Consider the following 111824-nt stretch of genomic DNA (forward strand, 5'->3'; position numbering starts at 1 on the left):
CTGGCGGGCCTGCCGCTCTGGGAAGCCCTGCCCGAACTGGCCGAAACCCTGACGCAGGCGCATATCCGGCACAGCATGGAATCGGGAGAAGGCAGCGCCGCCGACATTCCCTCCCCCTTCCGCGAAAATTGCTGGATACGGTTCGAAACCCATCCCTTCCCGGAAGGCGTCGCCCTGTTGCTGAGCGACATTACGGAGGATGTCCGGCGCAACCGCCTCGCCGATGTGAAGGCCAGCCTGAAGCAGGCCATGCAGGCCCATGGCGGCGTCGGCCATGTGCAGGTGTCCAGCCGGGGATTCATCGAGTTCGCCGACGACGTCTTCTGCACCTTGGTCGGATTGCCGCTGGACCGCTTGATCCACATCAGCCTCACCGACCTGGCCGACCTGCCGGCCCGGCCCCGCCTGCGCGAGGAACTGGAACATGTCCTGCGGGGCGAAGGCGACCGCAAGACCGACACCAGCCTGCTCGCCAATAGCGGCGCGGTGATCCCGGCGGACATCGGCATCGCCCGATTGCAGGGTCTTTACGGGTCCGAAGGCGCGGTGGTGGTCGTCACCCGCCGGAACGAACCCGCAAATTCCGCAAATTGAATCCGTTCCGGACGAAAATCGCAGGTCCGCGTTAAGGAAACCGCCTTTTTCGCCGCCCGCCGCGCTTCCCGGCCAAAGCCACTTACACAAATAGCGCACATCCACTCCATTTATCCAAAAACCGGGCATTGAACGGCGCGGGCTAGGCTGGGGGCATGGAAAAGCGCCTTCACCCAGCCCCGCCGCATCCGCTCCGCCGCGACATGCGCGGCAGTGTCCTCGTGGAAGCCGCCGTCGCGCTCCCGCTGCTCATCGCCCTGCTGATGGGCATATGGGTCTATGGGTCATGGTTCATGACGGCGCACAGCCTGCAACAGGCCGCCAATGACGCCGCGCGCGCCGCCGTCGCCGGGCTGAACGCGACCGAAAGGCAAGCCCTGTCGCGCCAAAGCGTCACCGCCAGCACCGCCGCCCTTCCCCTGCGCGGCAACCGGCCCGTTGGCGTCAACAGCAGGGAGAATGGCGGCTATTTCACCGTCACGCTCGATTACGACCTGTCCGGCGACCCGCTCTTCGCCACCACCTTCATTCCCGTCCCTTCGCGCACCCTGGAACGCAGCGCCGTCATAAGGATCGACGAACGATGAAGCCTCTGGCCCGCAGATTGGCGCCCCTTCGCCGCGACCGGAAAGGCGGGGTCACCATCCTGCTCGCGGGGTCTCTGCTGATGCTGGCCGGGTCGGCGACGATGGCGGTGGACCTGGGCTCCCTCTATCTCGCCAAGCGCCAGTTGCAGGGCATCGCCGACGCCGCCGCGCTGGCCGCCGTCAGCGGAGGCCGCCCTGCCGCCGAACAGCTCATCGCCCATAGCGGCGTCGGCGGCGTCGTCATCACCTCGGTCGAAAGCGGCCAGTATCGCGCCGATCCCGCCGTGCCCGTTCCCCAGCGCTTCGTGCCCAACGATCCGGCGGGCGGCGCGCTGCGCCTGGAGGTGCGGCGGCGCGCGCCCCTGTTCTTCGGCCGGATGCTGATCGGGTCGGACGGCGTGAACCTCAGCGCCCGCGCCACCGCCGCGCGCAAGGACGCCGCCGCCTTTTCCATCGGCACGGGGCTGGCTTCGGTCAGCGGCGGCCTGCCCAACATGCTGCTGTCCAACCTTGCCGGGACCAACCTCAACCTGTCGGTGATGGACACGCAGGGGCTGCTCCATGCGAATGTCGACCTGCTGGGCATGGCGGATGCCTTGCAGGCGCGCCTGGGCCGTCAGGACGAAGCCTTCGCCCAATTGTTCGACCGGCATATTCCGATCGCCGACATCGTGAACGCCATCGGCGACGGCGTGACCGACAGCCAGGTGGTCGGCACGCTCCGCCGCATCGGCAACTCCGTTCCGGGCCGCACCGTCCGTCTGAAGGACATCATCGACCTTGGTCCCTCCGGCGGGGCCACCGATGCCACCGGGCAGCCGACGATCCTGATGGACGCCTTTTCGATGCTGCGGATGGTGCTGAACCCGGGTCCCGGCGTCTCGGTGCCCATCGACCTGCAACTGGGCGTGCCGGGGCTCAGCAGCACGCGGCTCAAGCTGATCGTAGGAGGCGGCAGCGCCATGTCCCCGCTGCTCACCATCACGTCGAGCCGCGATGTCGTCCTGCGCACGGCCCAGACGCGCATCTATCTGGAAAGCGCGGTGGCCGCCGCCCTCGCACCGATCGCATCGATCCGCGTCCCCCTCTATGTCGAACTGGCCGAGGCGGAAGCGCGCCTGTCGGACATCAACTGCACGCGCGGTACGCCCGGCCATGGCGTCACGCTGGCGGTCAAGCCGTCCATCGGATCGGTGGCACTGGCCGACGTGGACCAGAGCGCGCTCACCGATTTCGCCCGCCCCGCCAATCCCCGTCCCGCCGTGCTGGCCGATGTCCTGACCACCAGGATCACCGCCCATGCCAATATCGCATTGGGCGGGGTGGAGCCGCAAAGCGTTCATTTTTCCCCCGCCGAAATCAGCGCGCAGCAGACCAAGACCGTCAGCACGCAGGACCTGACGCAGGGCCTGGCCGCCAGCCTCGTCCGGCAAGTGAAGATCGACGTCTATCTCCTCGGCCTCAAAATCCCCCTCAGTCCGCTCACCGCGCCCATCGGCGCGCTGCTGGGCACCACCGCGCCCCTGCTCGACGGCGTTCTGAACAGCGTCACCGCGCTGCTCGGCGTCCGGCTGGGCACGGCGGACGTGCGGGTGCATGAAATGCGCTGCGGCCTCGCCACCATCGTCGCCTGATCTCTCCCCTTGCCTTGGGCGGCCCGAACCTTCAGGGAACGGGATCATGGGCGCGATCATGCTACAGGGAACCGGATCGGACGTGGGCAAGTCCGTCCTTGTCGCCGGCCTCTGCCGGGCGCTGGTGCGGCGCGGCTATCGCGTGCGCCCCTTCAAGCCGCAGAACATGTCCAACAACGCCGCCGTGACCGTCGACGGCGGAGAGATCGGCCGCGCCCAGGCCTTGCAGGCGATGGCGGCGGGGGTCGAACCGCATAGCGACATGAACCCGGTCCTCCTGAAACCGCAGGCCGATCACACGTCGCAGCTCATCGTCCACGGGCGCGTGCGCGGCACGCTGGGCGGCGGCAATTTCCGGCAGGCGCGCGGGCAGCTTCTCTCCGATGTCATGACCAGCTTCCACCGGCTTCGGGCGCAATGCGACATCGTCGTCGTGGAAGGCGCGGGATCGCCCGCCGAAATCAACCTGCGCGCGGGCGACATCGCGAATATGGGCTTCGCCCGCGCCGCCGACGTGCCCGTGATCCTGGTCGGCGACATCAACCGGGGCGGCGTCATCGCCTCCATCGTCGGCACGCGGACAGTGATCGATCCGGGGGACGCCGCCATGATCCGCGGCTTCCTCATCAACAAGTTCCGTGGCGATCCCGCCCTTTTCGAGGACGGCTATCGCCAGATCGAATCCCTGTCCGGCTGGCGCGGCTTCGGCGTCATCCCCTGGCTCCCCGCCGCCGCCCGCCTCCCCAGCGAGGATGCGGTCGTCCTCGAAAAAAGGGAGCGGCCGGACGGCGCGCGCTTCGTCATCGCCTGCCCGATACTACCCCGCATCTCCAATTTCGACGATCTCGACCCCTTCAGGACCGAGCCGGAGGTGGAGTTGGTCATGGTCCCGCCCGGCAGCCCCATCCCGGCGGAAGCCTCGCTCATCGTGCTGCCCGGATCGAAGACGACCATCGCCGACATGCAGGCCCTGCGCGCGCAGGGGTGGGACATCGACATCCTCGCCCACCACCGGCATGGCGGCGCGGTTCTGGGGATATGCGGCGGCTATCAGATGCTGGGCCGCCGCATCGCCGATCCCCACGGCATCGAAGGCCCGCCCGCCGCCATCGACGGGCTCGGCCTGCTCGACATCGAAACCGCGCTGTCGGGCGGCAAGACGCTGCAACAGGTGTCGGGCCGCGCGCTGGACGCGGCCTTCACCGGCTATGAAATGCATATGGGCCGGACTTCCGGCCCCGATGGCGCCCGCCCCTTCGCCCATCTGGACCGCGGCCGCCCCGACGGAGCGACCAGCCCGGACGGCCGGGTCATGGGCACCTATGTCCACGGCCTCTTCGCCAGCACGCCGCTGCGCAAGGCGTTCCTGGCGCGCTGGAACCTCTCTTCCTCCGAACAGGACCATAACGCCGCCGTCCACGCGGCCCTCGACGACATCGCCGCGCAGATGGAGGCGCATGTCGACATGCCGGCCCTCATCGCGCTGGCGCAAAAGGGCGCATAGAGTCCCGGCCGTCCCACGACCCTATGATGACAATATAGCGCAGGAACAGCGCGATTCATCGCCTCCGTCGAACGACCGGGCGACAAATCGTTTCGATACCGAACCGTCGATCATACCATTTCCGTTCTAAAAGACTCCAGTCACGACCGATCTCATCATGATGAACGCGGTCTATACTATAGTATATTTGCGACGGACCGTGTCCATCGCAAGGATTTTCTCAACCATTCGACCATAGAAAAGGAGACAAGTCCGGGGCTTTTCCAACCAATAATGCACCATCCATAAAAAGAACGGGGGTCGTTCATGATGAAGAAACTAAAAGGCGTCGGTCCGATAGGGGCCGGCGCGATGATCCTGCTTGCCCTCAGCGCGGCGGCGGCCGTTACCCGGATGGGGACATCCCTCCCCACCACCAGGAACAGTATCACCATCGCCAGCGGCAGTAACAGGGCCGCGTCACAAGCCACCTATACTGCAAAGGCATCCATCAATAGCAGCGGCATCGGCGATGACAGCCGAACCGAAGGCAGCTTCGCCGCCTTCGATTTCGCCAGCGGAACGCGATTGCCGGAAAAGGCGACCGTCTCGCTCGGCAACGCCACCTTCAAACCCGGCGTGAATGTCGCCTATGTCCCGCTCACGCTGGATCGGCCGACGCCCAACACCATCATCATCCGTCTCGTCACGGTGAACGGCTCGGGCGCCGGCGCGGCGAAATCCGGCACCCATTACCGCACGGTCGACACGGTGGCCATCTTCCGCCCCGGCGATCCACTGCGCCAGACCATCGCCGTCCCCATCGTCGCCGCGCAGGAAGGGCAACAATTCCTGCTCAAGATGCGCGAAACGCCCTGGGGCGGCCTGCAAGGCCAGTCGGCCGCCATCATCACCGCCGACGGCAACGCGGCGGCCACGGCGATGGCCACCGGCATCTTCCGCGCCCCGCGCACCTTCGCCGCGACCGGCACGCTCCAGTTCACGCTGGAGAAGGAAACGCACAAACGGTCGGCCGAAGGCGGCTGGAACCGCTGGGCCACGTCGCTTTCCCATGGGCGCACCCAGATCGCGAACGAGGAAACCGGCCTCTATCTCGACTCGTCGGTGTTCCCCGGCGTGGAAGGCCCGGTCTACTGGAGCAACAAGGGCCTTGTCCTGCACAGCCAGAAACTGAAAACACCCATCTATCACGAAGGGCGCAGCTGGCATTATGGCGCGTCGGTCCTGGACGGCCGCCACTATCTGGCGACCCAGATCGGCTATGGCCAATATGAATGGGAAGCGAAGATGCCCGACCGGCGCGGCGCATGGCCCGCTTTCTGGCTGATCTCTACCAGCGGCTGGCCGCCGGAAATCGATGTCTACGAAGGCTTCGGCCAGCAAAGCTACTGGGATTTCGACCGCCATGTCGCCCACACCATCCACGGCGGGGCGAACGTCGCCCGCACATTCCAGCGCGGCATGGTCATCCAGACCGACCAGGCCTATGGCTGGAGCGGATACAGCCAGGACTTCCACCGCTTCGCCATCGACATCCAGCGCGACTATATCACCTGGTTCATCGACGGGAAGGAAAGCTATCAGTCGGTCAATCCCTTCCGGGGTTTCCGCTGGTATCCGATCATGGACGTGGCCGTGAAAACCGGCGGAGCCTATGACGACGGCAGCGGCGACATGATCATCCGCAGCCTGAATATCCACTCGGCCCCTTAATGGGGAAGGCCTGCTCCTTCCCCGCATGACGTGGGGGAGGAGCGCCCCTTGCATCCTCGCCGTTCAGCAGCACAACCTACCCCGACAACAAAGCCGACAACCACCATCCCGGCACCGCCGCAACGGCCAGGGCCGTCCCCAACGGCACCCGCGTCGCGCGCTCCACCCGCTTCCCAAGCGCCGCCGCCACGCCCACCGCGAGCAACCCGGTCCCGGCCGCCAGCAACAGCACAAAGGGCAAGGCCTGCCACCCGAACCACGCGCCCAGCGCGCCCAGCAGCTTGGCGTCGCCCAGCCCCAGCCCCTCGCGTCCCCGCGCCCACCGATAGGTCCACGCCACCGCCAGCAGCCCCGCATAGCCCGCCGCCGCGCCGATCGCCCGATCCGCCAGAACGGCGTCCGTCACCCACGAGCCGACGGTGAGCCCCAAAAAGGTCAGCGGCAAGGTCAGCGCATCGGGCAACCAGAAATGCCGCCAGTCCAGCACCGCCAGCGTCAACAGCCACCACCCCAGCAGCGCCCAGCCCAGCCCGGCGACATCCGGCGCGAGCCCGACCGCCAATGCCCCGATGACGGCGCAGGCGGCCTCCACCCGGCCATGCAGCGGATCGATCCGCGCGCCGCACGTCCGGCACCGTCCCCGCTGCGCCATGGCGCTCAGCAACGGCACCAGATCGCCCGCGCCCAGCGTCCGCCCGCATCCGTCGCAGGCCGACCGCCCCCGCATGACGCCCCGTCCCTGCGGCCATCGCAGGATCAGCGTCGCAAGGAAACTCCCCGCAATCGCCCCGGCCACGCCGCCGAGCATCGCGCCAAGCGGTTCGATCACAACGTTCCTTCAACCTTCAGCACCCGGGCGCCGCCCGCCTCGGCAAAACCGGCCCCGGCCAGGGTCGCCGCCAGCGTGGGATCGGCCGTCTCCACCCGCATCTCCGCGACATAGCGGCCCGACCGCCATATCCTGAGGTCGATCTTCTCCATGCCCGACTGGCTCACCAGCGGCAGCAGCAGCGCCTCGCCGTCGCAGCGCGCTTCGCCCGACAGGCCCTGCGCCAGATTGAGTCCCGGCATCTGCGCCGCCATATGCGCGCGCACCCGTCCCTCGGCATGGCCGCAAAGCGTGCCGGCAAAGGTGGCGCTCACATCCTCCAGCACGAAATTGCCCACCGGCAGCGGGGCAAAGGCGCGGCCCAGCGGAACCGAACCGCTCAGGTCGTCCACGCCGATCCTCCCGAACCCCGCCGTCACCGCGCCCTCGATGTCGTCGGGCCCGCCGGCTTTCCGCCACAGGTCGAAACGCGCCCGCCCCACCAGCAGCGGCACCGGCGAAAGCGCCGCATGAACCGATCCCAGCGACACGTCGCCCAGCATCAATCTGTCGATCCGACCGCTCCACACCGTGCCGCGCACGTCGCGCGCGGCCATTCCGAACCGCTCCAGCCCCGCCATGCCCAGCGCCATGCGCAACGGCAGGAACAGCAGCAGGCCCACCGCGAAGGTCAGGATCAGCGCGATGCGCGTTCGGCGTGACAGGGACAGCCCCTTCATTGCGCCGCTCCCCGCACCAGCACAGCCTGCACCGACACGCTGCCCGCCGTCGGCGAAGGCCGCGCGCTCATCGTCTCCACCCGGACGCCCTGCGCCTCCAGCCCCGCAAGCCATGTCATCAGCGCGATGGGCCGAACGGCGGCGATGGCGATGTCCATCCGGTCCGCGCCCTGCCCCTGCGCCCTTTCCAGCGTCAGCCCCGCCTCGCCCGCGCTCTGCCCGACGAACTGGTCCAGCGGCGCGCCCCGCGAAGTCGCGGCAGGCCCGCGCGGCAGGGATTTCATCAGCTTCACCTTGGCGCGGATCGCCGCGTTGCGGTCCGTCGCCGCGCCCAGCGCCTCATGCGCCGACCGCTGCGCCGCGCCCAGCGGCCGCACGATCCCCAGCCACAGCACGACCACTGCCAGCAGCGCGAACATGACGCCCAGCATCCATTGCTCGCGCGGCGACCGTTCGCCCCACATCGTCTTCCACCGTTCCATCATGACCGCACCGTGATGTCCGCCAGCGTCCGTCCGCCCGGATCCTGCGAAGGCGTCGCCGTGATCGTGAAGCCCGCCGCCTGCAATGCCAGCAACACGCTGTTGATGTCGTCCGCCTTCGCCGCCGCCAGCGTGGCGCGGATCATCCCGTCCGCATCGCGCGACAAGGCGGTGATCGACACGCCCGGCGCGTCCTGCATGGCGCTCATCAAGGCGCTGACCGGCGCGGTGAAGGCATAGCCCCCCGCCCCCCGCGCCGCCAGTTGCCGGTCCATCTCGCTCTCCGCCGCCGCCGCATCGGCCGCGCCCGGCACGACTTCCCGCGCCAGCGCCAGGCTCTCCGCATCCAACCGGCTGGCGGCACCATATTCCTTCACTACCCCGATCACCGCGATCAACAGGCTCGCCAGCAGCACCAGCCCGCTCCACAAGGCGATCCGTCCCAGCGCCTGCCTGTCCCACTCCCGCCGCGCCCGCTTCGCGAAATCGCCCTGCCGCAGGTTGAGCGGCGGGCGTTCCAGCGCCGCGATGGCCAGCGTCTCCACCTGCGCCGGGCCGACATCGCGCACCCGCGCCTCGCCGACGATTTCCGGCAGCGCCATATCCTCGCCGAACGCCACGTCCCGCCCGCGCCACACCGCCGCGCCGCCGACGATGCCCCGCGCGAAACCCTCCTCCGGCTCCGGCAACAGCAAGGGCGCAGGCACGATCAAATCCGGGTCCAGCCCATGATGCTGCGCCCATAGCAGCCAATGCTGCACATCGCTCCGCGCTGCCAGCGCGACCAGATGGGGCCGCGCCGGATCGTTATTCCCGTCCGCCACCGCGAACAACTGATCCGCCGGCGCGATCCCGCCCGCCAGCGCTTCCAGCCGCGCCGCCGCCTGCCCCTGGCGCGGAGCCAGATCGGGATGCGACGCCCAATGCAGCGTCACCAGCGGCGCGGGCGGCACCAGCATCACCGCCATGCCGGACGGCAGCTCCGCCAGCCCGCAAGCCGCCAGCCAGTTCGCCCCCGCGCCCCGCTGTGCGACCGCGCCGTCCGCCACGTGCATCCACAGCGGCTCCGCGCCCGCGCCATCGGGCAGCGCGACGATCAGCGCGTCCTTCCCGCTCATGCGCCGCTGCCCCAGCTGCGCCGCACCAGCGTGGCCGGGCTTTGCCGGGCATCGATCAGCCCCCGTTCCACCACCTGCGTTCCCCCGACATTCACCGCCACTTCCACCCCGAAAAATCCCGTCGTCACCTTGACCTGCCGGGCCGCCTCCTCCAGCGGATTGATGCCCAGATTCGATGGCCCCGCCCAGAACTGCACCACGCTGCCGTAGCCTTGCTCGGGCCGCTGCGCCAGCATTTGCCGCGCCTGCGCCACGCTCATCTGCCCCTGGAGCAGCATGACCAGCAGCGGCGCCTGATCGGGCAGCAGCGTGTTCACGTTGATCGGCGACAGGTCCGCCGTCGGCAGCGCGCACACCCATGGCCGCGCCAGATCGTAGATGGCGGGCGTCACCCCGTTCACCGCCCGCAATTCGCTGGCGTCCACCATGAAGCGGTTGGCGGTGCGATAGGGCCGCTCCGCCCGCGCATAGACCTCGTCCTCCGCCCCGCCCGGCTGCGGCGCGCTGTCGCTGTCGACCCAGTCCGCCAGCGAAGCCGCCGCCACCTGCGCCTGCCGCGCATCCACGCCCAGCGCCTGCAACAGCGCCTGAAACTGCGTCACGCCGATGGGCCGCACCTTGAGGTTCGCCTCATTCTCCCCTTCGACCACGCTGTTGAGGTTGAAGCAATTCCCCCCATCGCTCACCCGCGCCGTAGCAATGCCGCCCGGCACCGGAATGTCGCGCGGCGCGCCCATCCAGCCGCCCGCCAGCGTCGTCCTGCCCGGATTGGCCGCGACCAGATCGCCAATCTTGAGCCGCGCGATCTCCATGCCCGCATCGGCAAAGGCCCGCGCCTGATCGACCGCGCCGCCATTGCCCGTCATCCGCGTCGCCAGCGCCAGCCGCTCCAGCGCCGTGGAGGCCACCACCGCCATCACCGCCACCAGCAGCAGCACCGTCAGCAACGCCGCGCCGCGCTCGCCCTCTTTGCGGGGATCAGCCAAAGTCGCCCTCCCCCTGCACCGCCTGCTTCTCCGCCGGGCCCGGCCCGACCAGGAAACGCAGCGTCACCCCCGGCTCGCCCGCGCGAGTCACCGTCATCTCCACGGCGCGCGGCATCAGGTCCGGCTGCGTCGGCGTCCATTCGTCGCGCCACTCGCCCTGCGCATCCCGGAACCGCAAGGCCACATCCTCGACCTGATCGAGCAGCGCCGCCGGTTCATCCCCCGCCGCGCCATCGACCTGCGCGTAGGTCCGCCGCTCCAGCCGCCCCTGCCGCACCCAATATTCGACCTTCTGCAAGGAAGGCCGCGGCAGATTGCCCAGATTGTCCCAGCCGCCGCGCACGAATTGCAGGACCGGCACCCCCTCGCCTTCCCGATGCGACCAGAAGGCGGGCGCGAGCGTCCCCGTCTCCGTGCGGCTGATGCGCGGCACCGCCTGCCCCAGATCGGCCGCCAGAGCGCCGCCCGCCCGCTGCACCGCCGCCAGATCGTCGAGCCGCGCCTTGACCTGCGCCTGCGCCGACACGCTATTGCCCAGCAACAACACGCCCGCGCTCGCCAGCATCGCGAAGATCATCAGCGCGACCAGCAATTCGATCAGCGTGAAGCCCCGCTCCCCGCCTCCATCAGGGTGAAGGGACTTCATCACCCCACCACCCGCACGAAACTCAGCGCCGCCGGGGAAGCGCCCGCCTGCCCCTCCACGGTCACATCCACCTGCAACAACCGCTTGTCGTCCGTCGCCTTCACCACCCGCTTCCAGCGCCAGCGCCGCCCGCCATTCTCGACCTCGCCCTCCTCCTCGCCGACCGAAGGGGGCGCGGGATCGGTCTGCGCCTCGACCATCAGGTTGCGCGCCACGATCTGCCCCAGCGCCTTGCTGTCGAGGTCCGCCGCCGTCCGCAGCGTCACTCCCTGCAAGCGCACCAGCGCCAGCGCCGCCAGGCTGAACACCGCCAGCGCCACCAGCATCTCCAGCAGCGTGAAGCCCTGTTCTCCATTTCGAACGGACGGCCGTCTACTCACCGACCATGACCTTCCCGGCCATATCGACCGTCACCGAAACCCGTTCGCCCTCCCGCGCCAGGGTCACCTTCAGCGGATCGGTGGGCAGGCCCGTCCCGTCAAAGCCGATCTGCTTCACGCCGTCCTTGCCGACCAGCGCCCGCGTGCCCGCCTTCCAGTTGGCGGTGACGAAGGGCCTGTCCTCCATCGCCACCCATTGCGCCCCCTCCCGGCGCTGGAAGCCATAGCCCGAAGCCGACACCCACACGCCCATCGGGTGCGATGTCACGACCGCTTCGTCGCGCGCGGCGGCCACGCGCGCGGCAAAGCGGTCGGCATCCTCGATCACCCGCCCACGCGGGTCCGGCATCGCCAGCACGACCGCCGCCGAAACGAAACCGATGATCGTCAGCACCACCATCAACTCAACAAGGGTAAAGCCATCCTGCCGCACAGGACGGACCAGCGCACCTTCAAAGCGCGCTGGAATAAATATCGGCATTCTCATGATCTCCGCCCGGCTGCCCGTCCGCGCCCAGCGACACGATGTCGAACGCGCCCTTCCGGCCCGGCACGGTATAGCTATAGGGCCGCCCCCAGGGATCGTTGGGCAGCTTCTTGATATAGCCCCCGCGCCGGTAACGCTGCGGCTGAGCCAGCGAAGCGGGCGGCGCCAGCAGCGCCTGCAACCCGTCCGTCGCTGAGGGATAGGTGAGGTTGTCGAGCCGATACTGCTCCAGCGCCTGCTCGATAGTGGCGACATCCGCCTTCGCCTTCTCGACCCGCGCCGTGTCGGTCGCCGGGATGACGTTGATCGCCACGATCGTCGCCAGCAGGCCGATGATGACGATCACGACCATCAGTTCGACCAACGTGAAGCCGTGTTCGGCGGAACGTCGCAAAGAAGTGAAGCCGTGTTCGGCGGAACGTCGCAAAGAAGTGGAGCCGTGTTCGGCGGAACGCCCCGAAGAAACGAAGCCGTGTTCGGCGGAGTGCCTCAAGGAGGTGAAGCCGCGTGCGTTGGCACTCGAACACGGCTGGTTGTCAGGATGGCGGAACAGTTTGAACATATGCACTCCTCAAGCCCCCGTCAGGCTCTGCAATTGCAGGATCGGCAGCAGGATGGACAGGATGATGACGGCGACGATGCCGCCCATGGCGATGATGATGATCGGCTCCAGCATCGCCAGCGCCGCGGAGGTGAAGCTGTCGAACTCCCGTTCCAGATAGTCCGCCGCCCGTTCCAGCATGGTATCCAGCCGCCCCGCGCTCTCCCCGCTGGCGGCCAGATAAACCAGCAGCGGCGGAAACACGCCCGCCCGCCGCAGCGCCGCCGACAGGCTGCCGCCGCCGCGAATGGCCTCGACGATCTGCTCGGAAGCCTGCCGCAGCACGCGATTATGGACCGTCTGCGTCGTCAGCGACAGCCCCTCCATCAACGGCAAGCGGCTCGCGACCATGGTGGAAAGCGTCCGCGCCATCCGCGCCGCATGCAGGTCGCGGATCAGGCGGCCCAATAAAGGCAATCGCAACAGCGTGGCATCGACGCGATAATGGAAACTCTCGATTTTCAGCGCCCGCCAGAAACCGAACGCCCCCAACCCCATCAGGATCAGCAGCAGCCACCAATAGCCCGCCAGAAAGGCCGAAACCCCCATCACCATCCGCGTCAGCAGCGGCAATTGCTGTCCGACCGTATCGAACTGCTCCACCACCTTGGGCACGACGAAGATCATCAGCGCCGCCACCACGCACACGGCAAAGACCGCCAGCACGCTGGGATAGGCGATGGCGGTCAGCACCTTGGCCCGGATCACCGCCTGCCGCTCCATCAGTTCGGAAAGCCGCTCCATGATCGTGGGCAGGCTGCCCGAGCTCTCGCCGGCGGAGATCATCGCGCGATAGAGCGCCGGAAAGCTCTTCGGCTCCGCGCCCAGCGCATCGGCCAGCCGCCGTCCTTCCAGCACGCCCGCATGGACCTTGCCCACGATGGCGCGGACGTGCGCCTGCTCGCTCTGCCGCCCGATGGTGCGGAGCGCCTCCTCCAGCGGGCTGACCTGCACCAGCGTCGATAATTGCCGCGTGAACAGCGTCAGTTCCTTGGCCGAAAGGCGCGGGCTGCGCAGCGACAGCCCCGCCCGCTTGCGCGCCGTCTCCACCGCGCCCGGCTCGATCCGCACGATAAACAGCTTGCGCGCGTCCAGCCGCGCCCGCGCATCGTCCACCGTGTCGGCCTTGACCGATCCCTTCCGCTCGCGCCCCGCCGGGTCGATGGCGATATAGTCGAACTCAGTCATCGGCGATGGTTTCCGCCTCGATCGCGTCGCGGCGCGACACGCGGATGGCTTCCTCCGCCGTGGTCTGTCCATCGCGCACCAGCGCCCGCGCCGCCGATCCCAGATTGGGCGCGTTCAGGAACGCATGGCGCGCGATCAGCGATTCATCGCCCCCGTCATTGATGAGGCGGCGGATCGTGTCGTCGATGCGGATCGCCTCGAACACGCCGATCCGGCCCTTATATCCGGTCCCGTTGCACGCCTCGCACCCCCTGGCGCGATAGATGATCGTTCCGGGGTCGAAACCAAGCAGCGCGCTCGCGGACTTGTCCGCCTGCATCGGCTCCCGGCAATGCTGGCACAACCGCCGCACCAGCCGCTGCGCGATGACCGCGCGCAAGGTGGAGGCGAGCAGGAACGGCTCCACCCGCATGTCCCGCATCCGCGTGATCGCGCCCACCGCATCGTTGGTATGCACCGTCGACAGCACCAGATGGCCCGTCAGCGAAGCCTGCACCGCGATCTCCGCCGTCTCCCGGTCGCGGATTTCGCCCACCATCACGACATCCGGGTCCTGCCGCAGGATCGCGCGCAATCCCGCGGCGAAAGTCAGGCCGACTTTCGCGTTGACCTGCGTCTGACCCACGCCTTCGATGGCATATTCGACCGGATCTTCCACCGTCAGGATGTTGCGCGTTCCGTCATTCAGGTGCCGCAAACCCGCGTAAAGCGTGGTCGTCTTGCCCGACCCTGTAGGACCCGTGACCAAAATAATCCCGTTCGGTTCTTTAAGTCCTTCATGAAAAATCCGGTCCGCCGCCCCCGTCATCCCCAGCAAATCCAGCGAAATCCCGGCATTCTCCTTGTCCAGGATACGCAGCACCACCCGCTCGCCCGCCCGGCTCGGCAGGGTGGACACGCGCACGTCCAGCAGCTTGCCGCCCAGCGTCAGCCCGATCCGCCCATCCTGCGGCACCCGCCGCTCCGCGATGTCCAGCCGCGCCATCACCTTGATCCGGCTCACCACCACGGGCGCGACATGGGGCGGCATCCGCAACGTCTCGCGCAATACGCCATCCACGCGCATCCGCACGACGAGGCCCGTCTCATAAGGCTCGATATGGATGTCGGACACGCCCTGCCGCGCCGCTTCGGCGATGATGCCGTTGATCAGGCGTATCGCGGGCGCATCGTCCGCGCTATCGAGCAGATCGTCGGCGGTCGGAATATCCGCCGCCAATATATCGAGTTCGTCCTCACCCATCTCAATGGAGCCGGCCATCGCCGCCGCGCTGCCTTCCATCGCATAGTGATCGGAAAGATTCCGGTCGAACTGCGCCGCATCGACGAAGCGCACGTCGAAGCTGCGCGCCAGATGCCGCCTGACTTCCAGCAATATCCGGGGATCGCTCCCCTCCCGCACCGCGACCGCCAGCCGCCCGTCCTCTTCCGGCAGGAGCACGACGCCGTGCCGCCGCGCGAACAGATAAGGGATGTCCAGCGCGCGCGGCCCGACATGCGGCGGGATCGGACCGGTATCGGGTCCTTGGGGATCGCTCATGGCCGGGCGTCGCTGGCTGGAACTTCGACGGGGCGCACCACGCCGCTCGACCGGCGGGCGGTGGGTTCGATCACCTGGGGCGGGGGCGGCACGACCGCATCGCCCGGCCCCGCCGCCGCGCCCGGAGGCACCGCGCCCATATAATCGCGCACCAGTTCGTCTATGCCCGGCTCCACGTCCGGATTGCGCCGCATCTGCATGTCCCGCACATAGCCGTAACGTTGCTGCGTCAGGCGCTGGGCGTCCTCCTTGCTGCGCAATATGGTCGGCCGGATGAAGACCATGAGGTTGGTCTTGGTCCGGCTGCGGCTGCGCGACTTGAACAGTTCGCCCAGCCCCGGAATGTCGGACAGCAAGGGAATGCGCTCGATCGTCTTGCGCTCATTGTCGTCCAGCAGGCCGCCCAGCGCCAATATCTCGCCATCGTCCACGGTGACCGTGGTCTCGATCTCGCGCTTGTTGATGATGAGGTCGCTATTGTTGTTGCTGACCGGCCCGGCGACGCTCGACACCTCCTGCTTCAGGAACAGCTTGATCGCGCCGCCCGCGTTGATCTGCGGCTTCACCTCCAGCTTGATGCCGACATCCTGCCGCTGGACGGTGCGGAACTGGTTGTCGAAATTCTGGCTGAGCGCCTCGCCGGTCGTCACCGGCACCTGCTGGCCGACCAGGATCGACGCCTTCTGATTGTCCATCGTCATGACCGAAGGCGTGGACAGGATATTGCTGTCCGTGTCCGACTTCACCGCATTGATGATCGCGCCGAAGATGCCGTGGCTGCCCAGTTGCGTCGCGATCCCGCCAAAGCCGCCGGTCGCGTTCATCAGGCTGTCCACCGCCGCCTTCTGGAGCGTGTTGGCCAGGTCGCCGTTCTGCCTGGTGGTCGTGGTGGTGCGGGTTCCGTCCGGCGCGACCACCGTCGTCGTCGTCTCCCCCAGCTTGTCGGCTCCGACCGCGCCCGCCAATGTCAGGATATTGGGCGCGGCATTGGAATAGTTGGTCGCGGCAAAGCCCGTCTTGGTGCTGCCGATCAGGAATTGCACGCCCAGCTTCTTCGCCGCCGCGTCGCTGATCTCGACGATGATGGCTTCCACCAGCACCTGCTCGCGCCGGGTGTCGATCTGGCGGATGGTTTCGCCGAGCATCCGCTGCACATCGCTGTTCGCCGCCACGATGATCGCATTGGCGCCTTCATAGCGGGTGACGATGGACGGCCCGCGGGTTGAAATGCCCGTGCCGCTGGGGGCAGGCGCGACAGCGGGCGGCGGCGCTGCCGCCGCTGGCGCAGAGCCCTGTGCCGCGGGCACGGATGCGCCGACCGGCTCGCTGGTCGATTGGCCGACCAGTTGCTGCAACACCGGCAGCAGCTTTTCGGCATCGGCATGTTCCAGCCAATAGACCCGGATTTCCGTGCCGCTGGCGGCCTGCCGATCCAGATCGCGCGCCATCTGCACAAGCCGGGCGACGGTGCCCGCATCGCCGCGTATGGCGACCGAATTGCTGCTGTCGATCGGCACGATGGTCGCGGCTGCGGGCGCTCCGCCCTCCCCGCCGCCGCCCGCCACCAATGCCTGAAGCGATGTCGCGATTTCGCGCGCTCCGGCATTTTTCAACAGCACCGTCTGGGTTGCCGCCGTGTCGCGATCGATCCGCGCGATGATCTGGCGGATACGCGCGATATTATCGGCATAGTCCGCCACCACCACGCTGTTCCCCGCGCGATTGGCGGTGACCGAGCCATCCCTGCTGACCAGCGGCCTCAGCGTTTCAAGAGCGCTGGTGGCGTCGATGGAACGGAGGCGGAACACTTCCGTCACGAACTGGTTACGATTGGCCGCCCGGCCCACGGCGCTCGGCTGCCCCGCCGCGCCGTCGGCGGGCTGGATGCGATAGGCTCCGTCCGGCGCCGGCACCGCGACCAGCCCGTTCGCGCGCAGGGTGGACAGGAATATCTCGAAATATTCCGACCGCGACAGGGGCCGGTCGGTGACGACAGACACCTTCCCCTGCACGCGGTTGTCGATGATGAAGGTGCGCCCCGTCACGCGGGCCGCATCCTGGATGAAAGCCCTGATGTCGGCATCCCGCACGTTCAGCGTCTGTTGCGCTTGGGCAGGCGCGGCGAGGGGAGCGGCCAGGGCAAGCGCGACGGCGGCGGCGGATAAAAGGAAATGTCTTGTCATTGGCCTTGCAGCATAAGGTTGATGGTCGCGGTGGAGGCGCCCCGTTCAACGGTCAGGGAAACGCGTGCGCCGGGCGCGATCTTCGTCCGCAACGCTTGCAGATCGCTCGCCGAACCGATGCTCTGCCCGTCGACCTGCGTGATGATATCGCCTGGCTGAAAGCCCGCATTTTCGAAGCCCGGACCCTTGGCGGTCAGGATCAGGCCGGTAATGCGGCCATTCTCGGTTCTGGGGGTGAAGCCCACATCCTGCCTGATGCTGTCCGCCGTCGGATTGTCGCGGCCCGCTGGCGGAGCCGCATCGGCATGCGCCGCCGTGGACCGTTCCTCCTGCTCAGCGTCGGGAGCGGATTGGGACTGGTCGAGGAAGAGCTGTTCTTCCGATCCGCCCCGGTCGATGGTCACATGATCGAAGGAAACCGCTTTCAGGACGACGCCGGAGGTGATTTCGTCGCCGACCGCGAAACTGTTCTGCACCCCGTCCGATCCGGCAATGATCGCCGATCCCAATCCCGTTCCCTCATTCAGCCGCACGCCATAGAGAGTAAGCGCCAGGGAAGTGACGACATTCGCGCTTTCCTGCTGCGGCGCAGCACGGAAGAATGGATCGAAATTCGCGAAAAGAGCCTGACGGGCGGCAGGGGAAGGAAACCGGGCCTGCGAACCGGACCAGATGCCGAAGCTCCCCACGGGCGTGAGGAGCACCCAGATCAAACGCGCCGCCTGAATGGCCAGCAAGGCCAGCACCAGTTTTTCGATGATCGACACGCCGTCCATGCGGCGCAAGCGCTCTGCCCACTTCCGTGCAGCCTCGCCAACCGGCCCCTGCATGAATATGCCCCTCTTTGCCACCGGCGCCTGCTAGGCAACGGCGATTACGCAATGATGACAAGTAGATGTCGGTTTTATGACAATCGCAACGGCTAAGCTGTCAGCCTTGCATTTACAGCGCCGAACGATAGTCAGGGCCGGTCAGGAACATCCTCCCCACAAGTTCGGATTCGTCATGTCGGACCGTCAAATCCCTTTTGCTGTCGATGCGGACCCTGCCTGGATCGCGCGCCATCCCGGCATCCAGCGCGTGCCCAGCCGCGAGTTGACGCTCTTCATCGCCAGGGATTTCCTGACGCCCGAAGAATGCGAGGGACTCGTGGAATTGATCGATTCCAGCCGCCGTCCCTCGACCATCGCCGACGCCAATGGCGACCGATATTTCCGCACCAGCGAAACTTGCGAACTGGACGGCGCCGATCCGCTGGTCGCCACCGTGGAGGCCCGCCTCGCGGCCTTTGCCGGGATCGATCCCGCCCATGGCGAACCCATTCAGGGCCAGCGCTATGCCGTGGGGCAGGAGTTCAAGGCGCACACCGATTACTTCGATCCCAAGGGGACGGATTTCCAGGAATATTGCGCCATGACGGGCAATCGCACCTGGACCCTGATGATCTATCTGAACAAGCCGCAGGCGGGCGGGGCGACCCGCTTCATCAAGATCGGCAAGACGGTCCAGCCCGAAACCGGCAAGCTGCTCGCGTGGAACAACCGGACCGGCCCGGGCGCCTACAACCCCGCCAGCCTCCATCACGGCATGAAGGTGCGCGCAGGCGTGAAGCATGTCATCACCAAATGGTATCGCGAGCGGCCATGGATGGCGGCATGAACGATGGGTCCCGTTTCGCCGAAGAATCGCGTGATGCCTGGAACGCCGATGATCGGGAACGGCTGCCCGCCTATCCTTGTGTCGATGTTCCGGTCACTGGATTTCCCGACGCATGAAGACGGCGTCGGAGCCGTAAGAGGCGCGTTTGGCCGGATCGAGGCGGCCGGAAATGTCGGTGAAACCCTGCCTCCTCCAAAAGGTGTCCGCGCCGCCGACGGCCATGAGGATGATCGCGCCCTGTCCCGCCCCACGAGCGGCATCGATGGCATATTGCGTCGCGGCTGATCCGGCTCGACCGCCCCGCGCTTCGGGCAGGAGGGCAAGATCGTGCAGATAATAGCAATCGGCATCGGCCGGAATGGCGCCGATCGGCTCGTTCAGCGGCGGCGGGTTGGCCGTCGTCCAGGGATGGGTGACGAGATAGCCCATCGGCGATCCATCCCGGTCCAGCATGAAACATCCCGCCGGATAGAGCGCCAGCCGCTCCGCATAGATGGCCGCGTCTTCCGTGAAGACCCCATGGACCGCATCGGAAATCCCGGAGACGGCAGGAATGTCGGATGGCTGCATCGGCCTCCAACCGCTGGGCGGCGTCATTTCCACTCCTCCCTGTCGAGGCGGGCGCTCTGTTTGCGGTCGGTTCATGGCCGATGTCCCCAATGATGGATGTCTTTTAACCGCAATGGCGCACTTCCCGAAGGAATTTCAACCGGATCGAAGGGATTTCTTCGCCGCTTGAATGAAACGGGGCTGCCGCGTTACGAGGGCGTCATGACGCCCAGGCCTTCCGCATCGCGCCGCCGTTCCCGCTGGATCATGATTCCGTTCAGGATCGTGGCGGGATTCGTGATCGTTTCACTCCTGGTGGTGGGGTTGTACCGCTTCGTTCCGCCGCCCGTCACATGGACCATGCTGTTCGATTCCCACGGCTTCACCAAGGACTGGATGAGCCTGGAAGATATGGACCAGAATATGCCCCGCGCCGCCATCGCTGCGGAGGACAGCCGTTTCTGTTCGCACCATGGTTTCGACGTCGACGCCATCGCGCAGGCCATGCGCCACAATGCCAGCGGCGGGCGGATCAGGGGCGGATCGACGATCAGCCAGCAGACCGCGAAGAATGTCTTCCTGATCCAGGGCGGCGGCTTCGTCCGCAAGGGGTTCGAGGCCTGGTTCACGCTGCTGATCGAAGGCATATGGGGCAAAAAGCGGATCATGGAAGTCTATCTGAACGTCGCGGAGACAGGGATCGGGACTTATGGCGCCAATGCGGGCGCCATGCGCTATTTCCATCATGACGCCAGCCGCCTGACGCGGGCGGAGGCCGCGCGGATCGCCGCCGTGCTCCCCCTTCCCAAGAAGCGGGCGGCGGTCGCGCCCAGCGGCTTCACCCGGCGCTATGGCAACAGCATCGCGGCGCGGATCGGCGTGGTGCAGCGCGATGGGCTGGACGCCTGCCTGCGATGAGGGCATAACCGCCTTCCCTCTCCCGCTTTTTTCCGCCATATCCTCATCGCATGTCTTCGGCACTGACCTCGTTCGAACCGGCCACCGGCGCGCTTTTGTGGCAGGGGGCGGCGGGCGATGTGGAGGCAGAGGTCGCGCGGGCGCGCTCAGCCTGGCCGCTCTGGGCCGCGCAGCCCATCGCCTATCGCATCGAAACGCTGCGCCGCTTCGTCAATGTGGTGCGCGCGCATGAGGACAGGCTGGCCGACCTGATCGCACGGGAAACCGGCAAGCCGCTGTGGGACGCGCGGACCGAAGTCGCCGCGGTGATGGGCAAGGTCGATATTTCCATATCCGCCTATGCCGAGCGCACCGGGCAGAAAAGGCTGGACGCCGCCATGGGCGCGCGCCAGTCCGTCCGGCACAAGCCCCATGGCGTGATGGCGGTGCTGGGGCCGTATAATTTTCCGGCGCATCTGCCCAACGGGCATATCGTCCCAGCCCTGCTGGCGGGCAACAGCGTCGTGTTCAAGCCTTCGGAAAAGACCCCCGCCGTGGGCGAGATGCTGGTGAAGCTCTATCATGAGGCGGGGATTCCACAGGATGCGGTCCGCCTGCTGCTGGGCGCGGCGGAAGAGGGCAAGGCGCTGGCGGCGCATCCCGACGTGGGCGGCGTGCTGTTCACCGGATCGGCGCAGACGGGCATCGCGATCAACCGCCAGTTCGCGGGCGAGCCAGGCAAGATATTGGCGCTGGAAATGGGTGGCAACAATCCGGCGATCGCCTGGGACACGCCCGACATCGCCGCCGCCGCGACGCTGGTGGTGCAATCGGCTTTCCTGTCGAGCGGCCAGCGCTGCACCGCAGCCAGCCGCCTGATCGTCAAGGACAGCATCGCCGACGCCGTGATCGGGGAGGTCAAGAAGATCGCCGACCGGCTGATCGTCGACCATCCCCATGCCGACCCCGCGCCCTTCATGGGGCCGGTGATCGACGAGGCGGCGGCGGACGGGCTGACGGAAAGCTTCCTCTACCTGATGAGCAATGGCGGCAAGCCGATCAAGCATATGGTCCGCCCGATGAAGAACCTGCCCTTCCTGACGCCGGCTATCATCGACGTGACGGCAATGGCGGAACGGCCCGATGTGGAGTTGTTCGGGCCGCTGCTTCAGGTCGTCCGCGTTCCCGACTTCGACGCCGCCATCGCGGAGGCGAACAATACGCGCTTTGGCCTGTCCGCCGCGCTGATCGGCGGGACGCCGGAGCAATATAACCAGTTCTGGACGCAGATCCGCGCCGGGATCGTCAACTGGAACCGGCCGACCAACGGCGCCTCGTCCGCCGCGCCCTTTGGCGGCGTCGGGATTTCCGGCAATCACCGGCCCAGCGCCTATTATGCGGCGGACTATTGCGCCTATCCGGTGGTGTCGGCGGAAATCGAGCAGCCGCGCGCTTCCATCGGAGTCGGATTGAAGCCTGTCGACACCAGCGCGATGGGGGATTGAAAAGGCGGGGCTTCTCGGGTCGCAACTTTTCCTACGCCCCGGTAAAAGCATTCTGGATTGCAGTTCGCCTGCGCGTTCGCCATGTGGGCCAGCATGGCCGAAAATGTCCCTGCCACCGTTTATCTCGTCGGCGCGGGTCCGGGCGATCCGGAACTGCTGACGCTGCGCGCCGCCCGCCTGATCGGCGCGGCGCGGGTGATCGTGCATGACGGCCTCGTTTCCCGCGAGATATTGGCGATGGCCGCGCCGGAGGCGGAATTGATCTCCGTCGCCAAGCAGCGCAGCCGCCATTCCATGCCGCAGCAGGACATCAACGCCCTGCTGGTGCGGCTGGCGAAAGCCGGGCAGTCGGTGGTGCGGCTGAAGGGCGGCGACCCCTTCATCTTCGGACGCGGGGGCGAGGAAGTGGACGCCTGCCGCGAGGCTGGAGTGCCAGTAGAAGTCGTGCCGGGCATCAGCGCGGCGATCGGCAGCGCAGCGCAGGCGCAACTCCCCCTCACCCACCGCGCTGCGTCGAGCGCGGTCAGCTTCGTCGCCGGCCAGTGCAAAGGACTGACGGATCAGGACTGGTCGGGACTTGCGGGCAAGGGGCGAACCCTCGTCATCTATATGGGCGTCGCGACGGCGGCGGACATCGCCGACAAGCTGATGGCCGATGGCGTCGCGCCAGGCATTCCCGTCGCGGTGCTGGAAAACGGCACGCGCCCTGATATGCGGACGCTTCGCACGCTGCTCGCCGATCTGGGCGACATGGTGAAGCGGGAACAGGTGAAGAGCCCGGCGCTGATCGTCGTCGGGGAAGTGGCGGCTCATGCCTTGGCGCGCGACGTGCTGGCGGGATGGAGCGCGCAGGCGGAGATGGTTTCGGAGATGCACAAGTGAAGATTCTGACCGGCAACGACCTTGGCACCGGCGACGTGATCTGGTGGGCGGGCGACGGCTGGTCGCGGCAGGTCGGCGATTCGGCCGATGTCGGCGAGAAGGGCGAAGACCTCGTCCGCTCCGAGGAAGCCGCGCAGCGCGTGGTGGGCGCCTATGTGATCGACGCGACCGTGACCGATGAAGGCATCCGCCCCGCGCATATCAAGGACCGCATCCGTGCCTTGGGACCAACGGTGCGCCCCGACCTCTCGCTCAAACCGAATGACGCCGACGCCGGCAACTGGGTGATCTGAACCATGTATCGTTACGACAGCTACGACCAGTCCATCGTCGACGCCCGCGTCGAGGAGTTCCGCGATCAGGTGCAGCGCCGCCTTGCCGGACATCTGACCGAGGACCAGTTCAAGCCGCTGCGGCTGATGAACGGCCTCTACCTCCAGCTTCACGCCTATATGCTGCGCGTCGCCATCCCCTATGGCACATTGTCGGCGAAGCAGATGCGCAAGCTGGGCGAGATCGCGCGCAAATATGACCGGGGCTACGGCCATTTCACAACGCGGACCAACATCCAGTATAACTGGATCAAGCTGGCCGACGCGCCCGACATCCTCGCCGAACTGGCGACGGTGGAGATGCACGCCATCCAGACCAGCGGCAACTGCATCCGCAACATCTCGTCCGACCAATATGCGGGCGTCGCCGCCGACGAGGTGACGGACCCCCGCCCCTGGGCGGAACTGCTGCGGCAATGGTCGACCTTCCATCCGGAATTCACCTATCTGCCGCGCAAGTTCAAGATTTGCGTGATCGCGTCGGAAGAGGACCGCGCGGCGATGCGGTTGCACGACATCGGCCTCAAGCTCGTGAAGCGCGGGGATGAGATCGGCGCGGAAGTCTATGCCGGTGGCGGCATGGGACGGACGCCGATGGTCGGGCCGCAAATCAGGGACTTCGTGACCGAAGATGAGATCGTGTCTTATCTGGAAGCGTGCCTGCGCGTCTACAACCGCTATGGCCGCCGCGACAACAAGTTCAAGGCGCGGATCAAGATCCTGGTCCACGAACTGGGCGTCGAGGAATATAAGCGGCAGGTCGAGGAAGAATTCGCCCATATGAAGACGCTGGGGCTGAACCCGCCCCGCGAGGAACTGGACCGCATCCGCCCCTTCTTCGCCAATCCCGCCTATGAGCAGGGATTGAGCGACGAAATCGACCGCAGCGATCCGGCCTTCGCGCTATGGGTCGAACGGCAGGTCGTCGATCATAAGCAATCCGGCTATGCCATCGTCAACATCAGCCTGAAGCCGGTGGGCGGCATTCCCGGCGACGCTTCGGCCGACCAGATCGATCTGGTGGCGGATTTGGCGGAACGCTATTCGCTCGACGAACTGCGCGTCACCCATGCCCAGAACCTCGTCCTGCCGCATGTGCGGAAAGCGGACCTCTACGCCATCTGGCAGAAGCTGGACGAAGCGGGGCTGGCCGAGGCCAATCTGGACCTGATCGGCGACATCATCGCCTGCCCCGGCCTCGATTATTGCAGCCTTGCCAATGCACGGTCGATCCCGCTGGCGCAGAAGCTGTCCCAACGCTTCGCGTCGCCGGAGCGGCAGAAGGACCTTGGCGAACTGAAGCTCAAGATTTCCGGCTGCATCAACGCCTGCGGCCACCATCATGCGGGCCATATCGGCATCCTTGGCGTGGACCGGAAGGGCGTGGAGAATTTCCAGCTTCTGCTCGGCGGATCGGGCGCGGAGGATGCTTCGTTGGGCCAGATCACCGGCCCCGGCTTTTCCGAGGACGGCGTGGTCGACGCGATCGAGAAGGTCACGGACATCTATCTGGCGGAGCGCGAGCAGGGCGAACGCTTCCTCGACACCTATCGCCGCATCGGCATGAAGCCCTTCAAGGAGGCGATCTATGGTTGAGTTCCTGACTTTCCGCGACGGCGACGCCGCGCAGGAACCCGCCGTGACGGTCGAATCCTTCACCGGCCAGTCCAACTCCACCGCCGTCCGCATCGAAGCGGGCGAGGATGCGCGGGAATTGCTGCCCTATCTCGACCGGCTTTCCTTGGTGGAGGTGAATTTCCCCGCCTATACCGACGGGCGCGGCTATTCGGCGGCGCGCATCCTGCGGGAGGCGGGCTACCAGGGCGAACTGCGCGCCGTGGGCGATGTGCTGGTGGACCAGATCGTCCCCATGCGCCGATGCGGCTTCGACAGCTTCCGGCCCGACAAGGCGCTGGACGACGATGCCGTACAGCGCGCCCTTAATCGCTATGCCGACGTGTATCAAAAAACCGTCGATGGCCGCCGCCCGGTATGGGCGAAACGGCACCCGGAGAGTGTGAATGGCTAAAGCCGCCCGTGAAATCGACCTGATCGACGCCCGCTCCGCCTTTACCCAGGCCGACGCCGATGCCCTGAACCAACGGTTCGAAGGCGTGGACACGCTGCCCATGCTGAAGACGGTCTTTGCCGAGGGACTGGCGGGCAATGTCGCCGTCGTCTCCTCCTTCGGCACGGAAAGCGCCGTGCTGCTGCATCTGGTGGCGCAGGCGGACCGCACTGTGCCGGTGATCTTCGTCGATACCCTCAAGATGTTCGGCGAGACGCTGGACTATCGCGACACGCTGATCGAACGCTTCGGGTTCACCGACAGCCGGGTGGTCGCGCCCAAGCCGGATGTGATCGCGGCGAAGGACGAAACGGGCCTGCGCTGGTCCTACGACCCGGACGGCTGCTGCGAGATCCGCAAGGTCGAGCCGATGGCCCGCGCCAAGGACGGCCTCGATGCCTGGATTTCCGGCCGCAAGGCGTTCCAGTCGGTGACGCGCCAGAACCTGCCCCGCTTCGAGGTGGAGGATGGGCGGCTGAAGCTCAATCCGCTGGGCGATTGGACCAAAGCCGATCTGGAAGCCTATTTCGCCGAACATGACCTGCCCCGGCATCCGCTGGAGGCGCAGGGCTATCTGTCCATCGGCTGCGAGCCGTGCACGTCCAAGGTCCTGCCGGGCGAAGACCCGCGCGCGGGCCGGTGGCGCGGATGGGACAAGGTGGAATGCGGCATCCACTCGCCGGTTTCGACTGTGACGCCGGTCGGCGATCCCGACGATCCCGCCAACCAGCCCGTATTCTGATCGCCTAGCGCGCAAAGGGAGGGTTTCCCTTTGCGCGCAAAAGGTTAGAATGACCCTTTCGCACGAAGGAGAGGATCATGCCCGTCGAACTCAAGATCCTGGCCTGGGGCACGGTCTTGCTGCTGGTGCATATCTTCGCGGCCGCGCATCTCAAGACTAGGCAATATGGCGCTGGGTGGAACATGGGAGCGCGGGATGAAACGCTGCCGCCGCTGCGTCCCATGGCCGGACGGCTCGTGCGGGCGCAGGCCAATTTTCAGGAGACCTTCCCCATCGCCATCGTGGCGCTGATCGGCGTCGTGCTGGCAGGGCGGACGAGCGAATGGACCGCGTTGGGCGGGTGGATCTGGCTGGGGGCTCGGCTGATATATCTGCCGCTTTACGGGCTGGGTGTGCCGGTCGTGCGGACGCTGGCCTTTGCGGTCAGCCTTGCCGGGCTGGTCATGGTGCTGATGCCGTTGATCCGGGGATAGCGGGTTCGGACGGATCGCTGGCGATCTCACCTGACCGAAATCCCGCATCCGCTTCCGTTATTCGTAATCTTCCATATAGCTGCCCTCCGCCAGGTCGGAGAAGCGCGTGATCTTCGCATCGAACTTCATGCGGATGCGGCCGGTGGAGCCGTGGCGCTGCTTCGCGACGATCAACTCCGCAAGGCCGTAGATACGCTCCATTTCCTGTGCCCATTCAAGATGCTCGGGGCTTTCCTTGTTTCCCGGTTCCTTGGCGGCGACATAATAATCCTCGCGAAAGACGAACCATACCATGTCCGCATCCTGTTCGATCGAGCCGGATTCGCGCAAGTCCGATAGCTGGGGACGCTTGTCCTCGCGCTGCTCGACGGCACGGCTGAGCTGGGACAGCGCCAGCACCGGGACGTTCAATTCCTTCGCCAGGGTCTTCAAGCCACGGGAGATTTCCGAAATCTCCTGCACGCGATTGTCGCTACCCTTCCCCGTGCCCTGCAACAACTGAAGATAGTCGACGATGACGAAGCCAATGTCATGGCGACGCTTCAGACGACGCGCGCGGGTGCGAAGCGCCGCGATGGTGAGGCCGGGGGTGTCGTCGATGAACAGCGGCAGTTCCTGCAACTCGCGGGCGGCGCGGGAAAGGTTCTGGAAATCGGCGCGGCTGATCTTGCCCATGCGAAGCGCTTCGCCGCTGATCCCGGATTGTTCCGCCAGAACGCGCGTGGCAAGCTGGTCCGCCGACATTTCCAGACTGAAGAAGGCCGTCTTGGCGCCCATATTCTTTTCCGGCGGGATGCCGTCGGCATGGTCGCGCAGCCAGCGGGAGGCGGCATTATAGGCGATGTTGGTGGCGAGCGAGGTCTTGCCCATGCCCGGACGGCCCGCCAGGATCATGAGGTCCGAATTGTGAAGGCCGCCGATCTTCTCGTTGAGGCTGTTGATGCCGGTCGTGATGCCCGACACATGGCCGCCGCTGTTCAACGCACGTTCTGCCACCTGCACGGCCATGGTGGTGGCGGCGGCGAAGCTCTTGACCGAACCGACTTCGCCCTCCCCTTCCGACACTTTATAGAGCGAGACTTCGGCCTGCTCTATCTGTTCGCGGGGATTGACGTCCTCGCTGGTATCCAGCGCATTTTCAACCAGTTCCCGTCCGACATTCACAAGCTGCCGGAGCAAGGCCAGGTCGTAGATCTGCTGCGCGAAATCGCGCGCGCCCAGCAGCGCCGCGCCATTGCCGGTCAGTTGCGCCAGATAGCCTGCGCCGCCCAGTTCCTTGAGCGCCGGGTCCTGATCGAGCAGGGGTTTCAGCGTCACCGGATTGGCGATCATGTCGCGCTCGACCAGCTTCATCACCGCTTCATAGATGCGGCCATGCAGCGGCTCGAAGAAATGTTCGGGCTTCAGCTTGAGCTGGATGTCCTCGGCGATCCGGTTGTCGATCATCAGCGCGCCCAGCAGCGCGGCCTCCGCCTCCACATTGCGCGGCAGTTCGGGGCCACCCGCATCGGGAGCGGCATTGATCTTCACCAGTTCAACCATTCGTCCCTCATCGCGCCGCCGGAGCCCCCGCGCAAGATGCCAGTTCGAAACGATCTGTGGATAAGTCGCGCTTGCATTTCGTCATTCCCCGCCGCAGTGACGGAAGCCTGCACCATGGCCGATCCTCGCATCATAGACATAAAACTCGACGAACGCACGATCCTGTGGCGCAACGCCGATGTCGAACAGGAACGGCGCATCGCGATCTTCGACCTGTTGGAAGACAATCATTTCGCGCCGCAGCGAGTGCATGAGGACGGCTATGCCGGTCCCTACAAGGTGCTGCTGCGGGTCGAGGACGGGCGGCTGGTGATCGAAATGCAGCGCGAAGACGACAGCCCGCTGGAAGCCGTGATCTTGGGGCTGGGCCGGTTCCGTCGGCCTATCCGGGAATATTTCGCGATCTGCGACAGCTATTATCAGGCGATCAACAACGCCTCGCCCCAGCAGATCGAGACGGTGGACATGGCGCGACGCGGCATCCACAATCAGGCGGCGGAAATGCTGATGGAACGGCTGGAAGGCAAGATCGAGGTGGATTTCGACACCGCACGGCGGCTCTTCACGCTGATCTGCGTGTTGCATATCAAGGGGTGAGGACAATCGGGGGGCTGACTTCGCGGCAATGGCTGGCGCGCATGGGCTTTGCGCTGGCGGTGAGCGCGGCGCTCATGACGGCGCTGTGGCTCTACGCGCGCGGCTGGGCGCCGGACCGCGACCATTATCCGATGCAGGGCGTGTCGGTGGATGCGGGCAACGGCGTCATCGATTGGGGCACGCTGGCGGCGCAGGGGACGGATTTCGCCTATATCCGCGCCGCCAATGGCTGGGGCCAACGCGATCCGGCCTTCGGCGCGAACTGGGCCGAAACGCGCAAGGCCGGGATCCGCTATGGCGCGATGCTGGAGTTCGGCCTGTGCCGCCGAGCCTATGAACAGGCGACGCCCTTCATCACCACGGTGCCGCGCGACAATGCGGCCCTGCCCCCGGTCGTCAGGCTGGCGTTCAACCCCGCCTGCAAGGCACGGCCGGGACGGGACAAGGTGCTTTCGGAACTCAACACGCTCATCAACCTGATCGAAAGCCATTCGGGCAAGCCGGTCCTGCTCAACGTGACGAAGGATTTCGACGCCGATTACGACATCGGCTCGGGCATCAACCGCACGCTGTGGCTGGACGGCAATTTCTTCCCGCCCGATTATGCGACGCGGCCGTGGGTGGTGTGGACCGCCAGCGACATGCGGCACATCGACGGGGTGGACGGTCCTGTGCGCTGGAATGTGGTCGCGCCATGAGGAAAGAGGCATCCGCGAAAGCTCTGGTGGAAGCGGCGCGAACGGCAATGGCGCATGCCCATGCGCCCTATAGCGGCTTTGCGGTGGGAGCGGCGGTGCGGTTGACGGATGGGCAGATCGTCACCGGCGCGAATTTCGAGAATGCGAGCCATGGCCTGTCGCTTTGCGCCGAAACAGTGGTGCTGGCGACCGTCAACTCGCTGGGGCGGCTGGCCGATGTGGAGGCGATCGCCGTGGCGGGCGGCAAGGATTGCATCTCGCCCTGTGGCCGGTGCCGTCAGGTCATGCATGAAGCGGAGCAGATTGCGGGCCGCCCCATCGCCGTCTATTGCGCTGCTGCAAGCGGCGACGCCATGATGGAACATGGCGTCGCCACGCTGCTGCCCCATGCCTTCGGTCCGGCGGACCTGGGCGTCACGAAGAAGAAAAGCTGAGGACCAATGGCTATCCTGTCGGACAAATGGATTCGCGAGCAGGCCCTGAACAGCGGCATGATCGAGCCTTTCGTGGAAAATCAGCGGCGGGACGGCTGCATCAGCTACGGCCTCTCCTCCTATGGTTATGACGCGCGGGTGGCGGACGAGTTCAAGATTTTCACCAATGTCGACAGCGCCGTGGTGGACCCCAAGGATTTCGCGTCGAACAGCTTCGTCGACCGCAAGACCGACTGCTGCATCATCCCGCCCAACAGCTTCGCGCTCGCCCGCACGGTCGAATATTTCCGGGTGCCGCGTGACGTGCTGGTCATCTGCCTCGGCAAGTCCACCTATGCGCGGTGCGGGATCATCGTGAACGTCACCCCGCTCGAGCCGGGCTGGGAGGGGCATGTGACGCTGGAATTTTCCAACACCACGCCCCTGCCCGCCAAGATCTACGCCAATGAGGGCGCGTGCCAGTTCCTGTTCCTGCAAGGCAATGAGCCGTGCGAGGTGAGCTATGCCGACCGGGCGGGGAAATATATGGGCCAGCAAGGGGTGACATTGCCGCGCCTCTGAAGCCGTGCAACAATCGGCGGCATGATCGCCCTTCCCGCATGGCTGCGCCGCAAAGCGCCGATGACAGCGCCCCTGTCGCCCAGCGTCGGCGACGACCGGCGGGTCTACGCCATCGGGGACATCCATGGCCGGAACGACCTTCTGGGCGATCTTCTGGAGTTGATCGCGCGCGACCATGAGGCGCGCGGGGCGATGCCGGCGCATCTGATCCTGCTGGGCGACCTGGTCGACCGGGGCCCCTGCTCCGCGCAGGTGATCGAACGCGCCATGGAACTGGCGCGGACCGATCCTCTCGTCCGCTTCGTCAAGGGCAATCATGAGGAAGCATTCTTGCTGGCGGCGCGGGGCCATGTCCGCGCGACCCACTTCTTCCGGCAATATGGCGGGGCGGAAACGGCGGCGAGCTATGGGCTGGACCCGCGGGAATGCCGCGCCATGGACGATGAGGAACTGGCGGACTGGATGGCCGACAATGTGCCGCAGGCCCATGTCGATTTCGTGGAAGGGTTCGAGGACAGCGTGGAGATGGGCGATTATTTCTTCGTCCATGCAGGGGTGAAGCCGGGCATCGCGCTCCATGCCCAGTCGCCCGACGACCTGCGCTGGATCAGGGCCGAGTTCCTCGACTATCCGCACGGGCATGAGAAGGTCATCGTCCATGGCCATAGCATCAGCGAGGATGTGGACGAATGCTCCAACCGCATCGGCATCGATACGGGCGCCTATCGCTCCGGGCGGCTCACCGCCATCGGGCTGGAAGGGACGGCGCGGTGGTTTATCCAGACGGGGGTGGAACGGGATTTAGGAGAACATAGCTAACACGAATGGCAGGATTCGGCCAAGAGCGGACATCCAATCTCCGTTCGGGCTGAGCTTGCCGAAGCCCTCCACTGGGCGGAGCAAAGTGGCCTCCCTACGGTCGGCCGAGCCCTTCGACTTCGCTCAGGGCGAACGGAATGAAGAAAGCGGACTGTCGCCAATCCACCCCAAACCGCCGCCACCATGAACGGAAAAGGCCGGCGCTCCTTAACGGAACACCGGCCTTTCCACCCCCTGTTGTCTCGGAAAATTCAGGCGACCTTGGCCTGAACCTGCGCTTCTTCCTCGGCGTCGCGCAGCACATAGCCGCGGCCCCACACCGTCTCGATATAATTCTCTCCGCCGCAGGCCAGCGCCAGCTTCTTGCGCAGCTTGCAGATGAAAACGTCGATGATCTTGAGTTCCGGTTCGTCCATGCCGCCGTAAAGGTGGTTCAGGAACATTTCCTTGGTCAGCGTGGTGCCCTTGCGGAGCGAGAGCAGCTCCAGCATCGCATATTCCTTGCCGGTCAGGTGGACGCGGTTGCCGTCCACTTCCACCGTCTTGGCGTCCAGATTGACGGCCAGCTTGCCGGTGCGGATCACCGATTGCGAATGGCCCTTGGACCGGCGGACGACGGCGTGGATACGCGCGATCAGTTCCTCGCGGTGGAAGGGCTTGGTCACATAATCGTCGGCGCCAAAGCCGAAGGAGCGGACCTTGCTGTCCATTTCCGCCACGCCCGACAGGATCAGCACCGGAGTCTGGACGCGGGCGGCGCGCAGCTTCTTGAGCACGTCATAGCCGTGCATGTCCGGCAGGTTCAGGTCCAGGCAAATGATATCGTAATCATAGAGCTTGCCGAGGTCGAGGCCCTCTTCACCCAGGTCCGTCGTATAGACGTTGAACCCTTCGGTCGTGAGCATCAGCTCGATGGCCTTGGCCGTGGTCGGTTCATCTTCAATAAGCAGGACGCGCATGTGAAGCCCCTTTTGGTAACAGGTCCGTTCACCCCACCAGAACGGCATCTGCTGTAATTCATTAACCAAAAAACTTCTGAAGGACAAAGGTTAATTTTTCGCTAACCCGCAGGATTCCGCGAGTCGCGGTAAAATGAATCACTTTACAAAGGGTTGAGGGCGTAACGGCCGGCCCGGAGTCAAGCTGGATTCACCTGCGAAACGACATGTCAGCAATCATGATGACGCACAAGGAAATCGAGCAGCGCCTCGACCCGCGCGGGGCGCAGGCGCGATGGCGGCGTCACCAGATGAAGACCCAGCGCAGGGGGGCGCCAGTCGTGCAGGATTTCCTCCAGATCGCCCGCCGCCAGCGCATCGCCCACGATGAAATCGGGAAGACGCGCAATGCCAATGCCCTCCCCCAGCGCGGGCAGCATCGCTTCGCCGCTATTGACGGTGAGGCGCGCATGAACCTGCACCACGACATGCTGCCGCCCCGGCCCGAAAAAGCGCCACACGCCGGGGGTGGGCGAATTGGAGTAGCACAGGCAATGATGGCCGCTAAGATCGGACGGATGAACGGGCCTGCCGCGTTCGGCCAGATAGGCGGGCGATGCGACCACATGCAGCATCACGTCCGCCAGTTTGCGCGCGCGAAGCGAACTGTCGGGCATGTCGGCAATGCGGATGGTCGCGTCCAGCCCGGCTTCGACAAGGTCGATATGCGCATCCGAAAGTTGCAGATCGACATCCACCAGCGGATTCTCCTTGCAGAATTGCGCGATAAGCGGGGCGATCCGAAGCAGGCCGAAGGTCATGGGCGCGCCCAGACGCACGGTGCCGGAAAGCTCGGCCGTTTCGTCGCGCGCCGCTTCCTCCGCCGCGACGCCTTCGGACAGGATGCGTTCGGCATGGGCGACGAGCCGCCTCCCGCTTTCTGTCAGCGACAGGCGACGGCTGGTGCGATGGAAGAGACTGGTGTCCAGATGCTGCTCCAGCCGGGTGACAGCCTTGGAAACGGTAGCCTTCGAGACGCCTAATGCCCTCGCCGCGTCGGTGAAGCTGCGATGCTCCACCACGGCAGCGAACATGGCCCAGGCTTCAAAATCGGGGAGACGCATAATGGAAACAATCCGTTTCAATACCACTTGTTCAAGAAACGATTCCTGATCGCTAGATTGTCGGAAAGCAAGCCGGAAACCTCCGGCGCGACGAATGGAAAGGCAAGCATATGCGCACGGGCACAACGAACCGCATCGAGCGGCGGCCGTTTGAATCGCTCGGCCATGCCGACCATGGCTGGCTGAACGCACGGCATCATTTTTCCTTCGCGGACTATCATGATCCCGACCGGATGCACTGGGGCGCGATCCGGGTGTGGAACGACGATGAAATCGCCGCGCGATCGGGCTTTCCGCCGCATCCGCACGCCGACATGGAAATCATCACCTATGTCCGCAGGGGCGCGATCACCCACCAGGACAGCCTGGGCAACAACGGCCGCACCGCGGCAGGCGATGTCCAGGTGATGAGTGCAGGCACCGGAATCCGCCATGCCGAATATAATCTGGAGGATGAGACGACGACGCTCTTCCAGATCTGGATCATCCCGCGGGCGCGGGGCGGATCGCCGATCTGGGGCACCAAGCCTTTCCCCAAAGGCGACCGTTCAGGCAAGCTGGCGGTTCTCGCCAGCGGCTATGAGGAGGATAAGGAGGCGCTCCGCATCCGGGCCGACGCCCGCCTGCTGGGCGGGACGGTAAAGGCCGGGGACAGCGTGACCTATGACAGCGCGCCCGGACGGCACCTCTATCTCGTCCCCGCCACCGGACGGATCGAGATCGACGGCGAAGTGTTCGAGGCGCGGGACGGCGCCGCGATCATCGGCGGCCAGCCGATCACCATCAGAGCGATCGAGGACGCGGAAATCGTCCTGGTCGACAGCGAATAAGGCTGGCCCTCCCACCAGCCGACAGGCCGCCCGCGTCTTGCCTGATGCGGGCGGCCCCCCTCTTCCCTCTCATCCCATCAAAGGGGCAGCCGCATGGCAAAGATTCTGGTTCTCTATTATTCCTCCTACGGCCATATCGAGACGATGGCGAAGGCCGTCGCGGAAGGCGCGGCGGGCGCGGGCGCGCAGGTCGATATCAAGCGCGTGCCCGAAACCGTCCCGCTGGAGATCGCGCAGAACGCGCATTTCAAGCTGGATCAGGATGCACCCGTCGCCACCGTCGCGGAGTTGGCCGATTATGACGCGATCATCGTCGGCACCGGGACGCGCTTCGGCCGGATGTCCAGCCAGATGGCGGCTTTCCTCGATCAGGCGGGCGGATTGTGGGCGAAAGGCGCGCTCAACGGCAAGGTCGGCGGCGCCTTCACCTCGACCGCCAGCCAGCACGGCGGGCAGGAAACCACGCTCTTTTCCATCATCACCAACCTGCTCCATTTCGGCATGGTGATCGTGGGGCTGGACTATGGCTTCACCGAGCAGTTGGGCGTCGACAAGGTGCGCGGCGGCGCGCCCTATGGCGCGACCACCATCGCGGACGGCGACGGCAGCCGCCAGCCGGGCGAGGAAGAGCTGGCCGGCGCGCGCTATCAGGGCCGCCGCATCGCGGAAACGGCGATCAAACTGCACGGTTGAGGCGCCGTCGCGCCGTCATCCCATTGCTATTGCAGAGCCTTTGGGTCGCACTATGGGCTTTGCGGGAAGGGTCCGGCGCACGGGACTGCGCGCCGGACCCTTTTCCTCACGCTCCTTTTTAACCGAGGCATGTCACAATCGGCTTCCCCCGCTCGTCATGACAGCGCAACCTCCAGGAAAGGAACCGTCCATGACCGACAAGATCGACCTCTTCACTGCTGCGCCGCCGCTCATGAAAAACTGGTTCGCGATGTCCAACGCGGTCGCCGCCAGTCTGGAACCGAGCCTGGCCCATCTGGTGAAAATCCGCGCGTCGCAGATCAACCAATGCGCCAATTGCATCAACATGCATGCGCTCGACGCGCGGGCGCAGGGTGAGACGGAGCAGCGCATCCATCTGCTGCCGGCCTGGGCCGAAGCGCCCTGCTATACGCCTCGCGAACGCGCCGCTCTCGCATGGACGGAAGCCTTGACGCGCATGTCCGAAGGGCACGGCCATAGGGAAGCCCGCAAAGCGCTGGAGGCCGAATTTTCGGAAGAGGAGCAGGTGAACCTGACCTTGATGATCAACGTCATCAACGGATGGAACCGCCTGATGACGGGCTTTGGCCTGTGGATCGATCATGTTCCCGCGAAGGCCGTGGCGGCATGATCGGAGCCGGGACTCAGGCGGACGCGGCGGACAGCTTCGATCCGCTGCGTCCCCGGCTGATCCGGGTCGCCTATCGTATGCTGGGTTCGCTCGCCGACGCGGAGGATGTGGTGCAGGACGCCTTCATCCGGTGGATGGGGACAGATCGCCGCGCCGTCCGCGAACCGGAAGCCTTCCTGCGCCGCACGGTAACGCGCCTGTCCCTCGACCAGCTGAAATCGGCGCGCAGGCAGCGGGAAAGCTATGTCGGGCCATGGCTGCCCGATCCGCTGGTCAGCGACGAAGAGCAGGAGGAGGACGAAGACATCACCCTGCCCCTGATGCTGGCGCTGGAAAGGCTGTCGCCGCTGGAGCGGGCGGCGTTCCTGCTGCATGACGTGTTCGGCATGGGCTTTGACGAAGTGGCGGCGACGATTCATCGCGACGCCCCCACCTGCCGCCAGCTCGCCGCGCGGGCGCGAGGCCATGTGCGGGAGGCGCGGCCCCGCTTTCAGGTGGAAAAACGGCGCGGGCTGGAGATCGCGGAGGCTTTCTTCACCGCGTCGCGCAGCGGCGACATGACGACGCTGGGCGCGATGCTGGCCGCCGACGTCAGCATGCACAGCGACGGCGGCGGCAAGCGTCCCGCCGCGATCAGGCCGATCCTGGGGCTGAGGCAGGTGATGCGCCTGCACAAGGCGCTGGCGGTCATGTTCGGCAAATATGGATCCACGCTGGTCCGCGCCGTCATGGTGAACGGCCTGCCCGGCTTCATCACGCGTGAGGCCGACGGCGAATTGCAGACCACCGCCCTCGACGTGGAGGATGGGAAGGTGCGCGCCATCTATGTGACGCGCAACCCCGACAAGCTACGCCATCTGCATTGAAGGGTCAGAGGAAGATACGGCTCGCCCGGCGGCTGCGGCGGATGAGATGCCATGTGAGGAAAGGGACCATCAAGGCGATCGCGAACAGCCATGGCTTGCCCAGATAGGGCGTCAGATAGTGGATGAAGGCCACATGCAGATACATGATGACCAGCGATGCCTGTCCCAGCCCGATCAGCGGCCTGGCGAACGGCCGGGGCACGGCGGGCGACAGGCGGAAGATCAGGATGGAGGTCGCGATGGCCGACAGCATCGACAGCAGCGGCCAGCCATAATCGCCCGCCTTCATGTTGAGGGTCGGGAAAATCCCGGCAAGACCGCATAAGGAGAGCGCCGCCAGCGGCACGATCATCCATCGCCGCCAGCCCGTCCGCTGCCATGCCGCCCCCACCCATAGCAGGAAGAACGCCATCGGCACCGTGAGCAGGCCCATGGGCGAAATATCCGTCGCCCATCCTGCCCCATAAGCGACCAGCAGGCTCCCGCCCGCCGCCATCGCCCCATATGCCTGGCGGGGCTCGGACCATCGGCTCAGCAGCGCATTGAACAGGATGCGCCCGGCCATCAGGCACGGCACGAACCAGAAGATCGTATAAGGCCCGCGCAGCCATGTGCCACCCAGCAGGATCGGGATCAGGTCCTGCGGCCAATGGGTGAAGATGGGGCGGTTTCCCTTCAGCGGCTCGATGATCTGGTCGGCAAGGATCAGCAGGGCGAGGAAAGCGAAATAGGGCCGCATCTGGCCCGCCACCTGCCGCCATGCAAAGCGCGCGACCGGTTGCGGCCGGGTCAGAGCGCCCGACAGCAGGAAGAAGAGCGGCATGTGGAAGCTGTAGAGCGCATCGCGCACCGGCCCACGCGTCCACACATGCGCGGCGACCACCGCGACGATGCCGATGCCCCGCGCCACATCGACCCATTCGAGACGTTCGCCCTTCATGCCGCGGGCATAGCGTGGTTGTTCATCGACTCCACCCCCTGTAGGAAGACCGCAACCTTCCCATGCATGGTTTCCGATCGGATCACTATCTTGTCCCTGCTCAACGACAAAGTCCTCTTCATCGACGGCGAAGCCATCATCCTGAACAAGCCGGCCGGACTGCCCGTCGATGCCCCGCGCGACGGATCGCTGAGCCTGGAAAACTATTTGTCCTCGCTAACCTTCGGCTTTCAGCGCTGGCCGCTGGCGGTGCACCGGCTGGACCGGGACACCAGCGGATGCCTGCTGCTCGCCCGCAACCCCAAGGCGCACAAGCGCTTCGCCGCCGCGTTCGAGGCGGGAACGGTGACGAAACGCTATGTCGCGGTGGTCGAGGGCGTTCCGTCGGAGGAAAGCGGAATCATCGACCTTCCGCTCAAGAAGATCAGCAGCGTCGAGAAAGGCTGGCGCATGGTCGCCGACCGCTCCGGCAAGAGCGCCGTCACTCACTGGCGCAGGATCTCGGAGAAAGATGGACGCGCCCTGATCGCCTTCATGCCGCGAACCGGGCGCACGCACCAGATTCGCGTCCACGCGCTTCAGGGGCTGGGCGCGGCTATCGTCGGCGATCCGGTCTATGGCAATGCAGGGGAGCCGATGCTGCTCCATAGCCGCTTCCTCAGCATCCCGCGCAATGCAAAGCCGGCCGTGGAGGCCACCGCCCCCCTGCCCGCCACCTTCGCGCAGGCGGGCTTTGGCGAAGAGCTTCTGGACGACGCCGCATAGACGAATCGCCGACACCGAATTTTCCCGTTTCTTATTGAAACGAAGAAGACGTGCCCTATATCGGCTCCGTTCGCCCCATGGCGCACATTGGATGGCCCGGCAGCTTTCCCCTCCCCCTCGCTGCCGGGTCATTTTTCCATTCCTTTTGCATCGGCCCGCTTTGCGCTACATCGCGACCATGCCTGCCATTCCGATCACCCGGTCCATTGCCATCGACAGCGATGAGATTTCCGAGACGTTCGTCCGCTCGACGGGCGCGGGCGGGCAGCATGTCAACACGACCGACAGCGCCGTGCAGTTGCGCTTCGACGTCGCCAGCAGCCCCTCCCTTCCCGAAGCGGTCAAGCACCGGCTCGCCGCGATCGCCGGGCGGCGGATGACGGCGGACGGCATCCTGATCCTGCGGTCGGAAGGATCGCGCTCGCAACTCATGAATCGGCAGGAAGTGACGGCGCGGCTGGTCGACCTGATCCGCCAGGCGACCATCGTGCCCAAGAATCGCAAGGCCACCAAGCCCACCAAGGCATCGAAAACCCGGCGCATGGACGGCAAGTCGAAGCGCGGCGCGGTCAAGAGCCTGCGCCGCAAGCCGGTGGATTGACCGGGCGCCATCCCGCCGTGGCGTTCGGCGGTGCCAGGGCCTATATGCCCGCCATGTTCGATTTCGCTCCCGCCGCAGACAGCGACAAGCCTGCCCTTTACGCCGACCTGCTCTCCGCCGCCGACGCCCTGACCGGCGGCGAGACGGATGCCATCGCCAATATGGCGAATGTCTCCGCGCTGATCTGGCAATTCCTGCCCGACCTCAATTGGGCGGGCTTCTATCGCATGGTGGACGGCGCATTGCTGCTCGGCCCGTTTCAGGGCAAGGCCGCCTGCATCCGCATCCCGCTGGGCAAGGGCGTTTGCGGCACCGCGGCGCAGACGCGCCAGACGCAGCTGGTGGAGGATGTCCACGCCTTTCCCGGCCATATCGCCTGCGACGCCGCCAGCGCGTCTGAAATCGTGGTGCCCATCGTGTATCGCGACAGGCTGGTCGGCGTGCTCGATCTGGACAGTCCGCTTGCAGGCCGTTTCGACAGGGATGATGCGGCGGGACTGGAGGCGCTGGTCGCGTCGATCGCCCCGCGCATCGGCTGAAATCCGTTAATTTCTGCCCCGTTTCGGGACAAGCCAGCCGGCCCCGAACTCTTGGAAACGCGCGGATCGCCATGCTAAACAGCCCGTTAGCAATTGGCGGGCGGCTCCCATGCGCCCACCGGACGAACAGGGAGTTTGGACATGCGGAACCGGAGCATCCTTATCCTCGGCGTGATCCTGCTGGGCGGGGCGAGCGCGCCTGCCATGGCATCGGGCGCGGCGCCGGGCGGCGCATCGCTGCCGGTCATGGGCAAGGGCTATTCCGGCCCCCGGCCCGGCCATGGATGGAATGGCGGCCACCGCTGGGGCCCTCGCCATGGCGGGCGCTGGTATGCGGGCTGGCAGGCGCCGGGCGGATGGGCGGCCTATCGCCGCCCCGTCTATGGCTATATCCTGCCGCGCTACTGGGTCAATCGCACCTACTATATCGGCAATTACGGCGCTTATGGCTTGCCCGCGCCGGCTTACGGCTATGGCTGGTCGCGCTATTATGACGATGCGGTGATGACCGACCGCTTCGGCCGCGTCTACGACTGGCGCGACGATATCGACTGGGATCGTTACGAGGGCGGCTATGCCGACGACGATCGCGCGCGCCGCCGGGACAACGGCGTCGGCGGCGCGGTGGCAGGCGCGGTCGTCGGCGGCGTCGCGGGCAATCTGATCGGGGGCAAGGGCAACCGCACGGCGGGCACGCTGATCGGCGCAGGGGTCGGCGCGGCGGCGGGCTATGCCATCGACAAGGCCGAGGACCGGGGCCGCGACGGCCCGCCTCCGCCCCGCGCCGGCGTGGACTACGACCCCGGCGCGCCGGACGATGCGGTCACCTATGACAATGCCTGGCAGGGCCGCTGGACCGGCACCTGGCACGACAGGGACGGCAAGGCCTATGAGGGCCAATATGAAGGCCGCTTCGAGGGCACGGCCGAAGGCGCGCCGGGCGTGGACTATGCCGCGCCGCCCTATGATGGCCCGTCGCATTGGGGGGACGGCGGCGTTTCCCATGGCGGAGGCTACATCTCGGGCGGCTATTATTATCCCGCGCCGACGGTGACGACGGTCGTGGTCAATCCCGCGACGACCACCACCACGACGACCACCTACGTGACCGAGAAGGTTCGCTATCGCAAAACGGTGCCCCGGTCGAAGATCATCCGGTCCTGCCGCTGCAAATAAGGCAGCCATCCGGGTCGCCCGCGCTGCCGAGGCGCGGGCGTTTCCCGCATCACCCTGAATATGTTCGGCAGGACGATGGAGGACAGGTCCACCCTCTCCTCAATCCATCCGCGCCTCCCATGGGGAGAGGCCGCCTATCCTATTTACGGAAGACCCGCGCCAGTTCCACCGGCAGGGACGGTTGTTCACGCGGGATGTCGCTGCGGACGGCGTGGCTTTGCTCGGCCGGGTCGAAGCGGGTCCAGCCTGCCCGCGTCAGCTTCTCCAGCGGGCGGTAGCGGACCTTATATTGCATCCGCTGCGATCCTTCGACCCAATAGCCCAGATACACATAGGGCAGGCCCGCGCGCGCCGCGCTCAATATATGGTCCATGATGATGAAGTTGCCCAGGCCCTTGCGATGCTCCAGCACCGTGTCGAAGAAACTGTAGATCATCGACAGCCCGTCGCCCTGCCGGTCGGTCAGGCATGCGCCGACCAGGCGGCCCGGCCGCCCGTCCTCGCCCGGTTCGCGATATTCGATGACATGGCTGTCGACAGGCGTCTGCTCGACCATGTCGGCAAAGTCCATCTCGTCCATTTCGGCCATGCCGCCGCCGGGATGCCGCACGGAAAGATAGCGCCGCAACAGGGCGAACTGCTCCTCCGTCGACCACGGCTTGCAGGCGGTGACGATCAGATCCTCATTCTTCCGCAGCAATTTGCGCTGGGTCGCGTTCGGCTGGAACTCGCCCGCCACTACCCGCACCGATATGCAGGCCGAACAGTCGGCGCAACTGGGGCGGTAAGCGACATTCTGGCTGCGGCGGAAGCCGATTCGGCCCAGCGCGTCGTTCAGTTCGGACGCATTTTCCCCGGACAGTTCCGTGAACACCTTCCGTTCGCTCTTGCCCGGCAGATAGGGGCAGGGCGACGGATTGGTGACGAAAAAGCGCGGGAAACGGAAAGGCGCGGTCACGCTCCCCTCTCCTTCTGCACCCTGTTCGCCGGACGATTCATGGGTGGACTATGCCGCTCCGGCCCGCCCGTGAAAAGACCGTTTACCACGAAAAAGGGATGAAGCGCGCGCCGTCATGCCACTTCGATCGGCGCGACCTCATAACCGGCTTCGCGCAAAGCGGCGATCAGGCGCTGGAGATGGGCGCGATCCCGCGTCTCGCACTCCACGTCGAGGCTGAGCCCCTTGGCGGGCAGATTGGTGAAAATGCGCTGGTGCGACAGTTCAAGGATATTGACCGCTTCCTGATCGAAGATACGGGCGACATGGAACAGCGCGCCCGGACGGTCCTGCAACCGGATGCGCAGGCGCGCCAGACGGCCCGACCGCGCCAGATCGCGCAGCAGCACATTGGCGAGCAGCCGCGTATCGATATTGCCGCCGGTCAGCACCAGCCCGACATGGCGGCCCGCGAACATCTCCCGATGGGTGAGCAGCGCGGCGAGGCCCGCGGCCCCCGCCCCTTCCACGACCGTCTTTTCGATCTGGAGCAGCAGGCTCACCGCTTCCTCCAGGCAACGCTCATTGACCAGCAGCACGTCGTCGGCCAGCCGCTCGACGAAGCGGCGGGTGAGTTCGCCCGGATGCTTGACGGCGATCCCCTCGGCCAGCGTGTCGCCGTCGCAGGGCAGATCCGCGCCCTTGATATAGTCGTACATGGACGGATAGAGTTCCGCCTGCACCGCGACCAGGCGGATGTCGGGCTTCATCGCCCGCGCCGCCGTGCCCATGCCGGAAAACAGGCCGCCGCCGCCGATGGGGATGATGAGGGTGTCGATCTCCGGCGCCTGCTCCAGCATTTCCAGCGCGATAGTGCCCTGCCCGGCGATGATGTCGGGCTGATCGAAGGGATGGACGAAGGTCAGCTCCTCCTCCGCTTCCAGCTTGCGTGCGTGGGCATAGGCATCGTCGAACTTCTCGCCATATTGCACGACGCGCGCGCCATGGCCCTGCGTCTGCGTCACCTTCACCGTGGGCGTGGTGGTCGGCATGACGATGGTGACGGGCACGCCCAGCCGCTTGCCATGATAGGCAAGACCCTGCGCATGATTGCCCGCCGACGCGGCGATCACGCCCTTCTTCTTCGCGCCCTCGTCCAGTTGCAACAGGCAGTTGAGCGCGCCGCGCTCCTTATAGGCGGCGGTGAACTGGAGATTTTCGAACTTCAGGAACACCTTGCAGCCGAGCATGTCGGACAGCGTCTGGCTGACCAGCGTGGGCGTCTGCACGATGGAACCCGAAATGCGCACGCGCGCCGCAAGGATGTCATCCACGGAAACGGGCAGCGGCAGGGCGCCTTCAATCTTGGTCAGAGTGTTCATGGGGAGGCCCCTATACGAAAATTACGACGGAAGAAACTGGCACCCGCTGCAAACTGGCCCTATGGCTAGGGGAACGCACATAAAGAACGGGATCTATGGCACATATCGCGTTTATCGGCCTGGGCATCATGGGCGGTCCGATCGCGGGGCATCTGGCCAAGGCGGGACACAGGCTCACCGTCTACAACCGCTCCATCGGCAAGGCGAAAAGCTGGGCGGAAGCCTATGGCGGAGAGGTCGCGATCAGTCCGGCCAAGGCGGCGGAGGAAGCGGACATCGTCATCAGCTGCGTCGGGACCGACGACGACCTGTCGCAGATCACGCTGGGCCGCGACGGGGTGTTCCGGGCGATGAAGACGGGCAGCCTCTTCATCGACCACACCACGGTGTCCGCGCGCATCGCCCGGCAGCTTTATGTCGAAGGGCAGAATCTGGGGCTGTATTGCGTGGACGCGCCGCTGACCGGGGGGCAGATCGGCGCGGAGAACGGGACGCTTTCCATCATGTGCGGCGGGGCGAAGCCGGCGGTCGCGGCAGCGCGGATCGTGATGCAGGCCTATGCGGCGCGTATCGTCCATGTGGGCGGCGCGGGCGCGGGGCAGACGACCAAGATGGTGAACCAGATATGCCTTGCAGGCACCTTGCAGGGCGTGGCGGAGGCGCTGCGGTTCGCGCAGGCCGCCAATCTGGACGTGGACAAGATCTATGACGCGATTTCGGGCGGCGCGGCGCAAAGCTGGGTGATGGACAATCAATGGAAGTCGATGGCGCAGGACAGTTTCGATTTCGGCCTGTCGGTGGACTGGATGCGCAAGGATCTGGGGCTGGCGCTGGAGGAAGCGCGGGCCAATGGCGCGACACTGCCGGTGACGGCGCTGGTCGATCAATTCTATGCCGATGTGCAGGCGATGGGCGGCCATCGGCAGGACATCAGCGCACTCGTGCGGCGGATCACGCGGGCATGAGGGTTGCATGGCTGGCGGCGCTGGCCGCGACGGTTCTGCCGATGCCAGCGCTCGCTTCGGGCGTGATCGACAATGTGAACGGCATCGCGCTCGACGCGCAGGGAAAGGTCGTGCGCTTCGGTGCGCTGCTGATCGACGATGAGGGGAAGGTCGAGAAGCTGCTCCCCGGCCGTTATCAGGAACCGACGCCGCCCAGGCGCAAGAAACGCAAGGACGACGCCCCTGCGCCCAAGCGGCTGGACTTCAAGCTGGACGCGGGCGGCAAGACGCTGATCCCCGGCCTGATCGACGCGCATGGGCATGTGATGGGGCTGGGCCTGTCGCTGGTGACGCTGGACCTGTCGGACACGCGGTCGCTGGCGGAGGCGCAGGCGAAGATACGCGCCTATGCCGCCGCCAATACGGGGCGGAAGTGGATCATCGGCACGGGCTGGAATCAGGAACAATGGGGATTGGGCCGTTTCCCGACCGCCGCCGAACTGGATGCCGCCGTGTCCGACATTCCGGTCTGGCTGGAACGGGTGGACGGCCATGCGGGCTGGGCCAACAGCCTGGCGCTGAAGGCGGCCGGGGTCACGGCCACGACGAAGGCTCCTTCCGGCGGACGGATCGAGGGCGGCGTGCTGGTGGACAAGGCGATGGACCTGATGGCCCGCGTCGTGCCGCCGCCCGCGCCCAAGGATCGGGACATCGCGCTTGAAAAGGCCCAGCAGGCGCTGCTCGCCGCCGGCGTCACCGCGATCGCCGACATGGGGACCGGCATCGAAGACTGGCAGGCGTTCCGCCGCTCCGCCGACCGGGGGGCGCTGCGGGTGCGGATCATGGCCTATGCGCGGGGCCTTGAGAATATGGTGCTGATCGCCGGGCCCGAACCGACGCCGTGGCTCTATGACGATCATCTGCGGATGGGCGGGGTCAAGCTGGTGCTGGACGGCACGCTAGGGTCGCGGGGAGCATGGCTCAAGGCCGACTATGCCGACGCGCCGGGGCAGAAGGGGTCTCCCATGATCCCCTCGACCCAGCTTCGCAACGTCATGAGCCGGGCGTCGATGGACAATTTCCAGATCGCCGTCCACGCCATCGGTGACGCGGCGAACAGCGAAGTGCTGGACGCGATCACGGAGCTGGCCGAAACCTACAAGGGTGACCGGCGCTGGCGCGTCGAGCATGCGCAGATCGTCTCGCCCGGCGACCTGCCGCGCTTCGGACAGTTCGGCATCGTCGCGTCGATGCAGCCGATCCATGCGGCGTCCGACTGGCGCATGGCGACCGCGCGCCTGGGCGAGGCTCGGCTGAAGGGCGCCTATGCGTGGAAGTCCATGCTGGACAATCGGGTGCCGCTGGCCTTCGGGTCGGACGCCCCGGTCGAAAGCCCCAACCCCTTCCCCGGCATCGCCGCCGCCATGAGCCGCGAGGATGCGAAGGGCGAGCCGCCGGGCGGCTGGATGCCGGAACAGCGTATCGGCTTCGAAGCGGCGCTGGACGCTTTCACGCGGCAGGCGGCCTATGCCGGTTTCGCGGAGAAGCGCTTCGGCAGCCTGATACCCGGCCAGCGCGCGGACTTCCTGCTGATCGACCGCGATATTTCCATCAGCCGCCCCGCCGACATCCGGGCGACGGGGGTTATGGAGACGTGGATCGGCGGCAAGCGGGTCTATGTGAAGGGGCAAGGAGAAGTGCTTCGGTAATGGCTGGCGCCGGCGATTTGTTGCCGTTCCAACCTCCTTTCGGGCTGAGCCCTTCGAACGAGCATAGCCCATAACCCTAAAGCGCAAACAGCCGCCCCAACGCCTTGTCCAGCATCACCAATTGCCACAACAAACGACCGTGGTCGGCCAGGCCAGACCTGTGGTCGGCGGCGACCCTGGCCAGCAATTTCGTTTCGAACCAGCCGGTCCGCGCCAGCGCCGATCCGCCCGCGACCGCCATCGCCTCTCCCGCCAGCGCGCCGCGGAACCAGTCGCTGATCGGCGTCACGAAGCCCATTTTCGGGCGGTAGAGTATGTCCTGCGGCAGGAACGGCTCCATCGCCTTCTTCATCAGATATTTGCCGCTATTGCCCCGGATGCGCAGCGGCACCGGCAGACGCGAGGCAAATTCGACGAGGCGATGGTCGAGCAGCGGCTCGCGCGCTTCCAGGCTGACGGCCATGCTCATGCGGTCGGTCTTGGTCAGTATGTCGCCGGGGAGCCAGATGCGGATATCGGCATATTGCGCCCGGTCCAGCGCGTCGCGCGCGGGCGCGTTCGCCATCGCCGCGATATAGCGATCCTCCGCCCGGTAAGCGCCCAGCGTCGTTTTCACATCCTGCGTAAAGAGGCGGCGGCGCAGGTCATAGGGCGTGACGCCGACCGATGCGGCATAGGCCTCCCCGCCCTCCCCCGCCAGTTCGAGCAGCGTCGACTTGGCGCGCAGGGGGCGCGGCGCCCAGTCGGCCTTGGGATACCAGCGGCCCAGCGCTCCGAAGACGGACTGACGGAATCCTGCTGGCAGCAGGGCGCGAACCCGCTCCCCCTGCATCTGGAAACGGTGGCGGCGGTAACCCGCGAAGGCTTCGTCCGCGCCGTCGCCGGACAGGGCCACCGTCACCTGCTCCCGCGCCAGTTCGCAGACGCGATAGGTGGGAAGCGCGGAGGCGTCCGCGAAAGGCTCGTCGAAATGGAAGGCCAGCGTGTCGATCAGGCCGTAATCGTCGGGCGACACGATGCGGGTGCGGTGATCGGTGGCGAAGCGTCGGGCGATGCGGTCGGCATAGGCGGTCTCGTCCAGCGAAGCGACATCGAAGCCGATGGTGCAGGTCTTGACCGCCTGTTTGGAGGCTTCGGCCATCAGCGCGACGACGCTCGAACTGTCCACGCCGCCGGAGAGAAACGCGCCCAGCGGCACATCGGCCACCATGCGGGAACGAACGGCCTGCCGCATCAGGGCGACCAGTTCCTCTTCCAGTTCCGCCGGTCTGGACTTGGTGCGGTCGGCGAAGCTGACATCCCAATAGCGTTGCGGCCGGGGCAAGGAACGCCCCCGCACGAGACGCAGCGTCTCCCCCGCGCCCAGCTTCCTGACCCCCGCGACGAGGCAGGCGTCGTCGGGCACATAGCCATAGGCCATATAATCCTCGACCGCCGACAGGTCCGGCGCGCGGCGCAGCAGCGGGTGGGCCAGCAGGCTCTTGAGTTCCGATCCGAAGATCAGGCTGCCGTCGGAAAGCGAGGCATAATGCAGCGGTTTCACGCCCAGCCGATCGCGCGCCATCCAGAGCGACTGCGCGCGCGCGTCGAACAGCGCGAAGGCGAACATGCCGTGGAAGCGTTCGACGCAGGCCTCCCCCCATTGGCGATAGCCGTGGAGGATGACTTCGGTGTCGCTATGGGTGCGGAAGACATGCCCCTTGTCCTCCAGTTCCGCGCGCAATTCGGCGAAATTATAGATTTCCCCATTGAAGACGACGGCCAGGCTTTCGTCCTCCGTCAACATCGGCTGGGCGCCTGCGGCAAGGTCTATGATCGAGAGGCGCAGGTGGCCGAGCCCCACGCCCGGCGCGGTCCAGACGCCGCTCCCGTCGGGGCCGCGATGAGGCATGGCGTCGATCATGGTCCGGACCCGGGCCGGATCGACCGGCTTGGCCGTTTCGAGGTGGAAGATGCCCGCAATTCCGCACATGGAGGAGGCCTTAAAGTGATTTCGAGCCAGATGGAACATCCGGCGGCCCGGAAATCACGGCGAGCAAGGAATTTCAGGCTTTATCCGGCTCCATTCGAGCCGGGCATCGCCTGATCGATGCCGACGCTGTCGTCGGCCAGATCCTTCACGTTGCCCAGATCGGCGAGGAAAGCGGCAATCGCCCTGCTCGCGGGCTGCCCTTCCGCTTCTTCCGCGGAGACGAGGATGGCCGATGCGCGCTGGTCGCTGCCGAACAGGCGGGCCTGCATGGTCGCCATCTTCACGCGGGGCTTGCTGCCGGTGGGATCGCCCCCGCCGATCGTGAAGAAGCTGACGACCTCGCGCACCACCGGGCCGGGGGCGGTGATCTGCTCGCCCAGCGCATTCTTCGGCGCGGGCGCGGGCGAGGACCAGACCCATTTCCCGTCGGGGTCGACGGACCCTTGCCCGAAGCCCACCAGTTCGCGGCCTTCTTCCTGCCGGTCGTAGGTCGCGATGGAAAGATCGACCACCTGCCCCGCCGCGTTGCGATAACGGGCCATGACGAAATGGTCCGCGCCATCGAAACGCGGCTTCCATGGGGCTCGCTGCGGCGTGTCGACGCGGGTCCATCCCTTGACGTCGGGCAAGCGGAGCGTTGCCGGCAGCGGATCGCCCGCCGCCGCCGTGGCCGCCAGCCAGAGAGGCGCCGCGACGATGAGGGCCAGGGCGGCTCCGGCGATAGTGCCGGTGGCGGCGGAACGGCGGGGCTGACGCTGCAAATCCTTCGGATCGAACCACGGATCGCCCGGCTTGCGGTCGAAGAAGGGCCAGGCGGTCGCCATCACGACCGTCAGGATGATGGCGAAGAACACCCAGCCATAGACGACATGATCGAACCCGACCGCCGCATCCACCGTCGTCATATGGGCGACGAGGATGGTCGCGAAGGCCCGCACGCCATTGGCCAGGATGGAAAGCGACAGCGCGCCCGCCATGAAGACGATCCGGCGCGGCCATGTCCGGAAGCAGACATTGCAGACCAGCACGCCATAGGCCGTCATGGCGATCAGGAACTTCGCGCCGGAACAGGCTTCCGCCACCTCGAAATAGCCGGTGGGCGTGGTGATGAAGATGCCGTCCAGATGCGCGGGAACGCCCGCTCCCGTCAGGAACAGCATGGAAAGACGCGCCGTCACGAGCTGGAGGGGAGGCACCAGCTCTTCGCCGAAGGGCACCATGAAGAAGGCGTAGAAGAGCGGGAAGACAAGGGCGCGGGATATGGCCGGGCCGAGCAGGGCGATCACCACCCCTTGCAGCATGACGACCAGCGCGCCATGACGGATCAGGGCCACGCCCGCCGCCTCGCCCACCAGCCATGCCGCGACGCCGGCGCCGAGCCAGAGCAGCCCCGGCGCCCAGGCGACCGGCTGTAACTGTTTAAGGCCGGACATGCGTTGCTGCACCAGCCAGCCGACCAGCAGGGGCACGAACAGGCAATGGCCGAAGGTGGAACTGTTCCACCAGATCGCCACCATGCTTTCCACGTCACCGAAGAACAGCGTCATGATGACCAGCGCCACCACGCCCAGCGCGGTCAGGTGGCCGCGCCAGCCGCCAAGGTCCATCCGGCGGGCCTGCATGAAGGAAAGGGTCTGTTCGGTCATGCCGCGCGCGCATCCTTTTCCGGTTGGCCGAAGAGCAGGTCCGGCACGGCGTCCAGTGTCGCGGACCAGCGATAGCGTTGCTCCATGCGCGCGCGCGCCGCCTGCGCCAGACGCGCCGCCCTGGCCGGATCGGCGAGCAGGGCGATGATCCTGGCGGCTTCCCCGGCGGGATCGGCGGCGATCAGGAAATGGGTTTCATCCTGCGCGTCGATCCCTTCGGCGGCTTGCGGCGAAGCCACGACCGGGCGCGCCATGGCCATGGCTTCGAGCACCTTGTTCTGGATGCCGCGCGCGATCCGAAGCGGCGCGACCACCACGTCCGCCGCCGCCAGCCAGCCGCGCACATCGGGCACGCCTCCGGTCACGATCACGCCGGCGAGAGCGGCGAGCGCCTGCACCGACTTCGACGGATTGCGCCCGACTATGGCGAAGCGGGCGTCGGGATGGACGGCGCGGATGGCGGGCAGGCTTTCGCGGGCAAAGCTCTCCACCGCCTCGACATTGGGGCGGTAATCCATCTGGCCAGTGAAGACGAGCAGCGGCCCCTCGCCCTTTTCGACGGCGGGGAAATCGGTGGAGGGGTCGAAAAAGTCGAGCGCCACGCCATTTTCGATGGCGACCACCTTGTCTCTTCCCTGCCCGCTCGCCTGCCGGAACAGGGCGGCTTCCGCTTCGCTGACGAAGGCGCAGACATCGGCGCGGGCGGCGGTCCTCTTCTCGAAATCCAGCAGGACGCGGCCTTCGCGCCGGTTGATCCAGGCCATGGGACCGGAACCCTCCGCGCCGTAAGCGGCATATTTGGCGGAATCGAAATCGACGAAATCCATGAGAAATCGCACAGGGTCCGGCAGCATTGGCACGAAATGCGCCATCTGCGCGGAATAGGCGACGACGGCGGAGATGGGCCGCTCCGCCATGACCTGCGCGACCCAGCGGTGCAGTTCGGGATGATCGAACAGGGAGACGAGCAGCGGCTGCCCCTTGGCGAGACCCGAAAGACCCGCGACCAGCCGCGATCTGTCCCGCATCAGGACGCGCTGGCTGGCGGCGAGCGCGGCCATCTCCTGCGCGAACCCCATGTCCCGCGCATCGTCGGCGAAGCAGCCGACATGGACCGGCGCGATCTCCGCCAGCCGCTTCAGCAGATGATAGGAGCGGATCTTGTCTCCCCGATCCGGCGGAAAGGGAATGCGGTGGCAGAGAAAGAGGATTTCTCCCGTCATCCCAACCCTCGCGAAATGAAGGGCCCGATCAGGTTCGCGACGGGGAGCGGCAGCTTCTTCCACAGGTCGATACGGCGCTGATATTGGACGCTTTGCGGGTTGATGTCGCGCTTTTGCCCCGTGTGTGACCAGCTATGGTAAGAGAGCGGCCGCGGCTCGAAACCGAAGCTCTTCTTCCATGCCGCCTGCCCGCTGCCCGCCTTGGACCGGCCGAAGTCGAACAGGCGCATCCCCCGCTCCCGGCCATGGCTCATCAGGCGATAATACATGAGTTCATTGGAACGCAGCCGCCGCGCATCCTGCACGCCGCCGCCCCAATAGGGCATCACCCGGTCGCCATGATAAAGCGTCAGCACAGCGGAGACGGCGCGGTCGCCTTCATAGACGATGGTGAAATCCGCATCCTCGCCGAAGCGGGCCAGGATTTCGCGGAACAGCCGCGCCGGAAAGACCGGCGTGCCGAGATTGCGGACGCTTTGTGCATAGACGCGATAATGGTCGCGGATGTGGCGCGGCTCCCACCCATGCTCGACCCGCAGCGCCGGGTTGGCGAGCGCCTTGCGGAGTTCGGCGCGATGCTTGCGCGGCACGGCGAGCAGTTCCGCCTCGTCATCGGCGGCGAGCGGGCGGACGAAGCCGACATGCTCATTCTCGCGCAATTCCCAATGCGCGGCAGGCGCGGGGCCGCCCCTCAGTTCGACCGACAGGTCGCCCTTGCTGCGCGCAAGCTCCTCAGCCGCCCGGACCAGCGCGGCGAGGCTGAACGGATCGTCCGCCAGAACGCCGCCATCCACGGCGAAGGCAGAGGATACCAGCGCCTGCCCGAACAACCGGCTCTTCACATGATGCAGCGGCAGCAATCCCGCGATCCGTCCCGACGGCGCAATCACCGCGAGGAGATGGCAAGGGTGGCCGGTCGCTTCCTCCACGCCCAGCAGCCATGCGGGGCGGTGGAAGGGCGTGCCATGTTCATGGCCCAGCACATAATCGTCCGCGGCCTGCGCCTGCACGGGATCGCGCAGGTCGAGAGTCGTCACCGCCAGATCGGCCTGATGGCCCGCCCTCATTGCGCGCGCTCCGCTTCGGCGTCGGCCAGCGCATCCACGCGGGTCCATGCGAAATCCCGCGTCAGGCGGCGCAGCTTGCCCGCCATCGCCGACAGGTTGCTGTAATGCCGCACTCGCGACCGCAGCGGCGCTTGCGCCACGCGGGGCTGGCCGGGATCGATTTCCCATGGGTGGAAATAGATGATGGCGGGGCGTTTCTCCTCCCGGTTCACCTGCCGGATCGCCCAGCGCGAGAAACCATAGGGAAGCAGGCGGAAAAACCCTCCTCCCCCCGCCGCCAGCGTCCGTCCGGCAAGGCGTGCGGTGGTCACCGGGAGTTCCACCAGCGGCGCGTCCTTCACCGGCTTCCATGCGAAGCGCGGGGAATCGGGCCAGCCATAATGATCGTGCCGGACCGGCGCGACGCTGCTGGAATAGCGATAGCCTTCCTCCGCCAGAACGGTGTGCGCCCATGGGGCTCGCGGGTCGATGGAAAAGCTGGGCGCGCGATAGCCGGTGACGGCCTGCCCGCTGGCGTCCTCGATGATAGCGCGGGATTTGCGGAGATCGGCGCGGAACTCTTCCGGCGTGAAGGTGAAGACGCGGGCATGGTCATAGCCATGGCTCGCCACCTCATGCCCCGCTCCGGCGATGCGGCGCATCAGCGCGGGATAGCGTTCCGCCACCCAGCCCAGGATGAAGAAGGTGGCCGTCACGCCCGCCGCGTCGAACAATTCCAGCACGGCGTCGGTGTTGCGCTCGACCCGATGGGTCAGGCCGTCCCAGTCGTCGCGCCGGATCGTGCGTTCGAACGCGCCGACCTGGAACCAGTCCTCGACATCGACAGACAGGGCATTGCGCATCATGTCCTTTCCTCGCCGGTTCACGCCCTTACGGCAAGCCGCGATCAGGCGGCGGCGCTGTGCTGATCGGGAGCCATGCGATCCTCTCGCTCCACCCAGTCGATCAACAGCGTGAGGACGCGACGCAGCGCGGCGTCCTGTTCCTGCGCGCGCGCTTCCAGGCTGCCCAGCCTCTCCTCGATCAGCGTGAAGCAATCCTTGAGCGCTTCGGGATCGACCGAGGGCACCATCGACACATGCGCCTGCGCCGCGCGGAGCGAAGCGATTTCGGCGCGCAATTCGACGATTTCCTCCAGCAGGGCGGGAGGCAGGGCCTCTTCCGCCGGCGCGGCGGCGACGGCCTGCGCATGTTCCGGCGGAGCATCGGACGCAGGCTGCGGTTCGGCCAGTTCGGCCGCCGTATCGAGAGCCGAGGGCGCGACCGCTTCCGGTTCGGCCTCATCCACGCCCATGTCGGCCATCACGGCCTGCACGGCGGCGCCATCGATCTCGGTCAGTTGCTCGATCGCGCCCAGCAGCAGCAGGCGGCTGACCAGCGCGTTGACGCGGCGGGGCACGCCGTCCGTCGCGGCATGGATGGCGGCGAAAGCCTCCGCCGTGAAATGGGGATTGCCGGTCCAGCCGACCAGCGACAGGCGATGGACGATATAGGGTTCGATCTCGCTGCCCATCATCGGTTCCAGATGATGCGTCGCGATGACGCGCTGGCGAAGCTGTTCCAGTTCCGGCGACTTCAGCAGGTCGCGAAACTCCGGCTGGCCCAGCAGGAAAATCTGGAGCAGCGATTGCCCCCCAAGCTGGAAGTTGGAGAGCATCCGCAGTTCCTCGACCGCGGAAATGGGCAGGTTCTGCGCTTCGTCGACGATCAGGAGCGACCGGCGGCCCAATCGTGCCTGCGCGTGGAGGAAGCCTTCGATCTGGCGCAATATCTGGGCCTTGGGCAGGCCGTCGACGGCCAGGCCGAAGCTCTGCGCGGCAAGGCGAAGCATGTCGTCGGCCTCCACCTGCGTCGACACGATCTTCACCGCCGTCAGCCGCTGCGGGTCGATGGTGTTCATGAGGTGGCCGACCAGCGTGGTCTTTCCCGCGCCGATGTCGCCGGTGATGACGATGAAGCCTTCACCCTGGGCCAGGCCATAGCCAAGATAGGACAGCGCCTTGCGATGCGTCGCGCTCTCGAAATAGAAATGCGGGTCCGGTGTCAGCTGGAACGGTCGGCCCTGCAATCCATAGAACTGGTCGTACATCTTGTCGTCTCCATCCGGCCTGCCGCGATACTGGCCGGAAAATCTTTAGAAGCTGTAACGCAGGCCAAGTTGACCCATGGCCGTGATCACCGTCTCGAGATCGTCGCCCTTCGCGCCGTCCACGCCCAGCGCGGCCGATGCGGTCAGGCGACGGGATATGGTGCGGTAATAGCCGGTGAACGCGCCCATGTTCAGCACGTCGGATCGGCCACCGCTGGCATTGAAATAGTTCACATAGGCGCCCGCGCCGATGCTGTCCCGCTCACTGAGCGCATAGCCCAGCGAGGCGTCGGCATACCAATTCTCATCCTTCGCGCCGCGGATATAAACGATGTCGCCCGACGGGGTGATGAACTTGCGCTGCGAATAGCCCGCGCCGACGCCGAAATTCCACGGCCCGCGCTGCCGCGCATATTGCATGGCGACGCCGCGATAGCGGAAATTGACGTCGGTGATGCCCGCCAGCGCGTCGTTGAAGCACTGGCCGCCGCCGGTGGGCGAGAAGGCGCAGCCCGTCAGGTCGCCGGTGAAGGGATTGCGCATCACGTTGAGATTGTTGCGCCCCAGCCCGGCCACGTCGGATGTTATCATGCGGCCGAAACTGTCGATCCCGTCGAAGACGATCACGGCGAACGAACTGTCGCGGCCCTGCCATGTGAAGCTGCCCTGATAGGTCATGGAGCCATAACGCCGGCCAGCCCGGGCCTCCAGCGACGTGCGGTGGCTGGGCCGCCAGAGCACGCCCACATCCCACATCATCCCGTCGAAATCGTAGAGCAGCGCGCGCGGAGAGCTTTTGTCCGTCACGAAACGTCCATGGGAAATGACCGGCACGCCTCCCTGGTCCAGCAGCGGCGAACGCTGGCTGATCCGGATATTTTCATAGCCGACGCCGCCCACGACCGCGAGCGTCGGGGAAACCGGCAGCATGGCGTCCAGCCTGCCCCATTTATCCTCGAACCGCTGGTCGAGCTGGCGCGCATCCTCGCGGCTGTAGCCGCCGCTGGCGACCAGGCCGACCGGCAGGACCACGCCCGGCGCGACGCCGACCGATCCGGTGAGCAGGTGCGACCAGCTATCGTCGAACGACCGGCCGCCTTGTCCGCCGGGCAGCTCATATCTGGAATTGTCCTCCACCCGCGCATAGCCGAGGCGATAGGCAGCGGTGACGTCGAAAATGCCCAGCTTGTCGGCATAGGTCGGCCCGGCATAGGCGGCATAGACCTGGCTGCTATAGCCTCCGCCGAAGCTGGACGCGCCGGAATAGCCGTCCGACCGCGCCCGCGCGCCCAGCGCGCCCGCATCGAAGGCCAGGCCGCGCGCGATGTTGATCCGGCCGCTGACGATGCCGCTGATGATATCCTGATCGGCGGTATCGCCGCTCCAGCTGAAGAGGTGGCTATATTGCGCGTCGGCCACCGCTTCCACGCGGCGGCTCTGGAACTGGGCGGTCACGCCCGCCGTAACGGCGGTATAGGTGAGGACGTCGCCATCCCCTCCCTTGAGCGGCGCGAGGACGACCTGATCGATCCCCAGATAGGGCGTCACATCGGTGCGATGACCATTGGCGCCCGATTGGGCGAAAGCGGGCGTGGCGCACGCCGCCGCGGCTGCCGCGCTCCATGCGATCCATCGCCCGCGTCCTGCGAGAAGCCGGGTGGTCATGAACTGCTGCCTTCCTTCGAATAATAGCCGCCGAAACGGCGCGTGCCCCCGCCGAAGCGGACGCCGTTGAGCAGAAGCTGCACCTGCGTCCCGCCCTTCAGCATGGCGGCCGCCTCGCGCAGGGCGCTTTCACTGGTCCTGTCGGCCCGCACGACGAGCAATGAGATGGCGGCATGCCCCGCCAGCACCGCCGCGGCCGAAGCCGCCAGCAAGGGCGGCGAATCGAACAGGATGATGCGTTCGGGCCGCCCTTCCGTCAGGCGCTTGAGCAATGCGTCGGTACGCGCGGACGAGAGATATTCCGTGTCGTTGTTGCTCGGCTGCCCCGAAGGGAGCACGGACAGCGCGGGAATGTCGGTGCGGATCACGCAATCCTCGATCGCGATGGCGGGATTGCTGAGCGCGTCCATCAGGCCGGGACCGGGATTCAGCCCCAGCGCTTCGGGGATGCCCGGCTTGCCGAAATCGGCGTCCACCAGCAGGATTTCCCTGTCCTTCTCCGCCGCAAGGCTGAGCGCGAGATTGACGGCGCAGAAGCTCTTGCCCTCCCCGCTATGGGGCGAACAGATGAGGATGCGATTGCCGCGCGGATTGTCCTGCAACTGGGTCAGCAGGTCGCGCTTGAGCAGGCGGAACTCCTCGCTCATCGTGGTGACGGGACCGCCGGGGAGCAGATAGCCCGCCTCCGCCAGCTTTTCCCGGTCCACGGCCTGCACCGGGCCAATCCATGCCGGCGCGCGGAACGGAGGCTCCTCGGACGTGGGCACGGCGAATTCCGGCGCGATCTCGGCGGCTGGCAGCGGCGTTTCGGCTGGCGCTTCCACCACGGGCGCGGCGCGGCCTCTCAGCGCGGCATCGAAATCGTAGATCTGCGTCGCGCGTTCGAATAGCGAGCCGCTGGCCGACAGGGAGCTATGCTTGTTCATGGATGGAGCCTCCTCACGCCATGCCGCGCTGGATGAATTCGACGGCGATCAGCAGCAGGCAGACAGCCGCCAGCCCTCCGCTCGCGCCCGCGAACCATTTCAGCCTCTGCTTTTCGATGGCGGCCTGCCCGGCGTTCAGCGTCTGGCTGATCGATCCCACGACGGGGATGCCCGCGACGCGCTCCAGACGGGCGGCGGTCGGGAAAGTGCCCTTGAGCTGCCCGATGGCGAAGGCGACGCCGACTCCCGCGCCGATGCCCAGCACCAGCACGCCGATCAGCAGGATGGGGCGATTAGGCGCGATGGGCGCGGTCGGGGCGCTGGGCGGCGCGAGCACGCGGAACTGCACCGCGCCGGTTTCGGTCTTCACCTCGCCGCGCAGGCGGATTTCCTCGCGGTCGGACAGCAACTTGTCATATTGCGCCTTGAGCACGTCATAGTCGCGGGCGAGCTTTTCCTGCTCGGCGGCGATCCCCGGCTCATTGGTCTGGCGGGATGTCATGACGTTGAGGTCCGCCTGCAACTGCGCCTTGCGGGCATTGAGCGCCTGCACGGTCGCGGCCCGGTCGGCCTGCATGGACTTGAGCGAGAGATAGGCCGGGTTGGGCGTTCCGCCCGTTCCCGCCACAGCCCCGACGCCCTGCTTGCGGAGCGCGTCGACCTGCCGCTGCATGGCGATGACATCGGGATGGTCGGCGGTCCAGCCGCGCGAGCGCATGGAGGCCAGTTCCGACTGCGCCTGCGCCAGGGAGGAAGGGGCGCCCGCCGCGCCCACGCCGGGCAGGCTTTGCGGCGTGGCCGCCAACTGGCCGTTCATGGCGCTGAGCGCGCTTTGCGCCTGCACGAGCTGCGCGTCGATATTGCTGATTTCCTGCCGGGCCGCGTCCATGCGCTGACCGATGGAACCCGCGCCGGGGAGCAGGCCGATAAAGCGTTGCTCGAACTCCGCGCGGCGCTGTTCGGCGGCGGCGAGCTGCTTGCCGCGCTGCGCGATCTGCTGGTCGAGGAAGGCCAGGCTCTGCTTCGTTTCCGTGCGGTCGCTGGTCAGGTTCGCTTCCTGGAAGATGTCGATCATCTTCTGCACGATCTGCTGCGCGATGCGGGCATTTGCGCCGTCCGACAGGCTGCTGTCGGCGGAAATCGCGCTGATGTCGATCATGCTGGGATCGGCCTGCGCCATGATGGAGATATTCTCGCGCAGGGCAGTGATCTTCGCGGCCATGTCGCGGGGGCCGGAAATGCCCTGCGACAGGTCGGTGTCGCGCACGACCTTTTCCAGATTCTCCGCGCTGGCGAGCGTCTGGCGCAGGCGGTCCAGATCCTGCTGGGACTGGACCTGCGTGATGCCCACCTTGTCCTCCAGCAGCGACTGCGTGTTCACATAGACGCGCGCCTTGGACTGGTAGCTGTTGGGAATGAGCGCCACGCCCAGCCAGCCCAGCATGCACACGCCCCACGCCACCGCCAGCGCCACCCAGCGCCGGTTCCATATGCCATGGAGGATGACCAGAAACTCGTCGTAAAGACCCGCCATATCAGAACATGCTTTCCGGGATGATGATGACGTCGCCGGGCGACAGCGTGACGTTCGCCTTGCTATCGCCGCGTTTCAGGAGGTCGCCGATACGGACCTGATATTCGGTCTGCTTGCCGCTATCCCTGTCGAAGCGGACGAGCCGCGCCTTGTTGCCCGCCGCATATTGGGACAGGCCCCCGACCGCGATCATCGCGTCGAGCAGTGTCATGTTCGCGCGATAGGGGATGGAGGCGGGCTTTTCCGTCGCGCCGACGATCCGCACCTGCTGGCTGAACGTGCCGGAGAAATTGTTGACGATCACCGACACCAGCGGATTTTCGATATATTTGGACAGCGCCTGCTTGATGTCTTCCGACAGGATCTTGGGCGTCTTGCCCACGGCGGGCATGTCGGTGATGAGCGGCGTGGTGATGCGTCCGTCCGGCCGCACCTGGACCTTCGCGCCCAGTTCGGGATTGCGCCATACGAAGATGGTGAGTTCGTCGAGCGGGCCGATCACATATTCCTCGCCCGGCTTTTCCTCCGTGGCGACGAAGGATGCCGGCGGCAGTTGCGGCCCGCTGGCGCTCGACGCACAGCCCGACAGCACCATGGCCGAAAGCGATGCCCCGATGACAAGACTGGAAATCCGCTGAAAACCCATGATCTCACCTCTTTATGCGGCACGCGCCGGCGGCCGCCCAAGAGGTGAGGCAGGCCGGATCAGCGCATGGCTTCAACCTCCCTCATGCCCGCAAAGGGTAAAGATACCGTTAGGATTTGCAGCCCGTCGGATTCAGCCGATCAGAAGCTGTCCCGCACAGGGATGGCCCAGAAAGGCGGCCGGGCTGGCCGAGGCGCCATAGGCTCCGGCCAGGAAGACCGCGATCAGATCGCCTTCCTGCACCGGGGGCAGGGCCACCTTGTCGCCCAGCCGGTCGATGGGAGTGCAGAGGCAGCCGACCACCGTTACGGCCTCCGGATTCGGTTCCGCACCGAAACGATTCGCGACCGCGATGGGATAGTTGCGGCGAACGACGGTGCCGAAATTGCCGCTGGCCGCGAGTTGATGATGCAGGCCCCCGTCCACGACAACGAAAGTTTCGCCCATGCTCTGCTTCACGTCGACCACGCGGGTCAGATAAACGCCCGCCTCCCCCACCAGCCAGCGGCCCAGCTCGATGGCGAAGGCGCTGTCGCGCAGGATGTCGGCGCGCGCTTCCAGCGCATTGTCCAGCGCCGCGCCGACGGGGCGGATGTCGAGCCGCTGGTCGCCGGGGAAATAGGGCAGGCCGAAACCGCCGCCCAGATTGACGAGCGGCGGCACGGCGCCCGCTTCTTCCGACAGGCGCGCGGCGAGGATCAGGGTCGCGGCCTGCATGTCGATGATCGCTTGGCGGTCGAGCGCCTGGCTTCCTGCGAAGATGTGCCAGCCGCGCCAGTCCGCGCCCGCCCCCATCACGGTGCGAGCGAGAGCGGCGGCGCGGTCGGCATCGATGCCGAAGGGCTTGGCCCCGCCGCCCATCCGCATCCCCGATCCCTTGAGATCGAAATCGGGGTTCACGCGGACCGCGAGCTTCGGCCTGATCCCCAGACGGTCGCCGATGGCGAGCGCGCGACGCGCCTCCCCCTCCGACTCCAGATTGAGCGTCGCGCCATTCCGAATCGCCGCCGTCAGTTCATCATCGCGCTTTCCCGGCCCTGCAAAGCTGATATGCGCCGCGTCCATGCCCGCCTCCAGCGCAAGCGCAAGTTCTCCGCCCGACGCCACATCGAAGCCATCGACCAGCCCCGCCATGCGCGCTAGCAGCGGCGGATAAGGATTGGCCTTCATCGCGTAATGGATAGAGAGCGCATCGGGCATCGCCTCCCGCAAGGCGCGGACCTGCGCTTCCACGATCGCCATGTCATAGACGAAGAGCGGCGTGTCGCCCGCTTCGTCGACAAGGCTCGCCGCGCCGCAGCCGCCGATCAGCAACATGCCGTCCTCGGCGGAAAAATGCGGCGGGATCGGTCCCATCGGCTTCATGCGGCATGTTCCCGAGCCAAAGCCACGCGGTCGATCTTCCCATTGGGATTGCGCGGAAATCCGGCCAGCACGATGATCTCCCGAGGCTGCATGAAATTGGGGAGTTCGGCCTTGAGCCGCGCCTCCACCTGCGGCTTTACAGCCTCATCGCCCGCGCGCAACAGCAGCAATACCGCCTGCCCCAGCCTTTCGTCCTTCACACCCAGCGCGACGGCTTCGGCCACGCCTTCGACCGCGGCGGCGGCTTCCTCTATCTCCGTGGGGCTGATGCGGTTCCCCGCCGACTTTATCATCGCATCGTCCCGGCCGACGAAATAGAGCAAGCCCTCCTCGTCCCGCCGTACCGTATCGCCGGACCAGACAGCCAAACCGCCATAGCGCGAGGCAGGCGGCGCGGGGCGGAAACGCTCCGCCGTGCGGGCGGCATCGCGCCAATAACCCTGCGCGACGAGCGGCCCGCAATGGACCAGTTCGCCCGGCTCTTCGTCGTCGGTGAGGCTGCCGTCCGGGCGCACCACCAATATCTCGGCGAAGGGGATCGCCGTCCCCATGCTGTCGGGATGGCTCGCCACCAAAGCAGGCGGAAGATAGGTGGAACGGAAGGCTTCCGTCAGCCCATACATGGGATAGAGGTCGGCCTGCGGGAACAACGCCCGCAGCTTCGCCACCAGCGGACGGGTCAACGCGCCGCCGCTGTTGGTGAGGCGCTTGAGCTTCGCGGCCGTTGCCGCGGGCCAGTCCAGTTCGGTGAGCTGCACCCAGAGCGGCGGCACCCCGGCCAGCGTCGTGATGCCCCGCCGGTCCACCGCCTTCATGACGTCGCGCGGCGTCAGATAGTCGAGCGGAACGGCGCATCCGCCCGCAAACCATGTCGAAAATAGCTGATTCTGCCCATAGTCGAAGCTGAAGGGCAGGACGCACAGCGTGCGATCCTCCGGCGAGAGGCGCAGATAGCCGGCCACCGACACCGCGCCCAGCCACAGGTTCGCATGGCTCAGCATCACGCCTTTGGGCCGCCCGGTCGATCCGCTGGTATAGAGGATCGCGGCCAGATCGTCCGGCGCGGCGTCGCAGGGGCCTATCCCCTCCCCCCCCTCATGGCGGCGGCGGCGTCACCCTCAGGGTGGAGGTGGCATCCGGAGGGCACATCGCCCTCCCCCAGCGTATCGAGCCGCGCCGCCGTGCCGATCAGCAGCGCCGCGCCGCTGTCGGAGAGGATATGGGCGACCTGCGCATGTTTCAGCAGCGGGTTGATCGGGACATGCACCAGCCCGGCGCGCGGCGCGGCGAGCGGCATGAGCGCCGCCACCGGCCCCTTGGCGATCCAGCTTGCCACCCGTGCTCCTCGCTCCAGCCCGAATCCGGCGAGCCAGCCCGCCAGCCGTGCGAGAGCTTGCTCCAGTTCGGAGAAATCATGGCAGCCCGACCGGCCGTCCAGTGCCGGATGCGTGGGGTTTCCGCGCAAAAGCACATGATCGATGGGCCGTAACTCCACGTCGCCGAAGAGGGGGTCGCTTAACTTCATCTCCAGACTTTTCCTTTAGGCGCGTGGGACGTGCCGGGGAGATAGTGGTTTGGCGGTCGCAAGGGAATATCGGAGCTTCGCGGAGGTGCGGCCCGCACTGGCCGGGCGGCTCGATCGCGCCGCGACGCCCTGCCTGTTCGACCGGATCGACTGGTTCGAATCGCTCCATGGCCATTGTTTTGCGGATCGGCCCCCGCATGTGCTGCGGGTGACGGAGGAGGATGCGGAGCTTTGGCTGTTCCTGCTGCCGTCCGATACGCGCCGCCTTTCGGCCCTGGCGAACTGGTATAGTTTCCTTTGGAGACCGATCTTCCTGAGCGCGCCCGCTCTCCCGTTGCAGGCGGCATTGCTGGAGGCGGCGGCGCTTCATCTCCTCGCCGATCATGCCCAGATCGATTTCTACCCGGTGCAGGGCGAAGCCGAACAGATGCTGGCCGCCTTCCGCCGTGCCGGATGGTTCGCGGTGCGCCGCCCGATGGGTGGGCGGCATGTGCTGGACGTGAAAGGGCGCGATTTCGCGGCCTATTGGGCGCAGCGCCCGGGGCGGCTGCGCAACCAGGTGCGGCGCAAGGGCCGTGGCGCGCCCTTCGCCATCGACATATCCAAGCGCCTGACCGACGCCTTGTGGGACGATTATCAGCATGTCCATGCCCGCAGCTGGAAGGACGCGGAGCCGGGCCTTTCCTTCCTGCGGGCCTTGGCCGAGCGGGAAAGCGTGGCGGGCACGTTGCGGATGGGCTTTGCGCGGCGGGACGGGATGCCGGTGGCGACGCAACTGTGGACGGTGGAGAATGGCGTCGCGCTGATCCACAAACTCTCTCACGACCGGGCTTTCGACCATGGCTCGCCCGGCACCTTGCTCAGCCACGCGATGTTCGCCCATGCGATCGACGCGGACCACGTGGCGACGATCGATTATGGCACGGGCGACAATGCCTATAAGCGGGACTGGATGGACGAACGGGCGACGCTGCACCGCATCGACTGCTTCAACCCGCGCCATGCCTCCACCTGGATTCCGGCGGCGCGCACCGCGATTTCCGCGCTTGTCGGATAGATCGCGAGCCATTAAGCGACGGCCCATGCAGGCAGAAGATTCTCAGCCGGTCGACCGGATGGACGAAGTGGAGAACCTGACGCGCGCGCTGTTGCGCGACGTTCTGGGCCTGACGCAGGAAAGGGTCGATGCGTTCGAGGCGGACACGCCGCTTTTCGGAGCGCTGCCGGAACTGGATTCCATGGCCGTCGCTGGCCTGCTCACCGAAATGGAGGATCGCTTCCAGATCCTGATCGACGACGAGGATATCGACGGCGACACGTTCGAGACTTTCGGCACGCTGGTGTCCTTCGCGCGGATGAAGGTCGGCGGATAGTTTTCGGTTTGCTTTCGGCCAGCAGCGGACACTCCTTCATCCGTTCGGGCTGAGCGAAGTCGAAGCCTTCCACTGAGCGGAGCGAAGTGGCCTCCCTCCGGTCGGCCGTGCCCTTCGACTTCGCTCAGGGCGTACGGAATGAGGAAGGCGGACCGTCGCCAATCCCCCCTACTCCGCCGCCAGCGCCTCGAAATCCGCTTCGGCGAGGAATTTCTCGACGTCCAGCGCGGCCATGCATCCCATGCCCGCCGCCGTTACCGCCTGGCGGTAGATCTTGTCGGTGACGTCGCCCGCCGCGAACACGCCCGGGACGGCGGTGCGGGTCGTGCCCTTTTCCACCAGCAGATAGCCTTCGTCCATCGGCAGCTTGCCTGCGAACAATTCCGTCGCGGGCTGGTGCCCGATGGCGACGAACGCGCCGTCCGCCTCGATATGGCTGGCCTTGCCCGTCACCGTGTCGATCAGGTCGACGCCGACCAGCCCTTCGGGATCGCCGCCGCCCACGAAACGCGCGATCTTCTGGTTCCAGACCACCTTGATGTTCGGATGCGCGAACAGGCGTTCCTGCAGGATCTTCTCCGCCCGCAGCGAATCGCGCCGATGGATCAGCGTCACGTCATGGCTGTGGTTGGTGAGGTAGAGCGCTTCCTCCACCGCCGTGTTGCCGCCGCCGATCACGACCACCTTCTTGCCGCGATAGAAAAAACCGTCGCAGGTGGCGCAGGCGGACACGCCCTTGCCCTGAAGCAGCTGCTCGCCCTCCGCGCCCAGCCATTTGGCCTGCGCGCCAGTGCAGATCACCAGGCTGTCGGCGACATAGATGGTGCCGCTGTCGCCCGTCAGGCGGAAGGGCCGCTGCGAAAGGTCGACGTCCACGATCATGTCATAGACCATCTGCGCGCCGACATGCTCGGCCTGCGCCTGCATCTGCTCCATCAGCCACGGCCCCTGGATCACGTCCCTGAAGCCCGGATAATTCTCCACGTCCGTCGTGATGGTCAGCTGCCCGCCCGGCTGCATCCCCTGCACCACGATCGGCGCCAGCCCCGCGCGTGCGCCGTAAATGGCGGCGGACAGGCCGGCCGGGCCGGAACCGAGGATGAGCATGCGGGTGGAATGGGTAGCGGTCATGACGGTCTTTCGGCTGCGATTCGTTGTCGGGAAGGAGATAAGGCCCCCCCGCCTCCGCGCAAGCGTCAGTTGGCCATGCTTTTCCCTCTGCCCCTGATAGGCGAGCGATCAGCCCAGCACGTCGGGCAGGTCTTCGAAGCCTTTCCGCAGCGCGGCGGACCAGCTTTGGGACAGGGTGGCGAACTGCTCGTCGTCCGCCTCGATCCGGGTGCGGACGCGGAAGTCGAACGCATCCCGTTCGATCACCGCAAGGTCGAGGGGCATCCCCACCGAAAGATTGGATCGCAACGTCGAATCCATCGACACCAGCACCGCCTTCACCGCCTCCTCCAGGCTCGTTTCCCGCTGGATGATGCGGTCGAGGATCGGCTTGCCATATTTATGCTCGCCGATCTGGAAGAAGGGCGTGTCCTCCGTCGCCTCGATGAAGTTCCCGGCGGAATAGACGAGGTAGAGGCGCGGCTTGCCGCCACGGCGCTGGCCCGCGATCAGGATGGAGGCGTCGGCCGCCGATCCCTGCATCTCGATCGTGCTGCGATACTGGCCCTGCATGGCGCACATGGCCTCCCCCACGATCTGCGCCACGCGATGCATGGTCGGGCAGTTGAGGATGGTCTCCACATCGGGGTCGAGCGCCGAATCCTTGATCGCGCGGCCCAGCATCGACTTGACGCCCTGCGTGATCGACAGATTGCCTGAGCAGAGCAACGCGATGGCCCGCTCGCCCGGGTTCACATAGGTGAAGGTCTTCCGGAAGCGCGCGATATTGTCCATGCCCGCATTGGTACGGGTGTCGGACAGCATGACCAGTCCCTGATCGACGCGCACCGCCACACAATATGTCATGCTCCTGCGGCTCCCGAATGCCTGCCTATCTTTCCGGCATGGACGACGGGGCACCTTGCTGCTGCTGTTGCTGCAACTGCCGCTCCTCCAGCCCTTCCTCCGCCTGCGCGATCCGGACGTCCGCGTCAATCCACATATCGCCCGTCAGCGTGACGGACCCACGGATCGGCGCGGCGGCGTCCGCGTCCAGCCCCGACGCCACGCGCAGATAGCGGTCGGTGACGCAGACCTGATTGGACGGATCGAACCCGACCCAGCCAAGATCGGGCACCAGCGCTTCGGCCCAGCCATGGGTTTCGTGCAGCGCATCCCCCTCCTCCGCCAGCAGATAGCCCGACACGTAACGCGCGGGCATCCCGAGCGTCCGCGCGCCCGCGATGAATATCTGCGCATGGTCCTGGCACACGCCCGCGCCCAGGGCGAACGCTTCGGCCGCGCTGGTTTCCGTCGATGTAACGCCGGCGCGATAGCTCACCGCCTGCCGCACCGATGCCGAAAGGGCGTGAAGCCGATCCAACGGCGATCCTTGCTCCGCCACGGACATCGCCAGAGCGCGAATCCCGTCCGATGCGCGGGTCAGCGGCGTATCGCGCAGGAAATAGCGGGGATCGACCTGCCCCGTCGGCCATCCCAGGACGCCGTGGGTCTCCGTCGTTTCCGCCAGCCCTTCCGCCACGACGACCGCATGGTCGAGCTGGTCATGGCGGATCCACACCGCCTCCTTCTCGCCATAGCTGTTGGGATGGAAAGCGGTGACCGGATCACCGTTCACAATGACGCGCCATTCCCATATCTTCTGTTGCGGCGTGTCGACCGGCATCAGCTTCAGCCGCATGGCGACACGCCCCGCCGCCCCGGCATAGCGATAGACGGTCTGATGCCGGACGAGCAGTTTCATGGCCGACGTTCCCTTCCCCTAGCCGAAATAATAGGTCTGGGCGATCTCGAAGCCCAGCCGGTTGGTCATCTTCAGGCTCATCTGCACCGTTTCATGCAGGCCCCGGCGGAAAATCTCTCCACTGTCCAGCTCTTCCAGATCGGCGACCATCTCCTGCACCGTATCATGACAAGGGCCGCGCGAATCATGCCAGCCTGCGAGCCGATTGAGCCGATAGGCCAACTGGTCGGCGCAAAAGGCGACGCTGCGCGGGAACAGGCGATTGAGCATCAGGAAATCGGTGATCTGCCACGGCGTGTAGGTGCCGCCATAGACATGATGATAGGCCCGCGCGCCCGACAGGGCATAGAGCACCGAAGTCCACTGATAATGATCCCGATTGCCGCCGATCACCTCCGTTTCGGGGAGCAGCACATAATATTTGACGTCCAGCAGCCGCAACGTCATCTGCGCTCGCTCCAGCGCCCCGCCCGCGCGCAGGAAGTCATGCCCCTCGTTGCGAAGCTGCCCCGCGTCCGTCGCGCCCCGGAACGTCATCACCCGCGTCTTCACCCAGTCGATCAGCGCGGGAAGCTGCTGCCGCGCCTCCGCCACGTCATAGCTGTCGAGCTTGCGCCATCCTTCGTTGAGCGATTCCCACATGTCCTGCGTCAACATGGTGCGCGCTGACTTGGCGTTGGCGCGCGCCTTGAGCAGGCAGGATCGGATGGAGGACGGATTGTCCGGGTCCAGCATCAGATAGGATACGACATCGCTTTCCGTGACCGGCGTCCCAGTCGGAAACTGCTCCTCGCACCCCGCCGCGCGGACGACCGATCGCCACTCGTCGCGATGATGCGCGCCGGGCAGGATCGTCATGCGCTGCCCCATGGTGAGCAGCCGCGCGGTGGCCTCCGCCCGCTCCATGTAGCGGGCCATCCAGAAGAGATTTTCAGCGGTCCGGCTCAGCATCGCATCAATCCTGCAAAATCCAGGTGTCCTTCACCCCGCCGCCCTGGCTGGAATTCACCACCAGCGATCCTTCGGTCAGCGCCACGCGGGTCAGGCCGCCGGGCACCAGCCGGATCTGCTGACCGACGAGGCAATAGGGACGGAAATCGGCATGACGCCCCACCACGGCGGCAGGCCCAAGCGTCGGGACGGTGGACAGGTCCAGCGTCGGCTGGGCGATGAACTCGCCGGGATGGACCCTGATCCGGTCGGCATAGGCCTCGACTTCGGCAGTGGAGGATTTGGGGCCGATCAACATGCCGTAACCGCCCGAGCCATGCACCTCCTTCGCCACCAGTTCATGCAGATGCTCCAGCACATAGGCGCACTCGTCGGGCTTCGAACACTGCCACGTCTGGATATTGTCGAGGATCGGCTGCTCGCCCAGATAGAAGCGGATCATTTCCGGCACATAGATATAAACAGCCTTGTCGTCCGCGATCCCCGCTCCGGGCGCCGACGCCAGCGTCACGCCGCCGTTGCGGTAGACATGGAAGATGCCGGGGATGCCAAGCAGGCTGTCGGGCCGGAAGGTCAGCGGGTCGAGATACTCGTCGTCGATCCGGCGATAGATCACGTCCACCGCCTTCGGCCCCAGCGTGGTCTTCATCCAGACGCGGCCTTCATCGACGAACAGGTCGGCAGGCTCCACCAGTTCCACGCCCATCAGGTCGGCAAGGAAGCTGTGCTCATAATAGGCGCTGTTGAGCGATCCCGGCGTCAGCACCACGACCACCGGATCGCCCTTGCAGGCAGGCGGGGCGACTTCCTTCAGGCTCTTCAGAAGCTGGGCCGGATAATCGTCCACCGGTGCGACCAGCCCCTGCGCGAAAAGCTCGGGGAACATGCGCGTCATGATCTCCCGGTTTTCCAGCATGTAGGAGACGCCCGAGGGCGTGCGGCAATTATCCTCCAGCACCTCGAAGCGCGTCGGGCCGGTCCGCACGATGTCGATGCCGACGATATGGCTGTAGACCCGGCCCGGCGGCGTAAAGCCGACCATCTCCGCCAGATAGGCCCTGTTGCGGTATATGATCTCGGCGGGAATGATCCCAGCCTTGATGATCTCCCCCCGGTGATAGATATCGAGCAGGAAAGCGTTCAAGGCCCGCGCCCGCTGCTTGATGCCCCGATCCAGCACCCGCCATTCCTGCGCGGTGAAGATGCGGGGCAGCAGGTCGAAGGGGATCAGTCTTTCCGGGTCGCCCCCTTCCCCATAAACGGCGAAGGTGATGCCGATGCGGCGGAAGATCGCCTCAGCCTCCTCCATGCGACGATTGAGCCCGGCTATGCCGGTCCGTTCCACCCATTTCTGCACTTCGTCATAACAGGCGCGGACGGAACCATCAGGCTCAAACATTTCATGGAAGGGCAAAGCGTCGTTCCTCCCTCGGCCACAGGCCATTGTGCGTTGCAACATTAGTGCAATGCTGGCGCGGGATTGCAAGACAAAAATGCGCGAAGGCGCACCGCGGTGGATAAGGAATGGGAAAGTGGTAGCGGAGGACATTCGCCACCAATACAGTCCGACCATTCGATTTACCTGTTAAAATACTGAAATTTCTCAATAAAAATGATTTTCCGCCACTCACGGCACATCATTGTCGTTCGCGGCTGCTGGACGAGATGGAAGGCCGCGAAGCAGATTGCGATAACCGCGATCGCGCAAGGCTTGCCCCGCCTTGATGGCGCGGCATATCCGGCTGCGGAGATAGTCCGAATAGCCGTTCCAGTCCTCCCGGACGCGATCCTTTCCGAACAGCGCAATGCCGATCTCCCGCTGGGATGCTCCGGCGTCATGGCCATCCAGCACTTGCAGGATGAACGCCAGCCTGGCCCCGCGCGCATCGGGACCGTCATGGTCCGCACATTGCCTTCCCCGCCGTTGCAGATCGAGCAGACGGCGCAGCGTCCGCAACCGGGATTGCACGGCGCATCCGGCCAACGAAGCATGAAGCGCCACCGGCCCCCGCAACACCGTTCCCGTTTCGACATGGAGCCGGATGGGACGTGGCGGGCGGCCGATCTGCACATGCTCCGTCCCGCCTCTGTCGCGGAACACCGTGACGACTTGCCCAAGGTCCATAACGTCAAACGCATCCTCCGTATGATGCGGCGAAATAACCGCCACCGGCAGGACGGAAGGATCGACGGATGCAAGCCAGAATGGCGGCGCGGCCAAGGCGTCGTTATCGGGCGGAGCGGCGAATGGGCATCCCCACTCCGGCGAAATGCCAACAGCGGAAATCAGCGACAGCGGCGGCATCAGCCATCGCTCCTGTGTGGGCTTGGGAAGGCTTTGCACCGCTTTCCGATAGTCGGGATTGCGGCGCAGGAATTCCCATGCCCAGCCCGAACGGTCGAGATCGAGAAGCGGGCGATAACTGGCGGGATTGCGCCAATCGAGACGTTCCTGCCCGTCGATGAGATTTGCCATCGGTCATCCTCCTTCCGCGCGGATCGTTGCCGCACGAAACATCGAGGCTGGACCGAAAAGCCATTTCCCTATTCCACGAACGCGGCACCGATGGCAGCTTTATGCGCCCGATTGACGTGGCATAGAGCGAGCGAGGGCCGATGGCGGGCCGGGTGTCGGCGCAGCATCATGCGCCCAAGGCACGTTACCGACCGATGATCGCGCGATTGCCCGTCATCGCGGCCGCAAGAAATATTCTATCGGGACCACCAGTTCGAGCGTGTCGCCGGGCTTGTCGTCGGGCGGCTTGGGCAGCGGGGACGCCCGCTTGGCAAGCGCGACGGCCTCCCGGTCCAATTCAGGGAAACCGCAAGAGCGTTCAAGGCGGATCGACAGCACCTTGCCTTCCCGGTCCATTATGAAGCGGATATAGGGAATACCCTGTTGCCGTTGCATCATCGCGGCACGCGGATAGCGGCGCTGCTTGTGCAGAGCCGCCAGAACACGACCCTCCCATGTGTCGAGGCCATCGCTCGACAATTGCGGCGCAGGCGGTGCAGGCATTGTCTTGGGCGCGGCGGTTTCCGGCTGAGGCGGGGCGGGATCGGCGGCCTTCGTCTCCGGCTGCGGCATCGGCATGGTGGCGCGCGAAATCGGCATCTTCGGCGGCTGCTCCTGCGGCACCCGCACCGGCTCCGGTTGAGTCTCCTTCTTCTCCACGGGCTTGGGCGCTTCCTTTTCTTGCCGAGGCGTTTCCGGTGGGGACGCGGGCGGCATCACATTGAAGACGGTAAGCGCGGAAGGGGCTGGCGTGGCGGGATAGGTCGTCCATGTGAACAGCGCACCACCAGCGACAAGCAACGCAACCGTCCCGACCCCGCCCATGCCGAACATACGCATGCGCCAGCTCATCGGCTGGTCTGAATAGCGGGTGGAAGGTTGCCAGCCCCCCGCCATCGCCCGTTCGCGTTCCGCCTTCAAGGGCGCAGATAGGCGATCAGCTTCCTGGCCGGACGTGTCGGCCTCCTGCCGGTGAAGATGGTGCAGGCGGCTCATGATCCGACTCCGGGCAACAGCAGCCACGATAGCAGGCCGAAAAGCACGGCCATGCCTGACAGCCAGCCCCACACGCGTCCCGCGCTCCGGGCATGGAAGGCGATCATGGCGACAACAGCGAAGATGGCGAAACTCGCCAGCGTGGCGGCGGTGACGGCCTCGACCCGAACCATGCCGATCCGGGCCAACAGCAGCGACAGGGCGACAGTGGCGAGCGAGGTCAGGCCATAGGCCCCCAGCGTCCCCGCGACGATGCGGAACGCTGCCGACCAGCGCCCGCGCGCCTGTTCGGTCAGGCGGATCATGGCCGCACCTTCCGGACGATGCGTTCGCGGTTGGTGTTAATGGTGACGACCAGCGCGGCCGCGACGGTCAGCCACCCGAACCACTCCACCGCGCCATAGCCCCAGCCAAGGCCCACTCCGGCGACAGCAAAGGCCAGCACCAGCGCCGTGAAGCCGGACAGGCGCAGGGCGCGGCCCCGCGCCGGAGGCAGCTTGCGGCGGAGCCAGTCCTGTTGATGCCGCGTCATGGCGAGCAGCAGCAGGGCGAAGCCTGCCAGAGACAGAAGGAAGATGGCGACGTGGATCATGCCGCCGCCTCGACCAGTTCGCGCATTCTGCGGCGCGGGGCCGCCTTCGGCTTATGCGTGGCGACCTTCCATGCCGTGAACGCGCAGGCAGCGGCCGTTACCAGCATCACAAGATCGAACCCGGCGAAGACCCAATCGCGCGCGATCAGGCTGGGGATCAGGCCGCGCTCCGTGGTCAGGGCGTTGACCAGCGGCACCAGCGCATAGAGCGCCGCGCAGGCGATGAACGCCTCCACCCATGCCCGCTTTGCCGGACGCGCGAGCGTCCAGACGAACAGACCGCCCCAGGCGATGAACAGACTGTTGATTTCCCAATCGGCGCGCTGCGCCATGTCGAACGGCAAAAGCCGGTTGGCGAGAAAATAAACGGCGATCCCGACAGGCGCTCCAACAATGACGCCGATGTTCAACCGTTCGACCAGACGAAAGCCGAAATGTGGATGGGTCGGATCGGGCAACTTGGCGCGGCGCTTGACCGTCCAGAGAACAAGCCCGCTCGCCACCATCACCGTGCCGCCGACGCCGGACAGGAAATAGAGCCAGCGCAGCATTTGGCCTGCAAATAGCCCGGTGTGAAGGTCCACCATCACGCTTTGCGTCGCTGCGCTGGCATTCCTCTTAGGCAAGGATCGCAATTGCTCGCCGGTTACGGCGCTGTAATAGGAAGTCGCCCTGAATGTGCCTAGCGTGTCACGGTTCGGCCATGCCGCAATGACCGCAGACCTGTCCCCCGGATTGGAGATCGTCACGAACTGAAGTCTGCCCCCGCCCAATCGATGCTCAATGCTTCCAATCAGAGCGCCAAGAGGCAGAAGCGCGGCCTTTTCGCCGCTCGGTTCGTTTTCAAGGGCTGGAATCGCCCGTGCTTTGTAGAATGCGTCCGCCGTTTCATAATTCGCTGTGATCGCCCACGGCATCAGCGTGAACAGCAGCGTGACCAGTCCAGTGTAGGTAATCATCAGATGGAAAGGCAGTGCCAAGACCGCAGTGACGTTGTGTGTATCCAGCCAGCTTCGTTGCCCCTTGCCAAAGCGCAACAGGAAGAAATCCGCGAAGATTTTCTTATGAATGACGACGCCGGACAAGATCACCACCAGCATGACCAGCCCGGCCAGACTGGTCAGATATTCACCGATCCAGCGCGGCACATAATGCAACTGGAAATGGAAACGGTAGGGAAACCACCCCCCCGTCGTATCCCTTATGGATGCGGGCATGCCGCTGACTGGATCGAAGATGGCCTGGCCGCTTGCGCCTGATTCATCCCTTGCTTTCCAGAACGCGGATATTGCCTCTCCTGCCCGAGCCGGTGGCAGCAGGATACGCCAGCTTTCAGCATCGGACGCAGTTTCAGCCAGATGTTCCGCTACCCTGTCGAGAGCGTGGCTGGTCACATCCGCACCGCTCAATTCTGGACGCATCCACCGTGATATTTCCAATTGGAAGAACGCGACCGTTCCAAACAGGAATATGACATAAAGCAACCACCCGGGCAGGAGACCTGCCCAAGTGTGAAGCTGCGACATCGATTGGCGAAAGCCACGCGCGGGAATCATCCGGCTCATGCTCCGAAAATCAGATCCGGCGCAGTTTAAAATCCGGCGCGCAGGGTCAGGCGGAAATTGCGAGGTTCTCCATACCACGACCCGGCAATAGCCGTTCCCAAAGTCTGATAATACTTCTTATCAAAGATATTATTCAGGTTGAAAGAAGCTGACCATCTATCATTAAATTTATAGTCAATCGTCGCATTCGCTACAATATATCCTTTCTGACTAATGTAATAATTCACGTAGTCATAAATTTTATTATCCCATTCAGATCCAGAGTTATATTGTTTAGTTTGCGCTGTAAAACCCCCGCCTACGGTCCAAGCAGACAATTCTCCGGGAAGAATATAGGAAGTCCACACCTTCAAAAGATGCCGCGGAGTGGCGGTATGATACCTTGCATCGCTCTTCTTATTTTTATTAATATTGAACGTGTATCCCATCAGGATTTGCCATCCTGGAGTGATCTCACCCGTTATCTCCGCGTCAATGCCCTTGCTGACCACCTCTCCCTGAGAGACATAGCAGCAGCTTATGCCAAGATCGGTGGTTTCGCGAGGGTAGCTGTTATCCAGCACCGCCTCCCCGTTGCGCTCGATCCGATAAAGCGCAAGCGAGATGTTCAGCGTTTCATCACGAAGCGCGCCCTTAATGCCGATTTCGTAGTTCCGCCCGGTGATGGGTTTCAGCGGCGTCCCCGGAAGTGGGCCACTCAACCTCTGCGCTTGTGACTGATGTATTTCGGCAACGCTCCCATAAACTGACCAATTCTTGTCGAAGGCATAGATCAACGCTCCATAAGGAGTTAATATGCCATTTTCCTTATATTGGGTAGTTGATGTGGAGCGAATCGTCCCATCTTCCAGATAAGCCATATATGGAGCACTATAATTATAGCTGGTGACACGGCCACCTAGAATGAAGCTCATGTTATCTGTTAGATGGGCATGAAGCTTGCCATAAAACCCAATCTGCTTTGCGCCGTATTTGGGCCACGTAGCCCGCAACCCGCCCACTTCCGGTTCTGGATAGAGCAAAGGGTCGAAATCGAATATACTGACGTCATCCGGAAATCTATCATATGTATAGTAAGTCGACTGACCTGCTTTGCTTTTCTGATAACTTGCACCAACAATCAGGCTATGATTTTGTCCAAAAAGTTGGAAATCTCCTGACAAGGTGGCTTCCAACACCGTTGCCTTATTGCTGCCTTCAAAAGCTCTTGGATTAGCGAATAAAATTGTGTCATCGGCGCTCATGGAGCCTTGAGCGTTAAAATCCAGGCCACTTAGGGAATATTTCTGCTGCGTGGCACTGAGCTTTACGGCCCACGACTCTCCGAACTTATGCTCGATATTCGCAAAAAATTCGGTGTTCTTGGCCTTCCTTCCCGCCCAATCGGCCGTCGTGGCAAAGCTACGTGGAAGGTTCATGTCGCTCCCATCCGTATAATGAGGCAGGCCGGTAGTGAATTGAGCACCATCCTGCCATTGATGGCTACCGCCCACAGAAATCAGGGTATCCGGGCCAAGATCTGCTTCTACGATGCCGTAAACCAGTATCTTTTCATCTGCACTTGGAGAATAGAAGAAGTGCCGGTTCTGATAGACGCCGACCAGCCTCATTCTGAGGGCGCCATCTAGCGCAAGTGGGCCCGTGGCATCTGCTTCGAGACGATAGTTGTCCCAGCTAGCAGCAGATGCAGCAAACTTTAACTGCGCTTCTCGCAGGGGGCGCTTGCGCACAAGATTTATTGTTCCGCCCGGCAACCCTGTGCCGGAAAAAAGTCCGTCAGAACCGCGCAATATTTCAACACGGTCATACATTGCCAAATCTTGATTGGGACGGAAGCCGGAATCGTACGCAACATTTCCTCCGTCCAATTGGTAATTGGCGATCTGGAATCCGCGCGAATAGCCAAGGCCTCTTGCCCACGCGTCGGTCGTAAATACCACACCGGGCGACCGAGATAGCAGTTGCTCCACGCTATCGAGGCTTTGATCCTCGATTATCTGTCGCGTCATCACGGTTATAGACTGCGGTATCTCCCGCAAGGTCTGCGGCACTTTGCCAATGGTAACGGCTTGGGCGGCATAGGATTTCGTCGCTTCCGTCGCAGCAGGATCAGAGAACACTCTATTGAAAGCGCTTTCTGCTACCCCCTCGACCCGCACCGGCCCAAGCGCGATCGTGCCATCCGCCGCCTGCGGTGCGCGTTCCAGCGTGATCGTGGTGGCATTGGTGAACTTGAAGGTCAGCCCCGTTCCGACAAGCAGCCGGGACAGAGCCTCGGCAGGAGCAAAATTGCCTGACACGCCCTGCGTCGTCCTACCCTGCGCCAGTTCGGCATTGTAAAAGAGTTCCAGCCGCGTTTCGCGCGAGAAGCGCATCAGAGCGGACGCCAGCGATTGCGCGGGGATATCGAACTGCTGCGTTCCCGCCTGCGCGGCGCTCTGCGCCTGTGCGGGATAGCTCCCGATCCCCGCCACCATCGCCACCAGCGCCGTGGACGCCAGCAACGTCCGCCAGCCCGACCTTACCCCAACAATCGCCATTCATACCCCCATGCCTTCGGCCATCGATCCGAAGGAAAATACGCTCATGTGCAAATGACAGTCATTCGCATTCCATAACCATGGAGACGCTGGAGGAAGCAGGCAGCATTACAAGGCCGTGAAAAATTTTTCGTGGCGCTCATTCGGCGGGATAGACAAGCACCAGATATCGGGTGATCCGCACCAGCCGGACAGGCAAGGTCCGCTCGATCGTGGAGAGCGCCGCATCGGTTCGGGTGGCGTCGAACATCCCCGACACAGTGAGCCGGGACAGACTCTTATCCATCACCACTATCCGGCCATGGCGATAGCGTTCGAGGTCGCGCAGCACGTCCGGCAAGGGCGCGTTGTCGAACGCAAGGCGGCCTTCCCGCCATAATCCGACATTGGCGGGATCGACCGTTTGCCGTGGTCCGATACCTGTCGGTGAATAGCTGGCGGATTGGCCGCGCATCAACCGGACCGGCTGGCCGGTGCCGCTGGCGATGTCCACAATGCCTTCCGTCACCGAAACATGGACCGTTTCGGCCGCCATCTTCACATCGAAGGCGGTGCCTATGTCGGTAATGACGCCATCGGCCGCCTGCACCCGGAAGGGCCGCGCATCCTTCGCCACCGAGAAGAAGGCTTCCCCATCATGCAGGACGACCTTGCGTTCCCTGTCCGTGAAATCGACCGACAGGGCCGAGGCGGTGGCGAGTTCCACACGCGATCCATCGGACAGAGTCAGCGAACGGCGTTCGCCCGTCCCCGTGCGCTCATCCGCGAACAGGCCGGGATGGGTCGCCATCCAGCCTGCGGAACCGACCATAAGCGCCACGGCGGCGGCCATCGCGAAGCGCCGCCGTTGCACCGGCCGGGCGGGTTGCGGCGGGACAGCGCGCGCCTTCGGGAGAACCACAACATTGGGAGCAGCGGCACCTTGCAGGGCGGTCCACAGTTGCGCAACTTCCGCCCACGCGACACCATGGCGCGGGTCGGCGGCAAGCCACCCGGCATGGGCGGCGCGGTCGGCATCCGTGGCGTCTTCGTCGTGCAATCGCACGAACCACGTCACGGCCTCCTCCTCAATCGCATCCAAACCCCGTTCGGGCATACAGCCTCATATCCTTTTGGCGGGACCGCTTCGCCGGAAACGATCCCGCTCCTGTTTCATAGACGTTCCAGAAGCGCCCGGACATTACTCCGGGCCTTCATCCCCTTCGCGATAGGCGTTCAGCCGCTGCTTGCAGGCGGCCAACGAACGGACCATGTGGACGACCACCGTATTGCGGGAAATGCCGAGACGCTCCGCAATCTCGCTATAGCCCAGCCCCTCGAACCGGCTCAACTTGAACACTTCCCGGCCCCTCGGCGGGAGGTCTTCGATCGCCTTATGGACGACCGCCAGTTCCTCCCGCGACAAGGCCGCCATTTCCTGCGTCGGCGTGGGGTCGGCTATGTTTTCGCGCACCGCATCCTCTATCGCATCGAAAGGCGCGCGCCTGGTGGTGCGGTGATGATCGACCACAAGATTGCTGGCGGTGCGGAACAGCCATGCCCTCGGATCGCGCACCAGCGAAGGCGGATCGACCCGCATCAGGCGGATGAAAGCCTCTTGCGTCAGTTCGGCGGCAAGGTCCGGTGACGACAGGCGGCGAGTGAGGAAACGTTCAAGTTCATCCCGCCAATCGTCATAATATTTACCCAAAGCCTTGCGCGGCACGAACCTGCTTTCCTGATTCCATCACCCTGTCGTTACAAGCTTTGCGAAGAATTCTCAAGAAACCGGCGGGCCGGGAAGTGCGTGGCAACGCCGCATGTAACGCTCCCGCACCTCTCCATCGTCTGAATCAGTAGGGCCGGAACGCTTGCACCGTATCCGTCATCCCAGACCCACGTGGCGTAGATGGCCATGAGCTTTGAGTGTCCCGCGTGCATATCGCGTAATTTGATTCGGCGGGGTGACTGTGGAGCAAGAGATCGACGGCAGTGGCGGCGTGGAGAACGGGCGCCGACGGCGCTGGACGCTGGAAGAGAAGCGCGCGGTGGTGGAGCTGTCGCTCGATCCGGCGTGCAGCATGGCGGAGGTGGCCGCGTGTTTCGATGTCCTTCCGGCCCAGATATATGCCTGGCGCCGCGAGTTGCGCGAGATGGCGGAGGACGCGGCGCGCGAGGACAGGGCGATGTTCCTGCCGGCGGTCATCGAGCCGACATCGGTGCCGGCGGTGCTGCTCGAACCGGAGGCCGCGAACGCGCGGCTGCTGCCGGACGCGGTGGTGCAGGTCGCAATGGAAGTGCGCGGCGTGCCAGTGATGGTCGCCCACGGCGCAAGTTCGACGCTGGTCGCCTCGGTAATCGCAGCGCTGCTGAGGGCGCGATGATCGGGCCGGGCAGCGACGCCAAGGTGCTGATCTACACCAAGCCGATCGATTTCCGCTGCGGCATCGACACGCTGGTGGCCAAGGTCCAGCACGAGTTGAGCCAGGATCCGTGGCGCGGAGTCGCCTATATTTTTCGTTCCAAGAGGAAGGACAGGCTGAAGATTCTGTGGTTCGACGGCACCGGCATCTGGCTGATGACCAAGCGCGCCGAGGCCGCCGAAGGATTCGCCTGGCCGCCGGCGGTCGATGGCAGTTTTTCGATCACGGCGGCGCAGATGGCAGCACTCACCTCGGGCATGGACTGGCGTCGGCACCGCGCGCCAAGGCGCGTAAATCCGCCTAAAATCGAGGGTTTCGCTGATGCGTGAGATAGTCGCGACAGGCCGAGTCAACTGCGCTGGACGCGTCGTTACGCATGTGATTCGATGCCTGCCATGGACCCGCTGACGGCCTCCTGCAAAGACCCAGTTGCGCTGCTCGCGACCATCGCGAAGCTGACCGCCGAGGCGGCCGAACGCGACCAGCAGATCGTTCGCATCAACGCCGAGAACGAGGCGCTCGCCCGCGCTGCGGCCCAAGCTGAGGCGCGCGAGATCATCGCGCTCGCCACCGCGAAAGCGGCCGAACACGCCGCCGTCATCGCCGAGGCGAAGGCCGCCGAGATGGAGGACGCGCTCGCGGCCGCCCGCGATGAGGTCAAGCGCCTCAACGACATTCTCGACCAGTTCAAGCGCCACCGTTTCGGCCAGAGCGCCGAGCGGCTCGATCCCGACCAGTACCAGCTCGTGCTCGAAGAGCTCGAAGCTGCCTTGTCGCGCGCCGAGGCCGGGCTCGAAGCGCTGATCGACCAGGCTGACGCGACCGGCGAGACAAAGCGCCGCCGCCGCAACAACCGTGGAGCGCTGCCCGCCCATCTCGAGCGTATCGAGCAGGTCGTCGACATCGAAGACAAGCAGTGTGCCTGCTGCGGCAACGATCTTCATGTCATCGGCGAGGACGTCACCGAGCGCCTCGACGTCGTGCCCACCATCTTCCGCGTGCTGGTCACCCGCCGTCCGCGCTATGGCTGCCGCGGCTGCGACGAGGGCGGCGTCACCCAGGCGCCGGCGCCAAGCTTCATCGTCGATCAGGGCCTGCCCACCGACGCGCTCGTCGCCCAGGTCATCGTCGCGCGCTACGCCGATCACCTTCCGCTTTACCGGCAAGCCCAGATCTACGCCCGCCAGGGGATCGATCTCGACCGGGCAACGCTCGCCGACTGGGTCGGGCGCGTCGGATGGTGGCTGACTCCGCTCAGGCAGCATCTGCTCGCCGAGCTGCGAAGTTCGGTGAAGCTGTTCGCCGACGAGACGCGCATGCCCGTGCTGGCGCCCGGGACCGGCAAGACCAAGAGCGGCCAGCTGTGGGCCTATGCCCGCGACGATCGGCCATGGGGCGGACTCGCGCCGCCCGCCGTCGTCTACATGTACGCCGCCGGCCGCGGCGGCATGCATCCGATCGACCATCTCGGCGACTTCGCCGGGGTGCTCCAGGTGGACGGCTATGCCGGCTACAATGAGATCAAGCGCCGCAATGGCGTCACCCTCGCATTCTGCCTGCTTCACGCGCGGCGCAAGTTCTACGATTTCCGCGAAAAGGAGCCCGTTGCCGACGAGGTGCTCCGTCGCTTCTCGGCGATCTACAAGATCGAGGCGACGCTCAGGGACACCTCGCCCGAGGCGCGGTTCGAAGGGCGGCAGCTGATACTGAAGCCGCTGTTCGATAACCTGCGCGACTATCTCTCGAAGAACCTCGGCCGGTTCAGCGCCAAGGGCAAGATGGCCGAAGCGATCAACTATATGCTCAACCACTGGCAGCAGCTCACCTATTGCCTGCTCGACGGCCGCGTCGAGCTCGATACCAACACGGTCGAAAGAAGCATCCGCCCGATTGCCCTGTCGCGCCGCAACTCGTTGTTCGCCGGCAGCGATGCCGGGGCAGACAATTGGGCGGTGCTCGCCAGCCTTCTCGAAACGTGCAAACTCTCGGACGTCGATCCGCTCGCCTGGCTCACCGCCACCCTCACCAAGCTTGCCAACGGTCATAGCAACAAGGACCTCGATTCCCTCATGCCCTGGCACTTCCCCAAGATCGCCGGGCGCAACGCCCCCTCTTAAGACGCTTGACCGGCACGTTTCCGCCACGTGGGTCTGGGATGACGGATACCCTTTAGTGACCTAGCCCTCTTTAGCATTCAATGATTTCGGGAAGGGCCAGCGCTTTACGCTTGGCCTCGGTCAGCGGCCTGCCCTGCTACTGAGTTAGCAGGCGGACAATGTCCTGCGCTCGCTGCCGTCGTATAGTCGCACCGGGCTCCGGACCTGCGCTGCATCATGTGCGCAGGCAAGATCGGTCGTGCCGGCATGAGCCGGGCCCAGATCTAGGCGCCGGTCGCCGGGTTCTCAACGAGAAGCGTGCGGCCGTCGGAGCGTCCTGCCAGGCGCCGTCGATGGAATGCTGAGTGTCGAGATAGCGGTGCAATGTGCATCCGTATTTCAACCTGCAGATATCCCCAACCTTCCAGCGGCAGGGCCACTGAAAGGTTGGGGATATCTGCATGTATCAAACTCACCGAGCTTTGCTGGAGCCACACCGTCAGGCCGCACAGTGGTCGGGGAACGGTAGCTCGGTGAGCCGTACCGTCTATTTCGCGCGAGCGGCCTGAATAGTCACATTTACGCGAACATTGGCAGCCACTGCGTCAGTGGAGGCGAACTGTCCCCGTCCAACCCCGAACCAGCGGCGGTCGATCACGAGCGATCCCTGCATCCTGGCCTCCCCTCTATTGATGTTCAGCTGGAATGGCAGGACGACCGGACGATTAACACCGCGGATATTGAGCGTGCCCGCTGCCTGATAGCGATTGCCGCCCAGGCTCTTGAACGACTTGGAGGTGAAGGTAGCGCGGGGAAAGACCTTGGTATTGAACCAGTCAGGCGTTGGCAGCGATTCGTCGCGCGTGGCATCGCCGGTGGCAGCCGAACCTGTATCGATCACTGCAACTACGCTGGAGCCAGAAAGGTTGGCGGGATCGAACGCGATACGCGCATCAAAGCGCCGGAATGCCCCGCTGATGGCCTGGCCGTTCATGCTGGCCTGGAAGCCCAATCGCGATTGGGCCTTGTTGACCGTCCAAGTCGGCGCAGGGGCTGCCACAGCGGGAGCGTTGAGAAGCGATGCCGCCAGTGCGGTTGCGGCGATGGGATAGAGAAAGATGGCGCGCATGATCTTATGCCTCGGATGAAGTATGGGGGGTGGACCGCAGGCCCGGGACCATCCGTCCCAAAACGCCGTCGCGGGAGATGAACTGGTGCTTCAACGCGGCGCCGATGTGCATCACAATCAGGGCAGTGCCGCCAAAGGCGAAATACATGTGAATGCTCCCGCCGACCTTCTCGACAGCCTGCTTGGCGTTGATCGGAAGGTCATGGAGAAGGCCGATGTGTGGCCACGGGATCGTGTGCCAAAGCAGTGTTGGAATATTCCAAGGGCTGACAGACACGACAGCCCATCCCGTCAGGGGCAGACCGATCATCAAACCGTAAAACGCCCAGTGCGTCACATGGGCGGCTGCCACTTCCCAGCCCTTCATTCCCGCCGGCAGCGGCGGGACCGGATTGAGCATCCGCCAAACCAGACGAACGATGCTGAGAACCAGCACGGTAATACCCACGGACTTGTGGAGCTGGAACATGTCGAACTGCGCAAGGCCCTTCAGGAAGCCCATGCGCCAACCCAGGAACAGGTTCGCAATGATGAGGGCGGCAATGCTCCAATGCAGAAGCATCGCTACCGCAGAATAGCGGGTGCGTTGACGCATGATAATGTCCTGAAAAAGTGTGATGCCCGCTCCGGAGAGACGGGCATCACACGGGCCGACACGCTCAGCTGAGAGGGGGCGCGAAGAGTGCCGACCTAGAGAATTAATTTGCCTTCTTTTCAAAGGCCGAAGTAATCGTAATCGTCGTTTCATCGCTCACGAGCGGTGCGTACTTGCTGACACCGAAATCCGTGCGCTTGATTCTGCCGGAGGCCTTGAAGCCGAGTGTATAGGCTTTGCTCAGAGGATTGACCGCCGCGGCGTTGAAGCTCGCGTTGAGAGTAACCGGCTTGGTCACGCCATGCAGCGTCAGGTTGCCGGAAATGGTTGCTGTCTTTGGACCGGTCTTGACGACCTTGGTCGAGACGAAATGCATCGTCGGGAACTTGGCAGCATCGAACCAGTCGGCGCTTACCTTGCACCGGCTACCGGGAGAAGAGGAACGCTGATAGAGGATGCCGACAGGCCGCGCGCTTACATGCTGGATTTCGCCTCTCCGAAGCGGGAACCGACGATAAGGTGGAACTATGCGGCGACGCGCAATGCGGTAACGGTGGCGCGGTGCATATTGCCGCCTAATCCCGGTGTGCTGTTGGGGGCGAGCCAGTTGGTTCTGGCGGTCCATATGGGCGAGCCGTTCGTAATGGAATACCGCCTGCCGGGCGAGGATCGCCTGCAAAGCCACCTGATCGAACCGGGCATGATGAACGTCAATCCGGGCAACCGGCCCTTCTTTCAGGCATGGGAGAACAGCCCGGACATTCTCGTGATCGCGCTGGACAGCCGCTTTGCGGAGCGGGTGGCGGTGGCGGCGTTCGAGCGGGATTGCATCAACGACATGCCGTCGATTATCGGCGCGAAGGACAATGCCGCGCTCTGTTTCGCGCGCCTGCTCGATACGGAAATGGCGTTCGAGCGGCGCGGCGGGACTGTCATCAGCGAAGCGATTTCCGCTGCCCTGACGGTGCATCTTGTCCGCCGCTTCTGCCCCGAAACCCGGCCCCCGTTGCATGGGAGCGGCGGCCTAACACCCCGCCAGCTTCGCCATGTTCTCGACCGGATTGAGGATGAGATTGACGGCAATTTGACCACGCGGGCGCTGGCATTTGGCACGGGCTTGAGCGGCGGCCATTTCATGCGCGCGTTCAAGACCAGCACCGGCAAGACGCTTCATGCCTATGTGATCGAGCAGCGAATCCGCCGCGCGCAAATGCTGCTGGCCGATCCCGACATGCCCCTTGCCCAGATCGCCTATGCCACCGGCTTCAGTTCGCAAAGCCACATGAACCGGCATTTCGGCAGGCTGGTCGGCATGACGCCGGGCCAGTTCCGCAGGGTCATTTTGTAGGGCTGGGAAGATCGGATTTGCATTGGAAGGCGGAAAGGTCAGGCAATGCAAGATAAACCGGATTTCATCCGGGCGGCCATATCGGCCTAAGCCATTGTCTGCACAGCATATTTCAGGGAGGCGACAAGTCTCCCGATTCGCGGAAAGGGAGATAGTCCTGTCTCTGACCGCCCTGCTCCTCCCGGCTATCCGCCACACTTGAGGGAGATACTTGCCGGGGCCTTCGCCTTCTCCAACATTGCTCATCATGCCACAGGACAATGACCTGTTCGAGTTGATTATCGGCCGACCGAAAAGCGGCGGCGGCGAGGTCGTAGCCTCGCGCGCTTCGATCCTGCGCGGGGTGGCGCGGGCGGGCGGCAATCCGCGCCGATTGCAAAGCGCGGTGCCGGTGGCGAAGAAGGCAAGGACGGGCCGCTTCAATGCGCGGGGACGCGGGGCGAAGATCGCGGCGACCTTCCCGCGTCATTCCGGCTGGTCGATCCAGCCCGGCACCGGGCTTCGCATTCGGTCCCGCCGCGTGATGGTCAAGGCGCGTATCGTCAAGCTGGCGGGCAAGGCCAAGGCGGTCAGCGCCCACCTGTCCTATCTGGAACGCGATGGCGTCACCCGCGATGGCGAGCCGGGGCGGCTCTATTCCACCTTCACCGACGAGGCCGACCGGCAAGCCTTCATCGAGCGCGGCGCGGGCGACCGTCACCAATTCCGGTTCATTCTCTCGCCGGAGGATGGCGCGGCCTATCAGGACTTGCAGCCCTTCACCCGCGACGTGATGGCGCAGATGGAGCGGGACTTGCGGACCACACTCGACTGGGTGGCGGTCGATCATCACGACACCGGGCATCCCCATGTCCATGTCGTGCTGCGCGGCGTGACCGAGGACGGCAAAACGCTCAACATCGCGGGCGACTATATCGCCCACGGCATCCGCCATCGCGCCAGCGAGATTGTCACCCGCGATCTTGGCCCGCAGACCGAGCGCGAGGTGGAACAGCAATTGGGTCGCGAGGTAGAAGCCGAACGCTTTACCCGGCTGGACCGGGCCTTGATCGAGCGGGACCAAGGCGGGCTGGTCGATCTTCGCATGGAGCAGGCATCCGATGCCTTCGGGCGTTCGTATCACCAGTTGCTCATTGCCCGCGCCCGCCAGCTCGAACGCATGGGGCTGGCCGAGCGCAAGGAACCGCTGCAATGGGCGCTGTCCCCCGACACCGAAACCACGCTGCGGGCGATGGGCGAACGCGGCGATATCATCAAGACGCTGCACCGGGCCATGACGGACGCGCGGATGGAGCGTTCGCCCAGCCATTACGCGATCCACGACCGCAGCCAGCAAGCGCCGCCGATCATCGGCCGCGTGATCGCGCGGGGCATGGCGGACGAAATCGGGGACCGGCGCTATCTCATCATCGACGGCATCGACGGGCGCAGCCATTATGTCGATATCGGGGAAGCGGACGGCAGCTTTCGCAAGGGCAGCGTCGTCCGCCTGTCGAACGTCTCCACCGATCCCCGCGCCATGGACCGCACCGTTGCCGAGATCGCGGCGGCCCATGGCGGGCGCTACAGCGTCGATATCCACTTGCTCCACGACCGGCAGGCGATACAGCCTTTCGCGGAGCGGCATGTCCGGCGGCTGGAAGCCATCCGCCGCGCCACCGGCGGCGTGGAGCGTGAACCGGACGGCACATGGATCATCGCGCCCGATCATCTGGACCGCGTGAGTGCCTATGAAGAGCAGCGCGCCCGGCGCCAGCCGGTGCTTGCCGAGACGCTCTCGCCCGTCCCGCTGCATCGCCAGATCGAGGCCGAGGCCCCGACCTGGCTGGACCGGCAGATTGCGGGCGAGGATCGCTCCGCGCCTGCCGACTACGGGTTCGGGCGCGAAGTGCGCGATGCGCTCACCTTGCGGCGGCAATGGCTGCTGCAACAGGATTTGGCGACGATGGAGGCGGAAGGCGTCGTCGCCCGCGCCACCATGCTGGCGACATTGCGGCGACGGGAACTGAACCGCATCGCAGGCCAGCTATCGGCGGAATTGGGCCTGCGCTATGCCGAAACCGCCCCCGGCCAGCAGATCGACGGCAAGCTGGTCCGCCCGGTCGATCTTCAATCCGGCCGCTATGCGCTGATCGAGAAAAGCCGGGAGTTCACCCTTGTCCCGTGGCGGCCCGTGCTGGAACGCGCCATCGGCAAGGAGGTCTCCGGCATCATGCGCGAGGGACGCCCAATCGACTGGACCATAGGACGATCACGCGGGCTGGGGATTTGATGAGGGTGACGGAGGGAGCATCTTTGCGCCATGTTCTGCCATTAGAAGCCATACGACTCGTTCCGATAAGCGGACACTTATGCAAGGCCATTTTCGTTGAGTGGAGAGGGTAGCACTACTCAAATCAGCGCCATTCTATTGAAATTTCTACTATTTATGGCCTTTATGGAAATCCCCTATAAGCCAGCAATGATACGGAAAACGCATATCGCGCTCGCTGTCTCCTCGCGATGTATTTAACGGCGCACCGCTAAAAGGATTTCCGGCAGGCAATCAATCCGGTCTACTAGCGATGTATTCTTCTTTAATTCTTAGAAGAGCCAAGGCGTTAAAGCACATTCTATAGAATGTGTAGCAACTTTCTTGCAACGCCATTATTGAAGAGGCAAGCATAACCTTCGGGATAATGTGAGCGGCGCTTAATGCTACGCCCATACTACTAGGGCAAGAAACGACGATGTCGTGCTGAACCCCTCTAAGGAAATTTGGCACTGAAAATGAAAGCATCTGAATAAGCAGGGTGGCAACGCAGAGCAGGCTTAGCGGAATGAAATAAGCAACATTGAATCTAAAATATACAGCCAATTGTCGAATTACTTTTATGTCATCGCGGTCCTCAGCATAAAGTGGCTTCGGCAAACCGCCCACGCTTTCTAACGCAATAGGAAACATAGCTGCGAAAGCGAAGCCAATTAGGTTTCGTGGACAAAGGGTATCCAGAGTTTGACTGACACGAGCGCTACGAAGCCGAGGTATGATTCTTTGGTTTTATCGTAGCGGGTCGCGATGCGCCGCCAGTTCTTGAGTTTGTTGAACAGGCGTTCGATCAGGTTGCGCCATTTGTATTTCGCGCGGTCGTGCGGGGCGGGATTGCGCCGGTTGACCTTGGCAGGGATCACCGCCTCGACACCCGCCGCCTCGATCTCTTCGCGGATCGCATCGGCATCGTAGCCCCGGTCGGCCAGGAAGGCCTTGATCCGGTCGGTTATCATACGGAACAGTGGGGCGAAGCCCTGCACATCGTGCGCCTGTCCGGGTGTCAGCACGAAGCCGAGGGGGAGGCCCCTGGCATCGCACCTTGCGTGGAGCTTCGTCGTGAAGCCGCCTCGCGATCGGCCAAGCGCCTCGGTTTGCTGAGTCCCCTTTTTATGCCGACGGCACAATGATGTGCCCGGACCACCGTGCTGTCGATCATGTCGGCGGCCGCGTCGCGCCCCGCCAGTTCGGCCAGCGTCTCGAGCATGGCATCGAACACGCCGGTCGTGACCCATCGTCGATAGCGCCGGAACACGCTGTTCCACTTGCCATACTCGTCCGGCAGGTGCCGCCATTGCGCGCCGGTCCGCGCAATCCACATCATGCCCTCGAAATAAGGGCGATTATCCTGCGCCGGGCGGCATCCACGACCGTGCTCAGGCGGCAGCAGCGGCCCGATCACTTCCCATTCTTCGTCCGTAACGCCGATCCGCTCGCCCAAGGCTGCCTCCAAAAGCCAGCCTTGAATCAGCGACCGAGTCCCCAGTCAAGCTTTGTCCACGAAACCTAGGATCGACAAAGCGGTAACAATAACCGATATATTATCATCACTCAGGTTGTTAACAAAAATAGCAATAAATATCGCTAAAATAGTTTGACCGAAGAGGCGCTTTTTATGCCCCTCGGGCATAAGCGTTTGCTCATTGCGATACGTACTATAATTGTCAGTGACAATTTTCCAGAGCCTATTGCTTCTCACTGTCTAAGTCCTGGGGTAACTATATCGTCCAAAACCCTCGTTATTTCTCTTTGAACAGAATCGTAGGGTCAGGACTTCTGTGGTTGCCGCCCGTGATGCAAGAGGGTTTTGACCTTCTGAACTGGTGATCGAGTGCGGTCTTCTGTCAGGCCTTGATTACGGCGCTTTCGAAGGCCGCTGGCCGGTATGGTGATCAGCGGATCAGGTCCAAATCTCATTGGCGAGCTTATCACTCAGAGTCCTGAACTGGTTTTCCTGATCCAGATCTGTTCGATCATTTTGCCCATTCGGGTCGTTGCCTTCTCACACCCCTTTCATCCAACCTGCCTAGGTTTGCCTTATCAGGCAGCCATGACCGGCGTCGGATTCCTGTAATCTTCATTCTTGGTCAGCATGGCCCAGATCTGGCGTGCCATTTTGTTGGCCAATGCGATGGCGACCAGCATGCGCGGCTTGCGGGCCATCATGCGTGCAAGCCATGAGCTTTCCGGGATCGACTTGCGTCCCATCCAATTCAATCGCGACATCGCGCCAATGATCAGCATTTGCCGGATGTCGCTCTGGCCAGCCTTGGTGATCCGCCCAAGCCGTTCCTTACCGCCTGATGAAAACTGTCGCGGGACCAATCCAAGCCAGGCCGCAAAGTCGCGGCCATTGTTAAAGGTCGCCATTTCAGGCGCAAAGGTCTCCACTGCCATCGCCACTAGCGGACCGACGCCAGGCATGGTTTGCAATCGCTTCGATATCGGCGTGGTGGCTGCGAGTTCCTTGATCTTTGCGGTCTTTGTATCAATCCAACCACTGAGCGCCGCGACCTGATCGAGCATCGCGAGGCACTCCTCGCGCATCAAAGTCGGCAAATCACTATTGGGCGCCTCCAGGATCGCGCCAATGCGGCTGACGTGCTGAATGCCCTGAGGAACGATATGCCCGAACTCATACAAGGCTGCCCGCAAGGCGTTCACTGTCTCTGTCCGCTGACGTACAAGGCGCTGGCGTGATCGATACAGGATCGCCGCGCTCTGCTGAGCCACGCTCTTGGGTTCGACAAAGCGCATCTCGGGCCGTTGAGCCGCCACCACAATCGCTTCGGCATCGGCTGCGTCGTTCTTCTGCCGCTTCACAAATGGCCGCACATAGCGTGGCGCGATCAGCCTGACCTCGTGACCAAATCCGCTCAACAAACGGGCCCAGTAATGGGCACTACCGCACGCCTCCATGACGACCACGGCAGCTGAGTGTTGAGCCATGAACACGCTAAAGGCCTGCCGCGACAGCTTGCGTTGAAACAGTATCTCGCCGTTCATCGACGCCCCGTGAATCTGGAAAACAGACTTCGCCAGGTCCACACCAATCATCGTATCGATACTCATGGTTGCCGTCCTCTCTGTGCGTAGCTTGAACCAAAATTATGCTGGCACATCGTGATGCCGTCAGGGAGGGCGGCAACCACCCCATCTCATTGATTGATCCAGAAGATGACGGTGGCAGCGAGGGCGATGGCGGAGAAGAAGGCCGTAGGGCAGCGATCGTAGCGGGTGGCGACGCGGCGCCAGTCTTTGAGGCGGCCGAACATGATCTCGATGCGGTTACGCCTTTTGTAGCGGCGCTTGTCGTACTTGACGGCCTTGTTCCGGGATTTCCGGCCCGGGATGCAGGGCGTGATGCCTTTTTCCTGCAAGGCATCACGGAACCAGTCGGCATCATAGCCACGATCAGCGAGCAACCATTGGGCTTTGGGAAGCTCGTCGAGCAGAGCGGCGGCGCCGATATAATCGCTGACCTGGCCGGCGGTCATGAAGAAGCTGAGCGGGCGACCATTCGCATCCGTGACGGCATGAAGCTTGGTGTTCATGCCGCCCTTCGTGCGGCCGATCAGGCGCCCCGCATCCCCTTTTTTACTCGCAGGCTGGAAGCCGTGCGGTGGGCCTTGAGATAGGTCGCGTCGATCATGATCGTCTTGCGATCAGGAGCTTGGGGCCCAGCCAGGCCTTCCATCATCCTCAGGAAGATGCCCTTGTCGCCCCACCGCTTCCAGCGGTTGTACAGCGTTTTGTGCGGCCCGTAATCCTTCGGTGCATCCCGCCAGCGCAGCCCGTTGCGATTGACGAAGATGATCCCGCTCAACACCCGTCGATCGTCCACCCTCGGCCTGCCATGGCTCTTCCGAAAATACGGCTCCAGCCGCGCCATCTGCTCGTCCGTCAGCCAGTACAGGTCGCTCAAATCCAGTCTCCTCACGGAGCCTGAATCAGATCGCGACGCTCACATCAATGGGGCCTGACCCTAGTCTAGCAACCCATTTGACGGCACATGCACCGAGAGCGGAAACTTAGTCGACACGTTGCTGTCGCCTAGCAAATAGACAGTGTACTGATGGCCGTCCTGCCGCATCAATACCGTGCAGCCCGCAATATATTCATCATCAATGTCCATCAGGTCACCCTGCGACATTATATTTGCAAGTGCGGCTTTGCGAGCCTCTAATGAACCTTTAACGTGCGGCACTAGTCCCTTAACGTCTTTCTCGAAATTGTCCCCATACTCAGAGCCACGAACCGCAAATATGCCAGTGCTAGAAAATAGACTTTTGCTACCTAACTTTTTACCTGGCCTGTTCAACGTAACTTTAAGTTCAACAGGAGTTCCGTTGTCCAGTTCATGGCGAATATTGGTAAATGATTTAGAACGAACCACAAATTCGTTTGATTGTAAAACCTTGGAGATGAACTTGCACAGGCCATCGTAGTCGCCATAGTTGCCTAGATATTGGCTCCCGATAACTATTCGACCATCGGCCTATGATCCACTACGTAGTGAAACGTTCGTAGATTTAGGCTATCCGCATCGATGGTGCCTACTTTCGTATTACGATATTCTTGTCCGTAGTAGGCCCCTTCAAACCGACCAAATATACGGGTAGGAGATATATCTGTCGCTTTTAAAAGCGGAATTATGTCGCCCTGCTTTATTAGATGGATTGCAGATTCATCTTTAAAATCGATAGGATAGGTGTCGCGCAACCTCGCCGCTAACTTCGAAAATTCGTTAGCAGTAAAGCCTGTCTCTTCACTATCCGGCTCTCCGCGTTTTCGTTTAACGAGGTAATGAAATGAAGCAGTGACCTGATTTGCACGCTGTTTCTTGGCCATTCTGTCCCCCCTAAAAGCCCCGTCAGCATAGTTTTTCCGGATCGGGAGACAAGGGCGAAACTAAGAAGCAAAAGAGGTTATGGCGCTGTTGCGTTCTATTATTGGCCCGGTTGTACTCAGCCTTGGTGCCTGTTGCGTATACCCAATGGATATGACCTGTGAAGCGCGATGTATCGCTTCAATGGGGGTTGCTAGCGCGTAGACTCATTACGCCGCGCACCAGATGCGAGCGCAGATGAGCTTGATGGCGGCGAGGAAGTTGGCTGGGTCCTTGTCGTAGCGTGTCGCGATGCCGCGGAACTGTTTGATGCGATTGAAGAAGCGCTCGACGAGGTTTCGCTGTTTGTAGAGCCAGGGCGAGAAGGCGAAGCGTTGTTTGCGGTTTGACCTGTTGGGAATGTTGGCCCAGACGTTCCTTGCTGCAGCGGCATCGCGGATGGCGTTGCTGTCATATCCTTTATCTCCCAGCAGGGTCGCGCCCTCGGGAATGGCTTTGATCAGCGCCTCAGCTTCACAGGCGTCATGGACCTGCCCGCCGGTCAGTCTCAGGCTGACAGGGCGTCCGTGAGCATCGACAAGAGCATGGAGTTTGCTGGTGAGGCCGCCCCGGGAACGTCCCATGCCACGATCGCAACTTCCCCCTTTTTGCCCGTCGCACCATTTTGGTGGACGCGCATGCAGGTGGAATCGATCATTACGAGGTCGCCATCATATCCGGCAGAAACCGCTGCCAGAAGCCGGTCCCAGACCCCGGCTTTGCGCCAGCGGACGAACCGGTTGTAGCAGGTTGTCGAAGGTCCATAGCGCTCGGGCACTTCGGCCCATGTCGCTCCCGTGCGAAAGCGCCACATAATACCGTTGAGCACCCGACGATCATCAACCCGCGCCACACCGCGCGGCTTGTTCGGCAGCAACGGCTCGATAATCGCCCATTCCCGGTCTGTCAGTTCGTACCGCCGCCGTGCCATCAAAACCTCCATGCCGGGAGCCCTATGAATCACGAAAGCCAACAATCCTCAAGGCATTTTATGAGTTTACGGCCTAGGTTGGGGACTCATTTGCTCCACTCTGCGACGACGGCGACGAGAGCGATAGCGGCGAGATAGTTTTGGGCGTGTCGGTCATATCTGGTGGCGATGCGCCGCCAGTTTTTGAGGCGTCCGAAGAGCCTCTCGATGACGTTTCTCCTTCGATAGATACGCCGGTCGAGAGGATATGGTGTTCGGCGCGAAGCAGTTGAAGGGATCACGGCTTTGACGTTTCGGGCGGTCAGCCAGTTGCGCAAGCTGTCGGCGTCATAGGCTTTGTCGGCGAGGAGACGCCTTGGTGGAGCGACCGTACCGAGTAGCGGAATGGCGATGCTGATGTCTGCGATGTTGCCGGGTGTCAGGGTGATGGCGACCGGTCGGCCGCGATCGTCGGCCAGGCAGTGGATCTTGCACGTCCTGCCGCCCCGTGAGCGACCGACCGCTTCTTCATACTCCCCCTTTTTGAGCCTGCCGCCGAACGGTGGGCTTTGACGTGGCTGCTATCTATCGACAGTTCTTTCGGCACAGGCCCCGATGCCGCGACCTTCTCGAAAAGGCGCTGCCAGATGCGCCGCTGAGACCAGCGGTTGTAGCGGTTATAGATCGTTGTGGGCGGCCCATAAGCGGCGGGTACGTCGCGCCAGCGGCAGCCTGTCTTGAGCACGTGCAGGATGCCCGAAATCACCGTTCGATCGTCAACTCTCGGCTTGCCAGCTTTGCCATGCGGCAGATGTGGCTCAATCGCTAACCATGCCTCATCCGACAGCCAAAACAGATGGCGTGACATACTCTCTCCTGCACAAACTCACAGAGACAGGATATTTATCTCATAATATCAAACAGGTGTATAGGTTCTCAACGTAATGCCGCGCGAGCAATGCCGCGCGAGCGGCAGCTATCTCCCCCTCCCGACTCCTAACCAGACATTCCGGGATCGGCCAACTCCTATCAAAACAGGAATCCATGAGGACATTACGGGATCATCAATGAGGATCAGCGTGCAATAGGCACCCCCTTCGTGGGGTGATCGGCGTGCAAAAAGGACCCCTTCATCCCGGGGATTTAGTCGGCCGACTGGTTTTGATCAGTTGGCGAGAACGGGATGTTGATCGTGGAGACAGTGGTTCGGATTCGGCGTGAGCATGCAGGGGGGAAGGCGATCAAGGCGATCGCGCGCGACCTTCGTTTGTCGCGGAAGGTAGTCCGCAAGGCGATCCGGTCGCCGGAGGCGGCGTTCAACTATCAGCGCAAAGTCCAGCCGCTGCCGCGGATCGGTCCTTATCAGGATCGTCTCGATGCGCTGCTTGAGGAGAACGAGGGGCGCGGCCGCCGCGATCGGCTACGGATGACGCGTATCCATGACCTGCTGGTGCGCGAGGGGTTCGATGGATCCTATGATGCGGTGCGCCGCTATGCGGCGCGCTGGCGTGCTGCGCGGCGGAAGGATGCTGGCGAAGGCGCACCGGCGTTCATCCCGATGACCTTCCAGCCGGGTGAGGCCTACCAGTTCGACTGGAGCCACGAGGATGTGGAGATCGCCGGCAAGCCGATGCGGGTGAAGGTGGCGCATATGCGTCTCTGCGACTCGCGCGCACCCTATGTCCGGGCCTATCCGCGCGAGGGCCAGGAGATGCTGTTCGATGCCCATGCCCGGGCGTTCGCGTTCTTCGGCGGTGTGCCGCGACGCGGTATCTACGATAATATGAAGACGGCGGTGACGGCCGTGTTCACCGGCAAGGAGCGTGTGTTCAACCGCCGCTTCCTGATCATGACCGATCATTACATGGTCGAGCCGACCGCCTGCTCGCCGGCGGCGGGATGGGAGAAGGGCCAGGTCGAGCAGCAGGTCCAGACGATCCGAGGCCGCTTCTTCCAGCCGCGACTCCGGTTCGCCAGCCTGGCCGAGCTCAACGGGTGGCTGGAGGCCGAGTGCCGGCGCTGGGCCGAGCATCATGCCCATCCCGAACGCGGGGATATTACCGTCGCCGAGGCGCTGGATATGGAGCGACCGGCCCTGCAGCCGATCCTGGCACCGTTCGACGGCTTCCATGAGAGCGAGCATGCCGTCACCGGCACCTGCCTCATCAGCTTCGATCGCAACCGCTACTCGGTCATGTCGACGGCCGCACGCCGGACCGTTCAGGTGCGCTCCTATGCCGATCGCATCGTCATACGCTGCGGCGATGCGATCGTCGGGGAGCATGAGCGCCACTTCGGTCGGAACCGCACGATATACGATCCCTGGCATTATCTGCCGGTCCTCGCGCACAAGCCCGGCGCGCTGCGTAACGGCGCACCGTTCCAGGACTGGGATCTGCCGCCCGCCCTGCACCGATTACGGCGAAGGCTCGGCACCGGGGACGAGGCCGATCGCAGGTTCGTGCGGGTCCTCTCGGCGGTGCTCACCGATGGCCTGGAGCCGGTAGAGGCTGCCGTGCGCGAAGCGTTGGCGAACGGAACGGCCAGCGACGAGCTGATCCTCAACATCCTCTCCCGGCGCCGCGAGCCGGCGACACCCCACAGCATCGTCACTTCGGAAGACCGGATGCTGCAGCATCCTCCGCTCGCCGACTGTGCCCGCTATGATCTGCTGCGAGGCTATGATGCAGCGGCATGATATGATCGACACGATGCGCGGCCTCGGACTCAAGGGCATGGCGGCGGCGTTCGACGAGGCGGTCACCACCGGCCTCCAGCGCAAGCGCACCACCATGGAGATACTGACCGACCTGCTCCGTGCTGAGGCGACCCACCGGGATGCAGCCTCCATCCGCTATCGGATGACGGCTGCGAGGCTGCCCGTGGTGAAGGACCTGGAGCGGTTCAGCTTCGAGGGCACACCGATCAATGAGGAGATGATCCGCTCCCTTCACGATGGCTCCTTCCTCCCGCCTCGCCGCAATATCGTGCTGGTCGGCGGCACGGGGACAGGCAAGACCCACCTCGCCATCGCGATCACCGCCAATGTCGTGCGAAGGGGCGCTCGCGCCCGCTACTTCAACACCGTCGATCTGGTGACACGCCTCGAAGAGGAGACCCGGATCGGCAAAGGCGGGACCCTGGCGGCGCAGCTGTCGCGGCTCGATCTGATCGTGCTCGACGAGCTTGGATATCTGCCGTTCGCACGCTCGGGAGGGCAGTTGCTGTTCCACCTCATCAGCAAGCTTTATGAGCGCACCAGCGTCATCATCACCACCAACCTTGCCTTCGGCGAGTGGCCTACCGTCTTCGGGGATCCCAAGATGACTACGGCGCTGCTCGACCGCGTCACCCACCACTGCGATATCATCGAGACGGGCAACGACAGCTGGCGCTTCAAAAACCGCAGCTGACCGCTACCTTCGGCGCCTTCAAAAATCTATCTTGCGCTGCGCGCGCCTCCGGTCGGGCTACGCCCGCCCTCCGCCGCACGCAGCGCAAGGCCATCTTCAACAAACCAACATCATATCCGAAAAAGGGGGTCCCTCTTCGACGCCGATCGGGGGTCCCTTTTGAACGCCGTTTGACAATCATCAAGGATCATAGAGGCTATCGGCCCATCATCGCTCCCATGTGATGCTTGCGACTTCCGGGCATGAGGACGGTCAAAGGCACGCGACTCGCATTGTAGAGGCAGGCTGGCTCTTTGATCCACTCCCGTGCCTCCATAGGCAGGAGCGGACCAAAGTGCATCCAGAGCGCAGGAGCGCGCATGTTAGGCATGTAACGCTTCTGCTCGCCCTCATGCGATCATGGCCGCTCCCATGCGAGACAAGGAGTGCGCCATGATCCGGGGCAAGACCCGCCACCAGCTATTCCTGCCCGACGAGATGAGCAAGCGTCTCACCGCCATGGCGAAGAGCCAGAAGCGGGCGCGTTCCGATTTGCTGCTGGAAATGGTCGAAGCCTATCTGAACCGGCGGGCCGCCAATGATGCCGACAGCCTTGAGCGCAAGCTGTCCCGCATCGCCCGCGCGGTCGAGGACGGCAACCGCGAAGCCTTCTTCATCAGCCACAGCCTGCAACGCTTCTTGCGCTTCTACCTGATCCATAGCGCCATGCAGCCCCGCCCCGGCGAGGACGCCATTGCGGCAGGCGAAAAAGCCTATCGCCAGTTCATCGACGCCATAACCCGGATGCTCGCCCAAGGCGTCGCCAATGACAATTCGGCTCCCGGCGCGGAGGATGGGCAATGACTGGCAAACGGCGCTTCCCTTCCGCCGATACCTGCCCGGTCGCGGCCAACGACAATCTCCCGCCCATCAGCAAGGAGGCGCAAGCCGCTATCCTTCGGATTGCGCGCATCATCGGACGCCAGATCGCCCGCGAGGAAATGGCGCGGATGCAGGCGGAGAATGATAATGAGGTTTCCGAATAACCCTTATCAATTGATGGAATAATTGACATCATGACTTATCGCTGGCATAGAATCCATCATGAAGGCTGAACCGCTACTCCATGAGCGTCAGCAGCTAAACGCGGATTCGTTTGTCGAACTTCGGATATGGCGCGTGCCCCAGCCGGTTCCGGGATCGAGACACGACCTCAAATATGCCCTTGCCTATGTGGTGGGCGGCGTTTGCGTGCTACGCTATGACAATGAGGCCGGAAAGGGCGACCACCGGCATATCGGCGCAATCGAGACGGCTTACAGCTTCACGACGCCCGCCGCATTGCTGGCGGACTTCTGGAACGATGTGGACCAATGGAGGCCGGAATGAACACCATCACCCTTTCCGTCGCATCGCGCGAGGATGTGAACCGCCGCGCGCTTGCGGCCTTTGAGGGGAAGCAGCAGGGCGCGCATTTCTCCTTCGCCTCGACGGACCTGCTTTGGCAGACCCTGACACGCAAGCGGTGGGAACTGCTACAGGCCATGACCGGGCAAGGCGCCATGTCGATCCGGGAAGCGGCGCGGCGCGTCGGCCGGGACATGAAGGCGGTGCATGGCGATGTCCACGCCCTTATGAAAGCGGGGCTGATCGACCGCGCCGGACGCGGCGTCATCTTCCCTTATGATGCCGTCCACGTCGATTTCATGCTGACCAAGGCCGCCTGATGACCGCCATGTAAACGGAGATATCCGCCATGACCCGCGTTGCGTTCTATGCCCGCTATTCCTCTGACAATCAGCGGGAAGCCTCGATTGAGGATCAGTTGCGGATATGCCGGGAGCGAGCGCAGCGCGAAGGCTGGCAGATCGTCGAAACCTATACCGATGCCGCGATTTCCGGGGCAAGCATGGCCCTTCGCCCCGGTATCAAGACACTCCTTGCCGACGCGCAAGCTGGCCGCTTCGATATCGTTCTGGCCGAGGCGCTGGACAGGCTCTCGCGCGATCAGGAAGACATTGCCGGTCTGTTCAAACGCCTCCGCTTTGCCGGTATCCAGATCGTCACCCTGTCCGAAGGTGTTGTGGACGAACTGCATGTCGGCCTCAAAGGCACCATGAACGCGCTGTTTCTCCGCGACCTTGCCGCCAAGATCAAGCGCGGGCAAATCGGCCGCATCCTGAAAGGCTATTCGGTCGGCGGCATCTCCTACGGCTATCGCGTCGTGAGGCGGTTCGATGAGCGTGGCGAGCCGATTCGGGGACTTCGGGAGATCGACGAGGAGCAGGCCGAGGTGATCCGCCGCATTTTCCACGAATTCGCTTCGGGGCAATCGGGACGAACGATCGCGGCCGGTCTGAACCGGGACGGCATCCCTTCACCATTTGGCGGAGACTGGTCCTCTTCGACCATCAACGGCAATCTCAAGCGCCGTAGCGGCATCCTCTACAATGAAGCCTATATTGGATTGCTGGTTTTCGACCGTATCCACATGGTCAAAGACCCGGAAACCGGCAAGCGCATTTCCCGCCCCAATCCCCCGGAGACATGGCAGATCGTTGCAGCGCCTCACCTGCGCATCGTCAGCGATGAACTATGGGATGCGGTGCAGGCTCGAAAGAAGCTTTACGGCGGCACCCGGCTGCACGAGCGCCGACGCCCCAGGCATATGTTCTCCGGCCTTGTGAAATGCGGATGCTGCGGCGCATCCTATACGGTCAAGAGCAAGGACCAGCTTGCTTGCGCGGCCCACAGGGAAAAGGGAACCTGCGGCAATGGCCGGACCATTCGCGTCCCCGATCTTGAACGCCGCGTTCTGGACGGCATCAGGCAACGGCTGCTCGCCCCGGATGCCATCGCGGAGTTTCTGGCCGAATATCACGCCGAGCGGAAGCGCCTGACGGCAAAGGTCCGGCAGGAACGGCAGCAGATCGAAAAGAGGCTTGGCGCCATAGAAAGGCAGATCAACAACATCATAGACGCGATTGCCGATGGCGTCGCCACCGCCAGCATGAAATCCCGATTGCTTGAGATCGAGGCGGAAAAGGAAAGCCTGACCGCAAAGCTTGCCGTGCTGACGGAATCGAGCAAGGTCGTGGAACTGCACCCGGCGTCCATCGAAGCCTATCGCCGGAAGGTGACCGAATTGCAGGACGCCCTGGGAACCGATGAAGGCGACCGCCGGGAAGCGGCGAGCGTCATTCGTTCGCTTGTGACCGCCATCGAGGTCATGCCGCGCGAGGGCCGGGGCGAACTTGAACTGAGCGTTCACGGCGCGCTGGCCGAGCTTCTCAACCTGCCCCACCGGAAACCGGGGGAATTGCCTGCGACTGCATTGATGGTAGCGGAGGAGGGACTTGAACCCCCGACACGCGGATTATGATTCCGCTGCTCTAACCAGCTGAGCTACTCCGCCCCATGGGCCTCGCGCGGCGCGTTGCCTCGCGGTGAGGGCGCGCTATACGCAGCGGCGGCGGACCGGTCAACGGGGTTTGGAAGCAGGCCGCGAAATTATCCGATGCCCGCGCGGACTCCGCGCTTTCCCCGATCGGCTTGCCGCGCCGAACCGGATTGGCTCGTCAGCGATCGTCCGTTGCGCTATGGTCGGAAACGAGAGGAGCCGCAAGCATGACGATGATTTCCGATAAGGACAAGAAACTGCATTTCGACCTGACGAATGTCGGCCTCAGGGCACAGGCCACGGCGGCGGGGCTGCTGCAACTCTGCATGGAATTGCGGCGCGTCGACATATTGGACGAAGAGGCCGTGGAGCGGATCAAGGACGCGATAGCCCGGGAAATCGAAATCTCCGCCCCGCGCGTGGTGATTTCGCAGGGCTACCGGCAGGATCTTCGCGGCCGGCTGGACCAATTGTTCGCGGGCGAGCGGGATCTGGGGCCTGCCGAAGGACTGGCTTTCAAGGCGCCGGAGCAGCACGGCGCGCCGGGATAAGGCGGCTTCTTCAGCGCCGGATTTCCATGCTCACCGGCCTTTGCCGGGCATCGATCGCTATGCGCACATCAGCCAGCCGGGGCATTTCGGCGAGCATGTGGCGCGTCAATCTTTCATAATGGTCGATGAAGCGGTCCAACGCGGCCTCGTCCATCACCGCCACGCCCTCCGGACGCCGGGCGGCAAGCTTCGCCTCCTGCCTGCGGCGATGGGCGCGCACATTGTCGAAACCGGGCACCTCCAGCATGACCAGCAGGTCGATGCGGTCGAACAGCCGCGCATAGCCCTGCCTGAGCCGGCGGTTGATTTCGCGCCGCCAGAGGCCCTGCGGGTCTTCCCGTTCCTCCAGCGCGTTGATCGGGGTGCGCAGCGCCTCGTCCGGCATCGGCGCGGCCCCCACGCACCATCCCTCGAACAGGATGATGTCAACGGGGCCCTCCACCCGCTCGCTGCGATCCAGACGGTCGTCCACCGCCTTGTCGAACCGGGGCAGATCGGCGGACCCGCCCGCCAGCAACGCGTCCAGCACCGCCATGCCCAGCGCGACATCATGCGTTCCGGGCACGCCCCGAGTCGCGAACAGCGGATGGACGGAACGCGCCAGCGCCTCCCGCTCCGCCCGTTTGAGATACAGGTCGTCGATCGACAGCAGCGCGACGGACAACCCCTTTTCCTCCAGCAGGGCTTTGAGGAACAGGCAAAGGGTCGATTTGCCGCTGCCCTGCGCGCCGTTCACGCCGACCAGCAGCGGCCGCTTCGTTTCGCTCCGCTTCGCGATATGGTCGGCCAGGACGCGCCAATAGCGTTGGACGATCTCCGCATAGTCGGGCGGCAACCCTTCGCCCGCCATCAGCGCGGCGATGCGGTCCGGCCCCGGCTGCGCCATGCTTCCCGTTTCAGCCATCGCCATCCCCATCCTCCTGTCGCTGCACGAGAGCGCCCGTCACGCCCGCGCGAATTTCGGCGCGGACGGGGTAGGTGCTCGACGGCAGATGCTGGGTCATGAAGACGGCGATCAGCCGCTCGACCGGATCGACGAAGAACCAGGTGGAAAAGATGCCGCCCCAGCTATAGTCCCGCGCTTCCAGCCCCATGGCGAAGCCGAGGCCGAAGCCCACTCCGGCATAGTCCACTTCGCTGAACATGCCCGTCGACAGGCTGGCGAGATCCTGTCCGCCCGGCAGGCGGTTGGTCCGCATCGCTTCCACCGTTTCCGGTTTCAGCAGCCGCGCGCCATCCAGTTCCCCGCCGCGCAGCAACATCCGCGCGAAGCGGTGATAATCCGCCGTGGACGACACCAGCCCGCCCCCGCCCGAGCGCCATGGCAGCGAGCGGCTCCAGTTGCTTCGCGCGCCCCGGTCGCTGAGCGCGATGCCCGCGCCGGTGAACCGCCATGCGTCGGTCAGCCGGTCCACCCGGTCCGCGGGCACGGTGAAGAAACTGTCGGTCATGCCCAGCGGATCGAATATCCGCGCCCGGAACAGGCTTTCCAGGTCCATGCCCGTCAGCCGCTCGGCCACCACGCCCAGCACATCGGTGGAGACGGAATAATTCCAGCTTTCGCCCGGCTGGAACTCCAGCGGGATGTCGGCCAGCGCGGCGATGAAATCGTCGGAGGACCGTTTCTGCTGGAACTCGTCCAGCCCCAGCGCCCGATAGCGCGCATCGATCGGCGTGCGCTGCTGCAAGCCGTAGGTCAGGCCGGACGTATGGCGCAGCAGGTCGATCATCCGCATCGGCCTTTCGAGCGCCCTGCCCTCCAGCCCCACGCGCAGCCGCGCAAATTCGGGGATCACCTCCGTCACCGGATCGTCCAGCCCCACCAGCCCCTGCTCCACCAGCATCATGAAGGCGACGGATGTGACCGGCTTCGTCATGGAGGCGATGCGGAACAGCGCATCGTCGCGCAGCGGTTCGCCCGTCTCCCGCGCGCGCCCGCGGCTGACCGAAAGCACGGTGCGTTCGTCCCGCGAAACGCGCAATTGCATGTGCGGCAGCTTCCCGCCCGCCACATAGGTCCGGTCCAGATACCCGGCCAGCGCGTCGAGCCGGTCCGGGTCCATGCCCGCGTCCCGCGCCGCTTCCCGGTCGGTATATGCTGTCATATGCGCTCCCGCCATGTCGACGGAGCTAGACCAGCGGTGCGGTCAGGTAAACCGTCATCACCTTGCCAAGACCCCGCCCACGCCTCTATTGCAGCGGCTGAACGGCAAGCACTGGACCCTGACAGACATGGCCACGGGCCTTTCCGCGATCTTCCTCCAGAACCGCCCCGCCCTGCTGCGCTTCCTGCGCGGGCGCGGCGCGGGGGAGGATGCGGAGGACATGTTGCAGGACATGTGGATGAAGCTGGAGGCGAAGGATCTGGGCCCGGTCGCCGATCCGCTGCCCTATCTCTACCGCATGGCCAATAATCTGATGCTGGACCGCTACCGTTCCCATATCCGCCGCGAACGGCGCGAGCAGGACTGGGCGGAGGGCGCGGGCGGCGTGATGGCCGATCCGGGCGAGGACATCGCCATCGACGAACGCCTGATCCTGACGCAAAGGCTGGAGGAAGCGCGCGCCGTCTTGCGCGAACTCGGCCCGCGCGTCGAACTGGTGTTCCGCCGCTTCCGCATCGAGGGCGTGGGTCAGCGCCTGATCGCGGAGGAACTGGGCGTCAGCCTCACCACCGTGGAGAAGGATCTGCAAAAGGCCTATCGCGCCATGATCGCGCTCAAGCAAAGGCTGGATACGGAATGAGCGCGGCGGCGGCGTCACAGCCTGCAAGGGGTGAACAATGAACAGGGCCGATGCCATGATCCATGAGGATGCGCTGCTGTGGGTGATCCGCACGCGCGATCCGGAATTTGTCGACTGGGAAGGCTTCACCGCATGGCTGGAGGTCGATCCGGCCCATGCGGCGGCCTATGACGCGCTGATGGCGCGGGATGCCGGCCTGGACGCGATCATCCCCGCCGATCCGGTCCATATGCCCGCGCCCGCCAACGACGCGGGCGATCCCGCCGGGCGGCGCTGGCGACCGATGCGCTGGATCGGCGGCGGCGCGATGGCGGCGGCTCTGGTGGCGGCGGTGTCGCTCGGCGTCATGAACCGGAGCGACATCTACACGGTCACGACCGCGCCCGGCGAAACGCGCAGCATCGCGCTGGACGACGGCACGAAGATCGACGTGAACGGCGGCACCACGCTGCGGCTCGACCGCAAGAATCTGCGCTTCGCCGCGCTCGACAAGGGCGAGGCGGCCTTCACCGTGCGGCATGACGAAGCCAATCCCTTCCGCGTCACCGTGGGCGACGACCTGTTCGAGGATGCGGGCACCGTCTTCAACATCGTCCGCAGCGAAGCCTCGACCCGCATCGGCGTGTCGGAGGGCAAGGTGATCTACAATCCCCGCGCCGAAGCCATCGCCCTTCCCGCGGGCCGCGCGCTGACCGATGATGCGTCCGGCGTGAAGGTCATGAACATCGCGCCCGAAGCCGTGGCGAGCTGGCGCAGCGGGCGGCTGGTCTATGCCAACGCCCCCATCGGCGAGGTGGGCGAGGACATCGCCCGCTCCATCGGCGTGCGCCTCTCCGCTACGCCCGGCGCGGCCGCGATGCGCTTCACCGGCACCATCGCGCTGGACAAGGACCCGGCGCGCTTCTTCGCCGGGGCCGCGCCGCTCATGGGATTGACCGCCGTCCGTCAAGGCGACGGATGGCTGCTGAAAGAAGGGGATGGTCCGCAAAGCTGACGTCCTTTTCGTCACCGCCCTCGCCATAGCGGCCGCAACGCCCGCGCGGGCGGCGGACAGACAGAGCATCGACCTCGCCCCCGGCAGGCTGGGCGAGGCGGCGATCGCGCTCGGCCGTCAGACAGGGGCCAGCATCGGCATGTCGGACCAGTCGCTCGCGGGCATTGCTACCCCCGCCGTGCGCGGCCGCATGTCGGCGGAGGCGGCCTTGAAGCGCCTGCTGAAGGGCAGCGACGCGTCCATCCGGCGGATCGACGGGCGGACATTCCGCATCGTGCGCGCCTCTCATCCCCTCCGCTCCAAACCCGCGCCGCCCGCAACCCGCCCTGACACATTCGCCCCCGCTCCTCCCCCGGCGGAGATCGTCGTCACCGCGTCCAAGCGCGACGTGCCCCTGCTGCGCTATGCGGGCATGGTGGACATGGTGGACGGCGGCCTGTTCGGCAGCGGCGAAGCGGCGGGCGGATCGGCGGCGCTGCTCTCCCGCGTGGCGAGCCTCAGTTCCACCCATGCCGGATCGGGCCGCAACAAGCTGTTCATCCGCGCCATCGCGGATTCGGGCGTGGCGGGACCGACGCAGGCGACGACGGGGCAATATCTGGGCGACATGCGCCTCAACTATGCCGCGCCCGACCCGGACCTGCGCCTCTACGACATGCGCGGCGTGGAGGTGCTGGAAGGACCGCAGGGCACACTCTACGGCGCGGGATCGCTGGGCGGCATCGTCCGCATGATCCCCAATCCGCCCAATCTGGGGGAAGCGGGCGGGCAGGTTTCGGCGGGAGCCTCCGCCACGCAGCATGGCGATCCCGGAGGCGACCTGTCCGCCGTGGTGAACCTGCCCATCGTGCCGGAAAAGATCGCCCTGCGCGTCGTCGGCTATGGCGTGCAGGAGGGCGGCACCATCGATGATCGGCTGCGGGACCGCGATGACGTGAACCGCACGCGCATCTACGGCGCGCGCGCGGCCCTGCGCCTTGCGCCCGACGATGACTGGACCATCGACCTCAGCGGCCTTTATCAGCGGATCGATGGCCGCGACGCCCAATATGCGACCCGCGACGCCGGGCGGCTGACGCGGGATTCCAGCGTCGCCCAGCCCTATCATTCCGACTATCTGCTGCTGAACGCGCGGGTCGAAAAGCAGTGGGACGACCTGCGCTTCGTGTCGTCCACCGGCTATGTCCGCAACATCCTCGCCGAAAGCTACGACGCGACCCAGCCCGGCGGCCCGCCCGCCCTGTTCCGCCAGAGGAACAAAGTGGAGATCTTCTCGACCGAAAACCGGCTGGTGCGCGATCTGGACAATGGCCTGGGCTGGATATTGGGCGCCTCCTATCTGGAAAGCACGTCGGACATCCGCCGCTCGCTGACCTCCTTTGGCATGGCCGCCTTCCAGCCGGAGATCATTCCCGGCGTCCCCATGCTGGGCCGGGGCATGGCCGCCACCGCGACGGGCGTGCGCAACCGGATCAAGGAAGCCACGATCTTCGCCGAAGCATCGTTCGAGCCGGTCGAGGGACTCATCGCCACGCTGGGCGGGCGGCTGACCAACAGCCGCCTGTCGGGGGAGGCGAACGATCCCATCTCCCTGCTCGCCGCCGCCGACATCGCCTATGCCGAAGCGCAGGCCGATCGCAGCGAAACCATCTTCCTCCCCTCCGCCTCGCTGCTGTCGGACGCCCTGCCGGGCATAACGCTCTACGTCCGCTTCCAGCAGGGATTCCGCCCCGGCGGCCTCGCCATGGACGACCAGCGCATCGAACGCTTCCGCAACGACCGCGTGTCGACGCTGGAGGCGGGTTTCCGCAAGGGCGTGGCGGGCCGCGATCCCGTCGCGATCTCCGCCAATGTCGCCTGGACCGACTGGCGCGACATCCAAGCGGACGTGACCGACCGCATCGGCCTCCCCTCCACCGCCAATATCGGGGACGGGCGCATCTACACGGTCGAGGGCCGCGTCGTGCTGCGCCCCGTGGCAAAGCTCACCATCGACGGCAGCCTCATCTACAATGACAGCCGCCTCGACCAGCCCGCCCAGTTCCTGCGGGCGCTCAGCTATGAAGGACGAAAGCTCTCCTTGCCCAATGTCGCGGACATATCCGGGCGGCTGGCGGTCGACTATCGCGCGCCTCTCGGCGACCTGCTGTCGCTCCGCCTGTCGGCCTCGGCGCGCTATGTCGGCAAGTCGCGCCTCGGCGTCGGCCCGATCCTGGGCCGCGAGCAGGGCGATTATGTCGACACCGCCCTCTCCGCCAGCCTGATACGCGGCCCGGTGCAATGGTCCCTGTCCCTCACCAACCTGTTCGACAGCGACGGCAACCGCTTTTCGCTGGGCACGCCCTTCGATCTGCGGACGGATTATTATACGCCCCTGCGCCCGCGCACCGTTCGGATCGGCGTCGATTTCGCCTTCTGAACGATAAGTGAATATTCCGGCACGGGTTTTCCCCCGCCACATCGTCCCTCCCGCATAGGCGCGCACATGGACAGCGCCCTTGCAGAGGAGACACCATGCGACATCTCTTGGCCTGCACGGCCATCTCGCCCGTTCTGGCGGCCCTTGCGGCCGCGCCCGCCTTCGCGGAGACCAAGATCGATTCCAGCACCACCAAGGCGGTCAGGACATCCACCGCCGCCAATGGCGCGGCGGACGACATCACCGTCACCTCCAACGGTTCCATCGCGCTCACCAGCGGCGCCGCCATCACGCTGGACAGCAACAACAAGGTCGCCAACGCCGGCAAGCTGACGATCGACGACGCCAGCAACGTGACCGGCATCCTGGTGACGCCCGGCACGACCGGCGCCATCGCCAACAGCGGCACCATCACCCTGACGGAGGATTACACCGCCAAGGACGCCGACAATGACGGCGACCTTGACGGCCCCTTCGCCAAGGGCACGAACAAGAAGGGCATCTGGGTCCAGTCCGGCGCGGCTCATTCCGGCGCCATCGATCACAGCGGCACCATCACCGTCGAAGGCAACCAGTCGTCGGGCATCCGCATCGACGCGCCGCTGAACGGCAACCTGTCCACCAGCGGCACCATCTCCATGGTGGGCGACGACAGCTATGGCGTGCTGGCCAACGACGTGACCGGCAATGTCACGCTGCGGGGCACGACCACCGTGCAGGGCGCGAACAGCGTGGGCGCGGCGCTGCTGGGCGATGTCGACGGCGCGGTCAAGATCCAGGGGAGCATCACCAGCACCGGCTATCGCTCCACCAGCCGTCCCGCCGACACCAGCAAGCTCGACGCCGACGACCTCCTGCAAGGCGGATCGGCGGTCCGCATCGCGGGCGACGTGACCGGCGGCATCATCTTCGACGTCCCGCCCGTCCGCAAGGATACGGACGACAAGGACGACACCGACATCGACGACGATGGCCTGACCGACAGCACCGAAGGCAGCGCCTCCATCGTCACCTATGGTTCGGCCGCCGCCGTCCAGATCGGCGCGGAAGACCGCGACACCAGCATCGGCGCGGTCGCCGCCGAAAGCTCCGGCTATGGCCTGATCGTCAAGGGATCGATCGGCGGCAACGGCGTCTATGACGGCGTGGACGGCAACGGGCTCGTGATCGGCGGGCTTGGCGGCGATGTCACCGTGACCAAGGGCGTGCTGGTCGCCGGCACGGTTTCCGCCGTCTCCCATGACAGCAACGCCACGGCGCTGCGCCTGGGTTCGGGCGCCGCCGCCGACAAGCTGGAGATTTCCGGCACGGTCGGCGCCAGCGGCTCCAGCAAGGACGGCACCTCCGCCCGCGCCATCGCGATCGATGCGGGCGCGAAGGCCGGCACCATCGCCGTCAGCGGCGCGGTGCAGGCCGTCGCGGGCAGCAATGAAAAAGGCACGGCCATCGCCATCGTCGATTCCTCCGGCACCGTCTCCTCGCTCACCAACACCGGCAAGATCAGCGCGACCGGGGCCAAGGCGGGATCGAACATCGCCATCGACCTCAGCGCCAACACGTCCGGCGTGACGGTCGGCCAGTCGCTCGCGTCGGAAACGGCGAACGCGCCGTCCATCGTGGGCGATGTCCGTCTCGGGTCGGGCAATGACGCCATGACCGTCTCGGCCGGATCGGTCGCGGGCAATATCAGCATGGGCGCGGGCGATGACAGCCTCGCCTTGTCCGGCACCGCCAGCCACAAGGGCAATATCGCCTTCGGCGCGGGAACCGGGACGCTCTCCCTCGCCGACAAGGCGACCGTGACGGGCGATGTCGATTTCGCGGGCCAGGGCAGCAGCATGACCCTCTCCGGCACGTCCAGCTTCACCGGCAAGCTCGTGGGCAGCGGCCAGACGGCGCTGGTGCTGAACGGCGGCGCGCTGAACGCCACCAATACGGGATCGGTGGCGCTGGCCTCGCTTCAGGCCGGGTCCGGCTCCGTCATCGGCGTCACCATCGACAGCGCGAACGGCACCCACACCGTCTATGACGTGGCGGGCGCCGCCAGCTTCGCCGAAGGATCGCAGGTCAAGGCGACGATGACCAACGTCAAGGGCGCGGCGGGCGATTATGTCATCGTCCGCGCCGGTTCGCTCGCCGGCACGCCCTCGCTCTCCGGCGCCACGCTGCTCCCCTATATGTTCAAGGGCAGCGTGGCGTCCAACACCGGCACCGGCGAAGTCACCCTGTCCGTCGGGGCGAAGAGCGTCACGGAACTCGGCCTTTCCGGATCGCAGGCGCGGGCCTATAGCGCGATCTTCAACGCGCTCGACAATGACAGCGCCGTCGCGAACGCCTATCTGGGGATCATGGACGGCGATACGCTGAAGGCCACCCTGCAACAGATGCTGCCCGACCATGCGGGCGGCACCTTCGAAGCGGTCACCGCCGGCTCCCGCGCCACCGCGCGCATCCTGTCCGATCCGGGCGGCATCTACCGCACGAAGGACGGACGGCTGGGCTTCTGGCTGCAACAGGTCGCGTTCGGCAGCTCGAAAAGCGTGGGCAACACCGCTTCCTACGACATCAACGGCTGGGGCGCGAGCGCGGGCGTCGAATATCTGACCGGCATCGGCGCGTTCGGCGGCTCCTTCGCCTATATCCACGGCAATGATTCCAAGGGCGGCAGCAATCTCGCCGTCGATTCCGACCAGTTCGAGCTGGCGGCGCACTGGCGCGGCGATTTCGGCCCGATCCAGGCCTTCGCCCGCGTGTCGGCCGCGCATATCGACTTCAACGGCACGCGGCATTTCGCCAGCGGGACCGTCAGCCGCACCGCCGAAGGCGACTGGTCGGGCAAGCTCTATTCCGCCACGGCGGGCATCTCTTACGAAAAGCGGATGGGCCGCCTGTCGCTGCGCCCGGCGGCGGGGATCGACTATTACCGCCTCAAGGAAAAGGGCTATGCCGAAAATGGCGGCGGCGATGCCTTCAACCTCACCGTGCTGGGCCGCACCAGCGACGAGTTGACCGCGAACGGCACCGTCACGGCGGGCTATGATTTCGGCAGCCTCGATCCGCGGGATGGCTGGGTCCGCTTCGAACTGGAAGGCGGGCGCCGCCAGATCATCGGCGGATCGCTCGGCGACACCGTGGCCTATTTCAAGGGCGGCCAGCAATTCACGCTGGTCGCGGACGAACGCACCAACGGCTGGACCGGGCGCGCGCGCCTGATCGGCGGCAATGACAGCTTCCGCGTCGGCGGGGAATTCAGCGCCGAGGAACAGCAAAGCCATGTCGCCATCGCATTTCGCGCGACGGTAAACTTCGTCCTGTGACGTCTTGAACATGGATCGGCGGGCCATGCCCCTCCAGACCCTCCAGGCCTGCCGATCCCGCCATGCCCCTTCCCCGGGGATCATGGCCTTGAAAGGGAAAGGGCGCCGTCCCCCATGGCGGCGCCCTTTCTTTATCGGGATGGGGGATTGAGAGACAGGTTTCGGTCAAAGGCGGACATTCAATCTCCGTTCGGGGCTGAGCCCTTCGACCGACTGATTGCAGCAGTCGCTCAGGATAAACTGCATCTCCAATGCAGTCGAAGCCTTCCACCGAACGAAGTGAGGTGCAGAGCTTTCGACAAGCTCAGGGCGAACGAAGGTGGGCATCTAAGCCGCGACTGTCCGCTGACCACCCAAAAGCCAACGAACCGCCTGCCGCGCCCGCCCCTGCCGCCTCAGCTCAGCGCCTTCTTCAGCAGTTCGTTCACCACCTGCGGATTGGCCTTGCCCTGCATGGCCTTCATGGTCTGCCCCACGAAAAAGCCGAACAGCGCTTCCTTGCCGCCCTTATACTGCTCCACCTTGTCGGCATTATCGGCCAGCACCCTGGCGACAGCCGCCTCGATCGCGCCCGTGTCGGACGTCTGCTTGAGGCCCTTTTCCTCGACGATCGCACCGGGCTTGCCGCCGGTTTCGAGCATGATCTCGAACACCTGCTTGGCGATGGTGCCCGAAATCGTGCCGTCCGCGACCAGCGCCAGCAGTTCCGCGCCGTCCTCGGGCGTCACCGGGCTGTCCTCCAGCGAGCGGCCCAGCCGGTTGAGCGCCCCGTAAAGTTCCGACAGCAGCCAGTTGGCCGAAGCCTTGGCGACTTCGCTTTCGCTCTTCTTCTGGATGCGCGCGCCTTCGGCCAGCAATGCCTCGAACCAGCGCGCGGTGTCCGCCTCCGCCGTCAGCACCGCCGCATTATAGGCGGAAAGGCCCAGATCCTTCTCATAGCGCAGCCGCTTGGCGTCCGGCAGTTCGGGCAGCGACTGGCGGCATTCCTCCAGGAAGGCGTCGTCCAGTTCCAGCGGCAAGAGGTCCGGGTCGGGGAAATAGCGATAGTCATGCGCGTCTTCCTTCGACCGCATGGAGCGCGTCTCATTCTTGTCGGGATCATAGAGGCGCGTTTCCTGCACCACCTTGCCGCCCGCTTCCAGCACATCGACCTGACGGCTGGCTTCATATTCCACCACCGCCATGACGAAGCGCACGGAGTTGACGTTCTTCGTCTCGGTCCGCGTCCCGAATTCCTCGCCCGGCTTGCGCACCGAAACATTGACGTCCGCGCGCATGGAGCCCTGATCCATATTGCCGTCGCACGATCCCACATAGCGCAGGATCGTCCTCAGCTTCGACAGATAAGCACCTGCTTCGGCGGGAGAACGCATGTCCGGCTTCGACACGATCTCCATCAGCGCCACGCCCGACCGGTTGAGGTCGACATAGGAGCTTGTCGGATGCTGGTCATGCATCAGCTTGCCCGCGTCCTGCTCGACATGGATGCGCTCGATCCCGATCACCTTGGTTTCGGCGTCGGGGTTCTTCTCGTCGAGATTGATCTCGATCTCCCCCTCGCCCACCAGCGGGTGATATAGCTGGCTGATCTGGTAGCCCTGCGGCAGATCGGCGTAGAAATAATTCTTGCGGTCGAAGCGCGACCATTTGTTGATCCGCGCATTGATCGCCATGCCGGTCCGCACCGCCTGCCGGATGCATTCGCGGTTGGGCACGGGCAACATGCCCGGCATCGCCGCGTCGACCAGCGACACCTGCGTATTGGGCTCCGCCCCGAAAGCGGTCGCCGCCCCGGAAAAGAGCTTCGCCTTGCTCGTCACCTGCGCGTGGACTTCCAGGCCGATCACGACCTCCCACTCGCCGGTTGCGCCCTGGATGCGATATGCTGCCTCGGTCATCTTCTTGTCCTCAACTGTTCCTGCGAAGGCAGGAACCCAGGGTGAGTGCAGAGCCATCCGGCCCTGGGCTCCCGCTTTCGCAGGAACATGATTGCGTTACCACCACTTGTCCGGCCGCGCCGCGAAGCCCGCGCGTTCCTCGATGGCGAGGCCCGCGTTGAGCACGCCCTGCTCGTCCAGCGCCCGCCCGATGATCTGCAAGCCCAGCGGCAGCCCTTGCGCGTCCAATCCGCCCGGCACCGCCATGGCGGGCAAGCCCGCCAGCGAAGCGGGCACCGTGAACACGTCATTGAGATACATCGCCAGCGGATCGGCCTGCTTCTCGCCCAGCGCGAAGGAGGCGCTCGGCGCGGTCGGCGTCAGCAACAGGTCGCACTTTTCGAAAGCCTGCTCGAAATCGCGCGCGATCAGCGCCCGGACCTTCTGCGCCTGCGTATAATAAGCGTCGTAGAAGCCCGCCGACAGCACATAGGTGCCGATCATGATGCGGCGCTTGACCTCCGGCCCGAAACCGGCGGCGCGGGTCGCGGCATACATGTCCTGCAATCCCGCGCCATCGGGCAGGTCGCGCTGCCCGTAACGCACCCCGTCATAGCGCGCGAGGTTGGACGAAGCTTCCGCCGGCGCGATGATATAATAGGTCGGCAGCGCATATTTCGTATGCGGCAGCGACACCTCGACCACCTCCGCGCCCGCATCCTTCAGCCATGCGATCCCGCGATCCCACAGCGCCGCGATCTCGGCATTGAGGCCGTCGGGGCGATATTCCTTCGGGATGCCGACCGTCTTGCCGCGCAGGTCGCTGGAAAGCCCCGCCTCCCACTGCGGCACCGGCAGGTCGAGCGAGGTCGAATCCTTGGGATCGAAACCCGCCATCACCTCCAGCATGATGGCATTGTCGCGCACCGTCCGCGCCATCGGCCCCGCCTGATCCAGCGAGGAGGCGAACGCCACCACGCCCCAGCGCGAGCAGCGCCCATAGGTCGGCTTGATGCCGCTGATCCCGGTGAAGGCCGCGGGCTGGCGGATCGACCCGCCCGTATCGGTGCCCGTCGCCGCCGGGCACAGCCGCGCCGAAACCGCCGCCGACGATCCGCCCGAAGACCCGCCCGGCGCCAGCGCGGCATTGTCCCCGCCCTTGCGCTTCCAGGGCGAGATCACATTGCCGAACCAGCTTGTCTCGTTGGACGATCCCATCGCGAACTGGTCCAGGTTCAGCTTCCCCAGCATCCCCGCGCCCGCATCCCACAGCTTGGCGGAAACGGTGGATTCATAAGTCGGGATGAAGCCTTCCAGCATGTGGCTGGCGGCGGTCGTCTGCACGCCTTCGGTGCAGAACAGGTCCTTCATGCCGATGGGCACGCCCGCCAGCGGCTTCAAGGCCTCGCCCGCCGCCTTGGCCTTGTCGGCGGCGTCAGCGGCGGCCAGCGCCTTTTCCGGCGTCTCGACGATGAAGGCGTTCAGCGCCTTGCCCGCCGCCACATTGGCGTTGAACGCCTCGGCCACTTCGCGCGCCGAAAAAGCGCCGCCACGGAAACCGTCGCGGATGTCCGCGACCGTCAGGTCAGTCAAATCGCTCATCACTCTATCACCTTGGGCACCGCGAAGAAGCCATGTTCCGCCTGGGGCGCGTTCGCCAGCACCTTGTCGCGCACGTCGCCGTCGGTCACGGCGTCCTCGCGCAGGCGCTGGTGGTTGGGGATGACGGCGGTCATCGGCTGAACGCCGGTCACGTCCACCTCGCCCAGTTGCTCCACCCAGCGCAGGATGTTGTTGAGTTCGGGCACCATGGCCTCCGCTTCGGCATCGGTCACCGAAATGCGCGAAAGGCTGGCGATCTTCTTGACGGTTTGCAGGTCTATCGACATGGCCCGCCGCTAGCATCCGCGCCTGCCCGCTTCAAGCCGGTTTCGCGCCTCTTGCCAGCACGTCCCCCATGCGCCAGACAAGCGCTTGCCCGAAAATGGAGAGCATGGGTTGGCCCGCAAATTCCTTTACGTCGTCGCGACGCTGATCGTGCTGGTGATCGCGGCCCTTCTGGCCTATCGCCTCTGGGGCATGGAGATGATCCGCGCGGTGATGGTCCCGCGCGAAACCTTCGCCCCGCTCCAGCCGCTGCCGGCCAACGCCTATGACGATCCGAAGATGTGGATCGCCCGTCCCGACATCGCGAAGGACAATCCCGCGCTCTGGACGCCGGAGGGCGTGAAGGACGCGCCCGCCGCGCAAAAGGCGGCGGTCTTCTTCATCCATCCCACCTCCTACATCACGACGCTGGGCGACGCGCACTGGAACATGCGCCTCGACGACAAGGATTCGCTCAATACCGCCCGCCGCTTCGTGAAGGGGCAGGCCAGCGCCTTCAACGCCGTCGGCGCGATCTGGGCGCCGCGCTACCGGCAGGCCAATTACGGCGCGTTCCTGACCGACAAGGCGGACGGCCCGAAAGCCATCGACGCCGCCTATCGCGACGTGAGCGCCGCCTTCGCCGCCTTCCTGAAGACCAACCCGGCCGGCCCCGTCATCCTCGCCGCCCATAGCCAGGGCTCGCTCCACCTCCTCCGCCTGATGCACGATCAGGTGGCGGGCAAGTCCGTCGCGGACAGGATCGTCGCGGCCTATGTCATTGGCTGGCCCGTCTCGGTCGAAGCCGACCTTCCCGCGCTCGGCCTCCCTGCCTGCATGAAACCCGATCAGGCGCGCTGCGTCCTCAGCTGGCAAAGCTATGCCGAACCCGCCGATCCCTCCGCCGTCGCCGCGATGTTCCAGGCTCATGACGGCCTGACCGGCCAGCCGCGCAAGGGCACGCACATGCTCTGCACCAATCCGCTGACCGGCGCGCGGGACGGGACGGCTCCGGCCAGCGCCAATCGCGGCACGCTCCAGGGCAGGGAAGAGGGCAAGCCTGCCACGCTGGTGACCGCCGCCGTCCCGGCCCGCTGCGCCGACGACGGCTTCCTGCTGATCGGGGAGCCGGTGGACATGGGGCCCTTCACCCTCCCCGGCAATAATTACCATGTCTATGACTATAATCTGTTCTGGGCGAATATCCGGGAGGATGCCCGCGCCCGCCTGTCCACCTATCTGAAATGAGCGCCGCCCTCCTGACGGCGGACCGCGCCCTGTTCCGCGAAGCGCTGCCCATGGGCGGCCGCCTGCTCGGCATGGACGTCGGCACGAAGACGATCGGCCTCGCACTGTGCGACGCGGGCTGGTCCATCGCCAGCCCCGCCCACACCGTCTCGCGCGGGAAATTCAGCAAGGACAAGATCGCGCTCGCCGCCTTCATGGACCAGCAGCAGGTGAAGGGCGTGGTCGTCGG

Annotated in this window: 111 protein-coding genes, 1 tRNA gene and 2 pseudogenes (2 of these 114 cut by a window edge); 50 read left to right on the forward strand and 64 right to left on the reverse strand. The window is 64.7% G+C overall.

The annotated features are described in order from the left end of the window. The 5 genes from SCLO_RS05515 to SCLO_RS05535 all read left to right on the forward strand — a co-directional run. Nucleotides 1-594, forward strand: the 3' portion of a protein-coding gene (locus SCLO_RS05515; RefSeq protein WP_066517454.1) for a PAS domain-containing protein. Its footprint begins 309 nt before the window's first position; the window shows 594 of its 903 coding nt (coding positions 310-903); the start codon falls outside the window, past its left edge; its stop codon occupies nt 592-594. Nucleotides 595-797: 203 nt separating this feature from the next. Continuing rightward, nucleotides 798-1181 (forward strand): TadE family protein, encoded by a 384-nt coding sequence (locus SCLO_RS05520; protein WP_231923356.1) that lies wholly within the window; start codon nt 798-800, stop codon nt 1179-1181. Continuing rightward, nucleotides 1178-2815 carry a pilus assembly protein TadG-related protein gene (locus SCLO_RS05525; RefSeq protein ID WP_096362094.1) on the forward strand — a complete coding sequence of 546 codons (1638 nt, stop codon included), beginning with the start codon at nt 1178-1180 and terminating at the stop codon, nt 2813-2815. The genes SCLO_RS05520 and SCLO_RS05525 overlap by 4 nt, the downstream gene beginning before the upstream one ends. Nucleotides 2816-2861: 46 nt before the next feature. Next, a complete protein-coding gene (locus SCLO_RS05530) occupies nt 2862-4319 on the forward strand; it encodes a cobyric acid synthase (protein WP_066517448.1) in 1458 nt (485 codons plus the stop codon). Nucleotides 4320-4625: 306 nt separating this feature from the next. Further along, complete coding sequence (locus SCLO_RS05535) at nt 4626-6032, forward strand: glycoside hydrolase family 16 protein (RefSeq protein ID WP_231923357.1); 1407 nt, start codon at nt 4626-4628, stop codon at nt 6030-6032. 76 nt (nt 6033-6108) lie between these two features. Here the strand turns inward: SCLO_RS05535 and SCLO_RS05540 are convergent, their stop codons facing one another. From SCLO_RS05540 to SCLO_RS05600, 13 genes are all read right to left on the reverse strand, one after another. After that, the gene (locus SCLO_RS05540) at nt 6109-6861 is read right to left on the reverse strand and encodes a prepilin peptidase (protein WP_066517446.1); all 753 of its coding nucleotides are present in this window, start codon (nt 6859-6861) and stop codon (nt 6109-6111) included. Continuing rightward, nucleotides 6858-7580, reverse strand: a complete 723-nt coding sequence (gene gspN, locus SCLO_RS05545) for a type II secretion system protein N (RefSeq protein WP_066517445.1) — start codon at nt 7578-7580, stop codon at nt 6858-6860. The genes SCLO_RS05540 and gspN overlap by 4 nt, the downstream gene beginning before the upstream one ends. Next, nucleotides 7577-8065, reverse strand: coding sequence for a type II secretion system protein GspM (gene gspM, locus SCLO_RS05550; RefSeq protein WP_066517443.1), 489 nt, complete (start codon nt 8063-8065; stop codon nt 7577-7579). Before gspM ends, gspN begins: the two co-directional genes overlap by 4 nt. Next, nucleotides 8062-9180: a type II secretion system protein GspL gene (gene gspL, locus SCLO_RS05555; RefSeq protein WP_066517441.1), complete on the reverse strand. Its 1119-nt coding sequence runs from the start codon at nt 9178-9180 to the stop codon at nt 8062-8064. Before gspL ends, gspM begins: the two co-directional genes overlap by 4 nt. Then, complete coding sequence (gene gspK / locus SCLO_RS05560; RefSeq protein ID WP_066517439.1) at nt 9177-10166, reverse strand: type II secretion system minor pseudopilin GspK; 990 nt, start codon at nt 10164-10166, stop codon at nt 9177-9179. Before gspK ends, gspL begins: the two co-directional genes overlap by 4 nt. After that, the gene (gene gspJ, locus SCLO_RS05565; RefSeq protein WP_066517436.1) at nt 10159-10812 is read right to left on the reverse strand and encodes a type II secretion system minor pseudopilin GspJ; all 654 of its coding nucleotides are present in this window, start codon (nt 10810-10812) and stop codon (nt 10159-10161) included. The genes gspK and gspJ overlap by 8 nt, the downstream gene beginning before the upstream one ends. Next, on the reverse strand, nt 10812-11138 hold the full coding sequence (gene gspI / locus SCLO_RS05570; RefSeq protein ID WP_066517435.1) for a type II secretion system minor pseudopilin GspI: 327 nt from the start codon (nt 11136-11138) through the stop codon (nt 10812-10814). The genes gspJ and gspI overlap by 1 nt, the downstream gene beginning before the upstream one ends. A 46-nt stretch (nt 11139-11184) precedes the next feature. Beyond that, complete coding sequence (locus SCLO_RS05575; protein ID WP_231923403.1) at nt 11185-11592, reverse strand: GspH/FimT family pseudopilin; 408 nt, start codon at nt 11590-11592, stop codon at nt 11185-11187. Nucleotides 11593-11644: 52 nt separating this feature from the next. Continuing rightward, nucleotides 11645-12106 (reverse strand): type II secretion system major pseudopilin GspG, encoded by a 462-nt coding sequence (gene gspG, locus SCLO_RS05580; protein WP_066517433.1) that lies wholly within the window; start codon nt 12104-12106, stop codon nt 11645-11647. Between the two features lie 144 nt (nt 12107-12250). Next, complete coding sequence (gspF, locus tag SCLO_RS05585; RefSeq protein ID WP_066517430.1) at nt 12251-13468, reverse strand: type II secretion system inner membrane protein GspF; 1218 nt, start codon at nt 13466-13468, stop codon at nt 12251-12253. After that, the gene (gene gspE, locus SCLO_RS05590) at nt 13461-15008 is read right to left on the reverse strand and encodes a type II secretion system ATPase GspE (protein WP_066517428.1); all 1548 of its coding nucleotides are present in this window, start codon (nt 15006-15008) and stop codon (nt 13461-13463) included. The genes gspF and gspE overlap by 8 nt, the downstream gene beginning before the upstream one ends. Continuing rightward, entirely contained in the window at nt 15005-17191 is a 2187-nt protein-coding gene (gene gspD / locus SCLO_RS05595; protein WP_066517426.1) for a type II secretion system secretin GspD, read from the reverse strand. Before gspD ends, gspE begins: the two co-directional genes overlap by 4 nt. After that, nucleotides 17188-18021: a type II secretion system protein N gene (locus SCLO_RS05600; protein WP_066517424.1), complete on the reverse strand. Its 834-nt coding sequence runs from the start codon at nt 18019-18021 to the stop codon at nt 17188-17190. Before SCLO_RS05600 ends, gspD begins: the two co-directional genes overlap by 4 nt. Nucleotides 18022-18196: 175 nt before the next feature. Here SCLO_RS05600 and SCLO_RS05605 point away from each other — a divergent pair, with 175 nt between their 5' ends. Then, nucleotides 18197-18850 carry a prolyl hydroxylase family protein gene (locus SCLO_RS05605; protein ID WP_231923358.1) on the forward strand — a complete coding sequence of 218 codons (654 nt, stop codon included), beginning with the start codon at nt 18197-18199 and terminating at the stop codon, nt 18848-18850. A gap of 93 nt (nt 18851-18943) precedes the next feature. Here SCLO_RS05605 and SCLO_RS05610 read toward each other — a convergent pair whose 3' ends face one another. Beyond that, nucleotides 18944-19447: a GNAT family N-acetyltransferase gene (locus tag SCLO_RS05610; protein WP_066517422.1), complete on the reverse strand. Its 504-nt coding sequence runs from the start codon at nt 19445-19447 to the stop codon at nt 18944-18946. A gap of 174 nt (nt 19448-19621) precedes the next feature. Between SCLO_RS05610 and mtgA the strand changes: the two genes are divergently transcribed. The 8 genes from mtgA (at nt 19622) to SCLO_RS05650 (ending at nt 26298) form a co-directional block, all read left to right on the forward strand. Then, on the forward strand, nt 19622-20317 hold the full coding sequence (mtgA, locus tag SCLO_RS05615; protein ID WP_066517537.1) for a monofunctional biosynthetic peptidoglycan transglycosylase: 696 nt from the start codon (nt 19622-19624) through the stop codon (nt 20315-20317). Nucleotides 20318-20367: 50 nt separating this feature from the next. Then, complete coding sequence (gene astD, locus SCLO_RS05620) at nt 20368-21801, forward strand: succinylglutamate-semialdehyde dehydrogenase (RefSeq protein WP_066517420.1); 1434 nt, start codon at nt 20368-20370, stop codon at nt 21799-21801. A gap of 93 nt (nt 21802-21894) precedes the next feature. Continuing rightward, entirely contained in the window at nt 21895-22683 is a 789-nt protein-coding gene (cobA, locus tag SCLO_RS05625; protein ID WP_066517536.1) for a uroporphyrinogen-III C-methyltransferase, read from the forward strand. Continuing rightward, on the forward strand, nt 22680-22976 hold the full coding sequence (locus SCLO_RS05630) for a DUF2849 domain-containing protein (RefSeq protein ID WP_066517419.1): 297 nt from the start codon (nt 22680-22682) through the stop codon (nt 22974-22976). The genes cobA and SCLO_RS05630 overlap by 4 nt, the downstream gene beginning before the upstream one ends. 3 nt (nt 22977-22979) lie before the next feature. Further along, nucleotides 22980-24611, forward strand: a complete 1632-nt coding sequence (locus SCLO_RS05635) for a nitrite/sulfite reductase (RefSeq protein WP_066517417.1) — start codon at nt 22980-22982, stop codon at nt 24609-24611. Then, nucleotides 24604-25044 carry a DUF934 domain-containing protein gene (locus SCLO_RS05640; RefSeq protein ID WP_066517416.1) on the forward strand — a complete coding sequence of 147 codons (441 nt, stop codon included), beginning with the start codon at nt 24604-24606 and terminating at the stop codon, nt 25042-25044. The genes SCLO_RS05635 and SCLO_RS05640 overlap by 8 nt, the downstream gene beginning before the upstream one ends. Then, nucleotides 25037-25825: a phosphoadenylyl-sulfate reductase gene (locus SCLO_RS05645; protein WP_066517415.1), complete on the forward strand. Its 789-nt coding sequence runs from the start codon at nt 25037-25039 to the stop codon at nt 25823-25825. The genes SCLO_RS05640 and SCLO_RS05645 overlap by 8 nt, the downstream gene beginning before the upstream one ends. A 77-nt stretch (nt 25826-25902) precedes the next feature. Next, complete coding sequence (locus SCLO_RS05650) at nt 25903-26298, forward strand: MAPEG family protein (protein ID WP_066517413.1); 396 nt, start codon at nt 25903-25905, stop codon at nt 26296-26298. A gap of 57 nt (nt 26299-26355) precedes the next feature. Here SCLO_RS05650 and SCLO_RS05655 read toward each other — a convergent pair whose 3' ends face one another. Continuing rightward, on the reverse strand, nt 26356-27840 hold the full coding sequence (locus tag SCLO_RS05655) for a replicative DNA helicase (protein WP_066517412.1): 1485 nt from the start codon (nt 27838-27840) through the stop codon (nt 26356-26358). A 114-nt stretch (nt 27841-27954) separates the two neighbouring features. Between SCLO_RS05655 and SCLO_RS05660 the strand changes: the two genes are divergently transcribed. From SCLO_RS05660 to SCLO_RS05680, 5 genes are read left to right on the forward strand one after another with little or no spacing between them, the layout of a single operon-like run. After that, on the forward strand, nt 27955-28437 hold the full coding sequence (locus SCLO_RS05660; protein WP_066517534.1) for a UPF0262 family protein: 483 nt from the start codon (nt 27955-27957) through the stop codon (nt 28435-28437). 41 nt (nt 28438-28478) lie between these two features. Further along, a complete protein-coding gene (locus SCLO_RS05665; protein WP_066517411.1) occupies nt 28479-29135 on the forward strand; it encodes a GH25 family lysozyme in 657 nt (218 codons plus the stop codon). Further along, a complete protein-coding gene (locus SCLO_RS05670; protein ID WP_066517409.1) occupies nt 29132-29569 on the forward strand; it encodes a cytidine deaminase in 438 nt (145 codons plus the stop codon). The genes SCLO_RS05665 and SCLO_RS05670 overlap by 4 nt, the downstream gene beginning before the upstream one ends. A gap of 6 nt (nt 29570-29575) precedes the next feature. Then, nucleotides 29576-30130 (forward strand): dCTP deaminase, encoded by a 555-nt coding sequence (gene dcd, locus SCLO_RS05675; RefSeq protein WP_066517407.1) that lies wholly within the window; start codon nt 29576-29578, stop codon nt 30128-30130. 21 nt (nt 30131-30151) lie between these two features. Beyond that, nucleotides 30152-30949 carry a metallophosphoesterase gene (locus tag SCLO_RS05680; RefSeq protein ID WP_066517405.1) on the forward strand — a complete coding sequence of 266 codons (798 nt, stop codon included), beginning with the start codon at nt 30152-30154 and terminating at the stop codon, nt 30947-30949. A gap of 251 nt (nt 30950-31200) precedes the next feature. Here the strand turns inward: SCLO_RS05680 and ctrA are convergent, their stop codons facing one another. Next, nucleotides 31201-31908 (reverse strand): response regulator transcription factor CtrA, encoded by a 708-nt coding sequence (gene ctrA, locus SCLO_RS05685; RefSeq protein ID WP_066520805.1) that lies wholly within the window; start codon nt 31906-31908, stop codon nt 31201-31203. Between the two features lie 209 nt (nt 31909-32117). Continuing rightward, the gene (locus SCLO_RS05690) at nt 32118-33011 is read right to left on the reverse strand and encodes a LysR family transcriptional regulator (RefSeq protein ID WP_066520804.1); all 894 of its coding nucleotides are present in this window, start codon (nt 33009-33011) and stop codon (nt 32118-32120) included. A 110-nt stretch (nt 33012-33121) separates the two neighbouring features. Between SCLO_RS05690 and SCLO_RS05695 the strand changes: the two genes are divergently transcribed. From SCLO_RS05695 to SCLO_RS05710, 4 genes are all read left to right on the forward strand, one after another. Next, the gene (locus tag SCLO_RS05695; RefSeq protein ID WP_066520802.1) at nt 33122-33841 is read left to right on the forward strand and encodes a pirin family protein; all 720 of its coding nucleotides are present in this window, start codon (nt 33122-33124) and stop codon (nt 33839-33841) included. A gap of 93 nt (nt 33842-33934) precedes the next feature. After that, nucleotides 33935-34534 carry an NAD(P)H:quinone oxidoreductase gene (gene wrbA / locus SCLO_RS05700; protein ID WP_066520801.1) on the forward strand — a complete coding sequence of 200 codons (600 nt, stop codon included), beginning with the start codon at nt 33935-33937 and terminating at the stop codon, nt 34532-34534. Nucleotides 34535-34724: 190 nt separating this feature from the next. Next, nucleotides 34725-35186 carry a carboxymuconolactone decarboxylase family protein gene (locus SCLO_RS05705; RefSeq protein WP_066520799.1) on the forward strand — a complete coding sequence of 154 codons (462 nt, stop codon included), beginning with the start codon at nt 34725-34727 and terminating at the stop codon, nt 35184-35186. Beyond that, nucleotides 35183-36052 carry a sigma-70 family RNA polymerase sigma factor gene (locus SCLO_RS05710; protein WP_066520797.1) on the forward strand — a complete coding sequence of 290 codons (870 nt, stop codon included), beginning with the start codon at nt 35183-35185 and terminating at the stop codon, nt 36050-36052. The genes SCLO_RS05705 and SCLO_RS05710 overlap by 4 nt, the downstream gene beginning before the upstream one ends. Before the next feature lie 4 nt (nt 36053-36056). Here SCLO_RS05710 and SCLO_RS05715 read toward each other — a convergent pair whose 3' ends face one another. Next, nucleotides 36057-36992, reverse strand: a complete 936-nt coding sequence (locus tag SCLO_RS05715; RefSeq protein ID WP_066520794.1) for an acyltransferase family protein — start codon at nt 36990-36992, stop codon at nt 36057-36059. A gap of 90 nt (nt 36993-37082) precedes the next feature. Here SCLO_RS05715 and SCLO_RS05720 point away from each other — a divergent pair, with 90 nt between their 5' ends. The 4 genes from SCLO_RS05720 to SCLO_RS05735 all read left to right on the forward strand — a co-directional run bounded on the left by SCLO_RS05720 (nt 37083) and on the right by SCLO_RS05735 (nt 40073). After that, entirely contained in the window at nt 37083-37757 is a 675-nt protein-coding gene (locus SCLO_RS05720; protein ID WP_066520812.1) for an RluA family pseudouridine synthase, read from the forward strand. Between the two features lie 178 nt (nt 37758-37935). Further along, entirely contained in the window at nt 37936-38358 is a 423-nt protein-coding gene (gene arfB, locus SCLO_RS05725; RefSeq protein WP_066520809.1) for an alternative ribosome rescue aminoacyl-tRNA hydrolase ArfB, read from the forward strand. 53 nt (nt 38359-38411) lie between these two features. Beyond that, nucleotides 38412-38897 carry a GAF domain-containing protein gene (locus SCLO_RS05730; RefSeq protein ID WP_066520807.1) on the forward strand — a complete coding sequence of 162 codons (486 nt, stop codon included), beginning with the start codon at nt 38412-38414 and terminating at the stop codon, nt 38895-38897. 141 nt (nt 38898-39038) lie between these two features. Further along, nucleotides 39039-40073 (forward strand): RcnB family protein, encoded by a 1035-nt coding sequence (locus SCLO_RS05735; protein WP_066520792.1) that lies wholly within the window; start codon nt 39039-39041, stop codon nt 40071-40073. A gap of 139 nt (nt 40074-40212) precedes the next feature. On the opposite strand, the gene SCLO_RS05740 is transcribed toward SCLO_RS05735, so the two are convergent. After that, nucleotides 40213-41031, reverse strand: coding sequence for an arginyltransferase (locus SCLO_RS05740; protein WP_066520790.1), 819 nt, complete (start codon nt 41029-41031; stop codon nt 40213-40215). A gap of 113 nt (nt 41032-41144) precedes the next feature. Continuing rightward, nucleotides 41145-42392 carry a threonine ammonia-lyase gene (locus tag SCLO_RS05745; RefSeq protein WP_066520787.1) on the reverse strand — a complete coding sequence of 416 codons (1248 nt, stop codon included), beginning with the start codon at nt 42390-42392 and terminating at the stop codon, nt 41145-41147. Between the two features lie 95 nt (nt 42393-42487). On the opposite strand from SCLO_RS05745, the gene SCLO_RS05750 reads away from it, so the two are divergent. Both SCLO_RS05750 and SCLO_RS05755 read left to right on the forward strand, forming a co-directional pair. Next, nucleotides 42488-43357, forward strand: coding sequence for an NAD(P)-dependent oxidoreductase (locus SCLO_RS05750; protein ID WP_066520784.1), 870 nt, complete (start codon nt 42488-42490; stop codon nt 43355-43357). Further along, complete coding sequence (locus SCLO_RS05755) at nt 43354-45045, forward strand: amidohydrolase (protein WP_066520781.1); 1692 nt, start codon at nt 43354-43356, stop codon at nt 45043-45045. Before SCLO_RS05750 ends, SCLO_RS05755 begins: the two co-directional genes overlap by 4 nt. 76 nt (nt 45046-45121) lie before the next feature. Here the strand turns inward: SCLO_RS05755 and SCLO_RS05760 are convergent, their stop codons facing one another. The 12 genes and pseudogenes from SCLO_RS05760 to SCLO_RS05815 all read right to left on the reverse strand — a co-directional run bounded on the left by SCLO_RS05760 (nt 45122) and on the right by SCLO_RS05815 (nt 60703). Then, nucleotides 45122-47017: an XrtA/PEP-CTERM system amidotransferase gene (locus tag SCLO_RS05760; RefSeq protein WP_066520778.1), complete on the reverse strand. Its 1896-nt coding sequence runs from the start codon at nt 47015-47017 to the stop codon at nt 45122-45124. 80 nt (nt 47018-47097) lie between these two features. Continuing rightward, on the reverse strand, nt 47098-48663 hold the full coding sequence (gene xrtA / locus SCLO_RS05765; RefSeq protein WP_066520775.1) for an exosortase A: 1566 nt from the start codon (nt 48661-48663) through the stop codon (nt 47098-47100). After that, the gene (locus SCLO_RS05770) at nt 48660-49886 is read right to left on the reverse strand and encodes a TIGR03087 family PEP-CTERM/XrtA system glycosyltransferase (RefSeq protein WP_066520772.1); all 1227 of its coding nucleotides are present in this window, start codon (nt 49884-49886) and stop codon (nt 48660-48662) included. The genes xrtA and SCLO_RS05770 overlap by 4 nt, the downstream gene beginning before the upstream one ends. Further along, on the reverse strand, nt 49883-50953 hold the full coding sequence (locus tag SCLO_RS05775; RefSeq protein ID WP_066520770.1) for a FemAB family XrtA/PEP-CTERM system-associated protein: 1071 nt from the start codon (nt 50951-50953) through the stop codon (nt 49883-49885). Before SCLO_RS05775 ends, SCLO_RS05770 begins: the two co-directional genes overlap by 4 nt. Further along, the gene (locus tag SCLO_RS05780) at nt 50950-51798 is read right to left on the reverse strand and encodes an XrtA system polysaccharide deacetylase (protein ID WP_174521986.1); all 849 of its coding nucleotides are present in this window, start codon (nt 51796-51798) and stop codon (nt 50950-50952) included. The genes SCLO_RS05775 and SCLO_RS05780 overlap by 4 nt, the downstream gene beginning before the upstream one ends. Before the next feature lie 41 nt (nt 51799-51839). Beyond that, nucleotides 51840-53042 (reverse strand): XrtA/PEP-CTERM system-associated ATPase, encoded by a 1203-nt coding sequence (locus tag SCLO_RS05785; RefSeq protein ID WP_066520768.1) that lies wholly within the window; start codon nt 53040-53042, stop codon nt 51840-51842. A gap of 45 nt (nt 53043-53087) precedes the next feature. Then, nucleotides 53088-54707 carry a hypothetical protein gene (locus tag SCLO_RS05790; protein WP_066520765.1) on the reverse strand — a complete coding sequence of 540 codons (1620 nt, stop codon included), beginning with the start codon at nt 54705-54707 and terminating at the stop codon, nt 53088-53090. After that, entirely contained in the window at nt 54704-55633 is a 930-nt protein-coding gene (locus SCLO_RS05795; protein ID WP_066520762.1) for an AAA family ATPase, read from the reverse strand. The genes SCLO_RS05790 and SCLO_RS05795 overlap by 4 nt, the downstream gene beginning before the upstream one ends. A gap of 13 nt (nt 55634-55646) precedes the next feature. Further along, nucleotides 55647-57167, reverse strand: a complete 1521-nt coding sequence (locus tag SCLO_RS05800) for an XrtA system polysaccharide chain length determinant (protein ID WP_066520759.1) — start codon at nt 57165-57167, stop codon at nt 55647-55649. 1 nt (nt 57168) lies between these two features. After that, nucleotides 57169-57813, reverse strand: a complete 645-nt coding sequence (locus tag SCLO_RS05805; protein ID WP_066520756.1) for an XrtA/PEP-CTERM system exopolysaccharide export protein — start codon at nt 57811-57813, stop codon at nt 57169-57171. Nucleotides 57814-57945: 132 nt separating this feature from the next. Continuing rightward, nucleotides 57946-59178, reverse strand: a complete 1233-nt coding sequence (locus tag SCLO_RS05810; protein ID WP_066520754.1) for a pyridoxal-dependent decarboxylase, exosortase A system-associated — start codon at nt 59176-59178, stop codon at nt 57946-57948. After that, nucleotides 59175-60703 (reverse strand): annotated as a pseudogene (locus SCLO_RS05815) (acyl-CoA ligase (AMP-forming), exosortase A system-associated). The gene SCLO_RS05810 and the pseudogene SCLO_RS05815 overlap by 4 nt, the downstream one beginning before the upstream one ends. Before the next feature lie 49 nt (nt 60704-60752). Between SCLO_RS05815 and SCLO_RS05820 the strand changes: the two are divergent. Further along, nucleotides 60753-61760, forward strand: coding sequence for a GNAT family N-acetyltransferase (locus tag SCLO_RS05820; RefSeq protein WP_066520751.1), 1008 nt, complete (start codon nt 60753-60755; stop codon nt 61758-61760). Nucleotides 61761-61785: 25 nt separating this feature from the next. Beyond that, nucleotides 61786-62076 (forward strand): acyl carrier protein, encoded by a 291-nt coding sequence (locus SCLO_RS05825; protein ID WP_066520750.1) that lies wholly within the window; start codon nt 61786-61788, stop codon nt 62074-62076. Nucleotides 62077-62244: 168 nt separating this feature from the next. On the opposite strand, the gene trxB is transcribed toward SCLO_RS05825, so the two are convergent. The 13 genes from trxB to SCLO_RS05890 all read right to left on the reverse strand — a co-directional run bounded on the left by trxB (nt 62245) and on the right by SCLO_RS05890 (nt 75815). Then, nucleotides 62245-63207, reverse strand: coding sequence for a thioredoxin-disulfide reductase (trxB, locus tag SCLO_RS05830; protein ID WP_066521832.1), 963 nt, complete (start codon nt 63205-63207; stop codon nt 62245-62247). A 108-nt stretch (nt 63208-63315) separates the two neighbouring features. Further along, the gene (locus SCLO_RS05835; RefSeq protein ID WP_066521835.1) at nt 63316-64053 is read right to left on the reverse strand and encodes a peptidase; all 738 of its coding nucleotides are present in this window, start codon (nt 64051-64053) and stop codon (nt 63316-63318) included. Between the two features lie 25 nt (nt 64054-64078). Continuing rightward, a complete protein-coding gene (locus SCLO_RS05840; RefSeq protein WP_066521838.1) occupies nt 64079-64951 on the reverse strand; it encodes a transglutaminase family protein in 873 nt (290 codons plus the stop codon). 18 nt (nt 64952-64969) lie between these two features. Continuing rightward, the gene (locus tag SCLO_RS05845) at nt 64970-65902 is read right to left on the reverse strand and encodes an alpha-E domain-containing protein (RefSeq protein ID WP_066521840.1); all 933 of its coding nucleotides are present in this window, start codon (nt 65900-65902) and stop codon (nt 64970-64972) included. Between the two features lie 4 nt (nt 65903-65906). Next, on the reverse strand, nt 65907-67316 hold the full coding sequence (locus SCLO_RS05850) for a circularly permuted type 2 ATP-grasp protein (RefSeq protein WP_066521843.1): 1410 nt from the start codon (nt 67314-67316) through the stop codon (nt 65907-65909). A gap of 213 nt (nt 67317-67529) precedes the next feature. Beyond that, nucleotides 67530-68378, reverse strand: a complete 849-nt coding sequence (locus SCLO_RS05855; RefSeq protein WP_066521847.1) for a DUF2285 domain-containing protein — start codon at nt 68376-68378, stop codon at nt 67530-67532. Nucleotides 68379-68591: 213 nt separating this feature from the next. Beyond that, nucleotides 68592-69413 (reverse strand): energy transducer TonB, encoded by an 822-nt coding sequence (locus SCLO_RS05860; RefSeq protein WP_066521849.1) that lies wholly within the window; start codon nt 69411-69413, stop codon nt 68592-68594. After that, a complete protein-coding gene (locus tag SCLO_RS05865) occupies nt 69410-69718 on the reverse strand; it encodes a hypothetical protein (RefSeq protein WP_066521852.1) in 309 nt (102 codons plus the stop codon). Before SCLO_RS05865 ends, SCLO_RS05860 begins: the two co-directional genes overlap by 4 nt. Beyond that, nucleotides 69715-70005, reverse strand: a complete 291-nt coding sequence (locus SCLO_RS05870; protein WP_066521859.1) for a DUF3325 domain-containing protein — start codon at nt 70003-70005, stop codon at nt 69715-69717. The genes SCLO_RS05865 and SCLO_RS05870 overlap by 4 nt, the downstream gene beginning before the upstream one ends. Next, a complete protein-coding gene (locus SCLO_RS05875; RefSeq protein ID WP_231923359.1) occupies nt 70002-71570 on the reverse strand; it encodes a PepSY-associated TM helix domain-containing protein in 1569 nt (522 codons plus the stop codon). Before SCLO_RS05875 ends, SCLO_RS05870 begins: the two co-directional genes overlap by 4 nt. A gap of 26 nt (nt 71571-71596) precedes the next feature. Further along, nucleotides 71597-74110 carry a TonB-dependent siderophore receptor gene (locus SCLO_RS05880; RefSeq protein WP_066521868.1) on the reverse strand — a complete coding sequence of 838 codons (2514 nt, stop codon included), beginning with the start codon at nt 74108-74110 and terminating at the stop codon, nt 71597-71599. A gap of 139 nt (nt 74111-74249) precedes the next feature. Beyond that, on the reverse strand, nt 74250-75167 hold the full coding sequence (locus SCLO_RS05885; RefSeq protein ID WP_169800592.1) for a FecR family protein: 918 nt from the start codon (nt 75165-75167) through the stop codon (nt 74250-74252). A 123-nt stretch (nt 75168-75290) separates the two neighbouring features. After that, the gene (locus tag SCLO_RS05890) at nt 75291-75815 is read right to left on the reverse strand and encodes an RNA polymerase sigma factor (protein WP_083949225.1); all 525 of its coding nucleotides are present in this window, start codon (nt 75813-75815) and stop codon (nt 75291-75293) included. Nucleotides 75816-76053: 238 nt separating this feature from the next. Here SCLO_RS05890 and SCLO_RS05900 point away from each other — a divergent pair, with 238 nt between their 5' ends. The 3 genes from SCLO_RS05900 to tnpC all read left to right on the forward strand — a co-directional run bounded on the left by SCLO_RS05900 (nt 76054) and on the right by tnpC (nt 78629). Then, nucleotides 76054-76473, forward strand: a complete 420-nt coding sequence (locus SCLO_RS05900) for a transposase (protein ID WP_082734689.1) — start codon at nt 76054-76056, stop codon at nt 76471-76473. After that, nucleotides 76470-76841 (forward strand): IS66 family insertion sequence element accessory protein TnpB, encoded by a 372-nt coding sequence (tnpB, locus tag SCLO_RS05905; RefSeq protein ID WP_062346440.1) that lies wholly within the window; start codon nt 76470-76472, stop codon nt 76839-76841. Before SCLO_RS05900 ends, tnpB begins: the two co-directional genes overlap by 4 nt. 294 nt (nt 76842-77135) lie before the next feature. Then, complete coding sequence (tnpC, locus tag SCLO_RS05910) at nt 77136-78629, forward strand: IS66 family transposase (protein WP_066522435.1); 1494 nt, start codon at nt 77136-77138, stop codon at nt 78627-78629. Nucleotides 78630-79155: 526 nt separating this feature from the next. Here tnpC and SCLO_RS05915 read toward each other — a convergent pair. From SCLO_RS05915 to SCLO_RS23785, 3 genes are all read right to left on the reverse strand, one after another. Beyond that, nucleotides 79156-79737: a YceI family protein gene (locus SCLO_RS05915; protein ID WP_066522462.1), complete on the reverse strand. Its 582-nt coding sequence runs from the start codon at nt 79735-79737 to the stop codon at nt 79156-79158. A gap of 4 nt (nt 79738-79741) precedes the next feature. Further along, nucleotides 79742-80332 carry a cytochrome b gene (locus SCLO_RS05920; protein WP_066522461.1) on the reverse strand — a complete coding sequence of 197 codons (591 nt, stop codon included), beginning with the start codon at nt 80330-80332 and terminating at the stop codon, nt 79742-79744. A gap of 103 nt (nt 80333-80435) precedes the next feature. After that, nucleotides 80436-80708, reverse strand: a complete 273-nt coding sequence (locus tag SCLO_RS23785) for a YceI family protein (protein ID WP_083949270.1) — start codon at nt 80706-80708, stop codon at nt 80436-80438. On the opposite strand from SCLO_RS23785, the gene SCLO_RS05930 reads away from it, so the two are divergent. Together SCLO_RS05930 and rlxS are read left to right on the forward strand one after the other, a co-directional pair. Beyond that, a complete protein-coding gene (locus SCLO_RS05930) occupies nt 80703-81680 on the forward strand; it encodes a helix-turn-helix domain-containing protein (protein WP_231923360.1) in 978 nt (325 codons plus the stop codon). The two genes, SCLO_RS23785 and SCLO_RS05930, sit on opposite strands and share 6 nt — an antisense overlap. A gap of 247 nt (nt 81681-81927) precedes the next feature. Next, nucleotides 81928-83952, forward strand: a complete 2025-nt coding sequence (gene rlxS, locus SCLO_RS05935; protein ID WP_066522384.1) for a relaxase/mobilization nuclease RlxS — start codon at nt 81928-81930, stop codon at nt 83950-83952. 273 nt (nt 83953-84225) lie between these two features. On the opposite strand, the gene SCLO_RS22835 is transcribed toward rlxS, so the two are convergent. The 10 genes and pseudogenes from SCLO_RS22835 to SCLO_RS05960 form a co-directional block, all read right to left on the reverse strand. Continuing rightward, nucleotides 84226-84624 (reverse strand): hypothetical protein, encoded by a 399-nt coding sequence (locus tag SCLO_RS22835; RefSeq protein WP_145980665.1) that lies wholly within the window; start codon nt 84622-84624, stop codon nt 84226-84228. Between the two features lie 20 nt (nt 84625-84644). Further along, nucleotides 84645-85223, reverse strand: a complete 579-nt coding sequence (locus SCLO_RS05940; protein ID WP_231923361.1) for an IS5 family transposase — start codon at nt 85221-85223, stop codon at nt 84645-84647. Next, nucleotides 85118-85390 (reverse strand): annotated as a pseudogene (locus SCLO_RS23790) (transposase); the annotation flags it as partial. The gene SCLO_RS05940 and the pseudogene SCLO_RS23790, both read right to left, overlap by 106 nt. A gap of 84 nt (nt 85391-85474) precedes the next feature. Further along, nucleotides 85475-85618 carry a hypothetical protein gene (locus SCLO_RS23270; protein ID WP_169925554.1) on the reverse strand — a complete coding sequence of 48 codons (144 nt, stop codon included), beginning with the start codon at nt 85616-85618 and terminating at the stop codon, nt 85475-85477. A 410-nt stretch (nt 85619-86028) separates the two neighbouring features. Next, nucleotides 86029-87060 carry an IS110 family RNA-guided transposase gene (locus SCLO_RS05945; protein ID WP_037487140.1) on the reverse strand — a complete coding sequence of 344 codons (1032 nt, stop codon included), beginning with the start codon at nt 87058-87060 and terminating at the stop codon, nt 86029-86031. An 86-nt stretch (nt 87061-87146) separates the two neighbouring features. After that, nucleotides 87147-87913 (reverse strand): IS5 family transposase gene (locus SCLO_RS05950; RefSeq protein ID WP_096362098.1). Its coding sequence is split into 2 segments (ribosomal slippage): nt 87147-87577 and nt 87577-87913, totalling 768 coding nucleotides; the frame shifts between segments, so codons are not numbered across the junction. Between the two features lie 60 nt (nt 87914-87973). Next, a complete protein-coding gene (locus SCLO_RS22840; protein WP_123905451.1) occupies nt 87974-88384 on the reverse strand; it encodes a hypothetical protein in 411 nt (136 codons plus the stop codon). 86 nt (nt 88385-88470) lie between these two features. Further along, on the reverse strand, nt 88471-88839 hold the full coding sequence (locus SCLO_RS22845; RefSeq protein ID WP_123905452.1) for a hypothetical protein: 369 nt from the start codon (nt 88837-88839) through the stop codon (nt 88471-88473). A gap of 207 nt (nt 88840-89046) precedes the next feature. Then, nucleotides 89047-89807, reverse strand: a protein-coding gene (locus SCLO_RS05955; protein ID WP_096362207.1) for an IS5 family transposase whose coding sequence is annotated in 2 segments (ribosomal slippage) — nt 89047-89471 and nt 89471-89807 — 762 coding nt in all. Because the reading frame shifts where the segments join, the coding sequence is not laid out codon by codon here. An 86-nt stretch (nt 89808-89893) separates the two neighbouring features. After that, nucleotides 89894-90654 (reverse strand): IS5 family transposase gene (locus SCLO_RS05960; RefSeq protein ID WP_407695314.1). Its coding sequence is split into 2 segments (ribosomal slippage): nt 89894-90328 and nt 90331-90654, totalling 759 coding nucleotides; the frame shifts between segments, so codons are not numbered across the junction. Between the two features lie 315 nt (nt 90655-90969). Between SCLO_RS05960 and istA the strand changes: the two genes are divergently transcribed. From istA to SCLO_RS24380, 7 genes are all read left to right on the forward strand, one after another. After that, a complete protein-coding gene (gene istA / locus SCLO_RS05965; RefSeq protein ID WP_096362065.1) occupies nt 90970-92484 on the forward strand; it encodes an IS21 family transposase in 1515 nt (504 codons plus the stop codon). Continuing rightward, nucleotides 92471-93199: an IS21-like element helper ATPase IstB gene (gene istB, locus SCLO_RS05970; protein WP_096362194.1), complete on the forward strand. Its 729-nt coding sequence runs from the start codon at nt 92471-92473 to the stop codon at nt 93197-93199. Before istA ends, istB begins: the two co-directional genes overlap by 14 nt. 432 nt (nt 93200-93631) lie before the next feature. Next, nucleotides 93632-94042 (forward strand): ribbon-helix-helix domain-containing protein, encoded by a 411-nt coding sequence (locus SCLO_RS05975; protein ID WP_066521447.1) that lies wholly within the window; start codon nt 93632-93634, stop codon nt 94040-94042. Next, nucleotides 94039-94224, forward strand: coding sequence for a hypothetical protein (locus SCLO_RS05980; protein WP_066521445.1), 186 nt, complete (start codon nt 94039-94041; stop codon nt 94222-94224). The genes SCLO_RS05975 and SCLO_RS05980 overlap by 4 nt, the downstream gene beginning before the upstream one ends. A gap of 58 nt (nt 94225-94282) precedes the next feature. After that, nucleotides 94283-94567 (forward strand): toxin-antitoxin system TumE family protein, encoded by a 285-nt coding sequence (locus SCLO_RS05985; RefSeq protein ID WP_066521441.1) that lies wholly within the window; start codon nt 94283-94285, stop codon nt 94565-94567. Then, nucleotides 94564-94905, forward strand: coding sequence for an HVO_A0114 family putative DNA-binding protein (locus SCLO_RS05990; RefSeq protein ID WP_066521438.1), 342 nt, complete (start codon nt 94564-94566; stop codon nt 94903-94905). The genes SCLO_RS05985 and SCLO_RS05990 overlap by 4 nt, the downstream gene beginning before the upstream one ends. Nucleotides 94906-94934: 29 nt before the next feature. Beyond that, a complete protein-coding gene (locus tag SCLO_RS24380) occupies nt 94935-96560 on the forward strand; it encodes a recombinase family protein (RefSeq protein WP_083949209.1) in 1626 nt (541 codons plus the stop codon). On the opposite strand, the gene SCLO_RS06000 is transcribed toward SCLO_RS24380, so the two are convergent. Further along, nucleotides 96517-96593, reverse strand: a tRNA-Met gene (locus SCLO_RS06000). The genes SCLO_RS24380 and SCLO_RS06000 overlap by 44 nt on opposite strands. 212 nt (nt 96594-96805) lie before the next feature. On the opposite strand from SCLO_RS06000, the gene SCLO_RS06005 reads away from it, so the two are divergent. After that, complete coding sequence (locus tag SCLO_RS06005; RefSeq protein ID WP_066521428.1) at nt 96806-97129, forward strand: hypothetical protein; 324 nt, start codon at nt 96806-96808, stop codon at nt 97127-97129. Between the two features lie 10 nt (nt 97130-97139). Here the strand turns inward: SCLO_RS06005 and SCLO_RS06010 are convergent, their stop codons facing one another. Both SCLO_RS06010 and SCLO_RS06015 read right to left on the reverse strand, forming a co-directional pair. Continuing rightward, on the reverse strand, nt 97140-98039 hold the full coding sequence (locus SCLO_RS06010; protein WP_231923363.1) for a kinase: 900 nt from the start codon (nt 98037-98039) through the stop codon (nt 97140-97142). Continuing rightward, complete coding sequence (locus SCLO_RS06015; RefSeq protein ID WP_066521426.1) at nt 98026-99234, reverse strand: serine hydrolase domain-containing protein; 1209 nt, start codon at nt 99232-99234, stop codon at nt 98026-98028. The genes SCLO_RS06010 and SCLO_RS06015 overlap by 14 nt, the downstream gene beginning before the upstream one ends. A gap of 127 nt (nt 99235-99361) precedes the next feature. Here SCLO_RS06015 and SCLO_RS06020 point away from each other — a divergent pair, with 127 nt between their 5' ends. The 4 genes from SCLO_RS06020 (at nt 99362) to SCLO_RS06035 (ending at nt 106604) form a co-directional block, all read left to right on the forward strand. Beyond that, a complete protein-coding gene (locus SCLO_RS06020) occupies nt 99362-99874 on the forward strand; it encodes an RNA polymerase sigma factor (RefSeq protein ID WP_066521449.1) in 513 nt (170 codons plus the stop codon). 55 nt (nt 99875-99929) lie between these two features. Beyond that, nucleotides 99930-100868: a FecR family protein gene (locus SCLO_RS06025; RefSeq protein ID WP_066521453.1), complete on the forward strand. Its 939-nt coding sequence runs from the start codon at nt 99930-99932 to the stop codon at nt 100866-100868. Then, nucleotides 100852-103287 carry a TonB-dependent receptor domain-containing protein gene (locus SCLO_RS06030; protein WP_066521425.1) on the forward strand — a complete coding sequence of 812 codons (2436 nt, stop codon included), beginning with the start codon at nt 100852-100854 and terminating at the stop codon, nt 103285-103287. Before SCLO_RS06025 ends, SCLO_RS06030 begins: the two co-directional genes overlap by 17 nt. 95 nt (nt 103288-103382) lie before the next feature. Next, nucleotides 103383-106604 (forward strand): autotransporter outer membrane beta-barrel domain-containing protein, encoded by a 3222-nt coding sequence (locus tag SCLO_RS06035; protein WP_066521424.1) that lies wholly within the window; start codon nt 103383-103385, stop codon nt 106602-106604. A 395-nt stretch (nt 106605-106999) separates the two neighbouring features. Here the strand turns inward: SCLO_RS06035 and gatB are convergent, their stop codons facing one another. From gatB to gatC, 3 genes are all read right to left on the reverse strand, one after another. Further along, nucleotides 107000-108502: an Asp-tRNA(Asn)/Glu-tRNA(Gln) amidotransferase subunit GatB gene (gatB, locus tag SCLO_RS06040; RefSeq protein WP_066521421.1), complete on the reverse strand. Its 1503-nt coding sequence runs from the start codon at nt 108500-108502 to the stop codon at nt 107000-107002. Nucleotides 108503-108598: 96 nt separating this feature from the next. Beyond that, nucleotides 108599-110083 (reverse strand): Asp-tRNA(Asn)/Glu-tRNA(Gln) amidotransferase subunit GatA, encoded by a 1485-nt coding sequence (gene gatA, locus SCLO_RS06045; protein WP_066521411.1) that lies wholly within the window; start codon nt 110081-110083, stop codon nt 108599-108601. Continuing rightward, nucleotides 110083-110370, reverse strand: a complete 288-nt coding sequence (gene gatC, locus SCLO_RS06050) for an Asp-tRNA(Asn)/Glu-tRNA(Gln) amidotransferase subunit GatC (RefSeq protein WP_066521408.1) — start codon at nt 110368-110370, stop codon at nt 110083-110085. Before gatC ends, gatA begins: the two co-directional genes overlap by 1 nt. A gap of 109 nt (nt 110371-110479) precedes the next feature. Between gatC and SCLO_RS06055 the strand changes: the two genes are divergently transcribed. Next, nucleotides 110480-111595 (forward strand): DUF3089 domain-containing protein, encoded by a 1116-nt coding sequence (locus SCLO_RS06055; protein WP_066521407.1) that lies wholly within the window; start codon nt 110480-110482, stop codon nt 111593-111595. Further along, on the forward strand, nt 111592-111824 hold the beginning of the coding sequence (ruvX, locus tag SCLO_RS06060; protein WP_066521402.1) for a Holliday junction resolvase RuvX. It continues 244 nt past the right edge of the window; 233 of the gene's 477 nt are visible here — the first part of the coding sequence; it begins with the start codon at nt 111592-111594; its stop codon lies beyond the right edge, outside the window. The genes SCLO_RS06055 and ruvX overlap by 4 nt, the downstream gene beginning before the upstream one ends.

This window comes from Sphingobium cloacae, from assembly GCF_002355855.1.
Classification (GTDB): Bacteria; Pseudomonadota; Alphaproteobacteria; order Sphingomonadales; family Sphingomonadaceae; genus Sphingobium; species Sphingobium cloacae.

Excerpts from the sequence above, each read along its gene's own strand:
- SCLO_RS05520 (WP_231923356.1), top strand. The coding sequence starts at position 798 with ATGCGCGGCAGTGTCCTCGTGGAAGCCGCCGTCGCGCTCCCGCTGCTC.
- SCLO_RS05525 (WP_096362094.1), top strand. The coding sequence starts at position 1,178 with ATGAAGCCTCTGGCCCGCAGATTGGCGCCCCTTCGCCGCGACCGGAAA.
- SCLO_RS05530 (WP_066517448.1), top strand. The coding sequence starts at position 2,862 with ATGGGCGCGATCATGCTACAGGGAACCGGATCGGACGTGGGCAAGTCC.
- SCLO_RS05535 (WP_231923357.1), top strand. The coding sequence starts at position 4,626 with ATGATGAAGAAACTAAAAGGCGTCGGTCCGATAGGGGCCGGCGCGATG.
- gspN (WP_066517445.1), bottom strand. The coding sequence starts at position 7,580 with ATGAAGGGGCTGTCCCTGTCACGCCGAACGCGCATCGCGCTGATCCTG.
- gspM (WP_066517443.1), bottom strand. The coding sequence starts at position 8,065 with ATGATGGAACGGTGGAAGACGATGTGGGGCGAACGGTCGCCGCGCGAG.
- gspL (WP_066517441.1), bottom strand. The coding sequence starts at position 9,180 with ATGAGCGGGAAGGACGCGCTGATCGTCGCGCTGCCCGATGGCGCGGGC.
- gspJ (WP_066517436.1), bottom strand. The coding sequence starts at position 10,812 with ATGAAGTCCCTTCACCCTGATGGAGGCGGGGAGCGGGGCTTCACGCTG.
- gspI (WP_066517435.1), bottom strand. The coding sequence starts at position 11,138 with ATGCTGGTGGCGCTGGCGGTGTTCAGCCTGGCGGCGCTGGCGCTGGTG.
- SCLO_RS05575 (WP_231923403.1), bottom strand. The coding sequence starts at position 11,592 with ATGGTGGTGCTGACGATCATCGGTTTCGTTTCGGCGGCGGTCGTGCTG.
- gspF (WP_066517430.1), bottom strand. The coding sequence starts at position 13,468 with ATGACTGAGTTCGACTATATCGCCATCGACCCGGCGGGGCGCGAGCGG.
- gspE (WP_066517428.1), bottom strand. The coding sequence starts at position 15,008 with ATGAGCGATCCCCAAGGACCCGATACCGGTCCGATCCCGCCGCATGTC.
- gspD (WP_066517426.1), bottom strand. The coding sequence starts at position 17,191 with ATGACAAGACATTTCCTTTTATCCGCCGCCGCCGTCGCGCTTGCCCTG.
- SCLO_RS05600 (WP_066517424.1), bottom strand. The coding sequence starts at position 18,021 with ATGCAGGGGCCGGTTGGCGAGGCTGCACGGAAGTGGGCAGAGCGCTTG.
- SCLO_RS05605 (WP_231923358.1), top strand. The coding sequence starts at position 18,197 with ATGTCGGACCGTCAAATCCCTTTTGCTGTCGATGCGGACCCTGCCTGG.
- SCLO_RS05610 (WP_066517422.1), bottom strand. The coding sequence starts at position 19,447 with ATGACGCCGCCCAGCGGTTGGAGGCCGATGCAGCCATCCGACATTCCT.
- mtgA (WP_066517537.1), top strand. The coding sequence starts at position 19,622 with ATGACGCCCAGGCCTTCCGCATCGCGCCGCCGTTCCCGCTGGATCATG.
- astD (WP_066517420.1), top strand. The coding sequence starts at position 20,368 with ATGTCTTCGGCACTGACCTCGTTCGAACCGGCCACCGGCGCGCTTTTG.
- cobA (WP_066517536.1), top strand. The coding sequence starts at position 21,895 with ATGGCCGAAAATGTCCCTGCCACCGTTTATCTCGTCGGCGCGGGTCCG.
- SCLO_RS05635 (WP_066517417.1), top strand. The coding sequence starts at position 22,980 with ATGTATCGTTACGACAGCTACGACCAGTCCATCGTCGACGCCCGCGTC.
- SCLO_RS05640 (WP_066517416.1), top strand. The coding sequence starts at position 24,604 with ATGGTTGAGTTCCTGACTTTCCGCGACGGCGACGCCGCGCAGGAACCC.
- SCLO_RS05645 (WP_066517415.1), top strand. The coding sequence starts at position 25,037 with ATGGCTAAAGCCGCCCGTGAAATCGACCTGATCGACGCCCGCTCCGCC.
- SCLO_RS05650 (WP_066517413.1), top strand. The coding sequence starts at position 25,903 with ATGCCCGTCGAACTCAAGATCCTGGCCTGGGGCACGGTCTTGCTGCTG.
- SCLO_RS05655 (WP_066517412.1), bottom strand. The coding sequence starts at position 27,840 with ATGGTTGAACTGGTGAAGATCAATGCCGCTCCCGATGCGGGTGGCCCC.
- SCLO_RS05660 (WP_066517534.1), top strand. The coding sequence starts at position 27,955 with ATGGCCGATCCTCGCATCATAGACATAAAACTCGACGAACGCACGATC.
- SCLO_RS05665 (WP_066517411.1), top strand. The coding sequence starts at position 28,479 with ATGGGCTTTGCGCTGGCGGTGAGCGCGGCGCTCATGACGGCGCTGTGG.
- SCLO_RS05670 (WP_066517409.1), top strand. The coding sequence starts at position 29,132 with ATGAGGAAAGAGGCATCCGCGAAAGCTCTGGTGGAAGCGGCGCGAACG.
- dcd (WP_066517407.1), top strand. The coding sequence starts at position 29,576 with ATGGCTATCCTGTCGGACAAATGGATTCGCGAGCAGGCCCTGAACAGC.
- SCLO_RS05680 (WP_066517405.1), top strand. The coding sequence starts at position 30,152 with ATGATCGCCCTTCCCGCATGGCTGCGCCGCAAAGCGCCGATGACAGCG.
- ctrA (WP_066520805.1), bottom strand. The coding sequence starts at position 31,908 with ATGCGCGTCCTGCTTATTGAAGATGAACCGACCACGGCCAAGGCCATC.
- SCLO_RS05690 (WP_066520804.1), bottom strand. The coding sequence starts at position 33,011 with ATGCGTCTCCCCGATTTTGAAGCCTGGGCCATGTTCGCTGCCGTGGTG.
- SCLO_RS05695 (WP_066520802.1), top strand. The coding sequence starts at position 33,122 with ATGCGCACGGGCACAACGAACCGCATCGAGCGGCGGCCGTTTGAATCG.
- wrbA (WP_066520801.1), top strand. The coding sequence starts at position 33,935 with ATGGCAAAGATTCTGGTTCTCTATTATTCCTCCTACGGCCATATCGAG.
- SCLO_RS05705 (WP_066520799.1), top strand. The coding sequence starts at position 34,725 with ATGACCGACAAGATCGACCTCTTCACTGCTGCGCCGCCGCTCATGAAA.
- SCLO_RS05710 (WP_066520797.1), top strand. The coding sequence starts at position 35,183 with ATGATCGGAGCCGGGACTCAGGCGGACGCGGCGGACAGCTTCGATCCG.
- SCLO_RS05715 (WP_066520794.1), bottom strand. The coding sequence starts at position 36,992 with ATGAAGGGCGAACGTCTCGAATGGGTCGATGTGGCGCGGGGCATCGGC.
- arfB (WP_066520809.1), top strand. The coding sequence starts at position 37,936 with ATGCCTGCCATTCCGATCACCCGGTCCATTGCCATCGACAGCGATGAG.
- SCLO_RS05730 (WP_066520807.1), top strand. The coding sequence starts at position 38,412 with ATGTTCGATTTCGCTCCCGCCGCAGACAGCGACAAGCCTGCCCTTTAC.
- SCLO_RS05735 (WP_066520792.1), top strand. The coding sequence starts at position 39,039 with ATGCGGAACCGGAGCATCCTTATCCTCGGCGTGATCCTGCTGGGCGGG.
- SCLO_RS05745 (WP_066520787.1), bottom strand. The coding sequence starts at position 42,392 with ATGAACACTCTGACCAAGATTGAAGGCGCCCTGCCGCTGCCCGTTTCC.
- SCLO_RS05750 (WP_066520784.1), top strand. The coding sequence starts at position 42,488 with ATGGCACATATCGCGTTTATCGGCCTGGGCATCATGGGCGGTCCGATC.
- SCLO_RS05755 (WP_066520781.1), top strand. The coding sequence starts at position 43,354 with ATGAGGGTTGCATGGCTGGCGGCGCTGGCCGCGACGGTTCTGCCGATG.
- SCLO_RS05760 (WP_066520778.1), bottom strand. The coding sequence starts at position 47,017 with ATGTGCGGAATTGCGGGCATCTTCCACCTCGAAACGGCCAAGCCGGTC.
- xrtA (WP_066520775.1), bottom strand. The coding sequence starts at position 48,663 with ATGACCGAACAGACCCTTTCCTTCATGCAGGCCCGCCGGATGGACCTT.
- SCLO_RS05770 (WP_066520772.1), bottom strand. The coding sequence starts at position 49,886 with ATGACGGGAGAAATCCTCTTTCTCTGCCACCGCATTCCCTTTCCGCCG.
- SCLO_RS05775 (WP_066520770.1), bottom strand. The coding sequence starts at position 50,953 with ATGAGGGCGGGCCATCAGGCCGATCTGGCGGTGACGACTCTCGACCTG.
- SCLO_RS05780 (WP_174521986.1), bottom strand. The coding sequence starts at position 51,798 with ATGATGCGCAATGCCCTGTCTGTCGATGTCGAGGACTGGTTCCAGGTC.
- SCLO_RS05785 (WP_066520768.1), bottom strand. The coding sequence starts at position 53,042 with ATGTACGACCAGTTCTATGGATTGCAGGGCCGACCGTTCCAGCTGACA.
- SCLO_RS05790 (WP_066520765.1), bottom strand. The coding sequence starts at position 54,707 with ATGACCACCCGGCTTCTCGCAGGACGCGGGCGATGGATCGCATGGAGC.
- SCLO_RS05795 (WP_066520762.1), bottom strand. The coding sequence starts at position 55,633 with ATGAACAAGCATAGCTCCCTGTCGGCCAGCGGCTCGCTATTCGAACGC.
- SCLO_RS05800 (WP_066520759.1), bottom strand. The coding sequence starts at position 57,167 with ATGGCGGGTCTTTACGACGAGTTTCTGGTCATCCTCCATGGCATATGG.
- SCLO_RS05805 (WP_066520756.1), bottom strand. The coding sequence starts at position 57,813 with ATGGGTTTTCAGCGGATTTCCAGTCTTGTCATCGGGGCATCGCTTTCG.
- SCLO_RS05810 (WP_066520754.1), bottom strand. The coding sequence starts at position 59,178 with ATGAAGCCGATGGGACCGATCCCGCCGCATTTTTCCGCCGAGGACGGC.
- SCLO_RS05825 (WP_066520750.1), top strand. The coding sequence starts at position 61,786 with ATGCAGGCAGAAGATTCTCAGCCGGTCGACCGGATGGACGAAGTGGAG.
- trxB (WP_066521832.1), bottom strand. The coding sequence starts at position 63,207 with ATGACCGCTACCCATTCCACCCGCATGCTCATCCTCGGTTCCGGCCCG.
- SCLO_RS05835 (WP_066521835.1), bottom strand. The coding sequence starts at position 64,053 with ATGACATATTGTGTGGCGGTGCGCGTCGATCAGGGACTGGTCATGCTG.
- SCLO_RS05840 (WP_066521838.1), bottom strand. The coding sequence starts at position 64,951 with ATGAAACTGCTCGTCCGGCATCAGACCGTCTATCGCTATGCCGGGGCG.
- SCLO_RS05845 (WP_066521840.1), bottom strand. The coding sequence starts at position 65,902 with ATGCTGAGCCGGACCGCTGAAAATCTCTTCTGGATGGCCCGCTACATG.
- SCLO_RS05855 (WP_066521847.1), bottom strand. The coding sequence starts at position 68,378 with ATGGCAAATCTCATCGACGGGCAGGAACGTCTCGATTGGCGCAATCCC.
- SCLO_RS05860 (WP_066521849.1), bottom strand. The coding sequence starts at position 69,413 with ATGAGCCGCCTGCACCATCTTCACCGGCAGGAGGCCGACACGTCCGGC.
- SCLO_RS05865 (WP_066521852.1), bottom strand. The coding sequence starts at position 69,718 with ATGATCCGCCTGACCGAACAGGCGCGCGGGCGCTGGTCGGCAGCGTTC.
- SCLO_RS05870 (WP_066521859.1), bottom strand. The coding sequence starts at position 70,005 with ATGATCCACGTCGCCATCTTCCTTCTGTCTCTGGCAGGCTTCGCCCTG.
- SCLO_RS05875 (WP_231923359.1), bottom strand. The coding sequence starts at position 71,570 with ATGAGCCGGATGATTCCCGCGCGTGGCTTTCGCCAATCGATGTCGCAG.
- SCLO_RS05880 (WP_066521868.1), bottom strand. The coding sequence starts at position 74,110 with ATGGCGATTGTTGGGGTAAGGTCGGGCTGGCGGACGTTGCTGGCGTCC.
- tnpB (WP_062346440.1), top strand. The coding sequence starts at position 76,470 with ATGATCGGGCCGGGCAGCGACGCCAAGGTGCTGATCTACACCAAGCCG.
- tnpC (WP_066522435.1), top strand. The coding sequence starts at position 77,136 with ATGGAGGACGCGCTCGCGGCCGCCCGCGATGAGGTCAAGCGCCTCAAC.
- SCLO_RS05915 (WP_066522462.1), bottom strand. The coding sequence starts at position 79,737 with ATGCGCGCCATCTTTCTCTATCCCATCGCCGCAACCGCACTGGCGGCA.
- SCLO_RS05920 (WP_066522461.1), bottom strand. The coding sequence starts at position 80,332 with ATGCGTCAACGCACCCGCTATTCTGCGGTAGCGATGCTTCTGCATTGG.
- SCLO_RS05930 (WP_231923360.1), top strand. The coding sequence starts at position 80,703 with ATGCATCGTCGGGAACTTGGCAGCATCGAACCAGTCGGCGCTTACCTT.
- SCLO_RS23785 (WP_083949270.1), bottom strand. The coding sequence starts at position 80,708 with ATGCATTTCGTCTCGACCAAGGTCGTCAAGACCGGTCCAAAGACAGCA.
- rlxS (WP_066522384.1), top strand. The coding sequence starts at position 81,928 with ATGCCACAGGACAATGACCTGTTCGAGTTGATTATCGGCCGACCGAAA.
- SCLO_RS22835 (WP_145980665.1), bottom strand. The coding sequence starts at position 84,624 with ATGTTTCCTATTGCGTTAGAAAGCGTGGGCGGTTTGCCGAAGCCACTT.
- SCLO_RS05940 (WP_231923361.1), bottom strand. The coding sequence starts at position 85,223 with ATGGGTCACGACCGGCGTGTTCGATGCCATGCTCGAGACGCTGGCCGA.
- SCLO_RS23270 (WP_169925554.1), bottom strand. The coding sequence starts at position 85,618 with ATGCCCGAGGGGCATAAAAAGCGCCTCTTCGGTCAAACTATTTTAGCG.
- SCLO_RS05945 (WP_037487140.1), bottom strand. The coding sequence starts at position 87,060 with ATGAGTATCGATACGATGATTGGTGTGGACCTGGCGAAGTCTGTTTTC.
- SCLO_RS22845 (WP_123905452.1), bottom strand. The coding sequence starts at position 88,839 with ATGGCCAAGAAACAGCGTGCAAATCAGGTCACTGCTTCATTTCATTAC.
- istA (WP_096362065.1), top strand. The coding sequence starts at position 90,970 with ATGTTGATCGTGGAGACAGTGGTTCGGATTCGGCGTGAGCATGCAGGG.
- istB (WP_096362194.1), top strand. The coding sequence starts at position 92,471 with ATGCAGCGGCATGATATGATCGACACGATGCGCGGCCTCGGACTCAAG.
- SCLO_RS05975 (WP_066521447.1), top strand. The coding sequence starts at position 93,632 with ATGATCCGGGGCAAGACCCGCCACCAGCTATTCCTGCCCGACGAGATG.
- SCLO_RS05980 (WP_066521445.1), top strand. The coding sequence starts at position 94,039 with ATGACTGGCAAACGGCGCTTCCCTTCCGCCGATACCTGCCCGGTCGCG.
- SCLO_RS05985 (WP_066521441.1), top strand. The coding sequence starts at position 94,283 with ATGAAGGCTGAACCGCTACTCCATGAGCGTCAGCAGCTAAACGCGGAT.
- SCLO_RS05990 (WP_066521438.1), top strand. The coding sequence starts at position 94,564 with ATGAACACCATCACCCTTTCCGTCGCATCGCGCGAGGATGTGAACCGC.
- SCLO_RS24380 (WP_083949209.1), top strand. The coding sequence starts at position 94,935 with ATGACCCGCGTTGCGTTCTATGCCCGCTATTCCTCTGACAATCAGCGG.
- SCLO_RS06005 (WP_066521428.1), top strand. The coding sequence starts at position 96,806 with ATGACGATGATTTCCGATAAGGACAAGAAACTGCATTTCGACCTGACG.
- SCLO_RS06010 (WP_231923363.1), bottom strand. The coding sequence starts at position 98,039 with ATGGCGATGGCTGAAACGGGAAGCATGGCGCAGCCGGGGCCGGACCGC.
- SCLO_RS06015 (WP_066521426.1), bottom strand. The coding sequence starts at position 99,234 with ATGACAGCATATACCGACCGGGAAGCGGCGCGGGACGCGGGCATGGAC.
- SCLO_RS06020 (WP_066521449.1), top strand. The coding sequence starts at position 99,362 with ATGGCCACGGGCCTTTCCGCGATCTTCCTCCAGAACCGCCCCGCCCTG.
- SCLO_RS06025 (WP_066521453.1), top strand. The coding sequence starts at position 99,930 with ATGATCCATGAGGATGCGCTGCTGTGGGTGATCCGCACGCGCGATCCG.
- SCLO_RS06030 (WP_066521425.1), top strand. The coding sequence starts at position 100,852 with ATGGTCCGCAAAGCTGACGTCCTTTTCGTCACCGCCCTCGCCATAGCG.
- SCLO_RS06035 (WP_066521424.1), top strand. The coding sequence starts at position 103,383 with ATGCGACATCTCTTGGCCTGCACGGCCATCTCGCCCGTTCTGGCGGCC.
- gatB (WP_066521421.1), bottom strand. The coding sequence starts at position 108,502 with ATGACCGAGGCAGCATATCGCATCCAGGGCGCAACCGGCGAGTGGGAG.
- gatA (WP_066521411.1), bottom strand. The coding sequence starts at position 110,083 with ATGAGCGATTTGACTGACCTGACGGTCGCGGACATCCGCGACGGTTTC.
- gatC (WP_066521408.1), bottom strand. The coding sequence starts at position 110,370 with ATGTCGATAGACCTGCAAACCGTCAAGAAGATCGCCAGCCTTTCGCGC.